Source organism: Streptococcus oralis, assembly GCF_003943415.1.
In the GTDB taxonomy this organism is placed as follows: domain Bacteria; phylum Bacillota; class Bacilli; order Lactobacillales; family Streptococcaceae; genus Streptococcus; species Streptococcus oralis_BJ.
Genome location: NZ_RJPK01000002.1, coordinates 1 through 115,343 on the forward strand (window position 1 = coordinate 1; position 115,343 = coordinate 115,343).

Here is a 115,343-nt window from a genome sequence, read left to right on the forward strand (position 1 = left end):
AAGGTCTTTGTCACTCAATCTCTCTCAAGCGACAACTATATTAGTATATCACAGCTGCTGACCTATGTCAACACTTTTTTGAAACTTTTTTTACTTTTTTCGTCTCTGTGATACACCAATAGTCCGTACGGGATTCGAACCCGTGTTACCGCCGTGAAAAGGCGGTGTCTTAACCCCTTGACCAACGGACCTTGAGCTTTTCAACTCTTTCTATTATACCTACTTTTTCCTCTTTGTCAAGATCTTTTTGAAAATAGCTTTATTTTTTTATTTTCGAATCTATTTTTTATAACAGAAAACTTATTTTCCAGTTCTCTTAACCAACTTCACGACCGCCTCTGTCCGTGCAGTGTGTGGAAACATATCAACTGACTGGATATACTGGAGATCATAGACTTTTACCAGTTTAACTAAATCTCGCGCCAAGGTCGAAACATTGCAGGATACATAGACCATTTTTTCTGGAACATAGGTCAGAATGGTATCCAACAGCTTATCATCTAAGCCTGTACGAGGAGGGTCGACTATCAATGCATCCGCTCGGTAACCTTCTTGATACCAGCGCGGAATAATCTCTTCAGCTGTCCCCGCTTCGTAATGAGTATTGTCAAATCCCATTTTTTGAGCATTTCGCTTGGCATCTTCTATGGCTTCTGGGATAATGTCCATCCCTCTGAGGCTCTTGACCTTATTTGCGAAGGCGAATCCAATTGTCCCAACACCGCAATAAGCATCAATCAGATGATCCTCTTTGCCAATATCCAGAGCCTTAACTGCTTCACTATAGAGAATCTCTGTCTGCTCAGGATTAAGCTGATAAAAAGCTCGAGGGGAGAGAGAAAACTCATAGTCGAGTACTCCTTCTTGAATACTCTCTTGGCCCCAGATAATTTCCGTCTTCTCACCATAGATTTCACTTGTTTTTGCTGTATTTGTGTTAACCGCAACTGTGACGACTTCTGGAAAATCCTTGACTAGGTCTTTGACTAGGTAATTCAAATTCAACTGGCGGTTAGTTACGACGATAATCTGGACTTGTCCAGTCTTTCTTGCTCGACGTACCATGATGGTGCGAACACCTAGCGTTTTTCTCTCATCGGTGATGGGAATTTGATGGTAAGTAAGAAGTTCAGCTAAGCGATTCGCAATCACTTGAGTCTCCTTATCTTGTACCAAGCAGTCTTTCAACTCTACGAGGTAATGAGAATTTTGTGCATACAAACCTGCCTTGACTTGATTTTTAAATTTCCGAGTCTGGAATTGAAGCTTAGCACGGTAGTACTTTGGTTCCTGCATTCCGATAGTTGGACGGATTTCATAGTTTTCATATCCCGCAGGAGCAAATTTTTTCAGGGCTTGGTGAAGCAGATCCGTTTTGAACTCTAGCTGTTTATCATAGTGGAGGTGCATGATTTGGCAACCACCACATTCATTATAAATCGTGCAAGCAGGTACGACTCGAAATTTAGACTTCTTATTAACCTTTAGTAATTTGGCTTCAACAAAGTTGCGTTTAATAGAAGTGATCTGACAATAAATGTCTTCTCCTTTGAGAGCGCCAGGCACAAAAACGAGGGTTTTCTGGTGAAAACCGATTCCCTCACCATTGATACCCATCCGCTTGATTTTTAAAGGTATTTTTTGTTTAACTTTCAGATTCATACCCCTATCTTATCACATTTTAGGGTATAATAGAACTATGAAAATCACAAAACTTGAAAAGAAAAAACGCCTCTACTTGATGGAACTAGATGGACAGCAAACCTCATATATCACGGAGGATACCATTGTCCGTTTTATGTTGTCTAAAGATAAGGTCATTAGCACAGAAGAACTGACCGAGATTCAGGATTTTGCCCAGTTTTCTTATGGTAAAAATCTTGCTCTCTACCATCTATCCTTCAAGGCCCGAACCGAAAAGGAAGTTCGTGAGTATCTGAAAAAGTATGATCTTGATGAAAATATCACTAGTCAAGTTATCGCTAATCTAAAAGAAGATAACTGGATTAATGATCGTCAGTATGCCTACTCTATCATCAATGCAAATCAACTTTCTGGAGATAAGGGACCTTATGTGCTAGCTCAAAAACTGTCTCAAAAAGGAATTGCCAAATCAACTATTGATGATGTTTTAAAGATTTTTGATTTTTCAGAAGTTGCTCAACGTATTGCAGAGAAACTGCTTAAAAAATACACCGGGAAGCTTCCTGCTCGCGCTTTGCAAGATAAGATTATTCAAAACTTGACCAACAAGGGCTTCTCCTATGCTGATGCTAAAAGTTCCTTTGATGACTTGGACAGTCAAGTCGACCAAGAAACGACTCAAGAACTCATTTTTAAAGAGCTAGACAAACAATATACTAAATACGCTCGTAAATATGAAGGATACGAACTTAAACAGCGTTTAACTCAAGTTTTAGCCCGAAAGGGCTACGATTTTTCGGATATAGCCAGCGCTCTTAGAGAATATCTTTAACATTTTCATGTAAAATTCTAAAAAATTAGACCAATTTATGATATAATAGTAAACGATAAACTTATAAATTGTAGAAAGTTGGTTAGTTATGAAACTTCCAAAAGAAGGCGACTTTATTACAATTCAAAGTTATAAGCATGATGGGAGTCTCCACCGTACTTGGCGGGACACCATGGTACTAAAAACAACAGAGAACGCTATTATCGGCGTCAACGACCACACACTTGTTACCGAAAGTGACGGTCGTCGTTGGGTGACTCGAGAGCCGGCTATTGTTTACTTTCACAAAAAATATTGGTTTAATATCATTGCTATGATTCGTGATAATGGGATTTCCTACTATTGCAATATGGCCAGCCCCTACTATCTAGATGAGGAAGCCCTGAAATACATTGATTATGATTTGGATGTCAAGGTCTTCACTGATGGTGAAAAGCGTCTCTTGGACGTTGAAGAGTATGAGCGCCATAAACGCAAAATGAAGTATTCGGATGATTTAGACTATATTTTGAAAGAGCATGTTAAAATCCTTGTTGATTGGATCAACAATGGACGCGGTCCTTTCTCAGAGGCATATGTCAACATTTGGTACAAACGCTACATAGAACTAAAGAATCGGTAAAGTTGTCAAACCGGGGTGAGAGCCCTGGTTTTTTTATTTGAAAAACCCAGCATGGAAGCTGGGTTAATTGCTATATATCTAATTTAGTGACGGTAAACTTGATATGGGAATAGTCTTTTTCAACATCCTTATCCAGTAAGAAAGCTGTGGCATCCTTCTTAATCTGAACAAGGTCAATGTTCTGGGCTTGAGCTGCATAGACGCATCCACAATAACATTGACGATAGATATCATACTCCTCGCACATCTCCACTGAACGTTTATAGCCTTGATTTTTCTTGAAATCACTTGGAAGATAGTGGGTTGTGTAAATCTTTTGCACATCGATTCCGATGCTGTTGATGGTTTGAGAATTCTTATGGGGACTGATGGTCAAGGCTGAACCAAAGTAGTCAAAACCCAAGTCCATAGCTACCTGTGCTGTTTTGTCCAAACGGTAGTCAAAACAAACCTTGCAACGGTCACCGCCTTCTGGCTCTTCTTCCAGCCCTCTGACTAACTTCCGGTATTCATTTGGTTCGTAAGGCGCTTCTAGGTACTGAACCGTATTTCCTGTTCGCTCATTGAAATCACTGACAAATTTCTTGGTGACGTAAGCTCGCTTGTGGTATTCTGCCTTGGGATGGATATTGGAATTGGCAAAATAGATAGTCACATCTGCGTACTTGGTTAGGTACTCTAGGGTGTAGGTACTACAAGGAGCACAACAAACATGCATGAGAATAGTTGGACGTTCCTCATTTTTCTCCCAAACTTGAACCATTTTCTGCATAACACGGTCATAATTAATCTTCTGATTGGGATTCATCTTGCTCAGAATTTCTTCTACATTGATCATGTTCTTCTCCTTTTTCTAGTTTTATTTTATCATATAAGTTAGGAGAGCTCAAATCTATTTAGAAGAGAAAACCTTAAAAGGAGGAATTATGTTCCCTCCTTTTGTGTTTTTTATAAGTTGCTTTTACATCATCCCGCCCATCATGCTTGGATCCATTGCTGGAGCTGGGGCTACTGGTTCCGGTTTATTGGCTACGACTGCTTCTGTTGTCAAAATCAAGCTGGCTACAGATGCTGCATTTTGAAGGGCTGAACGGCTCACTTTCACTGGGTCAATGATTCCTTCTTCAATCATGTTGACCCATTCGCCAGTTGCTGCGTTGAAGCCTGTACCAACTTCAGCATTCTTCAAGCGGTCAATAACAATAGAACCTTCGAATCCTGCATTGTGAGCGATTTGACGAACAGGTTCTTCCAAGGCACGGAGAACAATGTTGCGTCCTGTGGCTTCATCTCCTGTCAATTCTAAATCAGCCACGGCTGGAATAACATTTACAAGAGCAGTTCCACCACCAGCAACGATCCCTTCTTCCACGGCTGCACGAGTAGCGTTGAGGGCATCTTCAATGCGGAGTTTCATTTCTTTCAACTCAGTTTCAGTTGCAGCTCCGACCTTGATGACTGCGACACCACCAGACAATTTTGCCAAGCGCTCTTGCAATTTTTCACGGTCAAATTCAGAAGTTGTAGTTTCGATTTGAGACTTGATAACCGCAACACGGTGAGAAATAGCTTCAGGATTTCCAGCACCTTCTACGATAACCGTGCTGTCTTTGTCCACAGTCACTCTAGCGGCTTGACCTAGCGCCTCAATCGTCGCATCTTTCAACTCAAGACCAAGATCTTCTGTGATGACAGTTCCACCTGTCAAAATAGCGATATCTTCAAGCATCGCTTTGCGACGGTCACCAAAGCCAGGTGCCTTAACTGCTACCACGTTGAAGGTTCCACGAATCTTATTCAAAACAAGAGTTGGAAGAGCTTCGCCATCCACATCATCCGCAATAATCAAGAGTGGACGATTGCTTTGGAGAATACTTTCTAGAAGTGGCAAGATTTCCTGAATATTGGAAATCTTCTTGTCTGTAATCAAGATATATGGATTTTCAAGGTCAGCTACCATCTTTTCACTATCAGTAACCATGTACTGTGATAGGTAACCGCGGTCAAACTGCATTCCTTCCACGACTTCAAGCTCTGTTTCCATACCACGCGACTCTTCGATGGTGATGACACCATCTTTGCCAACTTTTTCCATGGCTTCAGAGATGTATTCGCCGACTTTTTCAGAACGAGAAGATACGGCAGCAACCTGAGCGATGGCTTCTTTGTTGGCAACAGGGATGGCATTGTTTTTCAAGGCTTCTACAGCTGCGGCAACTGCTGCTTCAATCCCACGACGAATGCCGATTGGGTTGGCACCTGCGGTGACATTTTTGATTCCTTCACGGACGATAGCTTGGGTCAAGACAGTTGCAGTTGTCGTTCCGTCACCTGCGATATCATTGGTTTTTGAAGCTACTTCTGATACCAATTTAGCACCCATATTTTCAAAATGGTCTTCCAACTCGATTTCTTTGGCAATGGTCACACCGTCATTGGTAATCAATGGTGAACCAAATGATTTTTCTAACACAACATTCCGACCTTTTGGTCCTAAAGTTACTTTAACAGTATCTGCAAGGATATCGACACCACGGACCATAGCTGAACGAGCATCAGATGAAAATTTAATTTCTTTTGACATACTTACTTTCTCCTTCTATTCTTCAATGATAGCCAAGATGTTGGCTTCGCCTACGATGATATACTTTTCATCGCCATCTTTGACATCAATACCAGCGTGAGCTTCAACTAAGACACGGTCTCCAGCCTTAACGCTTGGAGCAACCAAGTCGCCATTCAAGGTACGAACCCCTTGTCCAGTAGCTACAACTTGGGCTGTTTTTGTTTTTTCTTGGGCTGAGCCTGCAAGGACAAAGCCTCCAACAGTTTGTTCTTTTTCTTCGATTTTCAAGACCACACGGTCTCCTAATGGTTTCAACATTTGCTTTCCTCCATGATGAACTACATATTATTAGCACTCTTTGTGACTGAGTGCTAATTCATAGTTCTATTGTATCACTTGGTCAGAAATAGTCAAGAAAAAAGTCTGACTTTGGCAAGATAAAAAGCCTGAGACCAACTCAGGCTTTTCTATGCTTAAAATGGTAATTCTTCCTCTTCCAAGACCAAATCCGCCAAATCCTGTCCAGCGTTATTTTCACGCATAGCACGTTGGGCGCGGCTTTCCAAAAGTTGGAATCCTGTGGCAAGGACTTCAGTCACATAGTTCATCTGGCCATTTTTCTCAAAGCGACGAGTACGCAACTCCCCGTCAACGGAAATGAGACTGCCTTTGGTTGCGTAACTTGCCAAAGTTTCGGCCAATTTTCCCCAAAGAACAAGATTGATAAAGTCGGCTTCGCGTTCCCCATTTTGGTCTTTGTAACGACGGTTCACAGCGATAGTTGCGCGCGCTACTGACTTGTCATTGTTGGTTTTGTGCAATTCTGGCGTTGCCACGATTCTTCCAATAAGAATAATTTTATTAAACATTTTTTCTTCCTCCTACTTATCTATTCGTAGGAAATCAAAAAAGTTACAGAAATTTGTAACTTTTCGAGAAAATTTTTTATTTTTTATGAACCATGAAACCTGTCGCCTGTTGATTGGCCATAATAGTCATATCTGTAATCTGCACACGACGAGGCTGACTGGTCACATAGACCACAGTGTCTGCGATATCTTGTGCTTGCAGGGCCTCAATTCCCTGATAGACGGTTGCAGCACGCTCTTTGTCACCGTGGAAACGTACCGCAGAAAAATCTGTTTCGACAATTCCAGGCTGAATGGTGGTCACCTTGATATCCGTTGCGATGGTATCAATTCGCAGTCCATCTGAAAAAGTCTTAACTGCCGCCTTGGTGGCTGAGTAAACAGCTGCACCCGCATAGGCATAAATTCCTGCGGTTGACCCCATGTTGATGATATGTCCCTGATTGGCTTTTACCATTGCTGGCAAGAAACAGCGAGTGACTGCCATCAAACCTTTGACATTGGTATCCAACATGGTCAGCATATCCAACTCTTCATAGTCCTGATAGGGAGCCAAGCCAAGAGCTAGTCCAGCGTTATTGACCAAGATATCAATCTGCCCTATCGTTTCCAAAATATCAGAGCAGACAGTCTTGACCATAGTCATATCCGTCACATCCAGTGGAAAGGTCCAAACTGTTTGATTTGGAAAAGTTTCTGCAAACTCTGACTTGAGAGTCTCTAGTCTGTCTGTCCGTCGCCCTGTTAGAACGACATTCTCCCCCTGCTCCAGATAAGCACGCGCAATCGCTTCACCGATTCCTGAGGTCGCTCCTGTAATCACTACATTTCTCGCCATCTTATCCCCCTCTATCTGGTCTATCAAATACCGACAATTTCCTAGGCCGTCCAGTGTTTGGCTGGGTCAAATGGAGTTCCGACAACTTGGTCTTCTGATAATTCAATAACCCCACGTTTTTGCGGAGCATTTGGCAAATGCAATTCACGAGGGCTGCACATCATGCCAAAACTCTTTTCACCGCGAAGTTCGCCTGGGAAAATGAGATTGCCTTTTGGCATCATCGCTCCAGGAAGAGCTACAATGGTTTTCAGCCCAACACGCGCATTGGGAGCCCCTGCAACGATTTGCACTGTCTTGTTACTTGCGACTGCAACTTGGCAGATATTGAGGTGGTCACTATCTGGATGGGCTGCCATCTCGACAATTTCACCGACAACAAACTTGGCCTCTTTGTCGTTGACAATCTCTTCAGCAAAGCCTTCTGCCTGCAACTCTTGGTTTAAACGTGCTACTTGCTCATCTGATAAAAAGACTTGACCACGCTCTGCAATTTCAAACAAACTTGAAACTTCAAAAATATTCCAAGCCACTGTTTCTCCATTTTCTTTGAGAAAAACACGGGCTACCTTGCCTTTACGCTCCACGTCCAGTTTGGCATCTCCGCTATTTTTCACGATGACCATAAGGACATCGCCAACATGTTCTTTGTTATATGTAAAAATCATTGTTTCCTTTTTCTCCTATTTCAGTCCTGCTAAAAAGTCGTTAATTTGTTCCTTGCTTTTACGGTTGCGATTGACAAAACGACCGATTTCCTTGTCCTTTTCTAGAACAACGAGGCTAGGAATCCCGTACACATCCCAGAGTTTGGCCAGATCCAGATACTGGTCTCGGTCCACTCGAATAAAGGTGAACTCTGGATTGGTTTCCTCAATCTCTGGCAAGGCAGGATAGATATAACGACAATCGCCACACCAGTCTGCCACAAAAAGAAAGACTTTCTTGCCATCTTTTTCTACTAAAGATACCAATTCTTCTAAACTTGCTGGTTGTATCATAAGACTTCCACCTCATAGACTAGGTCTTCATTTTCATAGACAAAGGTATAGTGACGACCATCCTCGAAAATGACTCCTCCGACGAGTCGCTCTAGACTACTTTCGTAGACTTGAACATAGATAGTCGCAATCTCACCCATATCTGAGAAAAGTTCGCGCACAATAGCGGTCAACTCTTCTTGAGTCTTCATGAGTTTGTGGTTATCTGCTGCTTTTTTGGCACCCAAAGCGAGGGCACTTAGACCAGCCACAGTCAAGCCAGTCATCCATAATTTCTTAGCTTTCATACCTTTCATTGTAACACAAAAAGGGCTTTAGGACAAATAGGGAAGCAGTATATAGGCGAGGAAAATCCCCTTCCCTCAATGAGGAAAGAGGACATCTAATTCTTATTGCCAAGCACCTGAGTTGCCGACATAATAACCATCAGGTGTGTAGGTGTTACGAAGCATTTTACCAGATGAGTCTAAATAGTACCACTTGCCTTGGACTTGATCCAAGCATTGGACTTCATGGCACTTTCCTCCTTTGTTTACATACCATAAAGTGGGTACTATAAAACTCAGTAAATGTCCTGAACCACCGTGCGGTTTCCTTCAAGTGAAATGACTTTCTTTTCAAACTGCAAATTAGGCATGCAAGCAGCCAAATCCTTTTCAATTTCTTCTAACGCTTCTAAACACATCTCGACAGAAGTGTTTTCATTTCCTTGAATGATGAAAATAGCATTTTTTGTATCTTCATCAAATTTGTAATGTTCACTATCGCGGACATCCAGCCAAGCTAAAACTCCATTTTCATCCTGATAGACATAGTCCGTCTGCGCAACGTGCTTCTCCGTTGACAAGATAGGTAGGAAAATGTCCTCCCTTTTGCTAACAGAAAACTCTATCTGCCCTCCAATCTTATCCAAATCATGCCCACCAATCGCCAGCAAAGAAGAAAGCGCCTCTACATTGTAGATATCGATGATACTGTTGATGTGAGGGAGAGAGCCACGATGCTGGATATTGCGAATGAGGGCGACCACTGTCGGTGGATTTTTCTTGATGCTACGCCCGACTCGCTGGAGCAACTGCCTATAACCTTGGACAACAGGAGACTCTTGAACTTCTTTTACATCACACTCTAGCGCCCATTTCTCCCTCTCCTCTTTCTTTTTCAGAAAAGCAAGAGGCAAATCAGCATGAGGATCGACGTTTTTAGCAATACCAATCACGACATTCTTGATCCCCAAGTCATACAAACTTTTATCTAAATAAAATTCCATAGGCAGGCACCTCCTTTGAAAAATGTACACCATCCCACCATTATTTTACACCTTCTAGCCCCTGATTTCAAGAAAATCATCAGCTCTCTCCCGACAAATAAAAAGAGAAGATCAAACTGATCTCCTCTGTGAGGCTTCTTATACTTCGTCGCTTGTTTCAGCGTCATCGTCAGAAAACTCGTCGTCTTCTTCGTTGAGATCCACATCTTCACCTAAGTCATCAGGAGCGATTTCGTTGATTTCTGCATCGTAAGCTTCCACTTCATTTTTCTCATCATCAGGATTTTCATCATCATATGAAAGAGCTGGATCTGCTTCGTATGCATCTTCATCTTCTGGATCATCTGCATTGTAGTCAATGGCATCTGAATCGCCATCCATAAAGGCATTGACACGTTTTTTCTTAGCTTTTGGTGCTACTTCATCGTCGTCAGTTTCTTCAAGAGCAATGATTTCTTCGTCGATTTCGTCCACACCATACCATGAACGAAGACCCCATTTGTTGTCTCCAAGAGAGATGAAGCTACCGTCAAAGTTCAACTCTGTGTAGAACAAAGGCAAAGCTTCGCGGATATCGCTGTTTGATGTTCCAAGGTAGTTTTGAATTTCGTTTACAAGATCGCTAAAATGCATCTCATGATCGCGACCACGAAGTTCCAAGATAGCACGCGCTACCTCAATCATAGATAGTTCACTTTTTTCTTGCCCAGCAAATACTTCTAATTCCAAAGCGTTTCTCCTCATTTTTACTACTATTGCCAGAGCGAACAGACTCTGACCTCATTTTATCACGTACTCTTTATTGTACGATAATTTTGCGGAATAGTCAAAGGTTAAATGGGAGAAAGTGACAGGACTTTTTATTTCTTTGCTCCCCATCCGATGGTGTCGTGAGGTGGGTTTTTGGTGTCAATCCAGATGAATTCGATGCCGATGATATATTAAATTAAGCTGCAATGTTGTACTTCTCAGGTCGGTTCGAACTTACAGAATTTGTCATGTAGTAACCTGCTTTCTAGAAATGTTAGTTATATTAGTAGTATTTTGATAATTTGCAAATAATTGTATTTTATCTTTTTATTGGATATAAAAATATCTATTTGTACCCATATTTTTACTTACTCCTATGGATTTATCAACAATTTCCTATCTTTATTAATTTCCTATTATACAATTATGTACTTTCATCATCAATGTTTATTATTGATTATTCTTTTTGGTCTTGATCTTACCAATGCTTTCACTCGTTCTGATAGATGTATCAATAATTTTCTCTCTTCGTTAATTTCCTCTTCTACAATTTGTATACTTTTATCATCAATATTTGATATCACATATCCTTTTACATCATTAAATTCTTCTTTAGAATGAGCTAATGAGTTCCGTTTATCTATCATTCGCATCCAATCATTCAATAATGATTTGTTGAGGGTTTTATCACGTTTACTAAGATGATTATTTTTAAAATCTCCGTAGAGAGATTTATAATTTCTAGAATCTGCCAAGTCAACCTTTAATATTTTTTTTAATTCATATTCTATCTCAGCATTTTCACTCATATACTCTCCTCTAAGAGCATTTAGTTCATCCCATTTTGATAGACTAATTTCAATGGCTTTCTGAAATTCACGTTTAATTACTTCATCACTAGGAGAGGATAAGTTGATAATCATAGTATTATTTAATAATCCTAGATTATCTTCCTCATTAATTTTTGTTATTACTGTCTCCTTTATCTCATCATAATTTTTTGAATAAAGAATAAAAAATTGCTTATAGTTTTCTCGACTTCTTACATCACTTAAAAAGTCAATACCATTATCAATACCATTCGCATATTCTTCTCCTAAATTAAAATCGGATATAAAAAAATCGATTCTTTTAGAACTATCATCCAAAACTTTTCTGGCATCTCCAATGCTTTCACATAAATGACAATTATCTGTTAATAATTGATAACCTTTATCTTCTATAGCTTTTTCTACTATTTTTAAATAGTCGTGAAAAGCATCTTCCATCTCATCTTCTAACCAAATAATACTAATATCTCTACGCATTTTCTAATTATCACCTAATTCAATTATAAAGCTTGTTTCTTCCGTATTTGAAACCACTTTAATTTCCCATTTAAATTTTTTACAAGTTTGTCTAATTATGTACATCCCAACTCCTGTTCCATTTTCTTTAGTAGTAAATCCTAATCTAAAAATATCGTCCTTATTTACTATTTCAGAAGATAATGGCTTATTAGAAGTTATAACTAATCTATTTTCTTCATCTATGAATTTAAATATAATTTTGTCTGCTAGTTGATCCATAGCATTTATAATAAAATTATCTAGTATCATACCTAAATCAAAAATATGTACTCTGGAAGTATGAGGATTATTTGAAAAATCAATTATAATCTCTAAATTTTTATAAGACAGACTGTTTAAGTAACTCTTTATATAACTTTTGACATTAATGTATTTCCTTCCTTTTACTTCAGAAGTATTTAATTTGAGAATTTGGTTTTTTATTGTAAATAATTTTCCAGAAGATTTTTTTAGACTAACAACATACTCGCTCACTCGTTCAAAATCATCTGTCGATTTAAAATCTGCAACAATTTTTTTATTTACTGAATCTATGTTTTTATACACTCCAGTTAATTCATGAGCCAGCAAATTTTGTTGCGCAGAATTATTACTTCCAATTAAAACATCCTTTCTTTTACTTTCCTCCTCTGCTATGTCTCTAGCTATTTCTGCTTCTTTTTGTTTTGTCTCTGCCAATTTTCTAGCTAACTCAGCCTCCTGATGTTGCTGTTCTGCAATTCTTTTATTTTCTTCTGCTTGCTTCCTTTTTTCCTCTGCAAGTTGCTCTTTTCTTTCTAATTTCTCTTTTTCTTCTTGTCGAATTTTTTCCACTTCTTTGCGAACTACACCACCAATATTAACACGTTCACTTATCAACTTATTAACAATTGGTTTTAGCAGTTCAATCAATAAAGTTATCCTTTCATCATTTCCTGATAATCCTTCACGATTTGAAGTTGAAATATCCTCCAAATAATCATTGTCTAAAATATCAAATGAGATTTCCCCTTCTATATAATTACTAAATGCTTGAGTATTATTTAACTGTGGCATAAAATCTGATACTGCCAATTTATCTCTAACATAAAGTCTTAGCTGATTAGCCTTATAAACAGAATTCCTTATAAATCTATTATTGGGATCATTTTTTGTATTTTCAGATGCTTCCACCATATTAATTGTACTGTGGATTCCTATCCAACCAGTTAATTCATAATTAAATTCCTTTGCATCTCCTTGTAAAGTTATAAATTTTCTTTTTCCTTTTAAATTTATTTTAGTAATATCTGATGGATTTAATTTTTTTACCTTACGTAATTTGTTGGATACTTGCTCTAAATCTGCATTTATTTTCACTGAGTCATTTAACAATTTGTTTTCAACGATACCTTCAGAAGTTTGAAAAAAAGCATACAAATTTTTAAATCCAATTACTTTAGAAACTTTTGAAAATTCTATCTTCTGTTTTGCTTTAGTCTTGTACGCCACTTCAATAACTGCACCAATATTGTTTAACAAGTAATAATTAGCCAAATTCATCTTTAAAGAATCTAGCTTTCCCTCTGCAAATCCAGCTAAATTAACTCCAACCGATTTTATCAAAGTCCCCGACTCAAACGAATCCCAAACACTTCTATTTTCAATAGATACATCATTAATGTCAACACGAATTAATTCAGGAATATCGCTATCAGATGCATTTGTAGAGTCTAACATCCAAGCTGTTTCAGTTCCTCCCTTCTTAGAAACTATATAATATTTTTTTGACAAAAATAACGTCGCTAATTTTCCTATACCTTTTCTTCCCTTTGTCTTCTCAGAGAATTCCTCGTTTGATATACGTCTATTTCTACCAATCAAGGCGTATTTAGTAGATAAATCTTCATAGCTCATTCCACTGCCATTATCTAAAATCTCTAATATCGAATTCTCTTTATCGATAGATTCTATATAGAGCTTGACATTTGTTGCACCAGCATCTAAACCATTAGCTATTAATTCAGATATTGCGCTCCAATTATTAGTATACATTTGCTTTCCTAACAAGTTTAAAGCAAAATAAGAGAAGTTAAATGGGATACTATTAGTTTCTATCATAATTAAACGCCTTTATAATTTATTATCCTCGAAAAAATTTTTTATTCTATTAGCCAGATGAATACTCAAAATAGGGGGTACAGCATTCCCAATTTGAGTATTGATAGCTTGCAATCCACCTACAAATTTATAATTATCTGGAAAAGATTGAATTCTTGCCCCTTCTCTAGCCGTCAAAGCTCTGTTTTGTTCAGGATGAATGCAACGAAGAGAGGATGGTGTTGACAAATTATTTGTAATGGTAGTAGAAGGTCTATCCCACCACAATCTACCGTAAGTATTATTATAGCCAGAAGTCAGGTATAAATCTTTATCTAAAATACCATCTTCTACCATCCTATTAATATCGTTTTTCCCTTGCCCCTCTCCAAGAGCTCTCATTATCTTTTGTAATCTCTCACCATGATTTCGACTAACATGATTAAGTAGCTCGGTTTGATTTCCTTTTAATAAAGCTTGGTACTCTGTTCTTGGTTCACATATATAATTATTTTTTTGTTCATTATTTCCTAATATAGGTAAATCACTAATTGCATCTCTTAATGTAATTTCATTGTTTAGGGTAGTTTCTTCTGGGAATGTCCACTCGAACTTAATTTTTAAATCCTTTCTTATTCCTATCAAAAAGACACGTTCTCTATTTTGAGGAACCCCAAAATCTTTTGCATTAATTAATTTAGTATAAACGTCATAACCACTGACATCACCAAAGCTTGATAAATCATTAAAACTTTCTTTTACATTTCTAATGATTGGGCCGTTCTGTTCATTTTTCATAGTTAAAAGTCCATAAACATTTTCAAAAACAAAAATCTTAGGTTGGATAAAAGAAAGTATCCTTCGATATTCTCTATACATTTTAGCTCTTTTATCATATTGTCTCTTACCAACTGTACTAAATGACTGACAAGGTGGTCCACCAATAACTAAATCAACTTTTTTTGAACTGATTCCTTTGGATTTTAAAAAATGTTCATCTATATTAGCAATATCTTCCTCAATCATAGTAACTCTAGGATAATTTTGTCTGAAAGCTTCTGCTGCATCATGATTGAATTCATTTGCAAATCTAATGTTAAAGTCATTTCTGGAAACAAATTTATTATTTTTAATTGTATTCTGAAAGCCAAAAGTCAATCCTCCAGCACCAGAAAATAAGTCTACAACTTCTATCATTTCTTACCTTTTTACAAAAAATATTCTCATTTTTCATTATACCAAAAACCCCAGCAAATTGCCGAGGTTTATAGTTTATTTCACCAACTTCTTCATCTCATCAATACGTGCGACGGTCGCGTCGTATTTGGCTTGGTAGTCGGCTTGTTTGTCACGTTCTTTTTGGACGACTTCTGGTTTAGCATTGGCTACGAAGCGTTCGTTAGAGAGCTTTTTACCGACCATATCCAGTTCTTTTTGCCATTTAGCCAGTTCCTTGTCGAGACGAGCTAATTCTTCTTCGACATTGAGGAGGTCTGCGAGTGGCAAGTAGATTTCTGCTCCTGTGATGACGCTTGACATGGCGAGTTCAGGTGCAGGGATGGTTGATGCTATTTCCAAGTGTTCTGGATTTGTGAAGCGTTTGATGTAGTTGACATTGCTGTTAAAGAAGGCTTCCAGGTCGCTATCACTTGTCTTAACAAGGATGGTGATAGGCTTGCTTGGTGCTACGTTTACTTCCGCACGCGCATTACGAACGGCACGGATCAAGTCTTTGAGGCTTTCGACACCAGTGTGGGCAGCAAGGTCTTCAAAGGCTGGGTTAACAGTTGGGTATTCCGCTGTCACGATAGAGCCTTCTGAGATTTGTCCAAAGATTTCCTCTGTCACAAATGGCATGATTGGGTGAAGGAGACGAAGGATCTTGTCCAAAGTATAAAGGAGAACAGAACGTGTGATGACTTTCTCTTCTTCGTTATCACTGTAAAGCACTTCCTTGGTCAACTCAACGTACCAGTCCGCAAACTCATCCCAGATGAAATTGTAGAGGATGTGTCCAGCTACACCAAACTCAAACTTATCAAAGTTTTCAGTGACTTTTCCGATCGTTTCATTGAGGTTGTGGAGAATCCAGCAATCTGTGATATTTCCAGCTTCCTTGTTGACAACTTTTTCCATATTGGCAGTAGCTTGCTCAAGGGTCAAGCCTTCATTGTTCATGAGGATGTAGCGAGAGATGTTCCAGATCTTGTTAATGAAGTTCCATGAAGCATCCATTTTCTCGTAAGAGAAACGGACGTCTTGACCTGGGGCAGAACCATTTGAAAGGAACCAACGAAGGGCATCGGCACCGTATTTCTCGATAACATCCATTGGGTCAATACCGTTTCCAAGAGATTTCGACATCTTACGTCCTTGCTCGTCACGGATGAGACCGTGGATCAGAACGTTTTGGAATGGCTGACGACCTGTGAATTCCAATGATTGGAAGATCATACGAGACACCCAGAAGAAGATGATGTCGTAACCTGTTACCAAGGTTGAAGTTGGAAAGTAACGTTTGAAATCTTCTGAGTCGACATCAGGCCAGCCCATGGTTGAGAATGGCCAAAGGGCAGAACTGAACCAAGTATCCAAGACGTCTTCATCTTGTGTCCATCCGTCACCTTCTGGAGCTTCTTCACCGACATACATTTCACCCTCAGCATTGTACCAAGCAGGGATTTGGTGACCCCACCAGAGCTGACGAGAGATTACCCAGTCGTGGACATTTTCCATCCATTGGAGGAAGGTATCGTTGAAACGAGGTGGGTAGAATTCTACCTTGTCCTCTGTGTCCTGGTTGGCAATGGCGTTCTTAGCCAATTGGTCCATCTTGACAAACCACTGAGTAGACAAGCGTGGTTCAACCACGACACCAGTACGCTCTGAGTGACCAACACTGTGGACACGTTTTTCGATTTTAACCAGAGCACCGATTTCTTCTAGCTTAGCAACGACTGCCTTACGAGCTTCAAAACGGTCCATGCCCGCAAATTCAAAGGCCAAGTCGTTCATAGTTCCATCATCGTTCATAACGTTGACTTGTGGCAAGTTATGGCGTTGACCAACCAAGAAGTCGTTTGGATCGTGGGCAGGTGTGATTTTTACGACACCCGTACCAAACTCAGGATCAGCATGCTCATCTCCAACGATTGGGATGAGTTTATTAGCGATTGGAAGGATGACGTTTTTACCAATCAAGTCCTTGTAGCGTGGGTCTTCTGGATTGACCGCAACCGCAACGTCCCCAAACATAGTTTCAGGTCGAGTAGTCGCCACTTCAAGGGCGCGTGAACCGTCTTCTAGCATGTAGTTCATGTGGTAGAAGGCACCTTCCACGTCCTTGTGGATAACCTCAATATCAGAAAGAGCTGTTCGAGCTGCTGGGTCCCAGTTGATGATAAACTCACCACGGTAGATCCAGCCTTTCTTGTAAAGGTCCACAAAGACCTTGCGAACGGCTTTTGACAAACCTTCGTCAAGAGTGAAACGCTCACGAGAGTAGTCTACAGAGAGGCCCATCTTACCCCATTGTTCCTTGATAGTAGTGGCATACTCGTCTTTCCATTCCCAGACCTTATCGAGGAATTTTTCACGACCCAGGTCGTAACGCGTAATGCCCTCACCACGCAAGCGCTCCTCAACCTTAGCCTGAGTCGCAATCCCCGCGTGGTCCATACCAGGAAGCCAAAGCGTATCAAACCCTTGCATGCGTTTTTGACGGATGATGATATCTTGCAAAGTCGTATCCCAAGCATGACCAAGGTGAAGTTTACCTGTAACGTTTGGTGGTGGAATCACGATTGAATAAGGCTTAGCCTTTTTATCGCCTGAAGGCTTGAAAACATCTTCATCAAGCCATTTTTGGTAACGACCAGCCTCAACTTCGGCTGGATTGTATTTAGGTGAAAGTTCTTTAGACATGTGTGTTCTCCTTAATTATTAGTTTCCTAATTAGCTTCTATTTTAATTTCTTATTTAGTTTCTTGCGTATTTTTATCTGTTCTTTTTTTAGTTTATTAACATCTTCTTTTGTTATATTATATTTTATATCCCATAATTTTTGTTTCAATCTATAATTTAAATTGTAAATTTCGTAATATTTTAACTCTAAATCAGTCCTATTTTTTTCTATCTTTTTTATTTGAGAAATATATTTATAGTCTATATTAAAAATTTGATAAATTAACAAAAGTTCGGAAGAAATTATAATTAACATAAAAATTAACAGGAAGATATTTACCAGAAAATTCAATTTAAATAGATTATAAAAATTCAATAGAATAAATATTAAATAAAGTGAATAAAGATGAGGCGATACAAACCCAACTAAGGAGGTTAGTATTAAAATAGTTTTTTCTTTAGGCGAATCAGAATTGAGTTTAGATAGCAATTTTATTAGGGACGGTTGCAAAAATAAAAGAATAACTGAAAATAATGATAAATACATATTTACTTCATTATTCACATTTCCCGCCCAAAATAACATTATTAAGTTTAGAATTATCAATCCCCATCTTAAAAAATTCCATAAGAAATTATTATTAATTCTAACCTCATTTTTTGAACGTTCCCAATCATATTTCAAGAGTAACCTTAGATACTGAATGAGTTTTTGCGATTTTTCTTCTGAGTAATCAAAATCATTTAAAAGATCCCAAATATGTCCATCTTTCATGTAATACTCATTAGTATATTTAATATTTCTACAATAGCCATATGGATTGATTTGTGTTCTAAGACAATTTACTGCAGACTCCCTATTTTCTCCATTTAGCAAATCAACAATTATTAACTTTATGCTTTTTCTCCATTCAGAGCGTTCTTTAGTAATATAATCAAGTTGATTTCTTTTACTATTATTAGCGAAAACTAAAATTGCACTCAAGATAGCCCCTAGACCAGCTCCACTAATTAGAGTAATAATCTGGCTTATTTCCAATCTTCTAACCTCGCTTTCGAAATTTTTCAACACATCCCAACTGTTCGATTTTCTCGAACAGTTCAACTAACAGTTTCTTTAACGTTGGCCTTGAGCTTCCCACTCATTCCTCAGCAAGCCATATATGAGACTGTCACAGCGATTCCCTTGGGCATCTTTGCGGTCTCGAATGCGAGCTTCGAGGGTAAAGCCTAATTTTTCAGCGACTCGTTGACTTTGGACATTGTAACCAAAACAAGTTAGTTCAATCTTGTGTAGGTTCAATTCTTTAAAAGCTAAATCAATCAAGGTACGTGCCGCTTCCGGAACATAACCTCGACCCCTATAGTCTGGATGTAAGATATAGCCAATCTCCAAGACATCATCCTCGTGACGACGAGGGAAATCAACAGAGCCGATGATAGTATCGGTCCCTTTAACCACTATGCCGTAACCAGCTGGGAGATTGTCCTTTTCATTGCGCTCGGGCAGAATATGCTCCAGATAATAAATCTCATCTTCCAAGGTCTTGACGGGCGGAAAACCTGCTGGATAGGAAACTTCTGGCCTACTGGCATAGTCAAAGATATCCACAACATCAGGCACGGAACGGACTCGCAAGACCAGACGCTCGGTCTCTATTCGTTCTGGCAACTCTGCTCTTGTCATCCTTCTACCTCGCTTTCTACAAAAAATCGCCCCTGCCATCTACATGACAGGGACGAATGTGCTTATCCGCGGTACCACCCAATTTCGGGCAGAGCCCGCTACTCTCATCTCTAAAACAAAAAGACATTTTTATTTCAATTTTTCATCCATCAGTAACCAGTTTTGACACATTTGTGGACTTCTCAGCACCGCCACTTTCTGTAAAATGTGGAATTCAAAACACCTCTAATGGCTTTATTTTAACAAGTTTTTGACGGAAATGCAAGGGGCAAGAAAGATTACTTGAACTTGATGCCGTTTTCTTTTAATTTCTTGATGGTAGCTGGACCGATTCCTTTCAAGGCAAGGAGTTCTTTTTCAGTCCAGTTTTTAAAATCAGAAGCTGACTTGATGCCTTCATCATAGAAAGTCTTGGCGCGGTCGACTGAAAGTCCACCTAGGTTCGCTGCGAATTCTTCTACAGAGCTTGTAACCTTTTGAGCTTGCTCTTTAGTTGCTTCTACTGCTTGTTCCACTTTTTTAGAGACAACTTTTCCCACTTCACTAGCAGATTTTTCTGCATGCTTCACAACTTTTTTTGTTTCTTCGACAACTTTGGTCACTGTAGTTGAAAATGCGCCTGAACGGCGAAGGCTATTTCGCAATTGTTTTTTACGTTGGAGTTTCTTTGACATGATAAAATCCTTTCAATAAAAAATCCCTGCTCTGACAAGGATTTAATAAAGATATTCTATCAAGATTTTGGGAAAAAATCAAGAAAGGATATTCATTTTAATAGTTTCTCTCACCAAACAAACCTTCTGGTAAATCATGGAATCCCTTTCCTGCCTTGAAGTTTTCAAACTTACCCAGCAAAAACTGATAAGCATCCAAACGGCTCTCGTAGCGAATCATAGCATCTTTGGCACGCTCGTCTTGGTCTTCTTCGTAGACTTTTTGACTTTCCTTGTGCGCCATGTCGTTGATCATGATCTGGGTATTAACCCAGTTCTCAAATTCCTTCATAAATTCCTGTTCGTAACTCATTAGTTCTCCTTATTCTAATCCACGGAAGTAGTCCGTATCAATCTCTCGGTAGGGCTGGATATCCTGAACGTACTCTAACACTCCTTGAAATTCTCCGTTCTCATCATGCACCGCAGCATAGGTAATGTGGACAAACTTGCCTCGCGACTCTGACTTGAACCACATTTCATACTTGTCCTTGACCCCTTCACGAAGACCTTTCATAACGGCCTTCACCTTGTCTAAGTACTTGGGCGGATGGCAAAGTTCAACATTGCGTCCGACTTGGGACGGCGTCCGTTTGAAAATCATCTCATCAGCTGGCGTATTGTCATTGTAATACTGGAAAATATCGTCTTTATTGACAAAGGTAATCTCCATAGGGAGGTGATTGAGGATGAGGTTGGCCTGCTCGACGGAGAGATAGCCATTCCCAAAAGCCTGTTGACTATGGCGGTCCAGCACTGCTTCCTTTTCCTTAGGGGTAAAGGTAATGGTAAACTGACCTTCTGGTGTATCGATAACTTGCTGCACTTGACCTTCAGCCGTGTCTAGTTGAACAGGTTCCTCTGCACTCTTTTCCTCAACAAAGCGATGGCGCTCTGGCACCCATTTCTCAGACGGACGGACGATGGCATAGCCGTAAGCATCGCTCTCCTCCGCAATCTGAAGCCAGTCATCCTGAGTAAAGGACTCAAGTAGAATCATGAGAAGGATGGACTCTTCCTTGAAAATCATACTTTCAAACTCTGTCGCAAAAGCTTCAAAATCTTCTTTTACAGTGTTAATCGACACTTCTGGTAGTGACTTGGCTGTCGTTAGAGCTGTTTGAAAGAGTTCTCTGATCTGATCATCCACTCCCCACATAACTTTTGGAGGTGAATCGTGTCCATAGCGCTCCATGATGGGAAAAAAAAGCTCTTCCTTGCGCTGATAGTGGATGTCAAATTGGCCCAAAAGCTCCATTTGACGAACCAAACCCTTGCGCATCTCTGCCAGCATTTCCTCGTCTTCCATAGACTCATAGGTATCTAACAGTCTCCGAATGCGAATCAAGGCAGCACGGAGAGCCAGATTTTCATCCTTAAAGACGCGAACGGGGTGGCCTGGGTGCTCGGTATCTGCAACTTCGACACCCTTAACAGCATTTTTAAAAAGATTAGCATGGACATCGCAGAGTTCCATGACATCTTCAAAAGTAACTCCTGAGTCTGAGTTCATCAGCTCATGCTCCATGAGGGAAATCTCGATGGCCGACACACCTGTAAAAGTCGCATCAAAACGCTCCTGAACTGACTCAGGAGAGGCGCCATTGTGCAATTCTAACAAAATATCCCGTAGGATATGAATCCGTTCATCTGCCATTAGTCTAATCCAATCACTTCGTAACCATTCGCTTCCAATGTGCGGACAATCTTGTCCATAGGAGTTCCTTCAAGCTTAGAACCCTGTTTGAGCGATACCTTGCGACCGACTGTATTGCGCATCAAGGGATTGGCTAGCGGTTTAAAACCCAGCTCCACTAGAATTTCCAAGACTTCTGGATGCTTATCCACCACTTCTGCAACAGGAATTGACACATCGATGATATTGTCCATGACGACCTCCATTGTATATTCTAAAATGATTTTACTGCTTATATTATACCATAAGGACGATTAGCATACACTAAAAAAGAGGGGCACCCCCTCTTTCTTATACTCAATGAAAATCAAAGAGCAAACTAGGAAGCTAGCCACAGACTGTACTTGAGTACGGCAAGGCGACGCTGACATGGTTTGAAGAGATTTTCGAAGAGTATTAGTTTTTATCCAGATTGCGTAGCATCTCGTCAATCTTGTTTCCATATTCGATGGATTCGTCTTTGACGAAGGTCAAATCTGGGATTTTGTACAATTTCAAATTGCGACCAAGTTCACGTTTGATGGTACCAGTTGCTTTTTCAAGCCCAATTTGAGCTTTTTGGTTATCCGAAGCAAGGTTACTCAAAATGGTGTAGTAAACCTTGGCAACAGACAAGTCACCCAGCATCTGAACATCTGTAATGGTCACACCTTGGACACGCGGATCACGGACTTTCTTTTGCAAAATCTCATTGACTTCACGCTTGATTTCCATGCCCACACGATCCGTACGGAAATGATTTGCCATGATATTCCTTTCTCTACTTTGAACCAAAAGCTAGGCCAGCAGACCTAGCTTTTTCTAGAAGATAGAGGAACTAGAGCCATTTGAATCTAGGAAACAAGCCTTTGATAGAACTGAAGTTCATCAATGCGCTGTTGACAACGAGTCAAATGAGCTATTGTTTCTCTATTATCTCTTGATTTCTTCCATGACGTATGCTTCAATGACATCATCCATCTTGATATCATTGTAGCCGTCGATCATCAATCCACCTTCACGACCGTTAGTAACTTCTTTGACGTCGTCTTTGTAGTGTTTCAAGCTTGCGAGTTCACCGTCATAGATAACGACACCGTCACGGATGACACGGACTTTAGAATCACGAGTAACTTTACCACTCATAACCATGAATCCACCGATGGTTCCCACTTTAGATACCTTGAAGGTTTCACGAATAACCGCTTCACCAATAACTTTTTCTTCGAATTCAGGATCCAACATCCCTTTCATGGCTTCTTCCATCTCTTCGATAACCTTGTAGATAATGCTGTGGAGACGGATTTCCACATCGTCTGCTTCTGCTTGTTGACGCGCTTGTGGTGTAGGGCGTACGTTGAAACCAACGATGAAGGCATTTGAAGCTTCGGCAAGAGTCACGTCAGATTCATTGATAGCACCGACTGCTGAGTGGACAATGGTAACTTTGACACCTTCTACATCGATCTTTTGAAGGGAGGCAGAAAGGGCTTCAACTGAACCTTGTACGTCGGCCTTGATGATGACGTTAACAGACTTAAGCTCACCAGCTTTAAGCGTATCAAAGAGGTTTTCAAGGCTGACACGTTGGGTAGCTTGACGTTGTTTCATGAGGGCACGTTTTGCACGCTCTTCACCTGCTGCACGCGCAGATTTTTCATCTTCGTAAACAGCAAAGTGGTCACCCGCCATTGGCGCTTCGTTCAAACCTGTGATAGAAACCGGCGTTGATGGGCCTGCAACCTTGACACGACGACCAAGGTCATTGGTCATGGCACGGACACGACCGAAGGTATTTCCGACAACGATTGGGTCTTGGACATTCAAGGTACCTTGTTGAACAAGAAGGGTTGCGACCGCACCTTTTCCTTTATCCAAGCGAGCTTCGATAACCGTACCGATCGCACGAACTGTTGGGTCTGCCTTGAGTTCTTGGATTTCAGCCACAAGTAGGACCGTTTCCAAGAGTTCATCGATATTTTGATTGAACTTAGCTGAGATTTCGACAAACTCAGAATCTCCACCCCAAGCTGTTGACATAACCCCATGCTCTGCCAATTCACCGATAACGCGTTCTGGATTGGCACCTGGTTTATCAATCTTGTTGATAGCTACGATAATTGGAACGTTGGCCGCTTTTGAGTGGTTGATGGCTTCGATAGTCTGAGGCATAACCCCGTCATCTGCCGCAACGACCAAGATGGTAATATCGGTAACAGAAGCACCACGCGCACGCATAGAGGTAAAGGCCGCGTGCCCTGGTGTATCAAGGAAGGTAATCTTCTTGCCATTTTCCACGATTTGGTAGGCACCGATATGCTGAGTGATACCACCTGCTTCACCTGTCGCAACACGAGAGTTACGAAGGGTATCCAAAAGTGTTGTCTTACCATGGTCAACGTGTCCCATGATGGTTACAACTGGTGGACGCTCAACCAATTCATCTTCATTGAGATAGCCATCTTCGACGAAGAAACGTTCGATGTCCGCATTGTCCACTTCAACCTTTTGTTTGGCTTCGATACCATAATCCACCATGAGGAGTTCGATGGTTTCTCCATCCAAGGATTGGTTTTGTGTGGCCATCACACCCATCATAAAGAGTTTCTTAACGATTTCTGCTGGTTCACGTTTGATACGTTTTGCGATTTCCGCAACAGTCATACCATCTGTATACTCAAATTCTGTTGGCAATTCATGGAACTTACGTTCTGTAACAGGTTTTGGTGCCTGATTGCGATTATTTTGCTTGTTGCCTTTTTTATTCTTTTTGTTGTTATTCCAGTTACTATTTCTTTGATTTCTCACTTGATTCTGACTACTTCGATTCTTTTGTTGTTTTCTAGGACCATCTTCTTCGTGATCATAATCGTCACGTTCTTTGTCTGGTCGAGCTTGTTTTTTACGACGTGTATCCACTGGCGCTTCTTTCGCTACAGGAGCTACTGTTACTGCTGGCTGCGTTTGTTCAGCTAGCTTAGCAGCTTCTTCAAAGATTTCCTCTGGCTCCTTGCGTTTGTTAGCTTGAGCCAAGGCTTCTTTGGCTGCTTGCGATTGTTTGAAGCGCTCCTCGCTTGAGCGTGCGTACTCTGCATTTTGCTCTGCTTTTAGGGCTGCTGCACGGGCTTTAAAGTCAACACGTGGTCCAGCTTGTTTTGGCTGGAAGTCTTGTTGCTGACGGCGATCATTGCCACGATTCCCTTGACCTTGTGGTTTTTTCCCTTGGTCGTTGAAACGGCGATTGTCGCGGTTTCCTTGACCAGGTTTGCCACCATTACGGCTGTCATTTTTCTGACGGCTGCCGTTTTGTTGTTGGTCACGGTTGTTGCCCTTGTTTTGTTTGCGTCGCTCTGCCTGCTCTTTGGCACGCGCCTCACGCTCCGCCTTGAAGTTTCGACTCTGTGGTCTTGCGGCCACTACTTTTTCTTCCTTAGGAGCTACAGGTGTAGCTGGTTTGCTTTCTTCCTTAGCGACAACTGGTTTAGCTGAAACAGGCTTTTCTGCTTTCTTTTCTACACTTACTTTTGGTGCTGCAGGTTTTGCTTCTGTTTTAGGAGCGGATGCAGACTTAAAGCTGGCAGCGATTTGCTCAGCAGCAGCGGTTTCCACGCTCGATGAGTGGCTTTTTACATCCAAGCCCAACTCTTTTGCACGCGCTACAACTTCTTTACTTTCTTTTCCAAGTTCTTTTGCGATTTCGTACAATCTTTTCTTAGACAAATCATGTCCTCCTCTTCTATTCCATAAGAGACCTCATTTTCTTTGTAAATCCAGCATCAGTCACAGCCAAAACCTTTCTTGATTTTCCGACTGCTATGCTTAATTCCAGTGTTGAAAACACGGTTACAGTTTCTACTTGATAATAATGACTTTTATCTTGAATCTTCTTGGTTAGATTAGGGCCAGCATCATGGGCTAGAAAGACTAGCTTGGCTTTCTGGTCTTGAATAGCCTTGACTACCAATTCCTCACCCGATATAATCTTGCCTGCTCGTTGAGCCAGTCCCAAGAGATTGCTTACTTTTTGCTTATTCAAGTCCTAACTCTCTTCTTTTTACTTTGTGATCCACATAAGCGATCAACTCGTCATAAAAGCTTTCTTCAACTTCCATGTTAAAGCTGCGGTTAAAGACTTTCTTCTTTTTTGCCTCTAGGGCTTCTGTATTGTCTAGCTTGATATAAGCGCCACGACCATTGGCCTTGCCTGTCGGATCGATAAATACCTGTCCTTCTTTGTTCTTGACAATACGGAGTAAATCACGCTTGTCAATCACTTCGTTAGACACAACAGACTTGCGCAAAGGGATTTTTCTTGTTTTCATCTTTCCCTCCTCTAGCAGCTTTTATTCTTCGATCAATTCATCCGCAACTGCGTAATCAACTTGACCTGCTTCTTCCATGGCTTCAAACTCACTAGCAGACTTAATATCGATACGGTAACCTGTCAAGTGAGCTGCCAAGCGAACGTTTTGTCCACGACGACCAATGGCAAGAGAAAGCTTGTTATCAGGTACAACGACCAAGGCACGCTTGCTGTCGTTTTCATCAAAGATAACTTGGTCAACCTCTGCAGGTGCGATAGCATTGTAGATAAATTCAGCTGGATCTGCTACCCACTCGATAACGTCGATGTTTTCTTCGACAGGAATCATACGATCACTCTTGGCATCGTAACGAGCAGGGTGGAATTTGCTGGTGATTTTCTTGATATTAGCACCACCACGTCCAACGATTGTCCCGATAGCATCCACGTTAGGATTGTGGCTACGAACGGCAACTTTCGTACGATCACCAGCTTCACGGGCTACGCTCATGATTTCAACAGTTCCATCGTACACTTCTGGAATTTCTTGCTCCATCAAGCGTTTGATCATTTCTGGATGGCTACGGCTAACAAATACGTTGACACCACGAGGGTTGTCTTCAACCTTGTAAACGTAGACTTCGATACGGTCATGGGAAGCAAACACCTCTCCAGGGATTTGGTCTTGTTTTGATAATTGGGCTTCGATGCTGCCAAGGTTGACATAGATAAAGCGGTTATCAAATCGTTCTACTGTACCAGACATGATTTCTTGTTCATGTTCTTTATAAGTATTGTAAGTGATGGCACGTGTTTGCTTGCGCATTTTTTCCATGATGGTTTGTTTGGCAGATTGGGCAGCTACACGACCAAACTCAGCTGGTGCTTCTTCAAACTTGATTTTGTCACCAAGCTCATAGGCTGAATTAATGGCAAGGGCATCTTTCAAGCTAATTTCCAAACGGCTATCAAATACTTCATCAACCACTTCACGAACAGTATAGACAGTAAAGTCACCTGTTTTTTCGTTGAAGTCAATAGCTACGCTGTCTGATTGACCATAGCGTCTGCGATAAGCGGAACGAAGCGACTCTACTACTGCGTCGATGATATCTTCTTTTTTGATTCCCTTGTCTTCTTCCAAAATGCGGAAGGCCTCTAGCATTTCTTTACTCATGTTCTTTTTACTTTTGAATCCTCAAAAGCTATCCTTTCTTTTCTATAGTTTTACTGCTAAACGTGCTTTTGATACTAAACTGTATGGAATTTGGACGGTTTTCTTACGTGTCTTGTCCATATATTCCATGGTCAACTCGTCTTCTTCAAAGGATACCAAAGTTCCTTCAAAGACTTTTTGCTTATCAATGGCTTGGTAGAGCCCGACATGGATGTATTTCCCAACTGCTCCAGCGACAGCATCCTTGGTTTTCAAAGGACGTTCCAAGCCTGGACTGGTGATTTCTAGGAAATATTGTTCTGGGAAGGGATCGGGCTTGATAGTGTCTAGGACAGGACTGATGATTTCTGTCAAGTCTGCCGTGTCGTTCAAGGTAATTCCTTCAGGTTTATCTACAAAAATACTGAGAATCATGTCACTGCCAATCTTTCCATACTCGATATCCACGAGTTCGAAAGGCGCTTGAATGACAGGTTCTACAACTTCTCTGACTAATTCTACGATTGTTGCGATTGCGTCCACCTCCTCATAAGCAAGAGGCGAAGATATTTCCCCGCCTCTCTTTCTCATATTCTTACTATCAGTATAGCACGTTTGTCCATTTATGTAAAGCATAAGCACTCAAACGGCTGGTTTTCAAGCTATTTCTTAAAATTCTGCCTCAACTCGGTAGATCACTTGACCTTTGCTGGAGAATTTTTGCTCATATTCCGTCATGACATTGCCTTCAAAATCACTGGCATGTAAGTCTAGCCAAACACCATTGAGCTTCATGCCATACTGAGAAAAGCTCACTAGGCTGTACTCAAACAAGCCACGATTATCTGTCTTGAAATGGATTTCCCCATTCTCAGGCAAGATGCGCTTGAAGGTATCCAAGAAACTCTTGTAGGTCAAACGACGTTTTTCATGGCGTTTTTTAGGCCAAGGATCTGAAAAGTTTAGGTAGAGACGATCAATTTCACCGTCTTCGAAATAGTCAGTCAGATCTGAACCATCTACCCACAGCAATTTGATGTTGGGCACTCCAACTTCAAGTACCTTGTCCAAGGCATAACTCAAGACCGACTTTTGGATATCAATCCCAATGTAGTTGATGTCAGGATTTTGCTTGGCCATTCCTGATACGAAGGCCCCTTTCCCACTTCCAACTTCAACATGAATAGGATGATCATTTCCAAACAAGTCTCGCCATTTCCCTTTTGCTTCCAAGGGATTGAGGACCACATACTGAGGATTGGCCTCTAGTAACTCTGTCGCCCCTTTACGATTTCTAACTCTCATCTCTTCTTTCCATACTTGTCACGGAAGACACGCAAGGCATAAATCTCCCGGTTTACATTATCTAAATCTTGATTTACAAAGTATTTGGCAATCTGGTTCAAGTAAGAATACTGACCATACCAATACAATTTATCTAACACTGTCTGATTGTACTTATAGCCGTAGTCTCTCAACCATTGACGCCACTGATGATCTGGAATATAATGACACAACATATGCGCCACATCAAACATACGATCCGTCAGGCGAACCGAATCCCAATCCACTAGATAAACAAGCCCACTCTCTGTCTCAATCCAATTACTATGGCGAAGATCACCATGCACAATCGTTGCATGATCTTCCCTAAAGCCTGGAACTGTCCTGCGCAAATCATCAATCACCGAATTTAAGTACTGATGTCGTTTCAAGACTTCAGGTGCTTCTTGCCTCCAAGACTGCAACAAGTCTACTGGCGTCTCCATGCTATATCCCAAACGGCTCAACTGCTTCATCAAGGGACGTGAGCGGTGGAGACGCGTCAAGATATTGATGATCTGCTTGCGATTCATGTCGTGCGGGGTCAAGATTTTGCCCGTCAACCATTCTTGGGCACACATATCACGACCGTCCGCTAAACGACGAGTCCATAGTAATTGAGGAGCGATTTGTTCTCTGGCTAGCCCAGGTAGGATTGGAGAGGTGTTCATTTTTACAAAGACGCGCTTCCCATCAGGGTAGCTTCCCATATAAGCCTTGCCACTCTTCCCAGGTATCGGAGTCAGCGTTAGCTCATTATCACCCAAGTCCATTTCTTTCCTCCGTATAAAGTTTCCTTACTATTCTACTAGTTTTTGGTCTATTCGTCAACCAATCTTTTCAGTTGGTAAGGTAAATAAAACAATTGTAGGAAGAGACTAGCTCCTACAAGAGCCAACAAGGCTATTTTTTCTTGAAAAACCACTGCTCCAACCAGCAATTCTAACAAAAGAACTGCACTTCCCACACCAACTACAATCTGTTTCAATCCCTTCTCTTTCTCCCCTTTTTCTAATGGAAAGAGCTGGGTCAAGTATTGGTAATCAAAGGCGTGATAAAGGGCTAGCAACTGGAAGAGCAATAGGTAGTTAAATAGAACCACTACTGCCGTCGCAATCCAAGCTTGCTCGATAAAGACCTGCGCTAACAAAGAAAGCAAGAGCAGACGTAGACTGAGGGCAAAGAGGTCTCCATTTCGCAGGTAAGAGCGGAGATAGAGGTTTTGCCAAATCTTTCCAGGCGCTTTCTGAACTGCTTTAAGGATGAAATCCAGATAAGCGCGACGTTTGACACTATTTGAAACGCCCTTGACCTGAGTAAAGAGAGCAAAGAAACGAAGCAAGACTTGCTTGCGCTTGCTTTCTTGGGCAATGACATAGTCCCAGTCAATTCCGTTCCCAGTAAAAAATTTACTAACTTTTTGACGAAAAATCAGGTATTTCCCAGTTCCCAATAAAAGCACATAGATGAGAAAGACTGGCAAGCCATAACCCATGGCTAAAAACAAGGGCGCAAATAAGAGTAAAAAGAGGGTTTGCACAATTGTCCAGAAAACCAATGAACGTGACGTCTGCCCTTTGAGGTGGGACTTGACCTCCTCTTCACTGACTAAGAGAAAGAGCTTGTCAGGTACTTCCATGTAGGTCGCGATTCCTCCCCAAGCCAAAAGCAAGATAGATACTATTACTAAAAACAAGAGAATGGGCCAATGATTTTCAGGAAAATCTTGCAAGAGTTGACTGTACTGGTAGGCTATAAAACCGATGAGAACCAGCAGGAACAAGACAAAGTGGTCATTGAGAACATAACGGAGATAACCGACACATTCCTTACGAAAAGCCTGCTTTCTCTTTAAAAACAAGTCTTTCATAGCTCCTCCTCTTTGGTCAGAGCCAAGTAAATATCATTCAAACTAGCATCAGGCATATCAAAGGCCTCGCGGAGTTGCTGAAGGTTCCCCTGAGCCCTCACTTCCCCCTTATGGAGGATGACAAAGGCATCGCACATCCTCTCCGCCGAGTCCAAAACATGAGTACTCATGAGGATGGACTTGCCTTTTTGCTTTTCCACTTCCAAAAGCTGAATCAAGTCAGAAATAGCCAGCGGATCGAGGCCAAGGAAAGGCTCATCAACGATGAAAAGACTCGGATCCACCACAAAAGCACAGATAATCATGACCTTCTGCTTCATCCCTTTGGAGAAATGCACTGGAAACCAGTCCAATTTTTGGTCCAGGCGGAACATTTTTAACAAAGGTTCCACACGATCAAAAGCCACTTTTTGCTCAATACCATAGGCCATGGCAACCGTCTCGATATGCTCTCTGAGGGTCAGTTCTTCATACAAGCTAGGCGTTTCTGGGATATAGCCAATCTGCTTGCGGTAGCTAGTCGCATCTTCTCGCAGGGTCAAACCATTAATCTTGATTTCCCCACTGTAAGGCGTCAAAAGACCGATAATCTCATTGATAGTCGTTGATTTCCCAGCACCGTTGAGACCAATCAAACCGACCAACTGCCCACTTTCAACTGTAAAGGACACATCTTTCAAGACAGGAACGTGAACATAGCCTCCTGTCAGGTTTTTAATTTCTAACATATTTTCTCCGAATCTGGTATAATGTAGCTATATTATATCAAAATTCAATACAGTAGAGGTGGATTTTATGTCAGATTGCATTTTTTGTAAGATCATCGCAGGGGATATTCCTGCTTCAAAAGTATACGAAGATGAGCAGGTTCTTGCCTTTCTTGATATCTCTCAAGTAACGCCTGGACACACCTTAGTCGTGCCAAAAGAGCACTACCGCAATCTCTTGGAGATGAATGCTGCGAGCGCCAGCCAACTCTTTGCACAAGTGTCAACAGTGGCTCAAAAAGTTATGAAGGCTACCAAGGCTGTCGGCATGAATATCATTGCCAATTGCGAGGAAGTTGCCGGTCAAACGGTCTTTCATACCCATGTGCACCTTGTTCCTCGCTACGGTGCAGAAGATGACCTAAAGATTGACTTTATCGCCCACGAACCTGACTTTGACAAACTTGCCCAAGTCGCTGAAACTATTAGAAATGCTTAGGGAGATGCCATGAAACTATCAAATCTACTGCTATTCGCAGGAGCTGCAGCTGGAAGTTATTTTGTCGTAAAAAATCGCCAAGCCATTCAGGATGAAGTGCTAGATACAACTGACCGCGTCGAAGCTATCAAGGATGATTTGGATATCATCCAAAATAGCCTCCAAATCATCAACCAACAAAAAGCACTTATCAAGGAATACCAAAAAGATTTAACCTATAAATTCAAAGTCTTGGAAAAAGATTTCCAAACCAGAATGGCGATCCTCCAAGAAGAAAAACAAGAATAATAAATCCTCCAACTTTCCTTAAATCCATTTTGGATCACTAGATTCGAACAGAAAAGGGAGGGAATGAAAGTGAAACAGTTTTTAAAAGTTCTAGCGAAGGTCATCGCGATCCCTTGTGGTTGCCTCTGCCTGCTTGCAGCCTTGGCATTTCTACTACTGATGAATCTTTTCAAGGCCTCACCGAGTGACATCCAAAAAGGGAATGAATCCTTAAAACAAATCTTTATCTCTCTTGATATGCCTCCTAAGAAAGTAGAATCAAATGGAAGGTATCAATTCGAGGGTGGAGGCTTACATTTTTATGTTACTTTCTCAGATGAGGTCATCAATAGCCACCCCGTCCTAAAAGAAAGTCCAAAACTCACCAAAAACCGACTCGAAGTCTATGTCCTCCAGACAGGAGAGATTTCATACTATAAAGTTGGAGACAACTTGTTCAACCATGGCTTATTCCAATTTTTAGAGAAGGAAAGCGAGAAGTATCTCCAAGAAATTGGAAAGAAATTTAATCCCAATTACTCAATTCTCTTTTGGAATGATCAGGGAAGTCTAAAAAAGGGAATTGCATTCTATGAAAAAGCTTTGACTTTGGTGGATATTCAGGATAATTCGGCGATCAAACACATTGATACCGTCACCATTAAGCCTGGTAAAGAAGCGGAAATCAAGCAACTCATCCGGGAGATGGATGCAGCTGGCCTGCTTACTCAAAAGTATAAATAGCAGGCTAACTGGAAAATGATTTTTCGATGCTAAATTTTCAAAGATAACGCAAAAAAGAGCCAATCGGCTCTTTTTACTTTATTCTCCTTCAAAGGCATCTTTTATATGCTCAAAGAAGCCTTTTTTCTTTGGATTGACTTTCAAATCACCCGCAGCTGCGAATTCTTTAAGCGCAGCTTTTTGACGATCATTCAAACCTGTCGGAGTTACAACATTAACGGTAACGTATTGGTCACCAACAGCACCACCACGAAGGCTCGGAGCACCCTTGCCACGTAGACGGAATTTCTTGCCAGTCTGAGTTCCCTCTGGAATGACCAATTCAACGTCACCATGCACAGTTGGAATTTCCACAGTATCACCAAGGGCTGCTTGAACAATATTAAGGTTCAGCTTGTAGAAAATAGTTGTTCCTTCACGTTCAAACTTATCACTGGCTTCAACTGAAACCACCACGTACAAGTCCCCGTAAGGTCCACCATTAAAGCCTGCTTCACCTTGACCAGCGAGTCGGATTTGTTGGCCTGTTTCCACACCGGCAGGGATTTTTACATGTACACTATGGGCTTGTTTTTCATGACCTGTTCCATGACATGTAGTACATGGGTCTTTAATTTCTTTTCCTCGACCATGACAGACATCACAGGTTACTTGGCGACGCATCATACCAAGAGGAGTCTGCGTATCAACGTTAATGACACCTGCACCATGACAGCGTCCACAAGTGACTGGACTTGTTCCTGGCTTAGCACCAGATCCGTTACAGGTACGACAGCTTGCTTCACGGTTGTATTTCACTTCTTTTTCCGTTCCAAAGATAGCTTCTTCAAAAGTCAAATTCACACGGTACTGGAGGTCATCCCCTTGACGAGGGGCGTTTGGATTGCGCGAAGCTCCGCCTCCACCGAAGAAACTTGAGAAGATATCTTCAAAACCACCGAAGCCACTTGCTCCGTCAAAGCCACCGAAACCACCAGCACCACCAAAGCCACCGTTGGCACCTGCAGCACCATATTGGTCGTAGGCTGCACGTTTTTGGTCGTCACTCAAAGTCTCATAGGCTTCTTGAACTTCCTTGTACTTTTCCTCAGCACCAGGATCCTTGTTGATATCTGGGTGATATTTTTTTGAAAGCTTACGATAAGCCTTTTTGATTTCGTCTGCCGAAGCGTTTTTGGACACCCCCAGACGATCATAAAATTCAGTATTGTTCATACAAGATACCAAGACCGTAAAATTCGACTGAAAAATAGGAAATCTGACGCTGGAGCGATGCTCCTAGGCAGATTTATCTTTTTTCCGAGAATTTAGGTCGGGTTCAATTCCTTTCTTTCATATTTAGTAAGAAAGCTCAGAGCTCGAGTTCAATTTCTCGAACACCCTTGTTCCTTTCTATAATTTTCATGTAAATCTTTAGAGGCTATTTTCTATACTCTGCTTCACTTGATCAAACTCTTCATCTGACAGAGTAAATATTAAATCCTCTTCAGCATGCTCGTTCTGTTCTTTAAAATAGTTGTCCATATTCTCTGCCAATCCTAAACCGAGAATCACTTTTCTTGCAAACTCTTGATGTGCAAAACCGATAGCCGTAATGATTTGTTTATCTTGCACAGCCAGTTTGGGTTGGAAATTCTCACGTGGAAGAAATTCAAAATAGTCAAAGAAGTTTTGCCAAATTCCACCTGTAAATTTCGTGTCGTTCAACAAACCTGCTTTTGCCAATAAAAGAGGCGCTGAAGAAATTGCTGCAATTAGGATATCTTGCTCATCAAGACTTCTCAAAAACGAAATCAATTTCTCATCTTGTAGAGCAGGACCTATATTTACCATTCCTGGCAAAATCACACAAGAATAATCTTCTATACGGATTTGATCCAATGTTTTCGTCGGTTGACAGGGCAAACCATCCTCAGAGATCACCATCGAATGCTCAGAAGCTACATAATCAATCGTGATATCAAAAGACAGAGCTAAAGTACTCGTTAAAGTGATTATCTCATAAAGAGAAAAATTAGGATAAATGATACAAAGTACTTTTTTCATACGCAACATCCTCTATTTTACCGAAAAACAGAGGCTGGGTTGCAACCTCTGGATTTCTTCTTATCATTACGACGTTCTAAAATAAAGTCAATTATACTTTGTTTTAGAACTAGTAAGGCGTTTAGGCAAGTCGCCATAGCGATTGCAGTCGAATGACAAACTCTTTAGCTATTTGTCATTCTTAACTACCTCACTCTCCTGATTTTCAAGCTCGGGATAAAATAGTCCACTGGACTATTTTATTTCTCCGTAAACTCTCCGTCTACGACGTCATCGCCTGCGTTTCCTGTTGCTTGTTCACCTTCTGCTCCTGCTTGAGCTTGTTGGGCTGCTGCGGCTTGTTCGTAGAGTTTCACAGCAAGTCCTTGAGCTTTTTCGTTCAATGCTTCAAGTTTTGCTTTCATTTCGTCCAAGTTGTTGTCTTCTTGCGCTTTCTTAAGGTCATCAAGGGCAACTTGGGCAGCATCACGTTCTGCGTCAAAGCCCTTACCTTCAGTTTCCTTGATTGTCTTTTCAGTAGCAAAGATTGCTTGGTCTACTTCGTTACGAAGGTCAACTTCTTCTTTACGTTTCTTATCTGCTTCAGCGTTTGCTTCTGCATCTTTCATCATACGGTCGATTTCTTCGTCAGTCAAACCTGAGTTTGATTGGATGACGATTGTTTGTTCTTTTTGAGTTCCAAGATCTTTGGCCTTAACAGATACGATACCGTTCTTGTCAATATCAAATGTTACTTCGATTTGAGGAATTCCACGAGGTGCAGCTGGAATGTCAGTCAATTGGAAACGTCCAAGAGTCTTGTTGTCTGCTGCCATTGGGCGTTCACCTTGAAGAACGTGGATATCAACGGCTGGTTGGTTATCTGCTGCAGTTGAGAAGACTTGTGATTTAGAAGTTGGAATAGTAGTGTTGCGGTCGATGAGTTTTGTGAAGACGCCGCCCATTGTTTCGATACCAAGTGACAATGGAGTTACGTCAAGAAGGACAACGTCTTTGACATCACCAGTGATAACACCACCTTGGATAGCAGCACCCATAGCAACTACTTCATCAGGGTTAACTGATTTGTTTGGTTCTTTACCAGTTTCAGCCTTAACAGCTTCTACAACGGCTGGGATACGAGTTGAACCACCAACAAGGATGACTTCGTCGATTTCTGACAAGCTCAAGCCTGCATCAGAAAGAGCTTGACGAACTGGAGTTTTTGTACGTTCTACAAGATCACGAGTCAAATCATCAAATTTCGCACGAGTCAGAGTCATTTCCAAGTGAAGAGGTCCAGCCTCACCTGCAGTGATGAATGGTAAGCTGATTTGAGTTGAAGTTACACCTGAAAGGTCTTTCTTAGCTTTTTCAGCCGCATCCTTCAAACGTTGCATTGCCATCTTGTCAGTAGACAAGTCGATACCGTTTTCTTTCTTGAATTCTGCTACCAAGTGGTCGATAATCTTTTGGTCAAAGTCGTCACCACCGAGTTTGTTGTCCCCTGCAGTTGCCAATACATCGAAGACACCGTCACCGAGTTCAAGGATAGACACGTCGAATGTACCACCACCAAGGTCGAATACCAAGATTTTTTCTTCTTTGTCAGTCTTGTCCAAACCGTAAGCAAGTGCTGCTGCAGTTGGTTCGTTGACGATACGTTCTACTTCAAGACCAGCAATTTTACCAGCGTCTTTTGTTGCTTGACGTTGAGCGTCGTTAAAGTAAGCAGGAACTGTGATAACCGCTTTGGTTACTTTTTCACCAAGGTAATCCTCAGCATAACCTTTCAAGTATTGAAGGATCATAGCTGAGATTTCTTGTGGAGTGTATTCTTTACCGTTTGCAGAAACTTTTTCAGAAGTTCCCATCTTAGATTTGATTGAGATAACTGTATCTGGGTTTGTAACTGCTTGACGTTTTGCAGCATCACCAACAATGATTTCGCCGTTTTTGAATGAAACTACAGATGGAGTTGTGCGGTTTCCTTCTGGGTTTGCGATGATTTTGCTTTCAGTTCCTTCAAGAACTGCAACTGCTGAGTTTGTTGTTCCTAAGTCAATACCGATAATTTTAGACATGTTTTTTTCTCCTTGTTAGTTAATTTTCTATTTCTGATATTTCCCTTAAGTGGTGGGGACGTGAGCAACTCCCTTCGGGATTTCATCACTAATTTTTGAGCCTATTGTCTCAAAAATCCCCTGCTTCAGTAGCAAGAGCTACTGAAACTTTCACCACGGCGGGAAATATCTTCCTTGTAAGCCTCCGGCTTGCCTCTTAACTTTCTTCATAGTTTATTGTCGTTTCGGACAAGAGAAGCTACCCTTTTTCTGCTTTAGCAATCCCTCTTGTCCTAATATAAGCATTATAACCACAATGAGGACAAGATAGCCATTCATCTTCACTATTCGCATAGCCGTCCATAAATACAGAAACATTCACACTTCCTGAACATTTATCACATATATTCTTCCCTTGATGATAACGTTGCGCAGTTTCACGATATTCTTCATTTTGTTTCTTATTTTTTTCAAAAATATCTAACATATCTTTCCTCTCTAGTTATACACCACCACCATGGCTGGTCTTAGGATGCGGTCATGGAGTTTGTAGCCTTTTTGGAAGACTTGGGCGATAGTGTCTGCTGGGTGTTCATTGTCTGCTGGGAGAGTTTGGATGGCCATATGGTAGTTATGGTCAAATTCTCCATCAGCTGCGATTTCTTCGATTCCTTCTTCTTTCAAAGCGTGAATCAAGCTCTCTTGCACCATTTCCAATCCCTTTTTGACATCATCTGTCAAACCTTCAACTGCGAGTGCACGTTCTAGGTTGTCGAGCGATGGTAAGATTGCTTTTGCTAAGTCCTGGCTACGATAGCGTTGCAAGTTTTGACGCTCTTCATTGGCACGGCGCTGGATATTTTGCATTTCTGCATGAGCGCGAAGGTATTTGTTTTCGAACTCATCCGCACGTTCATTTGCCAAGTCTAGCTCTGACTTTTCAGGAGTTGTTTCTTCAGTTGTTTCAACAACTTCCTCTTCTTTTACTTCTTCGTTTTTTGTTTCCTCAGACATTTTTCGCCTCCTTTTTAGGAATTTGTGTAATTTCATGTTCAACTCACCTCATAGTGATTACTACTCAAATAGCGGTAGAAATCTGTGAGTTTCATAGTTAGGACTCGATTGACAACATTGAGTTGATTGACCAATTGCTGGTAATCCAGATTGACCGGACCGATAATCGCCAAAATCCCAAAACCTCGATAAGGAATGAGGAACTTACTGCTAATCACTGCTAGATCAGCTAGGCAGGATTCTTGACTATCTGCAACACGAACATTTTGCATCTGATCTTCATGCAGACCTTCACGAATTTCCAAGGCTACCTTCTGTGGTTGGTCAAAAAACTGATAGGCTGCTAGATTGGCAAAATTCAAGAGATTGACCTTGCCCGCCACCACAATGTTTTCATTGAACATTTCCTTAAAAATGTGTTCAAAGAGATCGATAACATTGTCCGTTGTTGTAAAGTAACGCTGGATAATCTGCGGAATCTCCGTCCGAATCTTGTAGTGAATATCCAAAACGGTGTGACCGAGGAAACGTTCCTGAATGATGGTCTTCAGTTTCAGCAAATCCTCTTGCAAGAAATTCCTTGGAATCAGAAACTGACTGGTAACCGTTCGAGACTCGTCTAGGGTGAAAACTGCAAGAGCAGTATGTTGTCCTAGAACGACAATATCGAAAGCTGTCAGGCGCTGTCTACTTGGCTCAACATCCAGAGCCACTACCGTACAGCCACTTAGGTCTGTTAGTAGATTGGCAGCCTCTTGCAGAATATCCTCCAGTTTGAAAAATTCCTGATCAAAGGCTTTAACAATCTCATAAACCTCATTTTCAGCCAGTCGGTCAAAATCCAGTGAATGTTTTACATAGTACTGAAAACCAGCGACACTTGGCATCCGACCACTAGAAGTATGAGCTTTCTCAAGCAAACCTTGCTTTTCTAGAGCCGCCATATCATTACGAATGGTTGCACTGCTAGAGTTAATAGACTCTTGTAGTGCTTTGGATCCGACAGGTTCGTGCGTTTTGGTAAAGATGTCAATAATCAGATTCAAAATATCCTGCTGACGCTCTGTAACCATCTCATCACTCCCCTCTGTCAGATTGATTAGCACTCGATACACCCAAGTGCTAACTTATGATTCTATTATACACCCTTAAAAGAGAATGTCAAGACAAAAACTCAAAAAATTAGCACTCTTTTATCAAGAGTGCTAAAAATCAGTCTAAAGACCTAGAAAAAAAGACCGCCCTCAGGCAATCTTTCTTCTATATTAGTAAAGGTCAAGATAATTATCAACTTCCCATTGTGAAACAAAGGTTGCGTAGCTAGCCCACTCGATACGTTTGGCTTCAAGGAAGCTCGTATAGATGTGGTCACCTAGGGCTGCCTTGACCACTTCATCCTCAGTCAAAGCTTTCAAAGCGTTGTGAAGCGTTGACGGAAGGTCTGTGATTCCAGCTTCCTTACGTTCATCAGCTGTCATGATGTAGATATTTTCTTCTATAGGAGCTGGTGCTTCGATTTTGTTTTCAATACCATGCAAACCAACTTCCAAAAGAACTGCCATAGCGATATATGGGTTTGCCATTGGGTCTACTGAGCGCAACTCAAGACGAGTTCCCATACCACGTGAAGCCGGTACGCGCACAAGTGGCGAGCGATTACGACCAGCCCAAGCAATATAAACAGGCGCTTCATAACCTGGAACCAAACGTTTGTAGGAGTTAACCGTTGGGTTCATGATGGCAGTATAGTTGTAAGCATGCTTGATCAAACCACCAAGGAAATGGTAGGCCGTTTCAGACAACTGCATTCCTTTTGGATCATTTGGATCAAAGAAGGCATTGTTACCTTCTGCATCAAACAAGGACATATTACAGTGCATACCTGATCCGGCGATACCAAATTTTGGTTTCGCCATAAAGGTTGCGTAAAGACCGTGTTTACGAGCAATGGTTTTAACAACAAGCTTAAAGATCTGAATCTTGTCACAAGCGCGGAGGACCTCATCATACTTGAAGTCAATTTCATGTTGTCCAACAGCAACCTCGTGGTGACTCGCTTCTACTTCAAATCCCATTTTGGTCAAGACATTCACGATTTCACGACGCGTATTGTCTGCAAGGTCAGTAGGTGCCAAATCAAAGTAGCCACCCTTATCATTTACCTCAAGAGTCGGATCGCCATTTTCATCGAGTTTAAATAGGAAGAATTCTGGCTCTGGACCAAGGTTGAAGGATTTGAATCCCACTTCTTCCATATGACGAAGTGCACGCTTCAGATTCCCACGAGGGTCACCTGCAAATGGTTCTCCTTCTGTTGTATAGACATCACAGATCAAACCTGCAACACTTCCATTTTCATCTCCCCAAGGGAAGACTGTCCATGTATCCAAGTCTGGGTATAAGTACATATCTGACTCATTGATACGTACAAAACCTTCAATAGAAGATCCATCAAACATAGCTTTGTTTGACAAGACTTTATCTAACTGTTCATCTGTAGCAGGAATTTCGACGTTTTTCATAGTTCCCAGAATATCTGAAAACATGAGACGGATAAAGGTAACATTTTTTTCCTTGACTTCACGACGAATATCTGCAGCTGTGATTGGCATGGGTTTTCTCCTTAATATATGACTACTTGCGATTGCCTAACCGCGACGACCAAAGGAGGACTGCGCTGAAGCAAAGCGTCCCTGCTGGAGGAGTTCATTGTGAAGTGCGCGACGCACTTCCGTCTGACTCACGGCTTTCTTGGACTTCGCCTCGCGTTCAGCATATTTTTTCTTAATGGCAGCGATATTGAAACCTTCAGAAATATAATCTTTGATTTCAAGCAAACGATCCATGTCATTCAAAGAATACATGCGACGGTTCCCTTCGTTTCGATCAGGCTTTATCAACTCTTGATCTTCGTAATAACGAATCTGACGCGCCGAGAGATCGGTTAATTTCATAACACTGCCGATAGGAAAAACAGCCATATTTCGGCGAAATTCTCTTTCCTTCATTTACAATTTCCTTCTTCCTGTCTATTATAGTCTAAAAAAAGACATACGTCAATTGATAATGTCATAAAATATAACATTATTTTCTTTTTTTCTCAAAAAGATTTCTGAAGCGATCAATATCATAATTTACGAGTATTGCGACAAAAACACCCATAAAAGTTTCAAATACACGCGCAAACACGTACAAAATCGTCTCCCCGCTCGGTATCGATAGGGTAATGATCAACATAGCTGCTACACCACCAATAACTCCCGCCTTATTGTTCATGGCGACATTTGTCATAATGGTTAACATGGTGCAGATTGGCACAATCAGCAAGGTCACCCAAAAGGCTTCTTGAAATAAGGTATTTAAGAGGAAAAAGACAAAAGCATAAAAACCTCCGATGCTATTTCCTAAGATACGTGAAGTTCCAAAATGGACACTCTTATCAAAGCTTTCTCTCAAACTAAAGACTGCTGTCAAAGCCCCAATTTGAAGCCCCTTCCAACCAAAAAATCCAAAAATCAAGAGAACTAGAAAAACAGCAATTCCGGTTTTAAAGGTTCGTAGACCAAGCTTGAACTGTGACTTATCAAATTTATATTTTTTAAAATAACCCATAATCTCAACTTTCTATTTCCATTTTATCATAATTTAGTTGATTTTATGAGCCAAAATCAATCGGAAACGTTTTTAATTCAAGCTACAAGAAAAAGAGGAAACAAAGTTCCTCTTTTCATCGTTTCATTTACGAAAGATTATTTTTCTGTAAGTGCAGCCAATCCTGGCAATACTTTACCTTCAAGAAGTTCCATTGATGCTCCACCACCAGTAGAGATCCATGAGAACTTGTCTGCGCGACCAAGGTTGATCGCTGCGGCAGCTGAGTCACCACCACCGATGATTGATTTCACGCCTGGTTGTTTCACGATAGCATCCATCACACCGATTGTACCAGCTTGGAAGTCAGGGTTTTCAAATACACCCATAGGTCCGTTCCATACAACTGTTTTCGCACCAGTCAAAGCTTCGTCGAATTTAGCGATAGATTTAGGACCGATATCCAATCCAAGGAAGCCTGGATCCACTGCTTCACCTTCAGTGTCTTTCACTTCAGTGTAGTCAGCAAATGCGTTTGCTTCTTTTGAGTCAACTGGCAAGATCAATTTACCGTTTGCTTTTTCAAGAAGAGCTTTCGCAACATCCAATTTGTCTTCTTCTACAAGTGAGTTACCGATTTCGATACCTTGTGCTTTGTAGAATGTGTAAGTCATACCACCACCGATAAGAACTTTATCAGCTTTTTCAAGCAAGTTTTCGATAACACCGATCTTATCTGAAACTTTTGAACCACCAAGGATAGCCACGAATGGACGTTCTGGAGCTTCAACTGCTTCTTGGATGTAGGCAATTTCGTTTTCAAGAAGGAATCCAGCAACTGCTTTTTCAACGTTTGCTGAGATACCAACGTTAGATGCGTGTGCACGGTGAGCTGTACCGAATGCATCGTTTACGAAGATACCATCTCCAAGTGATGCCCAGTATTTACCAAGTTCAGGATCGTTTTTAGATTCTTTCTTGCCGTCAACATCTTCGTAACGAGTGTTTTCAACCAAGAGAACTTGTCCATCTTCAAGAGCATTGATTGCAGCTTCCAATTCAGCACCACGTGTAACACTTGGGATAAATTTAACTTCTTGTCCCAATTTAGCAGCTAAGTCAGCAGCTACAGGAGCAAGTGATTTACCTTCTTTATCTGCTTCTTCTTTTACACGGCCAAGGTGAGAGAAGAGGATTGCACGTCCACCTTGTTCAAGGATGTACTTGATAGTTGGAAGAGCTGCAGTGATACGGTTGTCGTTGGTAATCACGCCATCTTTAACAGGTACGTTGAAGTCAACACGAACGAGAACTTTTTTCCCTTTCAAGTCAACGTCTTTAACAGTCAATTTTGCCATTAGATATGACTCCTTCTTTTTTTATACGTGTTAATTATATCACAAAATCAACAAAAGAGATAGAAAAACCTTAAACTTTTCCGGTTCTTTATTGCAACTGAAACTAGTATTTTTTAAATAAACTCTAGAAAGACCTCATCAAATAAGTAATTAAAACAAGGTTTGACCGATCTGCAGTCAAACCTTATTTTTAGTTTTATATGAGAAGATCCAAGAATTCTAAATCCGATTAATCTTCTCTCTTTTTCAAAGCTACAAGTCCATAGCCACTCATCACTCCGAGAAGACCCAGCGCTACTAGACCGGCATCTATTTCTGCCCCAGTATTTGGCAGTTGTTTGCTTGCTTCTTCACCTTTGACAGGCACTTCTGCAGTTGGAGCATTTGTACTTGGTGTAGCTGGAAGTCCCTTTTGCTCTTTAGAGAGGGTATCAGCATGAGGTTTACCTGGACTTGGCGCCACTTCTTTTGTTCCAACTTCTGTGATTTCTGGGATAGCTTCCTTAAGAACTTCAGTTGAACGAAGGGTCCGTTTGCCTTGGGCATCTACTTCTACAAAGCGACGAACTTGGCCTTCCTCTCCTTTTTGGACAAGTTGACGTTGACCTTTGAGGAGGGCTGCATTTGGTCGTTCCTGATGTTCGAAGTCAAGTGGTTTTTCTTCAATTTTAAGAGTTGGTTTCTCGTGAACTAGATCTTTTACACCTTCAGCTGGTTGGTTTCTTGAGAGAACTTTCGTTCCAACTTCGGTAATTTCTGGGAGAGCTTCCTTGACAACTTCAGTCGAACGAAGGGTCCGTTTGCCTTGAGCATCTACTTCTACAAGACGACGAATTTGGCCTTCCTCTCCTTTTTGGACAAGTTGACGTTGACCTTTGAGGAGGGCTGCATTTTGTCTTTCTTGGCGTTCAAAGGATTTTGTTTCTGTTTCAACAACCAGCTCAGGCAAAGCCTCTACTGTAGGAGCTCCTTCGTTAGGATCCATGCTACCAACGTGGTGACTTTCTTCTGCAGGAGCTAGTTTCTTATTTAGCTTTTCTTTCATATCCGCAAAGACTTGAGGAGTTGGCGTTTGTGAAGACAATAAAGCTTCAGCTTGGGCAATCAACTCATCTTGAGAATCTTTTTCACGGACGGATTCGAGCAAGCCTTCCAATTCTTCTCTAGCAGTTTGATAACGTTGATTTCCATCCAAGTCCGCTCCAGCTTGTTTCAATTCATTCAAGGCTTTGTTGACTTCTTCTTGACTGGCATCATGGTTTTCTGCAACAGCTTTCGCTGCATTGAGTTTCTCTGCTAGTACAGCTTGTTTGTCCTCACTTGAGAAGGTATAGGCAAGGGTTGACTGACGGCCTTGGGCAGCAGTGATTTCTTGTTTGAGGTACTCATCGTTGACAGCTGCTTTTGGAGAAACCAAGACATCAAACTCAGTGGTGTGCCCCTTGTAATGCAAGGTCAAGGTCTGACGACCAGTCTTTTGAGCATCGTAGCCCGTGATTTCAACACCTTGATCAGTAAAGCCGTGAGTTTCTTCTGTCTCATCATCATAGAGAACTCCAAAGCGACCTTCTGCAAGATCCAGTTGATCTCCTACTAGATAGTCCGTTTTCGGTTTCTTAGTAATGTACAGACCTGCTACTTCTTTTGGTTTTCCTTCATCTTGACCAGTCACTTGTACCTTTAAATCACCAGTAACTGGAAGTCCAAGGTAGCTGACTGTGAGCTTCTGTTCCCCTTTTTGATGAGCGTCGTATCCAGATACCGTCACACCTGAGTGAGTAAGGTTAATCAGCTCGTCGGCTTGTCCCCCTTCGTATTGAATACGGAGTGTTCCGCCTCTGAGATCAAGTTTTTCTCCCTCTTTATAAACTGTCTTCTTAGGTTCTTTTTCCAGGCTAACCGCAGCAATTTTTCTTTCATCCTGTGGAATCGCTACAGCCAAGGTGTTACTGATTTCTTTTCCAGGTAGTTGAGTACGGTAGTAGAGGAGATTTGGTTGTTTGTCAAAGGCTAATGGTGCTGTTGCCAGATCGCCACCAGTTTCAGACTTCAATGTTGCAATCGGTGTTTGTGAATTCGCCTTGTCGTAAACGGTGATGGTTGCACCTGCTGGAACATCAGAGAAGCCTAGTTGAACTTGATGGTTTCCAAGTGAACGAGCAGCTACCTTAGCCATTGGAATATTTTGACTTTCTGTGTCCAAGGTTTCGTACATCTTCCAGTTGTAGATACGAATGGCCTTCCAAGGTGTTCCGTTATCAGATGTAATGACATGCAAACGCCAGTCTTGAGCGGTGATTGGTTTGTCAAGAGTGATATCTGTAATGTGCGCTTTATTGCCACGAACTTCCTTGGCTAGTTTCCACTCGCCATCTGTATCCTTGTAGTAAAGATCAAAGTCCTTGGTGTTCATCAGACCATCGTTAACAGACTCACCACCAGCTCCCGCATGATCCATTACCCATCTGACAACACGACGTGGTTGGGTCAAACGAATATCGACACTACCGCTCAATTGTCCTGAAGACCACTTGTCTGATAGACTTGTAATCGTACCGTTCAACATGCCTTCGATGCCTTCACCGCCTTCAGTATTTGGGAAGGTGCTACCAATAACCGTTGCACCTGGAACAATATTTTCAGCCAAGGGTCTTGGGAGAGTTGTATCCTGAACCGTCATGCCCCAGTTGAATGACGCAGTTGCAGCTTCTGAACGGAGTCCATTTTTACCAACTGCAACGACTTTTAATTCTTGTGTTGTACCAGTCGCATTAGCAGAACGGCTAACTTTTGGCAAGTAGATAGTGGAAGCAGATGATCCTGTTAACAAACGCCAGTTATCCCCATCTTTTTCGTAGACTTCATAGAAATCTGCATCTTGGTTACCCGCAAACTGGACCACCGCTTCAGCTTCTTGGGCATTCTTGAGAGATTGTTTCACAACAGAAAGTCCCGTCGGCGCTTGTGGTGCTTGGTGATTGTCTGAAATTGTTAATTGACCTAAGTTGAACTGATAATCTTTTACAGCTCCTTCATGTTCGAAGAAGAGTTTGACTGCATAGATGGTTTTACCTGCTAGTGAGCCAAGGTCAAATTCTTCATTTGTCCAGTTATCAGAAAGAGTCAGTTCTTTCGATGCGTCTGCATCCTCAAATTTGTAATCTGGAGTCGTAGAGAAGGCCATATAAACTTTCGAGCCTTTTCCTCCCTTGTGGGCAACACGAAGTTTGGTTTTCTCTGTTACTTCTAGCTTAGTAGAATAAAGTCTCACATCCTGGTCCGTCTTGCCAGCTACATCACCTGAGAATTTAAGGGAGTTCCCACCATTATAGGCATCTGTAAAATCATATTCTGCATGGAGTTTTCCCCCCGTCGAAGTCTGCCACCAACGCCATGTTGGTAAGACACCTGAAACCGAACGGTAGTTCCACTCAGAATCCTTAGAAACTTTACCGTCTACAAACCACTTTCTACCATGTCCTGTATTAAAGGAGGTAGTGAAGGTCCGGCCTACTGCTGGAGTGCGGTCCGCGACCAAATTAGCAATTCCATACCACTCTTTATCACCTGGTTTTTGAGCTGTTGGATCTCCTTGGTAACCTGTAAAGAAGATATCTTCATTCTTGTGGTAGTCTTCACCTGTTTTTCCTAGACTGGTAATGGTATCTGGCGCAAAGAGTCCAAGTGATAAACGCAACTTGCCTTTTTCATCCAAGAGGGCATCCCAGTTGACTTTGGTCTTATAAGAGCCGCCTTGTTGCAATTCCAATCCTGCAAAGACATCATATTGACTACGTTCCAGCCATTTTGCCATCTCTACAGAGTGGTCATTCTTTTCCTTGTTCCAGTTGAAATTGGCAAAGAATTGATCTGCAGGGACCTTGTCACCTTCTTTTTGCATGAACTGGTAGTTGTAATCACCTAGACCATCTTCGTGGTAACGACCGTATTTGTAGGTCATGGCATCGTACCAAGCATACTTGATTGGATGGTTGACCTTAGCTGCATATTCCTTTGTATAGAGCATGAATTGGCGCATTTTTTCACCAAGAGGTGCTACCAATTCCCCCGTTGTTTCTTGGTTAATGAAGTAACCATCAAATCCATAGTACTTAGCGAGATCAACGAGTTTGCGTGCAATTGGGAAGGTGCCATCTTCATCTTGTTTCAAAGCGGCAGCAAATTTTTCTTGGTCGGCAATGCTGTTTGACCAGTTGAAGAAAAGTGTTCCATAAACGGGAACTCCGTTGCGGTGACCGGCATCAATGACATCTGGAGTTGGAACTAGGCCTTCCCAGAAGACCATTGAATCCAAGTATTGCCAGTAGTCAAAAGCATAGGCCTTGAATTCTTCTCCACCAACAGAAGCATGGTCTTTAGCTTTCGAGTTGGTATTTGCTAGCGCCTGAACTTTAGCTCTTCTGCTTGCTTTTTCATTAACCAACTGGCCTCTATGGCGCTTGGCGAGTTCAACTGAGGAACGGTTGATGGAATCATCCTCACGCGCACCCGGTTCCCATTTCAACAAATCTTCCCATGTATCAAATTTGATTTCTTTTGGTCGGAGACTCTTTTCTTCATTTTTAGGAACGTCTGCTAGAGTCGGTTTGTCGGCTTTCTTCTCAGCTACTTGAGGAGCTTCCGCCGGTTTGACTTCTTCTTTTTCAGTTGGTTGAGCAGGTTTTTCAGCATTATCTGCCGGAGCGGGTTTTGCCTCTTCTTTTTCATTAACCAGATCCGTTATTGCTGGAGTGTTTTCTGAAATTGGTTGCTCAGCTACTTTGTTCTCTGTTTCCTCTAATTGTTTTTCAAGGGCTGCAGTATCTGGATTAGCTGTTTCACTAGCGCTTGTAGCTTGGGCGCTCGTATTTGCAGCTGTTTCAGGGACTGCGACTTGTTCAGCAAGAGCTGGGCTTGCAAATAGAGCTGAACCAATCATCAAGGAACAAGCCCCGATTGACAGCTTACGAATACTGTAACGGCAACGTTTTTCAAAAAATAGATCTTTCATCTTATCCTCCTAATAAAATATAAAGTAAGCGCTTTACTTTTTGGTAAAAAGTAACTGTTCTCAGTGCACACCACCAGAACAGGATTATCTTCATTTTATCCTATATGAAAGCGATGTCAATCTATTTAACATAAAAACTATAACTAGGATAAAAATCAGTAAAATTTGGACACAATCCTATAAATCATCTATCTCAAAGGAAATCTATCTCTCATTTTAAAAGAAAGTTCTTGTTTCTCATGAAAACTTCAGCTAAACACTTGTGAGATTTACTTTTATCCTTTAAAATAGAATAGGAGAAATTCCGTTATTATTTTTCGGAGGAAAAAGAAATGTCCATTAATTGGCAGGAAATTTTATTTCACTTTTTAGGTGGTCTGGGACTATTTTTATATAGTATCAAGACCATGGGAGACGGTTTGCAACAAGCTGCTGGAGATCGCCTTCGTTTTTACATTGACAAATATACCAGCAATCCCTTCTTCGGTGTGCTGGTTGGTATCGGTATGACGGCGCTGATTCAATCAAGTTCTGGTGTTACAGTCATTACAGTGGGACTTGTCAGTGCAGGACTTTTGACCTTGCGTCAGGCTATCGGTATTGTCATGGGTGCCAATATTGGAACCACCGTTACATCCTTTATCATCGGTTTTAAGCTAGGAGATTACGCCTTACCTATGCTCTTTATCGGAGCAGTTTGTCTCTTCTTCACCAAGAATCGCTCCATCAATAACATTGGACGGATTATCTTTGGTGTAGGAGGTATCTTCTTCGCTCTCAATCTTATGAGCGGTGCAATGGAACCCCTAAAAGACCTGCAAGTCTTTAGAGACTACATGGTTGAACTAAGTAAGAGTCCTATTCTAGGTGTCTTTGTCGGAACTGGACTGACCCTACTCATTCAGGCTTCATCCGCAACTATCGGTATCTTACAGAACCTGTACGCAAGTGGTTTGATTGACCTACAAGGTGCCCTACCGGTCTTGTTTGGTGATAATATCGGAACGACCATTACAGCCATCATTGCTTCTCTTGGAGCCAATATCGCTGCCAAACGTGTTGCCGGTGCCCATGTCGCCTTTAACGTAATTGGTACGGTTATCTGTATTGTCTTCCTTGTACCTTTCACGGGCTTGATTCAATGGTTTGAATCGGCGCTCAATCTAGCTCCAGAAATGACCATTGCCTTTGCTCACGGAACCTTTAATATTACAAATACCATTATCCAGTTCCCATTCATCGGTGCCTTGGCTTACATTGTGACCAAGCTCATTCCTGGTGAAGATGAAGTTGTCAAATACGAAGCTCTCTACTTGGATGAACAACTCATCAAACAGGCTCCTTCTATCGCTCTAGGAAATGCAAAAAAAGAACTGCTTCACTTGGGGAACTATGCTGCAAAAGCTTTTGACCTTTCCTACGACTACATCGTCAATCTAGATGAAAAACTAGCGGAGAAAGGCCACAAGACTGAAGAAGCTATTAACACAATTGACGAAAAACTCACTCGTTACCTGATTAGCCTTTCAAGCGAATCCTTGAGCCAAAAGGAAAGTGAAATCCTAACCAACATCCTTGACTCGTCTCGTGATTTGGAACGGATTGGAGACCACGCAGAAGGGTTAATCAACCTAACAGACTATCTCCAACGCAAGAATGTTCAGTTCTCTGAGGCCGCTTTGAAAGAGCTAGCTGAGATTTATCACGCTACCACTGAGTTCATCAAAGATGCCCTTGATAGTGTGGAAAATAACGACACTGAGAAAGCTCAAAGTCTGATTGAACGCCATAAAGAAATCAACAATATGGAACGCATTCTCAGAAAGACCCACATCAAACGCCTTAACAAGGGTGAATGTTCTACACAAGCTGGAGTCAACTTTATCGACATCATTTCCCACTACACTCGTGTATCTGACCACGCCATGAACCTTGCTGAAAAGGTCATCGCTGAACAAATCTAATAATCAAAAAGCTATCCTGAATGGGATAGCTTTTTCGTCTCCTCATCAAGAATGTCTTTTCTGACATATAAAAAAATGCTTTGATTCACAGTGGAATCAAAGCATTTTAAAGAGTTCTCCAAACATGATAGCAGAAACTGCAGTGCCTCTGTACTTGGCTTCTTCTCTTTTGATAAAGCGCGCCAAATTGATCAATTCAGGTGCTGGGTGTTTGGGATTTCTGAACAGCTCAAGATTGACCAGACCTGAGAGACGGACTGCTAGTAATTGCTCATTTGTAGTAGGTAGTTTTTTAGCAGTCTCTAGGAGAGCAGCGACTAAATCTTCACTCAAGCCCTGACGGGCATGGTTGTAGAGATCTTTTATTAAGCTTTCTAGATTTACTTCCGCCATTCCGAGCACCTCTCTTATGTTTAATAATTTTTAATCAAATCTACTGTTGAACGATCCAATTTTTTCACTAGGGCTTGCAAGAAAGCTTGAGCTTCTAGGAAGTCATCCATCGCGTAGAGGGTTTGGTGAGAATGGATATAACGAGCGCAGACACCGATAGTTGTAGATGGGACACCACCATTTTTCAGATGAGCTGCTCCAGCGTCCGTTCCGCCTTTTCCACAGTAGTATTGGTACTTGATACCAGCTTCTTCAGCCGTTGTCAAAAGGAAATCCTTCATTCCTGGGAGAAGCAAATGACCTGGATCGTAGAAACGAATCAAGGTTCCATCCCCGATCTTGCCTTGACCACCATAAACGTCACCTGCTGGTGAACAATCAACTGCCAGAAAGATTTCTGGGTCAAACTTAGTTGTGGAAGTATGAGCCCCACGAAGCCCAACTTCTTCTTGGACATTGGAACCAAGATAGAGTTCATTTCCGAGTTTTTGACCTGACAAGGCTTCAGCTAACTCGCTCACCATGAGAACACCGTAGCGGTTGTCCCAAGCTTTGGAGATGATATTTTTTTCATTGGCTGTAAGAATTGCGCTACTATCAGGGACAATCGTGTCACCAGGACGGATTCCAAAGCTTTCTGCTTCAGCCTTATCCGCAAAACCACCATCAAAAATGATATCCGAAATAGCTGGCATAGTTGGTCCACCTGTTCCACGTGTCAAATGTGGAGGAACAGAACCTGAGATCACGGGAATTTCACGACCATCACGAGTAAAGAGTTTAAAGCGTTGGCTGCTAACCACCATAGGGTTCCAGCCACCGATTTCAACGACACGGAAGGTACCATCCGCTTTGATCTCACTGACCATAAAACCAACTTCATCCATGTGAGAAGCGACTAAGACGCGTGGTGCATCCGCAGCTTCCGAATGCTTGATACCGAAAATGCCACCTAAACCATCTGTCACCACTTCATCCACATGCGGTGTCAACTTTTCACGAAGATAAGTACGGACAGGTGCTTCATGACCTGAGATAGCAGCAAGTTCTGTTACTTCTTTGATTTTTGAAAATAATGTTGTCATATCAGTTCCTTCTTTCTGTCCTCCATTTTACCACTTTTTATAGGAGAAGGATAGTGGAAATCTTAATCTTCCAACTTCCTTTCTAGAGTAAACAAAAAGAATCAGGCTGATTCTTTTTGTTTATGATTTCGTTTGAGAGAAAAGTGGTCTGGGACAGGATCTTTACCTGTTTTCGACCAGGGGTGGCAACGTAAAATCCGAGCCAAGCCCATCAAAACACCCTTGAAGCCATGTTTTTCAATAGCCTGAATCATGTAGTTTGAACAAGTCGGCTCAAAGCGACAAGAGGGGGGAAAGGCTGGCGAGATAAAACGTTGGTAAAAGCGCACAGGCGCTATTAAAATTCGTTTCATTATTTCTTGGTTACAGCCATGGTGTGTAGTTGGCTGATTTCTTTTTTATTGAGGCGACGAGCTTCACCTGGACGAAGCCCCGTCAAGTCTAGATGTCCAAAACGTGTCCGAGACAACTTATCCACTTGGAGGCCGACAGCTTCAAACATTTTTTTAACCTGATGGTTGCGCCCTTCATGGATGGTCAACTGCACTACTGAGCGATTTTTGACTGGATCCACTTTGAGAATCTCATAGACAGCTGGCTTGGTTTTCTTACCATCAATCTCCACTCCACGAGTCAAGGGGCGAAGATTTTCCTTATTTGCCACACCCTTAACACGCGCGACGTAAACCTTGTCAATCTCATTACGGGGGTGAATCATCTCGTCTGTAAAGTCCCCATCATTGGTCAAAATCAAGACACCTGATGTATCCCAGTCCAAACGTCCAACTGGGTAAATGCGTTCCTTGACATTGGGCAAGAGGTCCACAACAGTCTTGCGGCCCTTGTCATCTGTCACACTGGAAATCACTCCACGTGGTTTGTTAAGCAGATAGTAGACCTTTTCTTCGTTGTAGATAGGTTGTCCTTCAACTTCAACCTTGTCGCCAGCCTTGATGGTCGTTGCTAGTTCACGCACCACTTGGCCGTTGACCGTCACCAAGCCTTGCTTGATCAGCTCTTCTGCTTTTCTCCTACTGGCCACACCTGCGTGGGCAATATATTTATTGATTCTCATCTTCTTCTATCCTTTCACCAAATAATTGGCTTTCTTGGGCTTGAATCTCAAGCTCATCAATCACTGGCAATTCTTCCAAATGATTTATTCCCATGTAATCTAGGAAATAATCCGTAGTCACATAGAGATTGGGACGTCCCAACACTTCTTTTTTCCCGTCTTCTCGTATCAAATCAAAGACCTGCAACTTTGCCAAAGCACCACTCGAATTGACCCCACGGATAGCATCAATTTCTATCCGCGTAATCGGTTGCTTGTAGGCAATGATAGACAAGGTCTCAAGGGCAGCCCGAGATAAACTCTGGTTAATGGGGGCCTTGGAGTATTCCTTCAAAATCGCTGCAAATTGAGGCTTGGTCACCAATCTGTATGCGCCCCCTGTCTCAATCAGGGACAAACTCGAATCCTGGTCTTTTTCATACTTTTGGGCTAATTTTTCTAAACTCTGCTGAATGCCTGTCGGAGGAAGCGATAGGAGTTCAGCCAACTGACGAACCCGAATCCCATCTTCACCTGCTACAAACAAGAGCGCTTCTATTTCTGCTAAAGTACTCATCTTTCCTCTCTATCAAGTCAAACCTTGCTCCGCTTGACTTTTTTCCTTCTTTTCCATGAGATAGATATCTCCGAAACTCTCCTCTTGTACGAGGATCAGTTCCTGGGTTTTGATTAACTCTAGGGTTGCCAAAAAGAGGGTAATGACCTCTTGGACATTCTGGGCTTCCTTGAACAAATCCTGCAAACGCAACTGGTCTCGTCCAGTCAAGGACTCTTTTACAATGCCCATCATATCCTCAATCTTATACTCATCCCGCAAGATGGTCGTGTGGTTCTGAGCGAACTCCTCTTTTTTCTTGGCTAGGATATTTGAAAAAGCCAAAAAGAGGTCAATGGTCGTCTTGTCATGCACGAGCTCCGCATCTTCGTAGATCAACTCAGTCGGCGCTTTAGAATAGTACTGGGCCCGATCTTGGTGCTTGGCCTCCAAGTGCTCACCCAAGAGCTTGAACTTGCGGTATTCTTCGATTTGAGAGAGGAGATCCTGCTCCAGGTCATCCTCCAAATCAGCCACTTCTGCCACCTTTGGAAGAAGCTTGCGACTCTTGATCAGCATGAGCTGACTGGCCATGACCATGTACTCACCCGTCACTTCCAGACGCATAGCCTGCAGAGTTGAGACATAGGCTAGATACTGTTCGATGACTTCCGTAATGGGCACATCGTAGATATCCATCTGGTACTTAGAAACCAAGTGCAAGAGCAGGTCCAGGGGCCCTTCAAAATCTTTTAATTTAATATCCATTATCTATATTTTTCTAAGGTCAGAACTGTTTTTAATCCTAATTTTTTTGCAATTTCGTACAAATCGACCTTCTTTTCTATTTGTCTTAGAATAAACTGTTCCCGTAAGGCTTGAGCGGATAAGGTTGGGAAACCTTTCTCCTTGACAAAGGACTCTAGCTGACGAAAGGCCCACTGACGAGAATAGGCTTTCCCTCCCCTTTCAAAGAGATAAATCTGTCCCATCAAGGGTTTTAGCTCTGGAATCAAGGGCGTAGGAATGGTGACAATCCTCTGTTGGGAAGCCTTGTTAATTCGCAACACCTGAAAATCAAGATTGATATCCGCAACCTTGAGAGCCAAAATCTCGCTCGGCAAGAGCCCTATTTCTAGGATTAAGAGCGCTAGCAAGCGTCCTTCTGGATAATTACTTTCCCGCCAAAAAGAGTCTAGGTCTAGAATCTCTGGTTTTTCAGTCTTCCTTTCAGCTTGTTTGGCTAATTCCAGACGGTAAAAACTGTCCACTTCTCCTTTTCGATAGAGAAAGTAGAGAAATTGGTTACAGGCCGAAAGTTTCCGCTTTTGGGCGCTGATTTTTAGATTGGCTAGCTGGGCTTGGTAAATCTTGAGACTAGTTTCAGAGATCCGCTCACCTACAATGTCTAAAAACTGCTCCAGATCATACTTATAGGACTGCTTGGAATTGGCAGACAAACCCTGCTTTCCCTCTAAAAAGTCTGAAATCCTATCTCTCATTTGCATCGAATCTCATAATCCTTATTAAAATCATGCAAGAGAGCATTGACGGCCTTGAGGATGGACTTGCGCGTGATGATTCCTTGAAAAATTCCTTCATCATCTACCACGGGCAAGAAGGGTTCATCTACCAGTTTATGGAGAACCTCTGTGATGTTATAGTCTGGAGCGACGACTGCCACATCTGTCTTGGTCATATTGACGATATCTGTCGTTGCCATCTGTTCATCCGTCAAACCTTGCTCCATTTGATAAGCCAAAATATCTCTCAGACCAATGGTTCCGACAAAGCGTTTGTCAAAGGTCACAACAGGGATACGGGTATAAGTGATTTGGCTCAACACCAAAATTGCATGGTCGGCATTGTGGGTATCAATCAAAGCTGCTAGATTCTCAGCAGGGGTAAGAAAAGTCTCTTCCTGCTCCAGTAAAAATAGTTCAAATTCCTTGGCAATCATCGAGCAAACTCCTTGGACAAGCCTGGATAAATCTCATGATCACGTGTCAAAAAGTCTACTTTGAAATAGCTGTCATCAATCTCCACACGGGCATAGAGACATTCTCTGATAGCCCCTCGTGGTTGGCTGATGGAGCCTGGATTGAGAAAGAGTGTCTTTCCTTCCATCCAAGCATTTGGCACATGCAAGTGACCATAGAGACAGATATCGGCATCTTCTTCCTGAGCCCAGTAGTCCAACTTTTGAAAGTTGAAATTGATATCAAACAAGTGTCCATGCGTCTGGATGATCTTGGTTGGACCAAGTTGAGTTACCAAACGTTCTGGATAGCCAGCATAAAAGTCCATGTTGCCTTTGACGACATGGATACCCTCCCAGAGCGGAGAATCTGGACGAAGTTCAGAGTCACCATCGTGAAAAATGGCATCAACTTTACCCAGATAGCGGTCACGGATTTCTTCCACAATCAAGCTATCGCCATGGGAATCACTCATTACAATGATGGTTTGCTTTGCCATGATGGAAATACCTCCAAAAGTTTCTTAACAGCTAAGGCGCGGTGAGATTGGCTATTTTTTTCTTCAAGGGTTAGCTCTGCTGAGGATTTACCTGTCTCTCCTACCAGGAAGAGAGGGTCATAGCCAAAGCCATTTTCGCCCTTGGGTTCAAAGTTAATGTATCCTGGCCAGTCAGCTTCAACAACCAAGCTTTCTTTGTTTGGACTGGCTACAACTAAGGTTGTGTGGAATTGAGCTGAACGGTCCTTGAGATCAAAGACCATGGCCAATTCGTGCAAGAGCTTGGCATTATTTTCACGATCAGTCGCTCCCACTCCTGCGAAACGGGCTGACCAGACTCCTGGCAAGCCGCCGAGGACATCGACTTTGAGACCAGAATCATCTGCCAAAACCACCTTGCCTGTTAATTGGGAAATGGTTTCTGCTTTAAGGCGAGCATTTTCTTCAAAAGTCATGCCTGTTTCTGCTACTTCAGGCAGGTCAGGATAGTCATTGAGATTTTCGACATCATAGCCTAGCTTGTCAAAGATAGCTCGGAATTCCTTGGTCTTGCCCTCGTTACGAGTCGCAATCAACAAGGTTTCTCTAACCTTGTTAGTTTCAAAGAAGGCTTGAACATTGACCCCTTCTTTAGGCAATTCTACATGCAGGAGTTGCCCATTTTCAACCAAGAGTAGGGCTCCCTGACGTTGGATGACTTCTAGATTGCGACCTGCTTCGGCATTTAAAATCTCAACGATAAAGGAGAGCAGACAGAAGTTAGAAGACCAGCGCATCACCGTTATCGTAATCGGAAAGCCATTTTCTTCGTCACGAAAAATCCGCGCCAAATCCATAAAATCAAGATCAAGCGGATCTTTGATGAGACTGTAGATGCCTCCATAGACGTCCCAGACACCGACATACCAGTCCTGGTCGTCCTTGTATTCATAAATTTTGTTTGTCATAACGTTACATGCTCCACATGAATTTCTTTTTCCAGCCATTCTGCTCCAATTTGGGCAAAACTCTGGCTACTGGCTGTTGTGTAAAAACGATGTTGAAGAGGCCACGCATCTCGGCTACGATTGATTTCAAAATAGTTGAGCAAGACCGAGATATCCCGTACACACTCTGCCCCACTATCGATGAGCTGAACCTTAGGTCCCATGACATTTTGGATGATGGGGCGAAGGAGTGGGTAATGGGTACACCCCAAAATCAGGCTATCCACCTTTCCAACCAAGGGGCGCAGGGTTTCATAGACCACTTTCTTGGTTACACTGGTTGACAGGGCACCTGACTCCACCAAGGGAGCAAACTTAGGACAGGCCAAACTTTCCACTTGTAAGTCTGGATCCAAATCATGGATTTTCTGACGATAGATATCTGATTGTACCGTCATAGGGGTTCCAATCACACCGATTTTTCCGCCTTGACTGGACTTGATAGCTGCCGAAGCTCCTGGCAAAATCACACCTAGGACGGGAATATCTAGTTTCGCCTTGATTTCTTCCCAGACGACCGCAGTCGCAGTATTACAAGCAATGACAATCATCTTGACATCCTTGGTCAAGAGAAAGTTGACCAACTGCCAAGTATATTCACGGATTTGCTCAGCAGGACGGGGACCATAGGGCGCCCGCGCCGAATCTCCAATATAGACGATTTCTTCATGGGGAAGCTGGCGCATGAGCTCACGAACAACGGTCAAGCCCCCGACACCCGAATCCAAAAAACCAATTGGTCGATTATCCATATAGTCTTCTTTCTAGTCTTTTTTCTGATTGATAGTTCATCATGATTACTTGTCCTAAATGAACGGACAGACAGCTTGATAGAATGGCAACTGCCTCTCTCTTAATCATAATCAAATATCAATAGAATGCAAGGAAAAAGTCTTATCCTTGAGAACTATTGAACATAGTGAGAAGTCTGGAATTTTCATCCCAGACTTTTCCTATTTATTTTTATTTCTTTTTATTGTTAGCAAGAGCTGCTTTTTGTTGGCGGATAATTTGGTGGTAAACTTGTTGTACCTTGGCTTCGCTTGGTTTTTGACCATTTGCGCTCAAGAGAGCACGAACTGCCTCAGCATTCAAACGTGGGTTGTCAGCAAATTCTTTTTCAATTTGCTTACGAACCAAGTACATCCCTCCAAGAGCTCCTCCTAGAAAAGCTAGCACAATCAAGATAATTGCTAAAAGTAAATCCATTCTTTTTCTCCTGTTTCTTTTTGAGTCTTCTATATTATACCATAAAGTGACTTTCCTGACTAGTTTGTTTTACGCTTTCAAGAAGGGGTTAAGCCAATTCTAAGCTAGTCTTAAAATCAGATTGAACTATGAAATTACGAATAATTCCACCCTTTCCTCTCTTTCTTCTACTTTTTTAAGAAAAAGCAATCTCAAATATGTTTTTCACCAAAAACCTCTTGACAAATGCTAAACGACCATTAGAATGGGAGGTGAGGAGATAAATAGAAACAAATTAAAAGGAACTGCTTTATAAAATGTAAGCGGTTTCGGATAAACAACGGAGGTTTTTATGAAAAAACACTTTTGGGAGAAATCCTGTCGCTATAGCATTCGCAAACTGACGGTTGGGACTGCTTCTGTTTTACTGGGGGCTGTTTTTCTAGTCAACCACACTGTCTCCGCAGACAGTGTTGAGGTCAAGCAAACTGAACCAACCTCTGTCGAAGCTATTACTAAGCCTGATAGTGAACCCAAAGCAGTTGAAGCTACTGAAACTACAAATCCGTCTCTAACCGAGAGTCCAGTAGTTTCCGAAAGCAAGCTAGCCGAAGAGACTCAGACAACAAATAGTCAAGCTAGTGAAGAAGCCATTGTAGAAGCTAAAGAAAATAAGGAACCTGAAAAAGCAGATCAACCGGTGACAAAGCAAGAAAACTATCAACTCAACTACGATCAGCCAACAGCTCCCTCCTATGATGGATGGGAAAAACAAGCCCTCCCTGTCGGAAATGGAGAGATGGGAGCCAAGGTTTTCGGTCTGATTGGGGAAGAGAGAATCCAGTACAACGAAAAGACCCTCTGGTCTGGAGGACCACAACCCGATAGCACCGACTATAACGGAGGAAACTACAAGGACCGCTACAAGGTCTTAGCAGAGATACGTAAAGCCCTTGAAGCTGGTGACCGCCAAAAAGCAAAACAGCTAGCTGAACAAAATCTAGTTGGACCAAACAACGCCCAGTATGGACGTTACCTAGCCTTTGGTGATATCTTCATGGTCTTCAATAACCAGAAAAAAGGGCTGGATACAGTAACAGATTATCATCGTGGTTTGGATATCACAGAAGCCACAACTACAACTTCTTACACCCAAGATGGGACCACCTTCAAACGCGAAACTTTCTCCAGCTATCCTGATGATGTCACTGTGACCCACTTGACCAAAAAAGGAAACAAGACACTTGACTTTACCCTTTGGAACAGTTTGACAGAAGACTTGCTTGCTAATGGCAACTACTCTTGGGAATATTCCAACTATAAGAACGGACATGTTACTACAGATGAAAATGGAATCCTTCTAAAAGGAACTGTCAAAGATAACGGCCTCAAATTTGCATCCTATTTAGGAATTAAAACGGATGGAAAAGTCACTGTTCAGAATGAGACTCTAACCGTCACAGGTGCAAGCTATGCAACCCTCTATCTCAGCGCCAAGACAAACTTTGCTCAAAATCCTAAAACCAACTATCGAAAAGACATCGACCTCGAAAATACGGTTAAAGGGATTGTAAAAGCAGCTAAGGCCAAGGACTACGAGACACTTAAAAAGGACCATATCAAGGATTATCAAAGTCTCTTTAATCGCGTTAAACTAAATCTAGGTGGAAGCAAGACTGCTCAAACGACAAAAGAGGCCCTTCAAAGCTATAACCCTAGCAAAGGGCAAAAACTGGAAGAACTATTCTTCCAATATGGTCGTTATCTACTGATTAGTTCGTCTCGTGATAAGACGGATGCCCTTCCTGCCAACCTACAAGGAGTCTGGAATGCCGTAGACAATCCACCTTGGAACGCTGACTACCACCTCAATGTCAATTTGCAAATGAACTATTGGCCAGCCTACATGAGCAACCTTGCTGAAACTGCCAAGCCAATGATTAATTACATTGACGATATGCGCTATTATGGTCGTATCGCTGCCAAAGAATACGCTGGTATCGAATCCAAAGACGGACAAGAAAATGGTTGGCTGGTTCACACTCAAGCAACACCATTTGGCTGGACAACTCCTGGTTGGAATTACTATTGGGGTTGGTCGCCAGCAGCTAATGCCTGGATGATGCAGAACGTCTATGACTACTATAAATTCACCAAGGATGAAACTTATCTCAAAGAAAAGATTTATCCTATGCTCAAGGAAACCGCTAAGTTCTGGAACTCCTTCTTGCACTATGACCAGGCCAGTGATCGTTGGGTGTCTTCTCCATCCTACTCACCAGAACACGGGACCATCACCATCGGAAATACCTTTGACCAGTCGCTAGTCTGGCAGCTATTCCACGACTACATGGAAGTCGCTAACCATCTGAAAGTCGACCAAGACTTAGTCACAGAGGTCAAGGCTAAATTTGACAAACTAAAACCACTTCATATCAACAATGAGGGCCGCATCAAGGAATGGTACGAAGAAGACAGCCCACAATTCACCAACGAAGGCATTGAAAACAACCACCGCCACGTTTCCCATCTAGTTGGTCTCTTCCCAGGTACGCTCTTTAGCAAGGACCAGGCTGAATACCTAGAGGCTGCGCGTGCTACCCTCAACCACCGTGGAGATGGTGGGACTGGTTGGTCTAAGGCTAATAAAATCAACCTCTGGGCTCGTTTGCTGGACGGTAACCGCGCCCATCGTTTACTCGCCGAACAGCTCAAGTATTCAACCCTAGAAAACCTTTGGGATACCCACGCACCATTCCAAATCGATGGAAACTTTGGAGCAACCAGTGGGATGGCAGAAATGCTCCTCCAATCTCATACTGGCTATATTGCTCCATTGCCAGCCCTTCCAGATGCTTGGAAAGACGGTCAAGTTTCTGGTTTGATTGCCCGAGGAAACTTTGAAGTCAGCATGAAGTGGAAAGATAAGAACTTGCAAAGCTTGTCCTTCCTGTCAAATGTCGGTGGAGACCTGGTTGTAGACTATCCAAATATCGAAGCCAGTCAGATCAAGGTCAATGGCAAACCAGTCAAGGCAACGACTCTTAAAAACAATCGCATCCAACTAGCAACGCAAAAAGGTGACGTCATTACCTTTGAACACTTCCCTGGTCGTGTAACCAGTCTGACAGCAGTTCGACAAAATGGAGTCACTGCCGAACTCACCTTCAATCAGGTAGAAGGCGCTACCCACTATGTCATCCAAAGACAAGTAAAAGATGAATCTGACCAAACCTCTGCAACTAGAGAATTTGTAACCAATCAAACCCACTTTATTGACCGATCGCTGGATCCTCAACTCGCCTACACCTATACCGTCAAGGCGATGCTGGGCGAACTTTCCACACAAGTGTCTGAACAAGCAACTGTAGAAACACCTAGTGAATTGATGGATGACCGAGATGGCCGTATCCAGTACGGAGCTGCCTTTGGAAACTGGGCAGACTCAGAATTATTTGGAGGAACAGAGAAATTTGCTGACCTTTCAAAAGGGGACTACACAGACGAAGACATCACTGCCACCATTCCTTTCACTGGCGTTGGTATCGAAATCTATGGACTAAAATCGTCTGAACTAGGTCTTGCTACTGCTAAAATTGATGGCAAAGAAGTCGGTGAGCTTGATTTTCATACTGCTGGGGCAACTGAAAAAGGAAGTCTCATCGGCCGCTTCACAGGATTATCAGACGGACCTCATACATTGACTCTTAGCGTTAAACGTGAGCACAAAGGACGTGGTAGTGAACGCTCGAAAATTTCATTAGATTACTTCAAGATCCTAGCAGGAACAGGCAACACGATTGAAAAGATGGATGATCGCGACCCTCGCGTCCAGTACGGTTCCCAGTTTAAGGACTGGTCTGACCCTGAACTCTACGGAGGTACGGAAAAATACGCTGACATCAACAACAGCGACTCTAGTGCAGCTTCAGAAGCTCAGGCAACCATTTCCTTTACAGGGACGGGCATTCGTATCTATGGTTTGAAGAGCCTTGCCCTTGGACGAGCACGTGTTACACTAGATGGCAAAGAAATGCCAAGCCTAGATTTCTATACTTCAGGTGCAACTGAAAAGAGAGCCTTTATTGGCGAATTTACAAATCTTACTGACGGTCCGCACACCCTGACATTACAAGTTGACCCAGATTCGCCAGAAGGCCGCAAGAAAATTTCTCTAGACTCCTTTGATATTATCAAAGCCCCTGCTGTTGGTATAGATAGTCCAAGTATCGCTCCTCTCAAGGAAAACGACAAAGAAATTTCCTTAAGCCTACCATCTGGAGACTGGGAAGCCATCGCTGTAACCTTCCCAGGTGTCAAAGATCCTCTGGTATTGCGCAAAGTGGACGAAACGCATCTGGTTACAAGTGGGGATCAGACCGTGCTATCAATCCAAGACAAGCAAGTTCAAATCCCAATCCCTGAGGCTACTGATCGACAAACTGGAAAAGCGATTGAAGCTTATGCCATTCAAGGAACTACCACAAGTAGTCCTGTCGTAGCCGTCTTTACTAAAAAAGATGAGAAGAAGGTTGATGAGAAGCAGCCAACTACAAGCAAGGGGGACGAACCAGCTCCTACTGTTGAAATTCCGGAATATACTGATCCTATCGGAACTGCAGGACAAGAAGAGCCACCTACAGTTGAAAAGCCTGAATATACTGATCCTATCGAAACTGCGGGAGAACAAGAAGCTCCTACTGTTGAAATTCCTGAATACACCGAGCCTATCGGAACTGCGGGTCAAGAAGTGCCACCTACAGTTGAAAAGCCTGAATATACTGATTCTATCGGAACTTCGGGAGAACAAGAAGCTCCTACTGTTGAAATTCCTGAATATACTAAACCTATCGGAACTAGTGGGAATCAGACTGCTCCAACCCTTAGCCTTCCTGATTATCCAGTTCAAGTCTTAAAAGATAAGGAAACTGGAGTGGAAATCATTGGTGGAGTCACTGACTTAGAAGGAATTTCTCACGTTTCCAGCCGACGTGTCTTAGCTCAAGAACTCTTTGGCAAGACCTATGATGCTTACGACCTACAACTTAAAAATCCAACCGATCATAGCTTGCAGCCAAAAGGCTCTGTCTTGGTTCGCTTGCCTATTTCAGCTAACGTAGAAAAGGTCTACTATATTACTCCGACCAAGGAGTTGCAAGCCCTTGATTTCGACGTTCGAGAAGGAAAGGCAGAATTCATCACTAGTCATTTCAGTACCTATGCTGTCGTCTATCAAGCTGCTGGAACAACCTCTAACACAGAGGAAAAACCAAGTGGTTCAGATGTAGAAACCATAGCACACGAGGCTGAACAACTTTCAGCTAGTCCGATCCCTGCGAAAACTGGAAATCATTCTCCTAAAGCACAACTTCCAGCGACAGGAGAAGCGTCCAACCCACTCCTCTTCTTAGCAGGACTCAGCCTAGCCCTTACAGCCACTTTTATGTTAAAAGGGAGAAAGGATGACTCCAACTAACCTTTAAGCACAAAAACAGGATGAAGATCACCTTCATCCTGTTTTATTTTGTCATCAAAAGTTAGTTTTACAGTAGGTATAAAAAGGCTAAGGTCAAGAGACTTGCTAGAAGCCCAACTCCCCAAAAGAAGAAGTCAACCTTCCACTCGCTCCAAGGATTGCCCTTGCCTGAGAATCCTCCAAGCTCAAAATGGTGGTGGACAGGTGTCATACGGAAAATACGCTTTCCACCACTAAGTTTGAAGTAAGTAACTTGCATCATAACAGAGCTTGTCTCAAAGACATAGATAATCCCAATCAGCAAGAGGGTCCATTCTTGGTGGAGAGCCATAGAGATTGCTGCCAACATCCCACCTAGAGCCAAACTTCCCACATCTCCCATAAAGACCTTGGCAGGCTTGTGGTTAAAGACGAAGAAGCCTAGCAAGCCACCAATCATAGCAAGAATCACAAGAAGGATATCCAGTTGATTTTGCATATAAGCAATCACACCGTAGGCCGATAAGCTAATCACCACTGAAATACTTGCTAGGCCGTCGATCCCGTCCGTCAGGTTCACCGCATTTGAAAAGCCAACTAACCAGAAAAGGGCAAAGAAGATATAGAAAATACCCAGATGAACTTGGTAGCCAAAAACTGAAAGCATGTCACCACCACGCTCATAAAAGAGGTAGAAAATCACTCCTCCAAGCAGCTGGAGAGCAAGTTTTTGCTTAGGATTCAACCCTTCGTTGATTTTACGAAAGACCTTGAGAAAATCATCCAAAAAGCCTACCAAACCATACAAAACCAAGATAAACAAAATCATGCCGACATTGTTGGTCAATTGTTGGGTAAAGAGAGCAACCAGAAAACTCACCACTACTGCAACGATAAGGAAGACAAGACCTCCCATGGTTGGAGTCCCAGCTTTAGCTTGGTGTTGTTTGACATCCTCGTGCATCTGCTGACCCGTAATCTGTGCTTTTCGATAAAATCGGATAAAAGCTGGAATACCTATCAAGGTCAATAGAAAGGCTAGAACTCCAGCACTAATGGAACTAATCATCTTAATCTCCTAAAGTTATTTTCATTTTTTTAATGTCTTTGAGGGCTGTATTGGCACGGACACTTTGTTTTTTGACCGTTTTGCCACTACCTTCCCACTCGACTTCTATATTCAGCCATTTGGCAAATGTTTGCACATTTTCATCTGTCCAGCCATACATATCAGGCATTTCTTCGACCTTATCAGACAAAATCAAGATCTGCTGATTGGCTTCCAAATTATCTCCTTCAGAAACCGAGAGTTCCTTGATCTTGGTTCCTGTTCCGATAACGATTGGTTGGACAAGGTTGCGACGCAATTCTTCTGCTAGGTCACCCGGCGTAAAGTCCTTGGTAGCTGGCATAGCATAGCTTGTCGTCTTGCTGACCTGATCCAAGCTCTTGGCAGTTGACTGAAGATTGAGGGATTCTTTCATAGCAGAAGCTCGCTCAAGGATTGGGTTGGCAAACTCTCCCAGCTGAACACCCGAATAATGCTCTGGCTGTTGCACCGTTACATAGAGGATAAAGTCAGGATTTTCTGCAGGATGCATCGACACAACAGAGAAGATATAGTTGGTTTCACCTGTCAGGTAACCCCCATTTTTCTCATCGGCAATCTGAGCAGTCCCTGATTTCAGGGCGACATTCTGACCTGGAACATTGACAGTTGCTTTTCCTGTGTTATGGTTGTACATGGTACCATAGACAGGATCTGTTCCGACCATGACCATGTGCTCCCGAGTAGAGGACGCAGCCGCTTTTGACACAGGGTTTCCGACGATTTCCTTTTGAGACTTACGGACAGACTGGTCATTTGGATCATAGAGGGCACTGATAAATTTCGGCTCCAACATAATCCCATCGTTGGCAATAGCTGTAAAAGCACGAAGCATCTGGGTCTGGGTAACAGAAATCCCTTGTCCAAATGAACTCATGGCAATATTGACAATGTTATCCGCAGGTAATTGACCTGTGTACTCATCTGCCAGACCAAAACGGGTCGGCACCCCAAACTTAAAGCGGTTAAGATAGTCCAGCCATGTCGCATCGCCCATCTTTTGCTCAAGCAAGGTCATCCCGATGTTACTTGAGTGGGCAAAACCTTGAGAGAAGGTCATGGTGCCACCACTAGTCAAACCTTCATTAACGTCCCAGTCTCGAATAGTCGCATCTGCTATTTTCAATTCACTACTGTTAAAGTATTCGCCACCGGGGAAGGTGTTGTTATCAATAGCCGAGGCCAACATCATCACCTTCATGGTCGATCCTGGCTCATAGTTACTTTGATAAAAGATATCACGCCAGACAAAGTCTTTTGTAATGCCATCCTTGGTATCGGCATTGAAGGTTGGCCGTTGGGTCGTAGCCAGGATTTCCCCTGTCTTAGCGCTGACCAAGGTAGCCGTCATATACTTGCCTTTTACCTTTTCCTGAAAGGCATCCATCTGTGTTTCCATAAAGGATTGCAAGGGACTAGAAAGGGTTGTGTACACATCCTTTCCATCTACTGTTTGTTGGGAAGCTTGATCTGTACCTGGAACAATATTTCCCAGACGATCCTTCTCATAGGTGATGATCCCATCTGTACCCGCTAGAATGCTATTTAAAGAACTCTCCAATCCAGATGTCCCAATCAAACGTTTGGTGCCATCCTCATTTTCATGGAGTTGCGCTAAACCGATAAAGGAAGAAGCAAACTGGCCATTGGGATAACTGCGGTTGGGGCTCGTCGTAAAGTCAACTCCCTCAACACCAGCAGTTTTGAGGTCATTTTTAATAGCCATCATATTGGCATAGGTAATCCCATTTCCCTTAGTACCAAAGGATACCTGTTTTAGATCTGGCTGAGAAAGTTGTTCTTTGACATAGGACTCCTCCATATCCAGATACTTATGGAAAATTTCAGCTACCTTATTAAATTGAGAATCCTCTACATAGAGAATTTTTCCTGTTGCTGACTTGTAGGTCTTGTCAATAACGGCATAGATATTATAAGAAGTCGCATCTTCTGCAATAGGTGTTCCATTACGATCATAGATAGTTCCCCGTTTTGCAGGAATCGTCTTGGTTGTTTGGTGAACCTTTTTAGCCTCTTGGACCAAGTCCTTGCCAAATTTGCTACCCGTTCCGATAATGACCGCAAAGTTGACCAAAAAGACAGCGAAGAGTATGACAGCCAATAAACTCAGGCTTTTTCCTACTCTTCTGCGGTTTTCTTCTGGAGATTTACGATTACGAACGGCATAACGGATGATTTTTTCTTTCCACTGTTTCATTTCTTACTCCGCTGCTCGGATATTTTCGTTATTCAGCTGCAAATCCTTGGAGTTTGCAATTTCTTTCAAACGTTCTGAACGAATCAATTCATTGACCTCTTGCTTGGCATCGTCGAGCTCTGTTTTCTTTTCTTCGATTTGAGCATTGACCTTGGTCAACTCACTCTGAACTTGTAATAGCTTGGTCTGCATAAACACAACGCTAATTGCTAGGATAATCATTGTTGCAGCAATCGAAACATAGAAGGCCTTTTCCACACGTGAAAAACCTTTAAACTTCGTTTGCAATAACTGGCTTGTTTTTTCGATTCTTTCTGCCATGTTTTTCCTCTTACTTGTGAATTTTTCTGGCCACACGCAACTTGGCTGAATGCGAACGATTGTTGGCTTCTAGCTCTTCGGCACTTGGCAAGATTGGCTTACGGGATACCAATTCCATCTTGGGCTTAAGGTCATCTGGAATGAAGGGCAAGCCTTTGGGAACTTCCACTGTTGAAGCTTCTTTAAATAGTTGCTTGGTCAAGCGGTCTTCCAGCGAATGGAAGGTAATGACCGAGATTCTCCCATCCAAAGCCAGCATATCCATGGCCTGTTGGATGGATTCATCTGCCGCACCCAGCTCATCATTGACTTCGATTCGGATAGCCTGGAAAATCTGCTTGGCAGGGTGCCCCTTTTTCTTGAGTTCCTTGGCAGGCTTGGCCGACTTGATAATCTCTGCCAACTCCGTCGTTGTCTCAATTGGTTTCACCTCACGCGCTTGCTCAATCTTACGGGCAATCTGTTTAGAAAACTTATCCTCACCATACTTGAAAAAGATCCGAACTAAGTCATGATAGTCATAATGATTGACCACCTCATAGGCTGTCAGACCAGCTTCCTGATTCATCCGCATATCCAGTGGCGCATCCTTTTTATAAGAAAAGCCACGCTCACGCTGATCCAGCTGAGGACTGGACACTCCCAAATCATAACAAATTCCATCAATTTCCTGGACACCAGCCTCCTGCAAACGTGCCTGCAAATGACGGAAATTATCCTTGATAAAGGTCACCATCCCCTTTTCGATATAGGGTGCCAAACGTTTTTGCGCATTGTCAATGGCATTCTGGTCCTGGTCAAAAGCATAGAGATGCCCTTTTTCGCTCAATTTACTTAATAAATATTCGCTATGGCCTGCTCCACCCAAAGTCGCATCAACGTAGATACCGTCAGGTTTCACGTCAAGCATATCAATCGTTTCATGAAGCAAGACCGTTACATGATGAAATTCTTTTGTCATATCTTATCTATTTTACCACAAATCTGACCAGCTTGCACTTGTCAGACAAGGCTAAGTTTCTTCGAAAAAAATTCTCAAAAATATGTCATATATACTTGACACCTCACCTCCAAAAGAATATAATATAGTCAAATATATGCGACATATCAGAAAGGAGACCCTATGAATCGTGTCAAAGAATTCCGCAAGGAACTAGGTATTTCCCAGCTTGAGCTCGCCAAAGATATCGGTGTCTCGAGACAGACCATCAACATGATTGAAAATGACAAGTACAATCCAACCCTGGAACTCTGTCTCAATATCGCCCGCAGCCTCCAAACTGACCTCAATAGTCTCTTTTGGGAGGATAATTTTTAAAAAAGGAGCAAACTCATGAAAAAAGAAACTCTCACTGAAAAACTCATTAAACGCATATACGGTATTTCTGGTCCCCTTGACGAACACAAACGGCGCGAGGCCGATCGTATCGGAAATCAGGTCTTTATTGTCCTCTTTTATCTGATGACATTTGGCAATCTCATTCCCTTTGTCCTTGCTTATAAATACCCGCAAATTGTCGCTATCGGCTATCCTCTTGTGGTATTCGTCATTTCGATGATTTCTGCTCTCTATGTGGTCTCCCAAACCAAGAAAACAGGCATCACAGCCATTGACCCCGAAATGCTAAGCCCTAAAGAAAGCAAACAGCTACATTTTCCTGGTCTAAAAGCCGGTCTAATCTATGGGCTAGGTATGTTCTTTGGAATACCATTTCTTAATACTCTCACAGATGATAGCAAGAATTATCTTAGTTCTCTTTTAAATACAGAGAATTTTGTTCAAACTATTCTAGCTGCCTTTTTCTTCGGATTAATAGTACAAACTGCCATCTCCCATCGCATTGCAAAAGCCAAGAAAGACCAAGAAGACGACTAGGAGGTGCCTTATGAAATCACTAGCTAGACTACTGATCAGTCATGTTTTTATCAGTATCTTTATTACCTTTTTCCTACTTTCTGGACATATTGAGCATCCTTTCTTGATTATCTTTCTTTTATTCCTTCCTGTATTGAACAAGGGACAGAGATTCCAGAAAATCCAATCAAAAAAAATACGTCTTCTAAACGCATCTCTCTGTTTTATCCTCGTATCCTTTCCACAACTTTTAACAAATCCTATGGATTGGAGATACCTGGTATTTCTAATAATCTGTATCATTTTTAGTTTGGTTTACTTCTATACTCTCTATCAACTCTTTAAAGAAGTCAATCAAAAATCGCTCATTTAGGAGATTACTCCCATGAAAAAAGAAGATTTCACCACTCGCTTACTCAAACTATTCTTTCACATACAAGGCCCCTTTGATGAATGTCGCCAAGAGATAATCTACAGGGCAGGTGCCCGTGCCTTGATCCAAATTGTATATTCCTCTCTCCTACTCTTCTTGTTCTATCTCCTATTTGGACGCTTCATAGAGTTGGTTCGAGATGCCATGCCCTACCTCTATTTTGGACTTATCTTCATCCTCTCATCTAGGGCGAGACTAGCAATTCACGACTTACATTTAGACAAGGATGACCAGTCCGAAATCCATCACAAAAGCTACAGCAAAAGTCAAATCAAAGTTCGTAGTTGGGGTGTATTCCTCAGCATTCCAATTGGCTTATTTGTCTTATCAGCCTTTCACAAACTCTTTGTTCAGCATCTTCCCCTCGATACCTTTTGGGATAATCTCTTCCAGTTCGATAAAACGCTCCCTTTACTAGTCTTAGGTTTGGGAATTGGAGCCATCTTTGGAACCATGACCTATGCCTTTTTATCGGAACACGAGATGAAACACTCTGAATCAGGAATGCATAAGGAGAATATAGAAAAATGACCAGTATATATGATTTTTCCGTTTTAAACCAAAGCAACCAAGCGACTCCCCTAGAGAGCTATCGTGGTAAAATTCTCTTGATTGTCAACACTGCTACTGGATGTGGTTTAACGCCCCAGTACCAGGGACTCCAAGACCTCTATGAACGCTATCAAGATCAGGGCTTTGAAATCCTAGATTTCCCTTGCAATCAGTTTATGGGACAAGCACCCGGCAGCGCAGAGGAAATCAATAACTTCTGCAGCCTACACTATCAGACCACTTTCCCTCGCTTTGCCAAGATCAAGGTCAACGGCAAGGAAGCAGATCCTCTTTATGTTTGGCTAAAAGACCAGAAATCTGGCCCGCTAGGAAAACGAATCGAATGGAATTTTGCTAAGTTTCTCATTGGCCGAGATGGGCAAGTTCTTGAGCGCTTCTCTTCCAAAACAGACCCCCAAACCATCCAAGAGTCTCTCCAAAAGATACTCTAATTTCTTTTTAAAACGTGTCCTTTCATTTAGTTTGAGCCCTGAAAGGATGCGTTTTTTCTTTAAAAAGTAACTGATTTTCTTTAATTTATATTTATTTTTTTGTTTTTTGCTATTGCAATTCTTTCATTAATTTAGTATATTTGTTATATTAAAAGTTTTCAGTCATTTTAAAGGAGAAATGACCTTTTAAATTTTTTATCTTAAAATGAAAGCGCTTTATAAGCAGGAGGTAAGGTGGCTTACAAATTATCAGAGAGTTTTTTCATTAAATCAAGTTGTAACCAAGTCAGACTTGGGCTCGGGCAGTAGCTGACTGCCTTTCTAAAAACTAGGAGTATATTATGAATCGATACCTTTTTGAAAAAGGGCAAACGTTTAGCATTCGGAAACTGACCGTTGGAGTTGCCTCGGTCATGGTTGGACTAGCATTTTTTGCTTCTGGATCCGTGCGTGCAGACGAAACGTCTCCTGCCACGACATCCAATTTAGATCAGCAAATTAAACAAGTCGCAGATATAGAAGAAGGCAAGGCTGAACCAGCTAAAAAAGAAGGCCGTGTAGAAGCTGAAAAACAAGAAACGCCTGCTGCCGATACCAACAGTGCTGACTTGCTCCCTGAAGAAATTCCGGATCGTGCCTATCCAGACACACCTGTCAAAGAACTCGATACAAAAACTATCGTTGACCAGAAAGCTAGTCCAAAAGTAGAAACTAAGAGCATTCTAAAGGACAAGGAAGAAGCTCCAAAAGAAGCTGAGAACGGAAACCGTGCCATCATTAATGGCGGTTTAGACCTCAAACACATCAACTACGAGGGACAACCCGCAACTGCTGCCACTATGGTCTACAGCATTTATAATGGTGGAGCTCAACGATACATCGTTTCTGGTTCTGGTATTTTTGTTTCGCCTAACGTTTTCTTGACAGTTGCTCATAACTTTTTAGATAAAGAAGGCCATGTTCGCGGCGGAGATTCTGCGCGCTTCTATTACAATCTAGGATCCAACGCTCCTGTTAAGAATTCTCAGCCAAATTCAGGAAATACCACACTCTTCCAAGAGAAAGATATCCACTTCTGGAACAAAGAAGAGTTTAGCAAGGGATATCAGAATGACTTGGCTGCAGTTGTAGCGCCTGTCCCTGTACAAATTGCAAGCCCAAATAAAGCAGCAACTTTTGTACCACTCGCTGAGCATAAGACTTACAAAGCAGGGGATCCTGTCAGCACGATTGGTTATCCAACTGACTCAAGCTCAAAAGAACTCAAACAGCCTATCGTAGCTGGACAACTCTATAAAGCTGACGGCAAGGTAAAATCCGTTGATCCTTATGATGACAAAGGAGCTACTGGCATCACTTACCAAACCACTTCTGTATCTGGTTTGTCTGGTGGTGGAATTATCAATGGTGATGGAAAAGTCATCGGCGTACACCAACACGGAACGGTTGACAACGGTGTTCCTGAGAAAGACCGCTTTGGTGGTGGACTTGTCCTCTCTCCTGAACAACTCAAATGGGTCAAAGATATTATTGACAAATATGGTGTCAAGGGCTGGTATCAAGGTGATAATGGCAAACGTTATTACTTTACACCCGAAGGTGAAATGCTTAGAAATAAGACAGCTGTCATCGGAGAAAATCAGTACTCCTTTGATGAGAGCGGTATCGCTACTTTAGTCAAGGGAATTGATTACGGACGTGTCGTTATCCAACACGTGGACGAAGCAGGCAATACAGTTAAAGAAAACGATACTTTCTTAGACAAAACAGAAGTGGGAACTGGCTTTGACTATGATTTCAAGAAAGCAATCACTCCAACCGAATTCTACAAGCAAAATCTAGAAAAATACCAGATTGTTTCCATTGATGGAGTTGAGATTCAGAAGCAACTAAAAGACGAGTGGAACCACAATGTCGTTAGCAAAACAGCTCCTGGAACCCGTGTTATCAAGGTGGTTTATAAAGTCAATAAAGGTTCTTTTAAAGTTTACTACCGTCAAAAAGGAACAAGTACTGAACTAGCTGAGGTGACAGTTGATAACAATGACGGTCAAGAGTACGACGTTTCCTTTGTCAACACCTTCCATGCAAGAGACATTGCTGGCTACCGTCCAGTCAAGGCTAGCTTGGAAGCAACTATCCAGCAAAAAGGGGTGAATGAAGTCGTCTTTGAATACGAGCCAATCGCTGATACAGCCAATCCAACAACTCCGGCTCCTCCAGTTGCTCATCCAGAAGATAAAGAAACTGAGATTGGCAATCATGGACCTCTTCCAAGCAAGGCCCAACTCGATTACCACAAGGAAGAATTGGCAGCCTTCATCCACTACGGAATGAACACTTATACTAATTCCGAGTGGGGAAATGGAAAAGAGGACCCTCGATACTTCAATCCAACTAACTTGGATACAGACCAATGGATTCGTACCCTGAAGGAAACTGGCTTCAAACGGACTATTATGGTGGTTAAACACCACGACGGTTTCGTTGCTTATCCTTCTAAGTATACGAATCATACCGTAGCTGCTAGCCCATGGAAAGATGGAAAGGGTGACCTTCTCGAAGAAGTTTCCAAGTCTGCTAGCAAGTATGACATGAATATGGGTGTTTACTTGTCACCATGGGATGCCAATCATCCAAAATACCATGTTGCAACCGAAAAAGAATACAACCAATACTATCTCAACCAACTAAAAGAAATCCTTGGAAATCCAAAATACGGAAATAAAGGGAAATTCATCGAGGTTTGGATGGACGGAGCGCGTGGTAGCGGTGCCCAAAAAGTAACCTATACCTTTGATGAATGGTTCAAATATATCAAAGAAGCTGAAGGAGATATTGCTATCTTCTCTGCTCAACCGACAAGCGTTCGCTGGATTGGAAATGAACGGGGTATCGCAGGGGACCCTGTATGGCATAAAGTCAAAAAGGCCAATATCACAGACGATGTGAAAAATGAATACCTCAACCACGGTGACCCAGATGGTGATATGTACTCTGTAGGGGAAGCTGACGTTTCGATCCGTTCTGGTTGGTTCTACCATGACAATCAACAGCCGAAATCACTCAAAGAGCTGATGGACATCTACTTCAAGTCTGTTGGTCGTGGAACCCCACTCCTTCTCAATATTCCACCAAATAAAGAAGGAAAATTCGCCGATGCGGATGTGGCTCGCTTGAAAGAGTTCAAGGCAACCCTAGACCAAATGTATGCGACTGACTTTGCCAAAGGTGCCACTGTAACAGCAAGTTCTACTCGTCAGAACCACCTCTACAAGGAAAGCCACCTCACAGACGGTAAAGATGACACCAGCTGGGCGCTCTCAAATGATGCCACAACTGGTAGCTTTACAGTCGATTTGGGCCAAAAGAGACGCTTTGACGTTGTCGAACTCAAAGAAGATATCGCTAAAGGTCAACGTATCTCTGGTTTCAAGATTGAAGTTGAAATCAACGGACGCTGGGTGACTTACGGGGAAGGTTCAACTGTTGGTTACCGTCGCTTGATCCAAGGTAAGCCTGTAGAGGCACAAAAAATCCGTGTGACCATCACAGGAGCACAAGCTACACCAATCTTGACCAACTTCTCTGTCTACAAAACGCCAAGTAGTATCGAAAAGACAGACGGCTACCCTCTTGGACTTGAATACCACTCAAATACAACAGCGGATACAGCCGGTACAACTTGGTACAATGAATCTGAAGGTGTTCGTGGCACTTCTATGTGGACCAATCAAAAAGATGCCAAAGTAAGCTATACCTTCACAGGAACCAAGGCCTATGTCGTCTCTACGGTCGATCCAGGTCATGGAGAAATGTCCGTCTACGTTGATGGTCAAAAGGTTGCGGATGTGCAAACTAAGAATGCTAGCCGTAAGCGCAGCCAAAAAGTCTTTGAGACAGGCGATTTAGCACCTGGCCAACATACTATTACCCTTGTAAACAAAACAGGCGAACCAATTGCTACAGAAGGGATCTACACCCTAAACAATGATAGCAAGGGAATGTTTGAACTCGAGTCTACTAACTACGAAGTCGAAAAAGGAAAACCAGTCACTGTTAAGATTAAACGTGTTGGTGGAAGCAAGGGAGCTGCTACTGTTCGCTTTATCACAGAACCTGGAACTGGGGTTCACGGTAAAGTTTACCAAGATACAACTCAAGATGTGACCTTTAAAGATGGAGAAACAGAAAAGACTGTGACCATCCCAACGATTGACTTTACAGAACAAGCCGACTCTGTCTTTGATTTCAAAGCCAAGCTCACTTCTGTCACTGATGGTGCCCTGCTCGGTTTCGCTACCGATGCAACCATCCAAGTGATGAAAGCTGAATTGCTGATCAAGGACCAAACAAGTTATGATGACCAAGCTAGTCAGTTGGATTACAGTTCTGGCTGGAACCATGAAACCAATTCGGCAGACAAGTACCAAAAAACGGAGTCTTGGGTTTCCTTTGGTCGCTTAACTGACGAACAAAAGAAAAAGACAACTGTAACAGCCTACTTCTACGGTACTGGACTTGACATCAAGGGATTTGTAGATCCGGGTCACGGTATCTACAAAGTCTTCCTAGATGGTAAAGAAGTTCCTTACCAAGATGGCATGGGAAATGCTTCGACTATTGATGGCAAGAAATACTTTAGCGGTCATGCAGCCCAACGTCAAGGCAATCAAACTCTGGTTAGCCTAAAAGGTCTGGACGAAAACTTGCACGCAGTCACCCTTCAACTAGATCCTGATCGAAACGATTTGTCTCGAAATATCGGTATCCAGGTGGATCAATTCATCACTCGTGGTGAAGGAAGCGAACTCTACAGCAAAGAAGAGCTTCTCCAATCCATCACTAAATGGAAGGACGATTTGGCTAACTTTGACCCAGCAGGCTTGAAAAATACGGCTACTGCACGCAAAGCTTTCCAAGCAAATCTAGACAAATTGAGAAATCAACTCAGCGCTGAAACTGTAGATGCTCAGGATGTTATGTTGACAGTAAGTACTTTGCAAGATATCCTAAGCAAGGACGAAAACTACCAAAAACCTGACGAAGAACCTAGTCCAGAACAGCCTGCTGAACCGAAACAGCCGGAAATCGAATACAATAAGGCCATGGCTAGCTTGACAGAAGCCATCGAGAAAAAAGTCGGTGAGCTTGGTTCTAACAATGAAGCTAAGAAGAAATTAATTGAACTTGCAAACCAAGCAATTGCTGCAATTCAAGAGGCCAAGACTCAAGAAGAAGTTAATAAAGCGCTAGAATCCGCTCTTGAACAAATTAGCAAGCTTGAAGCAGCTAAGCCTGAGAAGCCAGCTGAACCGGAAAAACCTGCTCAACCAGAAACTCCAGTTCAACCTGAACAACCTGCTCAACCTGAGAAACCGGCTGAACCTGAGAAACCGGCTGAGCCTGAGAAACCGGCTGAACCGGAAAAACCAGCTGAGCCTGAGAAACCGGCTGAGCCTGAGAAACCGGCTGAACCTGAGAAACCGGCTGAACCTGAAAAACCAGCTGAACCTGAAAAACCAGCTGAGCCTGAAAAACCAGCTGAACCTGAAAAACCAGCTGAACCTGAAAAACCGGCTGAACCTGAGAAACCGATGACTTCTTCAATTCCTGAGGAAGGGGTCAAGGAACTTATCTTTACACTTCCAAGTTTGGAAATTGTCACTAAGGCCGTGCCGTTCAAGGCTATTCGTCGCGAAAACCCACAATTAGACAAAGGAAAAGAGCAGGTTCTATCAGAAGGTAAAGACGGTCTCTTAGTCGAGTATGTTGAAGTAGACGGTGACAAGCGCAAGGTTGTCCAAACGGAAACAACCCCAGCTCAAGAGCGAGTGATTGAGGTGGGCACTAAACAAAGTTCAGTAGGAACAGAGGCGCCACCTGTTGTGACTCTTCCTGAGCACCCTCTACCAGCTCAACCAGAAAAACCAATCACTTCTTCATCTCCTGAGGAAGGAGTTAAGAACCTTGTCTTTACACTTCCGAGTTTGGAAATTGTCAATAAACCAGTGCCGTTCAAGACTATCCGTCGCGAAAATGCCCAATTAGACAAAGGAAAAGAGCAGGTTCTATCAGAAGGTAAGGACGGTCTCTTAGTCGAGTATGTTGAAGTAGACGGTGACAAGCGCAAGGTTGTCCAAACAGAAGCAACTCCAGCTCAAGAGCGAGTGATTGAGGTAGGTAGCAAACAAAGCTCAGTTGGTACAGAAGCGCCACCAGTTGTGACTCTTCCTGAGTATGTTCTACCAAGAGAGACTACTCCAGTCGTAACAGACAATTCACCAGCAAAAGATGAAAAAGTTCCTGTTACAACTACAGTTAAACAAGACAAGGAAAGACAACTCCCTGCAACTGGGGAACAAGAAGCAACTGCCTTCCTCTTCTTGGCAGCCATCACTTCTATCTTGTCTCTCCTCATCTTCCAAAAGAATTTCAAAGACTAATAACCCTCCTTGATTGATTCTTTCTAATTATTCAGTTCCCCCGTTGAGAAGACCAAATGGTCTTCTCTTTTTCTATCTATAAAATAAAAAAACATCCATAAATTTACATGGATGTTCTGGTATACATCTATAAATAAGATAATCATTGAGGATATGTGTTTTCAAATTCAACTACGATTTCAAGGAAATTGTCAGCAAAAACTATAAAGCTTTTTTCTTATATGACTATCTCTTGCGATGGAAGTTGCTCTTCTTCTCGTATCTTCAAAGCTAGTTGAGTTCAAGGGATAGTCCATCTGCAGTTTGTTTTCATGCATCTCTTTTCTAATCATCAATCTCCTCCTCCCACAGTTGAATTTCTAAAACATCTGCAACCTCTATCAGCCTATATCCCTCGTTTGTTCTAATAGATAAGGTTTTAGAGGACAACTCTTTCACTTCACCAATGATAGTGGTTTTCTGTTTCTTTTCCTTGACAACAAAACATCCCTTCAATTGACCAACATAAAGCTGAGAAAGCAAGAGTAGCTTCTCAACTAAATTCAAATTCGTCGAAAAATCAACACGTTTTTTTTCTTCGCTAAGCGAGCTGGTATGCTCTGAGAGAAAAAAGCCCATCCACTTCTGCATCCCTGGATCTTGATAGTCACGCGCAGATTGAAAGGGTAAATAAGAACGATCAATCATTTTAGTCCGTCTAATCCTCCAGCAGAATGCCCCCCAATCAGCTTGCTTCTGGCAAGACTCCTAGAGGCTTCTTCCAGTGCATTGGCCTTTAAGAGGGAGGTAAAACCAAATTGTTTCCGAATGGAGTCAATGGCTGTCTGGAGCCTTTCTTCTTTTTCTAGCTTATCAACATCATCAAAGAGGGAAATCAAGCCAAAGGACTCATCCACAAATCCTGAATAATTGACTCCGACACTTCTGACCGCTCCAGAAGTGTATTTATTATGAAATAGCTTCAAAACATAATCCGTTAAGATAGCCGTATTATTGGTAGGTTCGACCTTCATTTGTGTGTGAATAGACGGCCTGACCTCCTGTTTAGAGAAACCAAGATAGATAGAGACAAGGGTTGTTTTCTTTCCCGCCCTTCTCAATCTAATAGCCACCTGCTCTGCCATTTCTCGGAGAATAATTTCGATATCCCGTAACTTCACGTAATCTCTCGGTAAAATTTGAGAATTTCCCAATCCCTGGGACTTGGCTTTATAGGGCTTATGAACATTGCTCTCATCAATCCCGTTAGCATGAAACCACAAACGCAAGCCAGCCTGACCCAGAACTTTCTTTAGCTGGTCGGGATTGCTGGTTGCCAATTCCTTGATGGAAAAAATCCCCAGAGCATGCAAGCGTTTCTCCATCCGCCTGCCAATCCCCCAAAAGTCCGTCATCTTGGGAATGGCCCAGACCTTCTCTTCCACATCCTGATAAGACCAATTGGCCCTCATGGTCGGGGTGTGTTTGGCCTCATTATCCAGTGCCAACTTGGCCAGTAAGGGATTGGCATTGGACATACCTACCGTAGAGTAGATCCCTGTCTGCCTCCAAATATCCCTCTGGATACGAGCAGAAAGCATATCCAGCTTGTCTTTGCGAGAGAGACTCTTGTCTGGGATGAAATAGTTGAGCGAACTGGTCAGATCGATAAAGCCCTCATCGATAGAGTAGGGATAAATATCATCTGGGCTACCATAGTTTTGAAAGATTCGTTGGATTTCCATATTGACTGCGATGTACTCATCCATCCGAGGAGGGACAATCAAGGTAACTTGGGCCCAATCTTCGATGTAGCGAACATAGTCTGAGTCAGTTGGCAAGCCTTGCTTTCGAGCATTGTAATAGGAAAATTTGCGCGTTTTGATATCAAAAGGCAGATCATAGGCCCGACCAACATTTGACTTGCCAAAAATCTTCTTAAACATGGGAGAGGAGGCTAGGATAAGACCAGTTGAATTATCCGCGCGACTCATGACACAAAGTGAGGTCTTCAGCGGATGCAATCCCCTTTTCACACACTCGACACTGGCATAAAAGGATTTCATATCGACAAAGGCAATATCACTTTTGGGCTCTCTGGAATAATCAAAGTAGCCCATAGGCTAGCCCTCCATTGGCACAAAATTCCCAACGATAATCCCCACAATTCGAGGATCTTCCTCATAGGAGATGAAAATATCCTTGTATTTGGGATTGATAGAGACCAGACGCAAGCCATCTTCCTCACGATAAACCCGTTTGATATAGGTCTGGTTGTTGCAAACCACTGCATAAACCGCCCCATCATAATCAAATCCTGTTTCCCGAATCAGAGCCACGGAACCATTTTGATATTTAGGTTCCATGGAGTCCCCAGATACCCAGGAAGCAAAATCATGGGCTAGCTCTTCATTAAAGTAGACGGTATCAAAATTTCTATCGTCATATACCGAAGCCCCGATCCCTGCTGACATGCGTTCATAGACATGATACTCGTAGAGACGCTCTGGCATGGTCGCCACTTTCTGAATTTGTTCCTCTTGAGCCAAGTTGCGAGCATAAAGAACAACCTTTTCCTTCCCTTTGTTAGATAAGCTATTATAAAGACGGACAATCTCAATCTGGGTGAAATATCCTTTTGCTACTTTTAAAATCTTCTCCAGCTGAGCAACTTTCTCCTGGGACGGTTCCTTGATGCCACGCTCCCAAGCTGAATAAGCCTGAAAACTAATCCCAAGCTGCTCTGCAATCTCTTTTTGCGTCAGTTTTAGCTCTTTTCTCCGAGCCTTGAGCTTTTCTGGCTGATACAATACTTCACCTCCTAGTGTGATGCTTTAATGAACATTATCTCCCTTAGAAAGATAAATCGACGGTTGAGCTTACACTTTCAAAACTCAACCAATTTAGTTTAGTTTTATTATATAAAAAAAGTGAACGATTGTCCACTGGGAAAAACAAGTTTAAACAGCACCACTTATCTATTCTGAACAAAAAAGACATCCAAGAGAAAATTCTTGAATGTCTGGAAAGATTATAACTCCATTAACCTTTTCAATAGACTGGAATTGATGATATTATGGTCTCCTTATCTCAAATATTGCTGTATGAACCCACTCATTATGAATTTGTAAGTCATTTTCTATCATTCTACTAAAGGTGAAGCCATTTTTTAAAAGCACCCTCTGAGAGGCTAGATTACCCGTTGCCGTTCCTGCAATGATTCTATTGAAACCATAAGTCGTGAAGGCTTTTTCTAAAACGAGTTTAACCGCTTCGCTGGCATAACCTAAATTGCTAACATTTTCCCCAATCCTATACCCGAGTTCTGCTGTATTTCGATCACTCTCTAAGACACTTAAATTGATTCTCCCGACCATAACGCCTTGCGAATCTCTAATAAGATGCATATAGACATCACGATTCGTTTGTTCCGTTAACAATTCCCTTGTAATTTCTTTAAAACCTTCTAAATCAAAATAGTTAGCTGGTCTAGGAGGTAAATTTCGCTCAAAATACTCCCGATTTTCTTTTTCAAAAGCATATACATCTAGACTATTTTCTTCAGACAGCAACTCTAAACTTATCATTTCAAATCCTCTCCCATCATTATCTACATTCAACATTTTCTCATGTTTACACAAAGTGAAATCTACAGAATTTGAAGAGATTCTTTTGTTCTCTATATAGTTTCTACATTATAACACAAAATACTATGGGTAAGCATAATATTCAAGGCGCCAGACCAGAAAAACGAGCTGGAGTGGCGCTTAAGGAAACTTCTGGAGCACTAACGCACAGCGATACAACTCAGATTTATGTCAATACTTCTAATGTAGACCCCCTATCTGCTGGATAGGGTAAATTTAGGGCAAACTTTTGTAGAAAGTACAGAAAAAAGCACCCATAAGGTAAACTTTTGAGTGCTTTGAAACGTTGATAGTATCGTATTGATTAACGTTTTGAGGCAACTGACTCTGTCAGGTTGCAACCACATTTGTAAGCGACTAAAATCGCAACAACTATGTCAATTGCACCAATTTAAGTATGAAAGTACAAAAAGAACACCCCGAAAGGTGCTCTTTGTAAGTATCGTAATTCTTTCGAATTAACGTTTACTAAATTGTGATGCTTTACGAGCTTTCTTAAGATCTGGTTTGAAAAGTATGGGTTTCAGTTGGGTTAAAAACAGCACAATATCAAGGATTTTCAGAACGTTATCTACTGATTCATTTCATAAAACTTGAATCAATATTTTTTAAATAGGGGAATTTCTTAACGCATAACTTTCAATCCTATCCTCTTCCTTCTTATCCTAATAAAGTTTGTAATATTGGAATAACAACGATAAATAGAACCGTACTTAGAGTCACTACATTCGTAGAGAATTCCACATCTCCTTTTCCCTGATTAGCAAGGATTGGGAGAACAGCTAAAGCTAGTGTAGCAGACTGAATCATAAAGGTCTTAAATTCTACTGTCGCCATATTTGGTGCAAAGAACTTCAATACAAGAAGCATGATTAGAGGAGCTAGGATAAAGCGTCCAACTAAGGTGACAATTGTATCTTTATCAAAAGTAATAGTTTTCAAGCCTGCCTTTGTAAGAACGATACCAATATAAATCAGAGATAGGGGAGTGACGATATTTCCAACATAGGTTAAGGTATTCGTTGCGAAATCTGGAATAGAGATTCGAAGAATCAAAAATAGTAGAGCCACAAGAAAACCTACAAGCGGAGCTGGTAGCAATTTCTTCCAGTCAAATTTACTTGTCTCCTTGCTTTGACCCGATTTACTGTCACTCGTCATCAAATACACGCCCAATGTCCAGGTGGAAATCGTGTTGGTGATATAGTAAATTAAGAAATATGGAAGAGCCTGATCCCCAAAAAGAGCAACGTTTAAAGGTAAACCAATAAAAATAGTATTGGCATTCACAAAGGTATTAATCATGGTTCCTCGCCGTCCTGGACGAACCTTGAAAAGCACAACTGCAATATAAGCTACGATATATCCCAATTTAAATGCTACAAAAGTATAAAGGAGGCCTCCAGAAAGACTGATTAGCTTATCTAGCGTTAGGTATTTCATCACCGACACAAAGATTGACCTGGCAAGGCTACATTCATGATTAAACGAGATAGGTTAGGTCCAAAGGCATCTCCAAACCATCCCTTCACCTGAAGAATATACCCCAAAACAATGATAGCGATAATCGGAATGATACTCGTAATCGAGGTTAAAAAGAGTGACATAGGTATCCTTTCTAAATTACTTAAGTCCACAGCCCATACAAATCTGTCGCTAGTGAAGGATAGACAGCAGCAATGAATTATTTATACTCTGGATACCACTTCAAATCACGAACGGCTTTGACCATATCTGTTTCCTTAGCGCGTGCAAGACCTTGCTCTTGTGCTTTTTTAGCGACTGCTTCTGCTACTTTAATAGAAACATCTGCTACATACTTGAACGGCGGCAAAACAGGAGCTCCTGGTTGGCCTGGATTGACAATACCACTCAATGAATGAGCCGCTGCTCCAATCATTTCATCAGTTAAAAGACTTGCTTCAGAAGCCAGCATACCTAGACCAAGACCTGGGTAAATCAAGGCATTATTGGCTTGACCAATCACATAGTCGACACCTTTATAAGAAACTGTATCAGCAGGAATTCCTGTTGCGACAAAAGCTTTTCCATCTGACCATTCAATCAAATCTTTGGCACTAGCTTCTGCTAGTTTGGTTGGATTTGACAAAGGGAAGATCATCGGACGCTCTGTATTTTCACACATAGCTTCTACTATTTCTTTAGTGAAGGTATTAGGCTGAGTAGAAGTTCCTACAAGAATGGTTGGCTTCACAGTCTTTACTACTTCAAGCAGGTCAGTCAACTTGTCTGCGTTACTAAAGTCAGCACGTTTCTTAGCAAAGGGTTTTTGTTCAGGAGTTAGGTCATCCATGTCATCAAAGAGAAGACCTTGTTTATCAACCATAAAGAAACGTTTATACGCTTCTTCTTCAGAAAGACCTTCACTCACCATTTCACGAAGAACACGAGAGGCAATTCCTGCACCCGCAGTACCACCACCATAGCAGAGATAAACTTGATCTGTTAATTTTTCACCACTAATATCCAGTGAACCAAAGATACCACCCAAGGTAACGATTCCTGTGCCTTGAATATCATCATTAAAGGTCGGAATTTGTTTCCGGTATTTTTCAAGAATATTGGCAGCATTCAAGCGGCCGAAGTCTTCCCAGTGAAGGTAGAGTTTAGGAAAGAGACGTTCGGCTGTTTGAACAAATTGGTCAATAAAGTCGTAGTAACGATCACCACGAACCCGTTCATGACGATTTCCTAAGTAATTAGGATTGTTACGAAGTTCTTCACGGTTAGTCCCTGCATCAATAACTAAAGGAAGGACCATAGAAGGATCGATTCCAGCAGCACCCGTGTAGACCATCAATTTCCCAACTGAAATATCTACCCCATTTGTTCCCCAGTCTCCAATTCCAAGGATTCCTTCTGCATCTGTTACAACAATGAGACGAATCTCGCGATTCCCAGCAGCATTTTTCAAAGTGGCTTCAATATTTTCAGGATGATTGATATCAAGATATCCCGCATATTGGGGATCTACAAAGAGGTCACTATAGCCTTCAATGGTATCTGCAATGGTTGGATCGTATACAATTGGATTGAATTCCTCCAAATGATGAGAAAAGAGGTAATAGAAAAGAGTCCGGTTGGTATTAAAAATTTCCATTAGGAAAAGACGCTTTTCCAAATCATTGGCTTTTGTTTGCATTTGCGCATAAGTTTGCGCCGCTTGTTCTTCAATGGTTTGAACATACGGTGGCAGTAAACCAATAAGGCCTAGTTCCTTTCGCTCCTCTAAGGTAAAGGCAGTACCTTTATTGAGGAAAGGGTTGTTTAAAATATCATGTGCAATCATAGTGCAACCTCCTTTTTACTTCTATTATACCACTTAAAACGAATCGTTTGGAAAACTTTGTTGTTTGAAAAATACAATTGTGTACGCATATGTTATAATGAGTCTACGAGAACAATTTTCTAATAAGCTCTTTTATACTTAAAACACCATTATTAATGACACTTTAAGTTGTTATATTTTATAAAATTCTGAACTCATAAAGCTCTCAATGATCACTCTTTACTAAAAGTTTCGAGCAAAAGAAACTAATCATACAAATTGGCAATCCGAATTAAAATAAATATCATATAAGTTTGTTATGCAATACTTTGTATTTTTTAAGATGTTTTTTTGTCATGCAAAACTTGTATTCTATTTATATGACGAATAAAAACTATTTACAACAATATATTTCCCAAAAAGTGAAATATTTTCGAACACAGAAAAAAATGAGCCAGGAAGAACTTTCGGAACAAGCAGGACTTGGGCTTAAGTATATCAATCAACTTGAAAACCAAAATGTGAATCTGACCATTCACAGTCTTGAAAAAGTGATTGTCGCCCTAGAGATGACTCCAGAGGAATTTTTCAATTTTGATAGCCTTGAATCAACCTCTGATACGACCAACAATCTTTCACTCAAAAGAATCAACATGAAGATTAAACAGCTCCCTATTGATAAACGAGAAAAGATGTTGGTCATTTTTGAAAGTATCTTAGATAACCTTTGATATCCCTGACTCACTTACATTTTAACCGGTGAATACTCGTATAGTCAAATTGTAGGATACGGATAGAAAGTATTTATCTGGTGATTTCCACTTATTTTCCTTCTCCAACTAATGAAAGTGTGAGCCCATATGAATTTAAAAGATCTACAATATTTTTATGACCTCTGCCAGCTTCAATCCTATACGGAAGTAGCAAAACAACATAAAGTCAGCCAACCATCTATTTCTTATGCCATCAAGCGCTTAGAGGAATCTTTTAATTGCAAATTGATTCACCATGATCCCTCGCATCGTTCCTTCAAACTAACTCCTCAAGGACAAATCCTTCTGAAGCATACAGAACTGATTTTACCTGAGGTCATTTCTACTCGCAAAGAAATTAATCGCTCTTTGGCGCATTGCTCCACTGTAGGATTCCCTCCTATTATCATTCAGTATCTTTTCTCTGTCTTAAATAAAGAAACTGAATTTGATTTTTTAAAAAAGGTACGTCCTATTCGTGGTGGATCCGTAGAATTATTAAATCTTCTCCTTAGGGGAGAACTAGATGCGAGCTTACTCGGATTGATTGAACCACTCAATCATCCTTCAATAGAGACACATGAACTCTTTCATAAAGAACTGTATGTCGTTTTATCTAAGAACCATCCTCTTGCTACTGCTCTTTCCCTCACTTTTGAAGAATTAGTAGATCAATCCTTTATACTTTTAGACGAACACTTTGTTCACCTGAAAGCTTTTGAGCTACTTAATCAAAAGTATCAAAACAAGGCAGAAATATTCTTTAAGACTGATGACATTGTCATTCTTAAAGAACTTTTAAAGAAAGAGATTGGCGTTAGTTTACTGGCTGATATCGCACTTTCTGATGAAGATGATGATTTAATAAAAATCCCTCTAATACCGGAGGACCAGATAACATTTACAGTTTATTATGCTTATCTCAAATCAGCTACACTGTCATCAGAAGTAGAAGCCTTATTTAATCTCATTAAATCATATGAATAGAAAAAAACTCTAACTATCAACTACCTGATAGCTAGAGTTTTTTACATTATAGGTATTAGACTAAAGTACGAAGAAATAGGATATGATCGCCGAATTTTTCATTTACCTGATACCATTCAACGAGATTCCCAATTATAAATCTACAAAGTGTCGATAAAAAAGAACACCCCGAAAGGTGCTCTTTGTATGTATTGTAATTCTCTCGAATTAACGTTTACTAAATTGTGATGCTTTACGAGCTTTCTTAAGACCTGGTTTCTTACGTTCAACTTTACGTGAGTCACGTGTAAGAAGTCCTGCGCGTTTCAATGAATCGCGGAAGTCTGGGTCTACTTGAAGAAGGGCACGAGCGATACCGTGACGGATAGCTCCTGATTGACCAGCGTATCCACCACCTACAACGTTAACGAAAACGTCGTATGAACCTACAGTTGAAGTAACTGCGAATGGTTGGTTAATAACGAGACGAAGGTCAGCGTGTGGGATGTACTCTTCAACATCCTTTTTGTTAACAGTGATTTTACCAGTTCCTGGAACAAGGCGAACGCGTGCAACAGCGTTTTTACGACGTCCAGTACCTGCATATTGTGCTTGTGACATACTTTATTGTTCCTTTCCTTAGATAAGTCCTGAAATATCAAGAACTTCTGGTTGTTGTGCAGCGTGAGTGTGCTCAGCTCCAACGAATACTTTCAATTTCATACCTTGAGCGCGGCCAAGAGTATTGTGTGGAAGCATACCTTTAACTGATTTTTCGATCAAACGTACTGCATTTTTAGAACGAAGTTCACCAGCAGAGATTTGTTTCAATCCACCTGGGTGGTTTGAGTGAGTGTAGTAGATCTTATCAGATGCTTTTTTACCAGTCAATTTAACTTTTTCAGCATTGATAACGATTACGAAGTCACCTGTATCAGTGTGTGGTGTGAATGTTGGTTTGTTTTTTCCGCGAAGTACGCTAGCAACAACTGCTGAAAGGCGTCCAAGAGGTACATCAGTTGCGTCAACAACGTACCATTTGCGTTCTACTTGGCCTGGTTTAGCCATGAATGTAGTTTTGTTCATGATTTCTCCTATATGAATATCGTTTTTGTTTACAGGGCGGATGTTCCGGTCCGCGGGGTATTTGAAAGGTTCCGGGGCCTTACAAATGGGGTAAACAATACCGTCTACTATCATACCAAATTTTACTACTAAAAGTCAATAGATATGAAAAATATTTTTACCGATTTCGGTGTTTAACATCTAGAAAAACCTCGCTTTTGCGAGGCTCTCCTATTTGTAAGCTAAGGCACGTTTAAAGGTTTTCCAGATTCCCAAATCATCCGTTTGAAGGACTAGGCTGGCATACATACGTCCGATAAAGACTGTTGCAGTGACTGCAAAAGCAACCGTAATGGCAAGAGAAATCCAAGCTTCCAGACCACTTGCATAACCATTTATAGCTCTAAATGGCATAAAGAAGGTCGAAATGAAAGGAATGTAGGAACCAATTTTCAGAACTAAATTGTCACCAGCGGCACCTAGAGAAGTTACCCCCACAAATCCTGCTATAATCAAGATCATCAACGGCGACAAGGCCTTTCCTGAATCCTCAGGGCGAGAAACCATGGATCCTAGGAAGGCTGCCAAAACAACGTACATAAAGAGACTAACCAAGACAAACAATAAGGTATTGAGCGAGAAGGCCTCTCCCAAGTGGTTTAAAATACCAGATTGTGCCAAGATAGGGATATCTTTAAAGAGCAGAATGGCAGCAAGTCCACCCACGACGTAAATCCCAATATGGGTCAAAATCACAAGAAGCAGAGCCAGCATGCGAGCGTAGAAATAATGACTAGCTCTGATACTAGAGAAGACCACTTCCATGATTTTGGTTCCTTTCTCGCTGGCTACTTCCTGAGCAGTGACGCTAGCATAAGTAATCAAAATCATATAAAGGAAGAAACCAAGCCCTGCGGCCGCAATGGTTTGAACAATTTTTTTGTTTTCCTTAGATTCATCAATCTTCTCAGTAAAGTCAACAGTTTGACTCAAGCGTTTCTCCTGTTCTTGAGACAAATTGGCTGCTGAGCGATTGAGTTGGTATTGCAGTTCATTTAACTTATTGGTTACAGCTAGTTTGATGCCACTTTCAAGAGAAGTTTCACCGTGATAGACGGCTTTGATGACACTATCCTCTTGATCAATAGTTAGGTAACCCTTGATTTTCTCATCCTTGACAGCAGCTTGGGCACTGGCTTCATCCTTATAATCAAAGTTGATACCATTAGTACCCTTGAGCCCTTCTTCCACAGATGGCACTGTTGTTACTACTGCTATCTTGCTATTCTTGGCCATAGAAGAATTTTGGAGATAGCCAATTCCTACAGATAAGGCTAAAAAGAGGAACGGCGAAATCACCATAAAGAAGAAACTCCACGACTTGACATGTCGAAGATAGGTTTCCTTCATTACAATCCACATATTTCTCATACTTCCACCCCTGATTCTAGTTTAAAGATTTCATCGACTGTTGGAGCTTGTTGGTCAAAGGTCGCGATGTACTGACCTTGAGTCAGGATTGGGAAGAGTTCCCTTCCAGCGCTCTCATCATCGAGGATTAATTTCCAACTGCCTTGCTTGGTTAAGCTCACCTGTTTGACATGAGGAAGTTTTTCCAATTCTTCCTTGCTTCGTTCACTTGAAACAAAAAGACGTGTTTTCCCATATTGATTGCGAACATCCTGAACTGGTCCATGCAAGACCACACGCCCATCACGAATCATCAGGATATCATCGCAAAGTTCCTCAACATTGGTCATGACATGGTCAGAAAAGATAATGGTCGCACCACGCTCTTTCTCTTTCAAGATGACCTGCTTGAGCAACTCAGTATTGACTGGATCCAAACCACTAAAAGGCTCATCCAATATAATCAAATCTGGTTCATGGATTAGGGTGATAATCAACTGAATTTTCTGCTGATTCCCTTTGGAGAGGCTCTTGATTTTGTCGGTCAATTTACCCTTCACTTCCAGTTTTTCCATCCATTGAGGGAGTTTTTCCTTGATCTCCTTAGCATCCATGCCCTTTAGAGTAGCCAAGTAACGAACTTGCTCAAGGACTGTCAATTTGGGCATGAGGCTACGTTCCTCAGGCAGATAGCCAATCCGAGCGTAGGTTTCCTGACGAATCTCCTGCCCATCCAGACTGATCTCTCCTTGATAGTCCAAAAATTTCAACATACTGTGGAAAATCGTTGTTTTCCCAGCACCATTTTTCCCGACCAGTCCCAAAATTCGTCCTGGACTTGCCTGAAAATCGACACCAAACAAGACTTGCTTGGAACCGAAACTTTTCTCTAGATTTCTTACTTCTAGCATTTTCCACCTCCGAAATATGTTGCACTTATTATACTCCTTTTTGATAGCCTTTACAAGGATTTATGTACATTTTTATCTTGTTCATCCTTCCTTAAAAACTAAACTCTCTAAAGTTTTTGAGTACCCAAGTGATAGAACAATTATAGCCCATTAAAGTGCATACAGGTGCTCTTACTCCCCAATTGTTCATTTTTGATCCTGAATTGTCATTTTGAAAAGCAAAAATCCACCCCGAAGGATGGATTGATGGTTTAACGCACTTCTGCATTCACTTTTTCTTCGAGTGATGCTTGGATTTTTTCCATGTAGCGAGCTACTTCTTCATCGGTCAGGCTATCTTCTGGATTTTGGAAGGTCAAGCTATAGGCCATTGACTTCATGCCAAGTCCCAATTTCTCACCTGAGAAAACGTCAAAGAGTTTGATATCTGTCAAACGTTTCACGCCTGCAGCTTGGATAGCGTCCACAACTTCTTGGTGAGTCACTTCTGCCTTGAGGAGTAGGGCCACGTCACGGCTGACTGCTGGGAATTTCGTGATTTCCACAAATGGGGCAGCAGGTTGGAGCGCAGCTTCGATGGCTGAAAGGTTCAGTTCAGCTACATAAGTCTCTGAAATATCGTAAGCCTTAGCAGTGACTGGATGCACTTGGCCAAGGAAACCAAGAACTTGGCCGCCGAGTGAAATCACGGCTGTACGGCCTGGGTGAAGGCTAGCAATCTCAGCTGTTGCTGTATAAGTTACTTGGAGTCCCAAGCGAGTAAAGAGCGCTTCTAAGATTCCCTTAGCATAGAAGAAATCAACTGGAACTGCTGCTGTTTGGAAATCTTTTTCTGCAACCAAGCCGGTTAAGGCAAAGGCAAAACTGTTGATCTCATTTGGTAGGTCTTCTTTTGGATTGCCTGTTTGTTCAAAGACTTTTCCAATCTCATAAAGTGCCAAGTTTTTGTTCTTACGAGCCACGTTGTAGGCCACCGTATCCAAAATACCTGAGATCATATTTTGGCGGAGGACTGAACGTTCCACAGTCATTGGCCACATGAGTTCTGTAAGGTTACTTGGTTGAGCTGTAAACTCAACTGCTTTTTCAGGAGTTGTTAGAGCGTAGGTGATGATTTCTGTCAAGCCTGCCCCTTCAGCGATAGTACGAACTTGACGGCGAAGTTTTCGTGTCGCAGTCAATTCACCTGCTGTACCGTCATCTTTTGGAAGACTAGTTGGCAAGCGATCATAACCATAGATACGAGCGATTTCTTCAAAGAGGTCCGCTTCGATGGTGATATCCCAGCGACGACGGGGTACGCTGACGGTAAATGATTCTGCATTACCAGAAAGGTCAAAGCCAAGACGACGGAAGACATCTTCGACATCAGCATATGAAAGCTCCGTACCAAGGACGCGGTTAACGTCTGCAAGAGTAGAAGAAACTTCCACATCAGAGGTATCAAGCCCACCTGCTGAAACGATACCTTTACGCACCGTCGCATCTGCAAGCTCAGCAATCATGCTAGCTGCAGCATCAAGGGCTTCATTGACTGTTGCCACATTGATCCCTTTTTCAAAGCGAGAAGACGACTCAGAACGAAGATTCAAGCGACCGCTGGTCTTACGGATAGATTTGCCATTGAAAACAGCAGCTTCAAGGACAACACGACTAGATTTTTCAGAGATTTCTGTTGCTTGACCACCCATGACACCCGCAAGGGCGACTGGCTTGTCAGCAACAGTGATGACTAAGTCATTTGCTTCCAACTCGCGTTCTTCACCGTCCAAGGTCACCAATTTCTCACCAGCACGTGCTTCACGTACACGGATGTCAGTCCCTTCAAAGGTATCCAAGTCAAAGGCATGCATAGGTTGACCAAAGTAGAGTAGGATATAGTTGGTCACGTCTACGACATTGTTAATCGGACGGATGCCTTCGTTCATAAGGAGATTTTGCAACCATTGTGGACTTGGTGCAATCGTCACATTGTCCAAGATACGAGCTGCATAGTAAGGTGCCTTGTCTGTGTCAATGCTGACAGAAAGAGCATCTGTAGCGGCTTGGTCTGTTTCTGCAAGAGAAAACTCTTTAAAGCTAACTGCCTTGTCATAGATGGCTGCTACTTCGTGCGCTACGCCCCGCATAGAAAGGGCATCTGCACGGTTTGGTGTGATAGAAAGTTCGATGATTTCATCATCCAAGTCTAGGTAAGAAAAGACTTCGTCCCCAGGAACAGCATCTTGAGGCAAGATTTGAATGCCATCTGCAAATTCCTTTGGCACAACTGAGTCAGAAATCCCCAATTCACCAAGTGAACAGATCATCCCAAGCGACTCTAAACCACGGATTTTTCCTTTTTTGATTTTGTAGTTGTCAGCTATGCGAGCTCCTGGAAGAGCCACCATCACCTTGATACCAGCACGCACATTTGGGGCACCACAAACGATTTGACGAGCTTCTTCTTCGCCAACGTTAACCTGACAAACATGAAGGTGAGTTTCTGGCACATCTTCGCAAGACAAGACCTCACCGACAACAATTTTTGAGAGACCAGCAGCCGGTGATTCGACACCTTCTACCTCAATCCCTGTAGTTGACATTTTCTCAGCCAACTCTTGTGATGGCACATCAATGTCCACCAATTCTTTTAACCATTTATAAGATACTAACATAATTCTGATTGTAAGATCCCACCAAGTAAGACCTTTTCAATTCCTTTCTTTTTCTTCGAGTCAGTCGTTTCTTTTTTAGCTATATGAAATGTGAGCGACTGTATCGGACTGTGTTTCAGGTTTCAATCTTATTTAAACTGTTCTGAGAAGCGGACATCCCCTTGGTAGAAGCCACGGATATCATTGATACCATAACGGAGCATGGCTACACGCTCTTGACCAAGACCAAAGGCAAAACCAGAGTACACAGTTGCATTGATACCACTCATCTCAAGGACACGTGGGTGAACCATACCGGCACCCATGATTTCGATCCAACCTGTTTTCTTACATACGTTACAGCCGTCTCCGCCACACTTGAAGCAGGAAACATCCACCTCAACAGATGGCTCTGTGAATGGGAAGTAAGATGGACGCAGACGGATCTGACGCTCTTCACCAAACATTTTTTGCACAATCAACTGAAGCGTTCCTTGAAGGTCAGCCATAGAGATATTTTTCCCAACAACCAAGCCTTCGATTTGGTGGAATTGGTGACTGTGGGTCGCATCATCCGTATCACGACGGAACACACGCCCTGGCGAAATCATCTTCAAAGGACCTTTTGAAAAATCATGGGCATCCATGGCACGAGCCTGAACCGGAGACGTGTGAGTACGAAGCAAGATTTCTTCTGTAATGTAGAAAGTATCCTGCATATCGCGGGCTGGATGATCTTTCGGAAGGTTCATACGCTCAAAGTTGTAGTAGTCTTGCTCCACTTCAAAACCATCCACGACTTGGTAACCCATCCCGATGAAAATATCTTCGATTTCTTCACTAGTTTGTGTCAAAACGTGACGGTGACCAGTCGCAACTGGACGACCTGGAAGTGTCACATCGATGCTCTCACTTGCTAGTTGAGCTGCAACTTTCTTTTCTTCCAAGAGCTTTGCCGTTTCTTCAAAGGCAGCTGTCAAGACATCACGCGCTTCATTGACGTGTTTCCCGATGATTGGGCGCATCTCAGCCGAGACATCCTTCATCCCTTTAAGAATCTCCGTAAGCGAACCCTTTTTACCAAGGACAGAGACACGTAAGTCTTGCATCTCTTTTTCATTTTCAGCAGTAATCTGCTTCAAGCTAGCCAGCGTTTCTTCTCGAAGCGCTTTTAATTGTTCTTCAATAGTTGACATAATTCCTCCATCAGTCTCTCGTAGATAAAAAGAAAACCACATGCCAAAAACTCCACTCGGAGCGTTGACACGCGGTACCATCCGTTTTCATCTGACAAGTCAGACCTTCATTTCTAAATCCATGCGCAAGTGAATTCACCCAGCTTTCATATAGAGAGCTTGCAGTCACGGCTCTCCTCCCTGATATACTTCCCTTGAGTTACTAGTCTTGCGGATTCCTATTCAATTACTACTTAGTTTATCAGATTTTTAGTTAAAAAACAAGTTAGATTAGACTAATTTCAGTATAAAAAGGAACAAGACACAATGCATCACCTATTTGCAGGGTCTGTTTCATCTGCTTTCCTTTTCAATAAAAGAGTTGCTGCTTGATTAAAACCATCACACCAGTTATACCATTTTGCTTCATACTCATCTTGAGCTAGGATACGGTCTTTTAAATCAAAGACAGAGTAAATCTTTCTTTCCTCGCAAGCTTGCGCATAGAGATGATACAGTTCGTCGCCACCATCTCTATCCCACTCAGCAGAAATCGTATTCCTACCTGCCAATAAAGCCTGATAAGCCCTGTGATACCCATCTGTAATTAACAAGTAATCTCCGAACGCAAGAATACTGATTGGAGCAACATTGCTCATTTCTTCCGGCTGATAAAGCATCTGGATATCTTGTAACTTCTTTTCTGATAAGTATAGTTGAGTCGGATGGAGATCTGTTATATTGACTTTCATTTCTTTCTCCTCAAAGGAATTTGATACTCACTTCTGCTTGCCTTTAAATCGCCATTGGAAACGGAGTTTGTCATAGAAGGGAAACTCGATAAACAAGACTCCCAAGCCCACACAGAAACTGCCAAGAACATCTGATGGGTAGTGAACTCCCAGATAGACCCGAGATAGAAGCACACTGGCCAGGTAGAAGCCAAGGACGATTTGCACAATTTTTCTCCAAACCGGATCTTTAATCCGTTGACTGAGAATGACAATCAGAGTGCCTACCATCAAGGTTACAGCCAGAGAATGTCCGCTTGGGAAGGAAAATCCCTTCTCCTCGACTAAGTGTAAGATAGCTGGTCGTGGGCGCTGATAAATATTTTTAAAGGTCACGATTAAAAGACCGGCTAAGGCTAGATTACCCGCCATGAAGTAGCTTTCTATCTTCCACTGCTTACGATAAAAGATAAAGGCTGCAATGGCAACCCAGGTGATAATCACCGGGATATCAATCAAATGCGTAAGGGCACGGAACAGAACTGTCAAATAACTTGGCAAGTCCCCACGAATAGCTGTCTGAATCGGTTGATCAAAACCGACCAGCGTTTCAGGATAGAACTTAACCATATAGCCAAGAAGGACGAAAAGTAAAAGGGCAAAACTGCCCTTCATTAAAGATGTTTGTTTATCTCTCATAATGTTTTAAGGTTGATTTCAAGAGGACGTATAACAACCAGAATGAAACGGCAAAGATTACACCTTCAATCAAGTTAAAAGGTAATACCATGGTCATGAGGTAGTTGGAAAGTCCCAAAATTTTTCCAATATCAAAGTTAGCAAACTGCGCGTACAAAGGAACAGCATAAACATAGTTGAGAACCAACATCGCAGCAGTCAATCCGATGGTTCCCGCTAGAGATGCTAGTAGGAAACGAAGAGTGCTACGTTCCTTTTTCCAAATCAAGCCAAAAGCGATAACAAAAACTCCCAAAGCTACGATATTCATTGGCAAACCAATGTAGGTGTTCACTCCTTGGCTATTCAGAAGCAACTTCAAGAGTGAGCGAAGCAAGAGGATTCCTAGTGCAGCTGGCAAATCCATCACCACCAAGCCCACAAGGACTGGCAAGATACTAAATTCAATCTTGAGGAAGGTCGCCGCTGGCAAGAGCGGAAAGTCAAAGTACATCAGCACAAATGAAATGGCTGATAAAATCGCAATGGTCGAAAGTCGACGTGTGTTTGTCATAACAGGTTCCTCCAATTTTCTATAAAATCAGAAGAAGTTGGAAAGGGTCCCTCTATCTATTCTCACTTTTTATATCCCAAAAGTTCCCTCTCACTCTGTTGAGCAAGCGGTTGCAATTTATCTATAAACTCATCAGAACAGACAAAGCTATTCTTTCGTCTTCTCCCATCCAGACTATACTGTCGGTTGTGGAATCGCACCACATCAGCTTGCGCTCGCGGACTTATTTGGCTAAGATATTTTAGATTTATCTAGGCGTCGCAGTCGAAGATAATACTTAAAGTATATCGAGACAAGACAACGAAGAGTAAGCCAAAATAGCTAGTCAAATTTACCGCCGGTCGGGAATCTCACCCTGCCCTGAAGACCTTTTCATCATAACAAAAAACGCTTGCATTTGCAAGCGTTTTGTTTATTTCAATTTATCAACTTCATAAGTATGAACAAGCTCCAAACCAGCAAAATGTTGCTGACGAAGAGCCTCATAGACAATCATACAGACCGTATTGGAAACATTGAGACTGCGAACATGTTCATCATTCATAGGGATACGGAGAGCTTTCTCTGGATGTTCACGCATAAAGTCCTCTGGCAAGCCTTTATCCTCACGGCCAAAAAGAAAATAATGGTCTTCGTCAGTTGATAAATCTGCCTCAGAATACACTTTCTCTGCAAATTTCGAAATCAGATAGAGTTTTCCCTTCATCTGAGACATAAAGTCTGCCAAGTTATCATAAAAATGAATCTCTAACTTATCCCAATAATCCAAACCTGCTCGCTTCATCTTGCGATCATCAATGGGAAAGCCCATTGGCTTGATGATGTGGAGGGGAGAATTAGTCGCAGCACAGGTGCGCGCGATGTTCCCAGTATTTTGTGGAATCTGAGGTTCAAATAAAACAATGTGATTTGTCATAATTGGCTTCCTTTTATCATTGCAAAAAAATAGCCACACTGCCCGGAGTCAAGCTCAGCAAACAGCGTGGTTAAGGCATCGTTAACTTACCTCACAACAGGTCTGAAGTAAATCAGCGAAACTACTTTCTTAGTATAACACTTTCAGAATCAATGTCAATAGAAACGACTTGATTTTTTTACTTTTTTTGATGATATTTTCATGTTCGGTCATTCCATTTCTGAAAAGGGATAGTAAAAGAGTAAAATCACTTCAAGTCAGAGACGTTGTTATAGAAGTTAAGCATATTTATCTTCAAAAACTTGAAAAAGCCCTTTCTCCCCCTAAAAATCGCCTTGACAAGTGCATTTTTTACTAAAAAAGGGTATGATAGTTACATCATGAAAAAGTAGGTTTTTTATATGAAAATTGTCCTTGTTGGTGGAGGGAAAGTCGGTTTTGCCCTCTGTCGTTCACTAGTTGCAGAAAAACATGACGTTGTCCTCATAGAACAAGATGAGGCTGTCCTCAACCATATTGTCAGTCGCTTTGACATCATGGGACTCCTTGGAAATGGTGCCGACTTTACTATCTTAGAGCAAGCCGGTGTCCAAGAGTGTGATATCTTTATCGCTCTAACTGAATACGATGAAGTGAACATGATTTCAGCAGTTCTTGCCAAAAAAATGGGCGCTAAAGAAACCATCGTTCGGGTGCGAAATCCTGAATACTCTAATGCCTATTTTAAAGAGAAAAATATTCTTGGATTTTCACTTATAGTTAATCCAGAACTCCTAGCAGCCCGTGCCATCTCAAATATCATCGATTTCCCTAATGCCCTCTCAGTTGAGCGTTTTGCTGGAGGTCGTGTCAGCCTGATGGAGTTTGTTATCAAAGATTCTAGCGGTCTTTGTCAAATGCCAATCTCAGACTTCCGTAAAAAATTTGGCAATATCATTGTCTGTGCTATGGAAAGAGACCATCAACTCATGATTCCAAGTGGTGATGTTACCATCCAGGACAAGGATCGGATTTTTGTTACGGGAAATCGTGTAGATATGATGCTTTTCCACAACTATTTCAAATCGCGTGCAGTGAAAAGTTTGCTTATCGTTGGAGCTGGAAAAATTGCTTATTATCTACTTGGCATTTTAAAAGACAGTCGCATTGATATCAAGGTTATCGAAATTAATCCTGAAAGAGCTCGTTTCTTTAGTGAAAAATTCCCTAATCTCTATATTGTTCAGGGAGATGGAACTGCAAAAGACATATTACTAGAAGAAAGTGCTCCCCACTATGATGCAGTCGCAACATTGACTGGAGTTGATGAGGAAAATATCATCACTTCTATGTTTCTTGACCGTGTTGGCGTCCATAAGAATATCACCAAGGTCAACCGGACCAGCCTCCTAGAAATTATCCATGCGCCTGATTTTTCAAGTATCATCACACCCAAAATCATCGCAGTGGATACCATTATGCACTTTATCCGTGGTCGAGTAAACGCTCAGTACTCAGACCTTCAAGCCATGCACCATCTAGCAAACGGTCAAATTGAAACCCTCCAATTCCATATCAAGGAAGCTAATAAAATGACTGCCAAACCTCTATCACAGTTGAAATTGAAAAAAGGGGTTCTCATCGCAGCCATTATCCGAAAAGGAAAAACAATCTTCCCTACTGGAGAAGATATGCTTGAGGTAGGAGACAAGTTGCTCGTGACGACCTTATTGCCGAACATCACCAAAATTTATGATTTGATTGAGAGGTAAAAAATGAATAAAAGTATGATTCGTTACCTCCTCTCAAAACTTCTCTTGATTGAGGCTGTTCTTCTCCTAGTGCCTGTGAGTGTAGCGATCTATTACCAAGAATCCAGTCAAGTATTCACAGCTCTCTTTACAACGATTGGAATTTTAGTCCTTCTCGGTGGGCTGGGAGTCTTACGAAAACCAAAAAATCAACGGATTTATGCCAAGGAGGGTGTCCTAATCGTTGCCCTCTGTTGGATTCTCTGGTCTTTCTTTGGTAGCCTCCCCTTTGTCTTTTCAGGACAAATCCCAAGTGTTATCGATGCCTTCTTTGAAATTAGTTCTGGTTTCACAACGACTGGTGCTACTATTCTGAACGATGTTTCAGCTCTCAGTCGTTCTCTCCTCTTCTGGCGAAGCTTTACCCACTTGATTGGAGGGATGGGAGTACTCGTCTTTGCGCTTGCTATTATGGACAATGCTAAGAATAGTCACTTGGAGGTGATGAAAGCAGAGGTACCTGGGCCTGTCTTTGGCAAGGTCGTATCCAAGCTAAAAAACACTGCCCAGATTCTCTATCTGCTTTATCTGGCTCTCTTCTCCCTTTTTGTGGTTATCTACTACCTAGCAGGCATGCCTCTCTATGATAGTTTTGTCATCGCTATGGGAACAGCTGGTACAGGAGGATTCACCGTCTACAACGATGGAATTGCCCACTATGGTAGCTCACTCATCACCTATCTAGTTAGTATCGGAGTTCTGGTTTTTGGGGTTAACTTTAATCTCTACTACTACCTCATGCTCCGTCGGGTCAGGGCCTTCTTTGGAGATGAAGAACTGCGGGCTTATGTCATTATTGTCCTCGTGTCTACAGGTTTGATTACTCTCAATACCCTCCACCTTTACCAAGGTGTCTCTAAGAGTTTTGAGATGGCTCTCTTCCAGGTTTCCAATATCATCACGACAACAGGTTTTGGTTACGGAGATATTACCAACTGGCCTCTCTTCTCCCAGTTTATCCTCCTCTTCCTCATGGGAATCGGTGGCTCAGCTGGTTCAACTGCAGGTGGTCTCAAAATTATCCGTGGACTCATCCTCACAAAAATTGCCAAAAATCAGATTTTATCTATTTTATCCCCTCACCGTGTCTTGACTCTACATGTCAATAAAACCGTGATTGATAAAGATACCCAGCACAAGATTCTTAAATATTTTGCCATCTACGTGATGATTATACTCTCTCTCATCTTTATCGTCAGTCTTGATAGCAATGATTTTCTAGTCGTGACCAGTGCTGTCTTCAGCTGTTTTAACAATATCGGACCTATTCTAGGTACAACCTCTAGTTTTGCCATCTTTAGTCCCATCTCTAAAATCCTGCTTTCATTTGCAATGATTGCGGGTCGCTTAGAGATATACCCCATTTTGCTACTCTTTATGAAACGCACTTGGTCTAAACTCTAATTATAATACAATTCCCCTTTTACAAGCTAGTAGAAGGGGAATTTTTCTATTAAAAATGAGAAGACCTTTCGGTCCTCTCCTAATCTGTTTATTTTTTAAGTGCTTCTTTGTATCGAGCAACTTCCGCTTGGTTAGCCCAAACATAGTGACCTGGACGAATTTCTACCATAGATGGCTTATCTGTCTCATAGTCATGTTGGTCAGGATCGTAAACTTTCAAGACCTTCTTGCGTTCCAAGATTGGATCTGGAATCGGTACAGCAGATAGAAGCGCCTGAGTATATGGGTGGACAGGATTGTTAAACAATTCCTCTGTCTCCGCCACTTCGACGATAACTCCCTTATAGATAACTGCGATACGATCTGAGATAAAGCGAACAACTGACAAGTCATGCGCGATAAAGAGATAAGTCAAGCCCAACTCTTTTTGGAACTTCTTGAGCAAGTTCAAAACTTGCGCACGCACTGATACGTCCAAGGCTGAAATTGGCTCATCCGCAATAACGAAATCAGGTTCCATCACAAGGGCACGGGCAATCCCGATACGCTGACGTTGACCACCAGAAAACTCGTGTGGATAACGGGTCAAGTGTTCTTTCAAAAGTCCAACTTCATGAATCATCTTTTGAACTTTTTCTTTTCGATCTTCTTCATCTTTAAACAAGTGGTAGTTGTAAAGACCTTCAGAGATGATATAGTCAACTGTCGCACGCTCATTCAAGCTGGCTGCAGGGTCCTGGAAAATCATCTGGATACGACGGATTAAGTCTGCTGATTCCTTATGAGATTTTTTCCCATTGATTTTCTGGCCATCAAAGATAATCTCACCTTTACTAGTGTTATTTAAACCAATGATGGCACGACCAATCGTTGTTTTCCCACTACCAGACTCACCTACAAGAGAGAAGGTTTCTCCTTTGTTGATAAAGAAGTTGGCGTTTTTAACCGCCACAAACTTCTTACTTCCTTCACCGAAGGAAATTTCTAAATCTTTAATTTCTACTAATTTTTCAGACATTTCCTTCCTCCTAGTCTTCTAGATGAGCAAAGCCCATTTTATCACGAATTTTGTCATGCAAATCTGCAATGACCCCAGGTTTTTCAACTTTAGGAGCATTCTCATGAAGCAACCAAGTCTTAGCCCAGTGGGTATCAGTGACTGAAAACTTAGGTGCTTTCTCTTCAAAGTCAATTTGCATCGCATAATCTGAACGAAGGGCAAAGGCATCACCTTTCAACTCAGTATAAAGAGATGGTGGTGTTCCTGGGATAGAGTACAATTCCCCTTTATCATCAGCAAGCTGAGGCAAGCTAGACAAGAGACTCCAAGTGTATGGATGACGTGGGTCGTAGAAGACTTCCTCAACAGTACCGTATTCTACAATTTCACCAGCATACATAACTGCTACCTTATCGGCAATACTTGCTACCACACCAAGGTCATGGGTGATAAAGATAATGGTAAAATGGTACTCATTTTGCAAGGTTTTAAGCAAATCAATGATTTGCGCTTGAATGGTTACGTCAAGGGCCGTAGTCGGCTCGTCACAGATCAAGATATCTGGACGACAGGCAAGGGCAATCGCAATAACGATACGTTGGCGCATCCCTCCAGAATATTGGAAAGGATACTCGTCAAAACGTTTTTCAGCGTCTGGAATTCCGACCTTGTTCATATAGTCGATTGCCATTTCTTTGGCTTCCTTAGCTGTTTTCCCTTGGTGTTTAATGATAACTTCAGTGATTTGGCTACCGATTGTATTGATTGGGTCCAAGCTTGTCATTGGATCTTGGAAGATGGTCGCAATTTTAGCACCACGAATCTTCTCCCATTCCTTGTTAGAAGTAAGAGCAGTCAAGTCTTGTCCACGATAGTCGATGCTTCCTTGGGCAATACGTCCATTGTCTTCTAACATCCCTGTAAAGGTTTTTGTTAAAACAGATTTACCAGAACCGGACTCACCTACCAAGGCAAGAACTTCTCCTTCAATCAGGTCCAGAGAAACTCCTCGGATAGCCGTCAGAACTTTGTCACGAACATCAAATTCCACGACAATATCACGAGCAGTCAAAATTACATTATTTTCTTTTGTCATGTCTACTCCTATCTATGTGTACGTGGATCACTAGCGTCCGCTAGGTTTTGACCAACAACGAAAAGAGATAGGGATACCAAGATCAAGGTTGTCAACGGAATCCAGAACAAGTAAGCGTTGGTCGTAACGTTTTGTGAGTAATCTGAGATCAAACGTCCCAAACTTGGCACTGTTACAGGCAATCCCAATCCAAAGAAGGAAAGGAAGGCTTCATAAGAGATGAAGCTTGGCAACATCAAGGTCATCGTAGAAACAATAACAGATACCAATTGCGGCATGATGTTTTTAACGATGATTTTAAAGGTTGGTGTTCCAAGTGTTTGAGAAGCAAGGTTGTATTCCAAGTCACGGTAACGCATGATTTGGATACGAATCATATAAGCAATCCCAATCCAAGTTGTCACACTCATGGCAAAAATCAAATTCCAGAAACCAGCACCAATTGAGTAAGTCAAGACAATGACAATCAAGAGAGATGGAATGTTTGAAATAATGTTATAAACTTCCATCATGATGCGGTCTACAGATTTTGAAATTCCCCAGATTCCACCAACAATAACCCCAATTACAAGGTTGATAAAAGTTGCAATTACAGAGATGAGGATAGAGTTACGCGCACCAAACCAAACCCCATCAAACAAGGATTTACCATTGCTATCTGTACCAAACCAATGTTCAGCATTGGGCTTGATAAAACGAGCAGAAAAGTCATTGACCTTACTTACATCGTTAAAGTCAAAGTTTGAGAACATTGGATAAATAAAGCTCATCAGGATAATGGCTACCAAAATCCCCAACATAATGACTGTTGATTTTTTCTTTAGAAATTGTCTAAATACAGAACCCCAGTATGAATAGGCAGGGGCGTCAATTGTTTCAGAGGCAAAATCGTCACGTTTTACGAACTGAAATTTTTCTTTTCCGATTGTTGACATTATTTGCCTCCTTTCTCTGTTAATTTAATACGTGGATCAAGCATGGTCATCCAGATATCTCCTACAAAGAGTGAGAAGATAGAAATACATGTGAAGATGAAGACGAGACCAACTACCATTGAGTTGTTGGATGCCTTAACAGAGTCGATCAACATTTTACCCATACCTGGGAAGGCGAAGACTGTTTCTGTCAATGTTGCACCACCAATAACTCCAATTACGGCACCAGGAATACCCGAAACCAAAGGAACCATGGCATTTTTAAAGATGTGTTTATTTGAAATTTCTTTTTCAGACAGTCCTTTTGCACGAGCAAATCGAACGAAATCTTGAGATTGCAAGTCAATCATATAACGACGAATCCAGATAGCTGTACTTGGTGCTCCCAATAAACCTAGAATGACTGCAGGCAAGACATAGGAACGCCAATCTCCAGCCCCCAAGATAGGGAATGAGTCTGGCAGACCGATAGATGATCCAATCAAGCGCACGATGTAAACCAAAGCGATCGTTGGAAGGGCAAGCAAGAAGGTTAGAGCACCTGTAGAGAAACTATCAATCCAAGTATTCTTGTGGCGAGCCATAGCAGATCCAAGAGGAATTGCGATAGCATAAGAAATAATCAAACCGATCAAACCAGCAACAGCCGAGCTTGCAATCATTGATGGATATTGATAATTGCTTTCTGTAGCTGTATATGGATCGTCTTTACCATAGTTAGCTACCTCACGCGCATCTGCTTGACTTGGTGACTTGTAGGTACGAGAGTAAATATCTACAGAGGAAGTCTTTTTACCCGTAGGGAATTGAACTTCTGATGTCTTGGTTTGTCCCTGACCCTGTGTGATAACTTGAAGCACTGGTGTGTTCGCATAAGTTGGGTAAGAGTCTCCCAAGTTAATGTTCACAAAGTTTTGGTGTACAAATGGGAATTGATTATTGAAATACAAAAGGTATTTATGTTTTGTACCTGAACCAACCAATGACCAACCAATAGCAGGGTCATTTTCAAAACGAAGATAGCGTTCCAAGTTTGGATTTTCAGGGTCTTGAATCTTGTTTGTATGATCAATGTCGAGCAAGTTCGAGTAGAATTTGAAAACACGTTCAAAAATTGGAATTTCACGCGTAGCATAGAATTGACCACTTTCTGAGAATACACCGAGTGTCCAACCATTCCCTAGTTTGTTGATGTATTTTTCGTAAATTGCCTTATTAGTATCATTGGCATCCACTGTTACAGATGAGTCCATTGTGCTCGCTTTTTCTTGCAACTCCTTGGTATCGTAATACTCGATATAGCCCATCCGCTCATAAACAGTATTTTCATAATTGTCCCGTTTATCAGGCGTCGTTGCAATCTTGTTATAGTTGGTATCCTGCTTGAAAATCAGTTTTCGCGGAACCATCGTATAGATAATCGTGTAGGTCAAGGTTGTCACCAAGAAGATAGACACCAATGAACGCAATACACGCATAAAAATATATTTCTTCATATCGTTTCCTTTTAAAATCCCAAAAGAACCTTCTCCTCATGGAGAGAAAGTTCTCTTGAGAGTTATTTATTTAACGTGATTAGCCAATTCTTTTTGAACTTTTTCGTTTGATTCTTTTTTCTCTTTGAGCCATTTTTCACGAGCTTGTTCATAGTCAACTTTTGTTACAACCTTGTCTTGTAACTGAATATACTTGAAGTATACATCTGAGCCCTTATCTCCAGACTGGCTGTATGATGCTGTGAATGGTACAACACGAGAAATGATTGGTGCAGCACCACTTGATGACATAGCTGGCAAGAAGAGTGAGCTATCTGTCAACCAAGCTTGAGCAGCCGCGTATTTTTCAAAACGAACATTCAAGTCGCTTGTTTCTTTAGCAGCTTCATCAACTAGCTTATCGTAGTCTTTCAAACCAACTTGAGCTGCTGCAGCGTTACCTGCACCTTCATAACCCATGTATGTTTTTGTTTGTTCAGCATTCGTTGTTTTTAAGATATCAAGGTAAGTTGATGGATCTTCATAGTCTGGGTTCCATCCAACAGCACCTGAGAGATCCCAATCTTCTGCCGCTGCGCTAGCTGCGTAGTAAGTAATATTCTGTAGTTCATCTGCAGTAATTTGTTGGATATCGATAACTACGTTTTCTTCACCAAGTACTGTTTCAACTGATTGTTTGAAAGATTGAATACGTGCAATATAGTTTTTAGATGATTGATCTACTGGAATATCCAAGTGAATAGGGAATTTCACACCTTCTGCTTCCAATGCAGTTTTAGCTTTGGCAAATTCAGCTTTGGCTTTATCGGCGTTGAAGAGTCCATCTTGACCATCCGCAAAGTTTACATTCTTCCACTCATCACCGTAAGTAGCCATCTTTTCAGTTACCAAGTCACCGAAAGTTTTTTCGCCTGCAGAGACAAAACCTGGTTTCACAAAGAGGTTACGAACTGCAAGAGGAGCACCTTCTTTACCATTGATTTGCGCTGAGTAAGAAGTACGGTCAAAGGCAAAGTTCAAGGCCTGACGGAAGTCCTTGTTAAGAAGAGCTTTCTTAGTAGAAGTCTTCTCTTCGTCAGTTGTCTTAGAAGTGTATTTATAACCTTGACGGTCAATATTCACACCCAAACCACCAATACCAGGACCTGATGGAGTGTAGTAGATATTGTCTTTGTATGTTTCTTCTACCTTAGAGTAATTTGAACTTGTTGGGTAAAGACGAGCATAGCTATAAGCTCCACTTGTAAAGTTACGTTCAATTGATTCTTGGTCTGAACCATCATAGTAGGCAAGTGTTACTTTATCAATGTGAACATTATCTTTATCCCAATAGTTTTCATTCTTCACAAATTCGATAGATGACTTAGCAGTCAAACCTCTCAGCAAGAATGGTCCATTGTAAAGCAATGATGTAGGGTCAGTCGCTTTACCAAAGTCAGATCCTTTTGATTTTTCAAATTCTTCGTTCAATGGCCAGAAGATTGAGTAGGCCATCTTAGAGTTCCAGTATGGTTCGGGTTTGTTCAAAGTGTATTCAAGGGTATAATCATCAACCGCTTTTACACCGACTGAAGCAAAGTCTTTATTGTTTCCAGCTATATAGTCAGCTAGACCTTTAACTGAATCTTCTGCTAGATACTTAGCTGCTGATTTATTGTCAGCTGCGTGTTTCAAGCCATTTACAAAGTCTTTCGCTGTCACTTCAGCATATTCTTCGCCATCAGATGTCATCCATTTAACACCTTTACGAATCTTGTAGGTATAAGTCAACCCATCTTTTGAAACTGACCAGTCTTCTGCAATTGCAGGGACTAGGTTCCCATACTTGTCATTTGTGAAGAGACCATCGATACCATTTGAAGTGGCAACCTTAGTACTTTGTTTCCCTGAAATGAGGTAATCCAAAGTTTCCGGATCAGCTGTATAAACATAACCATAGGATTTTGGAGCTGTTGAATCAGATGATTTTGAAGAACCGCAAGCAGCGAGAACGCCAGTTGCCAGCAAAGCAATCCCTGCTGTAACAAATACTCTACTTTTTTTCATGTATGTAACTCCTCTTAAAAAATTTAGGCTTATTGCCAATTATACCATAGATTTCTCAAAAAGTAAACGAATTTTCAGAATATTTAGGCGTGTATCCACAAAAAACTTTCATTTGTCAAATTTCTTTATTCTTTGTTTGCTATTTATCGAGTCATAAGGCAAACCTAATGTCCATAAAGCCTGATTTTCAGGTTTCCTCTCCCCATTTTTCTACCCAGTCAGAAAGGACAAGCTTCTAAATTGGATTTTCGATTAAGAAACTATTGACGTAGAATCATTTTCAAGGTATAATATTAAACGTTGAGGCGGTATAGCCAAGTGGTAAGGCACGGCTCTGCAAAAGCTTGATCGTCGGTTCAAATCCGTCTACCGCCTTTCAGTACCTGAAATAACAGGAATTAACCAAATGAAAAGCCCAAAAAATCGGGCTTTTTTGTTTTTTTCGGATAAATAAGGATAACTTTGAAAATCTTTTGGGGCGAATTTAGGGCGAATAAAAAAACAGTGACGAAAATCACTGTTTTACTCGATTTCTTCTTCGGGTTCTAATTCGGTGATTTGAACTTTTACCTTGGTAACACGCCCATTTTTCACCTTATCATTGGTTAGGACGATTTGTTTGTTTTGGCTGACCAATTCATAACTAATTTTTTCAGTTGTTGGGATCGTACCAACACCCGTCAAATAATAACCGGCGATAGTATCCACATCATCGCTTTCTAGTTCAACGCCAAAGTAATCGTTGAAGTCGTTAAGATTCATGGTTCCTTGTGCAATATAGGTATCCTCACCGATTTGATGGACTTCGATTTCTGCTCTGTCCGTTTCATCATCAATTTCGCCGACGATTTCCTCTAGGAGATCTTCCAGAGTTACCAAACCAGCCATACCACCATATTCATCGAGCAAAATGGCCATTTGTCTTTGGGTATTTCGCAATTCTTTTAGCAAGTCATCCACAAAAATAGTTTCAGGGACAAAGAGTGGATCTTGTAAGATCTTCTTCCAGACAATATTTTCAAAGCCATCTGCATAGGCAGCGTTTAGCAAACGCTTGGTATGAATCAAACCAATCACATTGTCCTTATCCCCATCATAAACAGGAATACGTGAGAAATTTTGCTTTAGAATACTTTGGATAATAGTTTGACTATCATCCTGAATATCCACCATAAAGGCATCTGTCCGAGGAACCATGACTTCTCTCGCCATCAGCTCATCTAGAGAGAAAATCCCTTGTAACATCTCGATTTCGTCTGCGTCCAAGGTTTCCTCGCTCTTAGTCAACATGTACTCTATTTCATCACGTGTCATCTTTTCATCAGCATCATCAAAGGTCATTGGCGTCACACGACTCAATAAATTAGTTGAAGCAGATAACAGCCAGACAAAGGGACTTACAATCTTTCCAAGACCAATAATAATTGGTGCTGTTCGAATCGCCAAAGCATCTTTCAGATTGAGGGCAATCCGCTTAGGATAGAGCTCACCAAAAACAATGGAGATATAGGTCAAGATTGCCAAAGAGAGAAAACTTGCAATGGCGTAAGCCGTCTCTCCGCTTCCCATCCAAGATGCGATCACTTGTCCAAGGGTATCCGCCAATTTGGCCCCTGACAAGATGGTAATCAAGGTGATACCAACTTGAATCGTTGATAAAAAGTGATTAGGATTTTCAAGTACCTTTAACAAACGACCGTAACGTTTGTCTCCCTCTTCTGCCTTTTGCTCTACTCGGGCACGATTTAGTGACACCATCGCCATTTCGGTGGCTGAGAAAAAGGCATTTAAAAAGGTCAATACAACTAAAAGTACAAATTGCAGTAACAAATCCTGACTGCTCGGGTCTTCCATGGTCTTTCTCCTAAAATAGTATCTTGTGTTCCATTATATCATAAATTAGCCTAGGAATCACATTATTTTCTAATTTGCACGATCGCTCCCTTATCACTAACAGACAAGGGAGCAATTTTTGTTCTTTTGTAGATTGTTTCTAGTTTGTCACCGTGACTTGACCCGTTCGATAATCAAGCTGGATCCCCTTTTGAACATTTGGGATTAGGACGTTGAATTCCAATTCACCATCTGAAGACTTGGCTTCAATTTGTGAAGCGGATGGAACTAGATCCTCATTTGTCGCATAGTGGAGTGTCACGCGGTAACGAACCCTCTTATTTTGATCCAAGGCTTTTCTAACCAAACTCTCATAATAGTTCTGGCCTGTCGAATCCTCAGCCTGCGCTTGGTTGGCCCAAGCTGTCTGGACTGCAATGTTCTTGGGATTGCTGGTAGAGGCATCAAAACCATCCAAACCACCTATCAAGGCATAGCCCAGCAGGTGTCCTCTATCAACTGCATGTGTATAGGTCCCCTTTAGATTCTTAATCTGATGCCATCCTGGTGGCGTCCAAGAAGTAGATCCATTTCCAGTCTCTTCACGATTCTTATACTGCCGAGTCGCTTTGGATAAGAGAGCATTGGCAACAGTTGGAACTGTTTCTTTTCCAACCGGTTTTATTTTATTATCCGCATAGGGTTTGCTAGAAACTTTGGCATCTAGATTGGTTTTATTGCCATTTACGACAAAGGCACCTGCCCCATTCCATTCTAGACCACCTTTTATTTGGTTCTTGATTGACTCGGTTAAGACACTCTCTGCCAACTCCTGATTAGGAGCTTCTGAAGCTTGTCTTTTCTGGCTAACCTTAGTTTTAGGGGTGTTTGGCGCTGACTGCATCTGCTTGATGTAATAGCTACCAGCAGATAATAGTAAGAATATGAGTAGCCCTATCAGAGCTTGTCTTGTTTTCTTGTCCATATCTCTCCTTATATCTCTAGAAAAAGACTGGTCTCCCAGCCTAATTTCCTGTAAATTTACTAATCAATTCTTGCCATTTCGCTGGAGACAAAATCGCCCATGGATCCTGTCCCTTTCCTAGAATCCCGTAGCCAATCATTAAGCCGATTCCTAAAGCAAGGAGTCCCAGCAAGAGTACGATAAAAATCAACAGTAAGTGACGGACTACATAACGTATATTTTTATTCTTCTTCATCATTTGCCTCAATCCGCTGAATCTTCGCTCCTAGCTGAGCTAGCTTCTCATGGAAGCGGTAGTAACCTCTATCAAGGTGGACTAATTTACCGACAACTGTCTCCCCTTGCGCTACTAAACCTGTCAGAATCAAGGCCGCGCTGGCACGAAGGTCCGTTGATAGAACTTCTGCCCCCTGTAAAGCCTGTCCTCCGACAATACGAGCTGTATCACGGATAATCTCCGAGTGCAAGCCCATACGACGCATTTCCTCCAGATGTTGGAAGCGATTCTCAAACACAGTTTCCACCATGGTTGATTCCCCTTTTGCGACAGTCATCAGAGCTGTAAATTGCGCCTGCATATCTGTTGGAAATCCTGGGTGTGGCAAGGTTTTTACATGAACAGCTTTGAGATTCTCCAGTTGAGAACGGACACGAATACCTTCCGACTCCTCCGTCACCTCAACTCCCATTTCAAGAAGTTTGGCAATCAAGGGGCGATTATGCTCCCAGACTGCATCTCGAACGAGGACATCGCCACCAGTCATGGCTGTCGCAACCATAAAGGTTCCAGCTTCGATACGGTCCTGTACCACATTATGAGTTGTTCCATGGAGTTCCTCGACACCAGTCACTGTAATTGTTTCGGTACCAGCTCCCTTGACCTTGGCTCCCATTTCATTAAGAAGGATAGCAAGGTCAACAATTTCCGGCTCACGCGCAGCATTTTCTATCACTGTCACACCATCAGCTAGAGTCGCTGCCATCATCAGGTTTTGTGTTGCGCCGACACTAGGAAAGTCCATGTAGATATGAGCGCCGTGCAGACGTTCGGCCTTGGCTTCGATGTAACCAGCTGTCTGGGTAATCTTAGCCCCCATAGCTTCCAAACCCTTGAGGTGGAGATCAATCGGACGACTCCCAATGGTGCAACCACCTGGCATGGATACCTTGGCATGGCCTACACGAGCAAGGATTGGTCCCAAGACAACGATCGATGCCCGCATCTTGCTAACATACTTATACGGAGCTTCCTCCGTGATATCTCCAGTCGCATCGACCTCGACAACATGAGCTTCCTCATCAAAGTCCACCTTGGCATTCAGACCTCGAACCACTTGATTCATGGTGAAAACATCTGACAAGATTGGAACATTCTGCAAGACTGTCTTACCCTTGCTTGCTAGAATAGTCGCTGCCAACAAGGGCAAGACTGCATTCTTTGCTCCCTCGATGGTCACACTCCCGACCAGACGATTATCTCCGCCTTGAACCACAATTTTTTCCATAGTTGTTTCCTTTACTTTTGATTTTATAATAGTCCTCTAAGTGCTTCTTGCCACAGTTGGTACAAACTGATAAAGAATGAACTCAAGATGTAGCCCATTACAATACTAAAGAAGCCTACCAACAAACGAACTTTTTTTGTGTTAATAGCGGTCACTTTTAAAACCTTTTCCCATCTCACAAGATCTTTCAAAAGATAAAAACTCAAATAAATAAAGAGCATATGACTACTTAAAGTGAATAATAATTGAACCATTTGACTATTATATCATCTTATCCGCTTGTGCGCTAGTTTTCGATTTTTCTACAGATTAGGGATTGTTTTTAAGATAATCAATCGCATCCTGCAAGGTTTTAACGGGCACGATTTTCATCTCTGTCTTGATTGTTTTAGCAGCTTCTAGGGCTGTTTCATAGTTGCTTTTCGCATTGGGATCTGCTTTTTTCGCTTCCTCGGTGACTGGATTGTCAGGAGCAAAAAAGATGTTGGCTCCCTGACGAGAGGCTGCAACTACTTTTTTGTCAATTCCACCAATATCGCCAACATTTCCATCGCGATCAATGGTTCCCGTACCTGCTACGATACGACCATTACGCAGACCTGGATCTGCTATCTGGGTATAAATAGCTAGACTAAACATGAGACCGGCACTTGGCCCACCGATACCAGCTGTGGAGAAGCGAATCGGAACGTCACTAGTCACTTCCGTACGGTCAATCAAACCAATCCCAATTCCGTTTTTCCCATTTTCAAGAGTGATAATTTTACCTTCAGCAGTCTTGACTCTTCCGTCTTCTTCGTAGGTTACCTTGACTGGATCTCCTAGTTTTTGAGAATTGACATAATCAATCAAGTCCTTGGAACTGTCAAAGGTCTTATCATTAACAGCCGTCACTGTATCCGCAATATTCAAAATACCCTTAAAAGTTGAATTGTCCGTCACGGTCAAGACATAAACTCCTAGGTACTTGAGTTCGATATCCTTGCCTGCCGTCTTCAAACCTTGATATTTGGCCATGTTTTGAGAAGTTTGCATGTAGAACTGATTGATCCGCATAAACTCTGCATCAGTAGAGCCACCCGTTGTCTCCTGAGCGCTTCTAATATCCGTAAATGGAGTCAGCCAAGCATAAACAAGATGCGACAGGGTTGCATGCTGAATACCGACTGTCACAAACTGGTAAGCTCCTGCTTCCGTATCTTCTGTTTCATTGACTTTTAAAACTTGACGAATATCTTCCGCTCCACCTGGAACTTCTATGTAGTAAGGTAAAGGTACTACAAAGGCCAAAAACGTCAATACTAGTGCTAGGATGACATATAAGGGCCATCTAGTTTTTTTCTTCATGTTCTAATTCCTCCACGACACTGTTTGGGACATATTGCTGAATCTCCTGACCAAACTTCAGGAGCTCTCTCATGGCTGACGAGCTGATATAGAGATGCTCTGGGCGACTATATAGGTAGACAGTCTCGATCTCTGGAGCCAGTTGATGATTGTAGTAGTCAAAACTAGCCTCATATTGCAAGTCTGTAGCATTCCGCAAGCCACGGACAAGAGTTTTAGCACCCAGTCTTCTTGCGACATCGACGACTAGTTGGTCATGAGAAGCCAACACCTCTACATTACCTAAATGCGCCACAGCTTTTTCAACTGCTCGTTTGCGATTTTCAACGGGGAGAAAGCCTTGTTTGTGGGGATTGTAGAAAACCCCGACATAGAGCTTATCAAAGAGTTTGCTGGCACGTTCAATGATATCCAGATGTCCATTTGTCATCGGATCAAATGAACCTGTAAATAATCCAATTTTATCTGACATAAACTGTCACCTTACTAATCCCATATATTTTTTCCTTCCAGATGCCTAAGCAGGCGATTTCTTCTGGGAGTTCTACAGACTTATCGGTTTCGCAGACAACCATGACCTCTTGGGAGAAAAGGTTTCTTTCTGCCATTTTTTCGATATCTGCAACGATTTGTTCCTTGGCATAGGGAGGGTCTAAAAAAATGAGATCGAAGGGTCCAGATACCTGCTCCAGAGCTCGTTCCGCATCCATCTTGAGGAATTGAAATTTTCCAACTTCCTTGGTCATCTGGATATTTTCAGTGATGACAGCTTGTGCCTTTCGATCCCGTTCCACTAAGACAGCACTGGACATGCCTCTTGACACAGCTTCAATAGACAGACCGCCACTGCCTGCATAAAGATCCAAGACACGACCACCCTCAAAATAGGGACCTATCATGTTAAAGATAGCTCCTCTCACCTTATCAGATGTCGGCCTAGTCGTCTTGCCTTCTAGCGTCTTGAGGGGACGCCCTCCATAGATTCCTGATACGATTTTCATACCGTTTATTATACCAAATTATAGGCAAAAAGAGAAAGAAAACCGAACCTTGCGGTTCGATTCTCTACAAGATATTTTCGTAAGTATCGCGGACTTCTTGAGGCCAGACACTGGTCTGAACTTCTCCAATGTGTTTCTTACGAAGAAGGAACATGGCCATCCGAGACTGTCCGATACCCCCACCGATTGTCAATGGGAAAAGGCCGTTAAGCAGAGCCTTATGCCATTCCAACTCCAGACGATCTTCGTCTCCTGTAAGGGCAACTTGGCGACGAAGCGTGTCTTCATCTACCCGAATCCCCATTGAGGAAAGTTCAAAGGCACAGCCAAGAGGTTCATTCCAAACCAGGATATCCCCATTCAATCCCTTGTAGCCATTTTCAGACTCTGTTGTCCAATCATCGTAGTCAGGTGCACGACCGTCATGAGGTTTCCCGTCAGGCAACTCGCCACCAATACCAATCAAGAAGACTGCACCAAACTCTTTACAGATTGCGTTTTCACGCTCTTTTGGTGTCAAGTCTGGGTAACGTTCTACCAACTCTTCTGTATGGATAAAGGTGATTTGTTTTGGCAAGATCGATTCGATATCATAGCGAGCTTCTACTGCTAGCTCTGTCAGACGAATAGCCTTGTAAATCTTTTCAACTGTTTCTTTGAGATAAGCGACATTGCGTTGTCCGTTTGGAATCACTTTTTCCCAGTCCCACTGGTCTACATAAACAGAGTGGGTAGCATCAAGTGAATCTTCGTCTGGACGAAGGGCCTTCATGTGAACAAATAGACCCTCACCCTCACCGAAACTAAAACGAGCCAAGGTATGGCGTTTCCATTTAGCAAGTGAATGAACGACCTCATAGGTTTCATCTGGAATTTGCAAGACCTTCACAGTTACTGCATTTTCAACACCTGAAAGGTTATCCTGCATCCCATCGCCGACCCTACTCAAGATAGGACCTTGAACTTCGACAACTTCTAACTTATCTTTCAAATACTGGGTAAAAGTGTTTTTGACAAAGGAAATTTCTTCTTGTTGCTGGATAAAACTTTTCTTCATAAGCTACTCCTCAAAAAATTAATTAAAAGCATTATACACCTATTTCCAAGAAAAGAAAAGGGTAAATAAGAGAAAGTCAGTGCTCTTTGGAACACTGACTCTATAGACTTTTAATCGTTTCGACCAAAAATTCGTAAGATGCTAAGGAAGAGGTTGATAAAGTCTAGATAGATGCTGAGCGCCATTGAAATGACCCAACCTGTCGCTACTTGTCCTCTTGACTGCTCATAAACATAGCGAATCTTTTGGTTATCCCAAGCAATCAAACCTGAGAAGACCAAAACCATGGCAATACTAATCATGTAGTCAAAGAAGCCACTAGCCAAGAAAATATTCACAATCATGGCAATGATGAGGCCAACAAGCGCCGCCATCAGAGCTCGTCCCATTCCACTCAAATCTTTCTTGGTGAAAATCCCGATTGCCGCCATGACAAAGAAAAGAAGGGCACTGGATACAAAGGCTGATAAGACGGTTCCAGGTGTATAGAAGGCTACGACAAAACTAAGCGTAAATCCATTTAAAACAGAATAAACTAAAAATACTGGCAGAGCTGCTGGGCTATTTTTTGCAGCCATGCTACTTGCAACAAAGACCAGACCAAGTTCTGCAAAAGTTGCAATCATCAACCAGAGACGGCCATGCATTAAAAAGTAGATCAATTGGGACTGAAAGACTGTCAACATCAAAGCTGACACCAGAGCTGATAGACCAATCCCAAGCCCCACAAAGGCATAAACCTTAGCGTAAAATTGATTGAGACCTGAACGTTCTTGAATAATTGTTTGATTCATTCTGATTCTCCTTTTTCTATAAATATGTCTTGATTATAACAAAGTTTTTATAAATTAGCTGAAATAAAACATCAAAATGCCTGCGGCAATGGCAACATTGAGACTCTCTGCTCGACCCTTCATGCCAATATGAACCAGCTGGTCAGCACTCTCAGCCATGATAGAACTAATCCCCTGCCCTTCATTTCCCATGACTAAAACAAAATCTTCTAGGGTAGAAAGCTCACGATAGTCCTTGGATTCTTTGGATAAGGTCGTTGCTAGAATGGGCATAGCAGTCTTCTTAGCCTCTTCTACAAAGGAAGCAAGAGACATCCGATAGATGGGCAAGTGAAAATGACTGCCTTGCATGGAACGCAGGGTCTTGAGACTGTATATATCTGCTGACTTGTCTGAGACAATAACCCCTGTAAAACCTGCAGCATCCGCAGTCCGAATCATAGTACCCACATTGCCAGGATCTTGAACGTCTTCTAAAAATAGAAACTTGCCCTGACGAAGATCAGGCAGTCCCACTTCTTCTTTTTGAATAACTGCGACAATGCCCTGAGGAGTTTGCGTATCTGCCAAATCCCGCAAAATCTCCTCTGAAATCCAGACAGTTTGAGGAAAAGCAGCTAACTGATCTCGGTGACTTTCTAGGGCAAAGATTTTCTCAATCGTTACTCCTGCTTGAACAGCTTCTTCGAATAAGTGCCAACCTTCAATCAAATAGGCAGACTTTCGATATTTTTTTTGATGCAATTTCTTGGCATTTTTCACCACAGAATTGGCTTTTGAGGTTATAATAGTCATAGAAACATTATAACACAATTAAAGGGGGTTAGTATGCAAAAGGTTAGAATGATTGCCCAAGGTAGGGTGCAGGGTGTTGGTTTTCGCTGGGGTGTTTATACTCTAGCGCTTGAAATCGGTGGCATCACTGGTCGTGTCTGGAATAACGACGATGGTACAGTGGAAATTCTCGCTCAGACAGACTCCTCTGCTACCATGGCGAAATTTATCCAAGAAATCCGAAAAGGCCCTACACCTTTCTCAAAAGTCACCTATCTGGATGTGCAGATGAGCAACTTTTCATCCTATTCAGACTTCAAAGTCGCAAATTAGGTCTCCAGAACTATTGTATATTTTACAAAAAAACAGTAGAATAGAAAGGTATAATTTTTAAAGAAGGAATGAAAACATTGAAATCTATTAAACGTTTTGCCCTCTCTGCTATGGGAGTGGCTATGCTACTTATCTTGACAGGCTGTGTTTCTGTTGATAAAACGACTGGAGAACCGACTGGATTTATCTGGAACACCATCGGAGCGCCTATGGCAGAGGCCATCAAATACTTTGCTAATGATATGGGACTTGGTTTTGGGATGGGGATTATCATCGTCACCATTATCGTGCGTTTGATTATCTTGCCACTCGGTATCTACCAATCGTGGAAAGCGACGCTTCACTCTGAAAAGATGAACGCCCTCAAACACGTGCTTGAACCACATCAAACACGTCTCAAAGAAGCAACAACTCAAGAAGAAAAACTTAAGGCTCAACAAGCTCTCTTTGCCGCCCAAAAAGAACATGGTATCAGCATGCTAGGAGGCGTCGGATGTTTCCCTATCTTGCTCCAAATGCCTTTCTTCTCTGCTATCTACTTTGCAGCCCAGCACACTGAAGGGGTAGCTAGCTCTACCTTCTTGGGTATCGAACTTGGTTCACCAAGTATGATCCTCGTAGCCTTTGCTGGTGTCCTCTACTATCTCCAATCAATCCTCTCGCTTCATGGCGTAGAAGATGAGATGCAAAGAGAACAGCTCAAGAAAATGATCTACATGAGCCCACTCATGATTGTGGTCTTCTCCCTCTTCTCACCAGCTAGTGTGACGCTTTACTGGGTTGTCGGTGGTTTCATGATGATTCTCCAACAATTTATCGTCAACTATGTCGTTCGTCCAAAACTTCGTCAAAAAGTACGTGAAGAATACGAAAAGAACCCTCCGAAAGTCAGCCCTTCTGCAGGTGCAAGAAAAGATGTGACTCCTAAGCAGGCTCAAGCGATCACGACCAATAAGAAAAAGAAAA

Annotated in this window: 110 protein-coding genes, 2 tRNA genes, 2 pseudogenes and 1 riboswitch (1 of these 115 running past the window's edge); of the genes and pseudogenes, 21 read left to right on the plus strand and 93 right to left on the minus strand. The window is 42.0% G+C overall.

From position 1 onward, the window contains the following. Window positions 1-119: 119 nt before the first annotated feature. Both D8801_RS02615 and rlmD read right to left on the minus strand, forming a co-directional pair. Window positions 120-191, minus strand: a tRNA-Glu gene (locus tag D8801_RS02615). A 109-nt stretch (window positions 192-300) separates the two neighbouring features. Further along, window positions 301-1,662 carry a 23S rRNA (uracil(1939)-C(5))-methyltransferase RlmD gene (gene rlmD, locus D8801_RS02620; protein WP_125847663.1) on the minus strand — a complete coding sequence of 454 codons (1,362 nt, stop codon included), beginning with the start codon at window positions 1,660-1,662 and terminating at the stop codon, window positions 301-303. A 37-nt stretch (window positions 1,663-1,699) separates the two neighbouring features. Between rlmD and recX the strand changes: the two genes are divergently transcribed. Both recX and ntdP read left to right on the plus strand, forming a co-directional pair. Then, a complete protein-coding gene (gene recX, locus D8801_RS02625) occupies window positions 1,700-2,476 on the plus strand; it encodes a recombination regulator RecX (RefSeq protein ID WP_125847665.1) in 777 nt (258 codons plus the stop codon). Between the two features lie 88 nt (window positions 2,477-2,564). After that, entirely contained in the window at window positions 2,565-3,098 is a 534-nt protein-coding gene (gene ntdP / locus D8801_RS02630; RefSeq protein WP_000775318.1) for a nucleoside tri-diphosphate phosphatase, read from the plus strand. 70 nt (window positions 3,099-3,168) lie between these two features. On the opposite strand, the gene D8801_RS02635 is transcribed toward ntdP, so the two are convergent. The 31 genes from D8801_RS02635 to D8801_RS02785 all read right to left on the minus strand — a co-directional run bounded on the left by D8801_RS02635 (window position 3,169) and on the right by D8801_RS02785 (window position 31,157). Further along, entirely contained in the window at window positions 3,169-3,936 is a 768-nt protein-coding gene (locus tag D8801_RS02635) for an epoxyqueuosine reductase QueH (protein ID WP_125847667.1), read from the minus strand. 123 nt (window positions 3,937-4,059) lie between these two features. Then, the gene (gene groL, locus D8801_RS02640; protein WP_000031560.1) at window positions 4,060-5,682 is read right to left on the minus strand and encodes a chaperonin GroEL; all 1,623 of its coding nucleotides are present in this window, start codon (window positions 5,680-5,682) and stop codon (window positions 4,060-4,062) included. 15 nt (window positions 5,683-5,697) lie between these two features. After that, complete coding sequence (groES, locus tag D8801_RS02645) at window positions 5,698-5,982, minus strand: co-chaperone GroES (protein ID WP_000917320.1); 285 nt, start codon at window positions 5,980-5,982, stop codon at window positions 5,698-5,700. Window positions 5,983-6,137: 155 nt separating this feature from the next. After that, window positions 6,138-6,533, minus strand: a complete 396-nt coding sequence (locus D8801_RS02650; protein WP_125847669.1) for a single-stranded DNA-binding protein — start codon at window positions 6,531-6,533, stop codon at window positions 6,138-6,140. 76 nt (window positions 6,534-6,609) lie between these two features. Then, window positions 6,610-7,371 carry an SDR family NAD(P)-dependent oxidoreductase gene (locus tag D8801_RS02655; RefSeq protein WP_125847671.1) on the minus strand — a complete coding sequence of 254 codons (762 nt, stop codon included), beginning with the start codon at window positions 7,369-7,371 and terminating at the stop codon, window positions 6,610-6,612. Between the two features lie 41 nt (window positions 7,372-7,412). Continuing rightward, window positions 7,413-8,039 (minus strand): YtpR family tRNA-binding protein, encoded by a 627-nt coding sequence (gene ytpR, locus D8801_RS02660; protein ID WP_125847673.1) that lies wholly within the window; start codon window positions 8,037-8,039, stop codon window positions 7,413-7,415. A gap of 15 nt (window positions 8,040-8,054) precedes the next feature. Continuing rightward, the gene (locus tag D8801_RS02665) at window positions 8,055-8,372 is read right to left on the minus strand and encodes a thioredoxin family protein (protein WP_125847674.1); all 318 of its coding nucleotides are present in this window, start codon (window positions 8,370-8,372) and stop codon (window positions 8,055-8,057) included. Next, entirely contained in the window at window positions 8,369-8,668 is a 300-nt protein-coding gene (locus D8801_RS02670; protein WP_125847676.1) for a DUF4651 domain-containing protein, read from the minus strand. The genes D8801_RS02665 and D8801_RS02670 overlap by 4 nt, the downstream gene beginning before the upstream one ends. A gap of 93 nt (window positions 8,669-8,761) precedes the next feature. Then, window positions 8,762-8,872 carry a choline-binding protein A gene (locus D8801_RS02675; protein ID WP_398575008.1) on the minus strand — a complete coding sequence of 37 codons (111 nt, stop codon included), beginning with the start codon at window positions 8,870-8,872 and terminating at the stop codon, window positions 8,762-8,764. A gap of 62 nt (window positions 8,873-8,934) precedes the next feature. Further along, window positions 8,935-9,642, minus strand: coding sequence for a B3/B4 domain-containing protein (locus tag D8801_RS02680; RefSeq protein ID WP_125847678.1), 708 nt, complete (start codon window positions 9,640-9,642; stop codon window positions 8,935-8,937). Window positions 9,643-9,780: 138 nt separating this feature from the next. Next, entirely contained in the window at window positions 9,781-10,371 is a 591-nt protein-coding gene (gene rpoE, locus D8801_RS02685) for a DNA-directed RNA polymerase subunit delta (protein WP_185758487.1), read from the minus strand. Between the two features lie 461 nt (window positions 10,372-10,832). Beyond that, the gene (locus D8801_RS02690) at window positions 10,833-11,699 is read right to left on the minus strand and encodes a hypothetical protein (RefSeq protein WP_125847682.1); all 867 of its coding nucleotides are present in this window, start codon (window positions 11,697-11,699) and stop codon (window positions 10,833-10,835) included. A 3-nt stretch (window positions 11,700-11,702) separates the two neighbouring features. After that, window positions 11,703-13,820, minus strand: a complete 2,118-nt coding sequence (locus D8801_RS02695; RefSeq protein ID WP_125847684.1) for an ATP-binding protein — start codon at window positions 13,818-13,820, stop codon at window positions 11,703-11,705. 12 nt (window positions 13,821-13,832) lie between these two features. Then, window positions 13,833-14,996, minus strand: a complete 1,164-nt coding sequence (locus D8801_RS02700) for a DNA cytosine methyltransferase (RefSeq protein WP_125847686.1) — start codon at window positions 14,994-14,996, stop codon at window positions 13,833-13,835. Window positions 14,997-15,071: 75 nt separating this feature from the next. Further along, the gene (locus D8801_RS02705) at window positions 15,072-17,723 is read right to left on the minus strand and encodes a valine--tRNA ligase (protein WP_125847688.1); all 2,652 of its coding nucleotides are present in this window, start codon (window positions 17,721-17,723) and stop codon (window positions 15,072-15,074) included. A 37-nt stretch (window positions 17,724-17,760) separates the two neighbouring features. Beyond that, on the minus strand, window positions 17,761-18,807 hold the full coding sequence (locus D8801_RS02710; RefSeq protein ID WP_080978847.1) for a hypothetical protein: 1,047 nt from the start codon (window positions 18,805-18,807) through the stop codon (window positions 17,761-17,763). A 12-nt stretch (window positions 18,808-18,819) separates the two neighbouring features. Next, entirely contained in the window at window positions 18,820-19,389 is a 570-nt protein-coding gene (locus D8801_RS02715) for a GNAT family N-acetyltransferase (RefSeq protein WP_125847690.1), read from the minus strand. 278 nt (window positions 19,390-19,667) lie between these two features. Then, window positions 19,668-20,063: a helix-hairpin-helix domain-containing protein gene (locus D8801_RS02720; RefSeq protein WP_125847692.1), complete on the minus strand. Its 396-nt coding sequence runs from the start codon at window positions 20,061-20,063 to the stop codon at window positions 19,668-19,670. 97 nt (window positions 20,064-20,160) lie between these two features. Beyond that, complete coding sequence (locus tag D8801_RS02725) at window positions 20,161-20,415, minus strand: DUF1912 family protein (protein ID WP_125847694.1); 255 nt, start codon at window positions 20,413-20,415, stop codon at window positions 20,161-20,163. 9 nt (window positions 20,416-20,424) lie between these two features. After that, entirely contained in the window at window positions 20,425-21,759 is a 1,335-nt protein-coding gene (locus D8801_RS02730) for a DUF438 domain-containing protein (RefSeq protein WP_125847696.1), read from the minus strand. Beyond that, complete coding sequence (locus D8801_RS02735; RefSeq protein ID WP_000368739.1) at window positions 21,759-21,992, minus strand: DUF1858 domain-containing protein; 234 nt, start codon at window positions 21,990-21,992, stop codon at window positions 21,759-21,761. The genes D8801_RS02730 and D8801_RS02735 overlap by 1 nt, the downstream gene beginning before the upstream one ends. A gap of 202 nt (window positions 21,993-22,194) precedes the next feature. Further along, a complete protein-coding gene (rbfA, locus tag D8801_RS02740) occupies window positions 22,195-22,545 on the minus strand; it encodes a 30S ribosome-binding factor RbfA (RefSeq protein ID WP_001273601.1) in 351 nt (116 codons plus the stop codon). A gap of 165 nt (window positions 22,546-22,710) precedes the next feature. After that, entirely contained in the window at window positions 22,711-25,497 is a 2,787-nt protein-coding gene (gene infB / locus D8801_RS02745) for a translation initiation factor IF-2 (RefSeq protein ID WP_125847698.1), read from the minus strand. 16 nt (window positions 25,498-25,513) lie between these two features. Beyond that, window positions 25,514-25,813 carry a YlxQ-related RNA-binding protein gene (locus tag D8801_RS02750; RefSeq protein WP_125847700.1) on the minus strand — a complete coding sequence of 100 codons (300 nt, stop codon included), beginning with the start codon at window positions 25,811-25,813 and terminating at the stop codon, window positions 25,514-25,516. After that, window positions 25,806-26,099, minus strand: a complete 294-nt coding sequence (rnpM, locus tag D8801_RS02755) for an RNase P modulator RnpM (protein ID WP_000857568.1) — start codon at window positions 26,097-26,099, stop codon at window positions 25,806-25,808. The genes D8801_RS02750 and rnpM overlap by 8 nt, the downstream gene beginning before the upstream one ends. A gap of 21 nt (window positions 26,100-26,120) precedes the next feature. Continuing rightward, on the minus strand, window positions 26,121-27,257 hold the full coding sequence (nusA, locus tag D8801_RS02760) for a transcription termination factor NusA (protein ID WP_000032280.1): 1,137 nt from the start codon (window positions 27,255-27,257) through the stop codon (window positions 26,121-26,123). Window positions 27,258-27,299: 42 nt separating this feature from the next. Continuing rightward, entirely contained in the window at window positions 27,300-27,779 is a 480-nt protein-coding gene (gene rimP, locus D8801_RS02765; protein WP_000338695.1) for a ribosome maturation factor RimP, read from the minus strand. Between the two features lie 126 nt (window positions 27,780-27,905). Continuing rightward, the gene (trmB, locus tag D8801_RS02770; RefSeq protein ID WP_001266088.1) at window positions 27,906-28,541 is read right to left on the minus strand and encodes a tRNA (guanosine(46)-N7)-methyltransferase TrmB; all 636 of its coding nucleotides are present in this window, start codon (window positions 28,539-28,541) and stop codon (window positions 27,906-27,908) included. Further along, window positions 28,538-29,332, minus strand: coding sequence for a cell cycle regulator CcrZ (ccrZ, locus tag D8801_RS02775; RefSeq protein ID WP_125847702.1), 795 nt, complete (start codon window positions 29,330-29,332; stop codon window positions 28,538-28,540). Before ccrZ ends, trmB begins: the two co-directional genes overlap by 4 nt. A 47-nt stretch (window positions 29,333-29,379) precedes the next feature. Next, window positions 29,380-30,429 carry an ABC transporter permease gene (locus tag D8801_RS02780; RefSeq protein WP_125847703.1) on the minus strand — a complete coding sequence of 350 codons (1,050 nt, stop codon included), beginning with the start codon at window positions 30,427-30,429 and terminating at the stop codon, window positions 29,380-29,382. After that, complete coding sequence (locus D8801_RS02785; protein ID WP_125847705.1) at window positions 30,426-31,157, minus strand: ABC transporter ATP-binding protein; 732 nt, start codon at window positions 31,155-31,157, stop codon at window positions 30,426-30,428. The genes D8801_RS02780 and D8801_RS02785 overlap by 4 nt, the downstream gene beginning before the upstream one ends. A 67-nt stretch (window positions 31,158-31,224) precedes the next feature. Here D8801_RS02785 and D8801_RS02790 point away from each other — a divergent pair, with 67 nt between their 5' ends. The 3 genes from D8801_RS02790 to D8801_RS02800 all read left to right on the plus strand — a co-directional run bounded on the left by D8801_RS02790 (window position 31,225) and on the right by D8801_RS02800 (window position 32,646). Beyond that, entirely contained in the window at window positions 31,225-31,635 is a 411-nt protein-coding gene (locus tag D8801_RS02790) for an HIT family protein (RefSeq protein ID WP_125847707.1), read from the plus strand. Between the two features lie 9 nt (window positions 31,636-31,644). Next, on the plus strand, window positions 31,645-31,923 hold the full coding sequence (locus tag D8801_RS02795; protein ID WP_125847708.1) for a hypothetical protein: 279 nt from the start codon (window positions 31,645-31,647) through the stop codon (window positions 31,921-31,923). 63 nt (window positions 31,924-31,986) lie between these two features. Further along, entirely contained in the window at window positions 31,987-32,646 is a 660-nt protein-coding gene (locus D8801_RS02800) for a hypothetical protein (protein ID WP_125847710.1), read from the plus strand. Window positions 32,647-32,724: 78 nt separating this feature from the next. On the opposite strand, the gene dnaJ is transcribed toward D8801_RS02800, so the two are convergent. The 11 genes from dnaJ to D8801_RS02860 form a co-directional block, all read right to left on the minus strand. Continuing rightward, window positions 32,725-33,861: a molecular chaperone DnaJ gene (dnaJ, locus tag D8801_RS02805; protein ID WP_125847712.1), complete on the minus strand. Its 1,137-nt coding sequence runs from the start codon at window positions 33,859-33,861 to the stop codon at window positions 32,725-32,727. A gap of 198 nt (window positions 33,862-34,059) precedes the next feature. Next, on the minus strand, window positions 34,060-34,692 hold the full coding sequence (locus D8801_RS02810; protein WP_125847714.1) for a DJ-1/PfpI family protein: 633 nt from the start codon (window positions 34,690-34,692) through the stop codon (window positions 34,060-34,062). A gap of 239 nt (window positions 34,693-34,931) precedes the next feature. Further along, entirely contained in the window at window positions 34,932-36,755 is a 1,824-nt protein-coding gene (dnaK, locus tag D8801_RS02815; RefSeq protein WP_125847716.1) for a molecular chaperone DnaK, read from the minus strand. A gap of 238 nt (window positions 36,756-36,993) precedes the next feature. Continuing rightward, complete coding sequence (locus D8801_RS02820) at window positions 36,994-37,221, minus strand: hypothetical protein (protein WP_125847718.1); 228 nt, start codon at window positions 37,219-37,221, stop codon at window positions 36,994-36,996. Between the two features lie 11 nt (window positions 37,222-37,232). Then, complete coding sequence (gene grpE, locus D8801_RS02825; RefSeq protein WP_125847719.1) at window positions 37,233-37,748, minus strand: nucleotide exchange factor GrpE; 516 nt, start codon at window positions 37,746-37,748, stop codon at window positions 37,233-37,235. A gap of 38 nt (window positions 37,749-37,786) precedes the next feature. Continuing rightward, the gene (gene hrcA, locus D8801_RS02830; protein WP_125848195.1) at window positions 37,787-38,821 is read right to left on the minus strand and encodes a heat-inducible transcriptional repressor HrcA; all 1,035 of its coding nucleotides are present in this window, start codon (window positions 38,819-38,821) and stop codon (window positions 37,787-37,789) included. Between the two features lie 192 nt (window positions 38,822-39,013). Further along, window positions 39,014-40,360: a type I glutamate--ammonia ligase gene (gene glnA / locus D8801_RS02835; protein ID WP_125847721.1), complete on the minus strand. Its 1,347-nt coding sequence runs from the start codon at window positions 40,358-40,360 to the stop codon at window positions 39,014-39,016. A 36-nt stretch (window positions 40,361-40,396) separates the two neighbouring features. Beyond that, window positions 40,397-40,756 (minus strand): transcriptional repressor GlnR, encoded by a 360-nt coding sequence (glnR, locus tag D8801_RS02840; RefSeq protein WP_125847723.1) that lies wholly within the window; start codon window positions 40,754-40,756, stop codon window positions 40,397-40,399. Between the two features lie 76 nt (window positions 40,757-40,832). After that, window positions 40,833-41,360, minus strand: a complete 528-nt coding sequence (locus tag D8801_RS02845) for an FUSC family protein (protein WP_125847725.1) — start codon at window positions 41,358-41,360, stop codon at window positions 40,833-40,835. Between the two features lie 137 nt (window positions 41,361-41,497). Further along, the gene (locus D8801_RS02850) at window positions 41,498-42,697 is read right to left on the minus strand and encodes a phosphoglycerate kinase (RefSeq protein ID WP_125847727.1); all 1,200 of its coding nucleotides are present in this window, start codon (window positions 42,695-42,697) and stop codon (window positions 41,498-41,500) included. A gap of 229 nt (window positions 42,698-42,926) precedes the next feature. Further along, the gene (locus D8801_RS02860; protein WP_125847729.1) at window positions 42,927-47,708 is read right to left on the minus strand and encodes an endo-beta-N-acetylglucosaminidase; all 4,782 of its coding nucleotides are present in this window, start codon (window positions 47,706-47,708) and stop codon (window positions 42,927-42,929) included. A 332-nt stretch (window positions 47,709-48,040) separates the two neighbouring features. Between D8801_RS02860 and D8801_RS02865 the strand changes: the two genes are divergently transcribed. Then, on the plus strand, window positions 48,041-49,672 hold the full coding sequence (locus D8801_RS02865; protein WP_096406070.1) for a Na/Pi cotransporter family protein: 1,632 nt from the start codon (window positions 48,041-48,043) through the stop codon (window positions 49,670-49,672). A gap of 96 nt (window positions 49,673-49,768) precedes the next feature. On the opposite strand, the gene D8801_RS02870 is transcribed toward D8801_RS02865, so the two are convergent. The 12 genes from D8801_RS02870 to D8801_RS02925 form a co-directional block, all read right to left on the minus strand. Continuing rightward, window positions 49,769-50,065, minus strand: a complete 297-nt coding sequence (locus D8801_RS02870; protein WP_125847732.1) for a bacteriocin immunity family protein — start codon at window positions 50,063-50,065, stop codon at window positions 49,769-49,771. Window positions 50,066-50,085: 20 nt separating this feature from the next. Beyond that, window positions 50,086-51,150, minus strand: coding sequence for a glutamyl aminopeptidase (gene pepA, locus D8801_RS02875; RefSeq protein ID WP_125847734.1), 1,065 nt, complete (start codon window positions 51,148-51,150; stop codon window positions 50,086-50,088). 101 nt (window positions 51,151-51,251) lie between these two features. Further along, complete coding sequence (yidD, locus tag D8801_RS02880) at window positions 51,252-51,503, minus strand: membrane protein insertion efficiency factor YidD (RefSeq protein ID WP_000821623.1); 252 nt, start codon at window positions 51,501-51,503, stop codon at window positions 51,252-51,254. Beyond that, window positions 51,503-52,225, minus strand: coding sequence for a pseudouridine synthase (locus tag D8801_RS02885; RefSeq protein WP_125847736.1), 723 nt, complete (start codon window positions 52,223-52,225; stop codon window positions 51,503-51,505). The genes yidD and D8801_RS02885 overlap by 1 nt, the downstream gene beginning before the upstream one ends. Then, on the minus strand, window positions 52,212-52,781 hold the full coding sequence (gene scpB, locus D8801_RS02890) for an SMC-Scp complex subunit ScpB (RefSeq protein WP_044020248.1): 570 nt from the start codon (window positions 52,779-52,781) through the stop codon (window positions 52,212-52,214). The genes D8801_RS02885 and scpB overlap by 14 nt, the downstream gene beginning before the upstream one ends. A gap of 12 nt (window positions 52,782-52,793) precedes the next feature. After that, entirely contained in the window at window positions 52,794-53,528 is a 735-nt protein-coding gene (locus tag D8801_RS02895) for a segregation/condensation protein A (protein WP_125847737.1), read from the minus strand. Continuing rightward, window positions 53,528-54,262, minus strand: coding sequence for a site-specific tyrosine recombinase XerD (gene xerD, locus D8801_RS02900; RefSeq protein WP_312023149.1), 735 nt, complete (start codon window positions 54,260-54,262; stop codon window positions 53,528-53,530). The genes D8801_RS02895 and xerD overlap by 1 nt, the downstream gene beginning before the upstream one ends. Then, a complete protein-coding gene (cbpB, locus tag D8801_RS02905; RefSeq protein WP_125847741.1) occupies window positions 54,259-54,720 on the minus strand; it encodes a cyclic-di-AMP-binding protein CbpB in 462 nt (153 codons plus the stop codon). Before cbpB ends, xerD begins: the two co-directional genes overlap by 4 nt. Next, window positions 54,717-55,238: a metallophosphoesterase gene (locus tag D8801_RS02910; RefSeq protein WP_125847743.1), complete on the minus strand. Its 522-nt coding sequence runs from the start codon at window positions 55,236-55,238 to the stop codon at window positions 54,717-54,719. The genes cbpB and D8801_RS02910 overlap by 4 nt, the downstream gene beginning before the upstream one ends. After that, complete coding sequence (locus tag D8801_RS02915; RefSeq protein ID WP_398575009.1) at window positions 55,214-56,224, minus strand: nucleoside-triphosphate diphosphatase; 1,011 nt, start codon at window positions 56,222-56,224, stop codon at window positions 55,214-55,216. The genes D8801_RS02910 and D8801_RS02915 overlap by 25 nt, the downstream gene beginning before the upstream one ends. Then, complete coding sequence (gene racE / locus D8801_RS02920; RefSeq protein ID WP_125847747.1) at window positions 56,182-56,976, minus strand: glutamate racemase; 795 nt, start codon at window positions 56,974-56,976, stop codon at window positions 56,182-56,184. The genes D8801_RS02915 and racE overlap by 43 nt, the downstream gene beginning before the upstream one ends. A gap of 211 nt (window positions 56,977-57,187) precedes the next feature. Beyond that, complete coding sequence (locus D8801_RS02925; RefSeq protein WP_000364980.1) at window positions 57,188-57,433, minus strand: YneF family protein; 246 nt, start codon at window positions 57,431-57,433, stop codon at window positions 57,188-57,190. A gap of 331 nt (window positions 57,434-57,764) precedes the next feature. On the opposite strand from D8801_RS02925, the gene D8801_RS02930 reads away from it, so the two are divergent. Next, a complete protein-coding gene (locus D8801_RS02930; protein ID WP_125847749.1) occupies window positions 57,765-62,888 on the plus strand; it encodes an SIALI-17 repeat-containing surface protein in 5,124 nt (1,707 codons plus the stop codon). 67 nt (window positions 62,889-62,955) lie between these two features. Here D8801_RS02930 and mraY read toward each other — a convergent pair whose 3' ends face one another. Genes mraY through rsmH form a run of 4 tightly spaced genes read right to left on the minus strand, consistent with a single transcriptional unit; the run spans window position 62,956 to window position 67,475 of the window. Then, complete coding sequence (mraY, locus tag D8801_RS02935; protein ID WP_000625795.1) at window positions 62,956-63,936, minus strand: phospho-N-acetylmuramoyl-pentapeptide-transferase; 981 nt, start codon at window positions 63,934-63,936, stop codon at window positions 62,956-62,958. Between the two features lies 1 nt (window position 63,937). Then, window positions 63,938-66,193: a penicillin-binding protein PBP2X gene (gene pbp2x, locus D8801_RS02940; RefSeq protein ID WP_125847752.1), complete on the minus strand. Its 2,256-nt coding sequence runs from the start codon at window positions 66,191-66,193 to the stop codon at window positions 63,938-63,940. Window positions 66,194-66,196: 3 nt separating this feature from the next. Further along, entirely contained in the window at window positions 66,197-66,514 is a 318-nt protein-coding gene (ftsL, locus tag D8801_RS02945) for a cell division protein FtsL (protein ID WP_125847754.1), read from the minus strand. Between the two features lie 10 nt (window positions 66,515-66,524). Beyond that, window positions 66,525-67,475, minus strand: a complete 951-nt coding sequence (gene rsmH / locus D8801_RS02950) for a 16S rRNA (cytosine(1402)-N(4))-methyltransferase RsmH (RefSeq protein ID WP_125847756.1) — start codon at window positions 67,473-67,475, stop codon at window positions 66,525-66,527. A gap of 162 nt (window positions 67,476-67,637) precedes the next feature. Between rsmH and D8801_RS02955 the strand changes: the two genes are divergently transcribed. From D8801_RS02955 to D8801_RS02980, 6 genes are all read left to right on the plus strand, one after another. After that, window positions 67,638-67,832, plus strand: coding sequence for a helix-turn-helix transcriptional regulator (locus D8801_RS02955; RefSeq protein WP_125847758.1), 195 nt, complete (start codon window positions 67,638-67,640; stop codon window positions 67,830-67,832). Window positions 67,833-67,847: 15 nt separating this feature from the next. Beyond that, the gene (locus D8801_RS02960) at window positions 67,848-68,390 is read left to right on the plus strand and encodes a DUF3278 domain-containing protein (protein WP_125847760.1); all 543 of its coding nucleotides are present in this window, start codon (window positions 67,848-67,850) and stop codon (window positions 68,388-68,390) included. Window positions 68,391-68,400: 10 nt separating this feature from the next. Further along, window positions 68,401-68,742: a hypothetical protein gene (locus D8801_RS02965; RefSeq protein WP_084976023.1), complete on the plus strand. Its 342-nt coding sequence runs from the start codon at window positions 68,401-68,403 to the stop codon at window positions 68,740-68,742. Between the two features lie 12 nt (window positions 68,743-68,754). Continuing rightward, entirely contained in the window at window positions 68,755-69,333 is a 579-nt protein-coding gene (locus D8801_RS02970; protein ID WP_125847762.1) for a DUF3278 domain-containing protein, read from the plus strand. Further along, on the plus strand, window positions 69,330-69,806 hold the full coding sequence (locus tag D8801_RS02975) for a glutathione peroxidase (protein WP_125847764.1): 477 nt from the start codon (window positions 69,330-69,332) through the stop codon (window positions 69,804-69,806). The genes D8801_RS02970 and D8801_RS02975 overlap by 4 nt, the downstream gene beginning before the upstream one ends. Before the next feature lie 341 nt (window positions 69,807-70,147). After that, window positions 70,148-76,252: an alpha-L-fucosidase gene (locus tag D8801_RS02980; RefSeq protein ID WP_125847766.1), complete on the plus strand. Its 6,105-nt coding sequence runs from the start codon at window positions 70,148-70,150 to the stop codon at window positions 76,250-76,252. Window positions 76,253-76,443: 191 nt separating this feature from the next. Here the strand turns inward: D8801_RS02980 and D8801_RS09810 are convergent, their stop codons facing one another. The 5 genes from D8801_RS09810 to D8801_RS03000 all read right to left on the minus strand — a co-directional run bounded on the left by D8801_RS09810 (window position 76,444) and on the right by D8801_RS03000 (window position 79,818). Continuing rightward, entirely contained in the window at window positions 76,444-76,584 is a 141-nt protein-coding gene (locus D8801_RS09810) for a hypothetical protein (RefSeq protein WP_185758488.1), read from the minus strand. Then, entirely contained in the window at window positions 76,577-76,939 is a 363-nt protein-coding gene (locus tag D8801_RS02985; protein WP_084976018.1) for a hypothetical protein, read from the minus strand. The genes D8801_RS09810 and D8801_RS02985 overlap by 8 nt, the downstream gene beginning before the upstream one ends. Next, on the minus strand, window positions 76,936-78,351 hold the full coding sequence (locus tag D8801_RS02990; RefSeq protein WP_125847768.1) for a Y-family DNA polymerase: 1,416 nt from the start codon (window positions 78,349-78,351) through the stop codon (window positions 76,936-76,938). The genes D8801_RS02985 and D8801_RS02990 overlap by 4 nt, the downstream gene beginning before the upstream one ends. 3 nt (window positions 78,352-78,354) lie before the next feature. After that, a complete protein-coding gene (locus D8801_RS02995; protein WP_125847770.1) occupies window positions 78,355-79,041 on the minus strand; it encodes a LexA family transcriptional regulator in 687 nt (228 codons plus the stop codon). 264 nt (window positions 79,042-79,305) lie between these two features. Then, window positions 79,306-79,818 carry a GNAT family N-acetyltransferase gene (locus tag D8801_RS03000; protein WP_125848198.1) on the minus strand — a complete coding sequence of 171 codons (513 nt, stop codon included), beginning with the start codon at window positions 79,816-79,818 and terminating at the stop codon, window positions 79,306-79,308. Window positions 79,819-79,964: 146 nt separating this feature from the next. Here D8801_RS03000 and D8801_RS03005 point away from each other — a divergent pair. Next, window positions 79,965-80,087: pseudogene (locus D8801_RS03005) on the plus strand (site-specific integrase); the annotation flags it as partial. 451 nt (window positions 80,088-80,538) lie between these two features. On the opposite strand, the pseudogene D8801_RS03015 reads toward D8801_RS03005, so the two are convergent. Continuing rightward, window positions 80,539-81,485: pseudogene (locus tag D8801_RS03015) on the minus strand (AEC family transporter). A gap of 77 nt (window positions 81,486-81,562) precedes the next feature. Next, complete coding sequence (locus tag D8801_RS03020; protein ID WP_125847772.1) at window positions 81,563-83,188, minus strand: malolactic enzyme; 1,626 nt, start codon at window positions 83,186-83,188, stop codon at window positions 81,563-81,565. Between the two features lie 359 nt (window positions 83,189-83,547). Between D8801_RS03020 and D8801_RS03025 the strand changes: the two genes are divergently transcribed. Further along, window positions 83,548-83,898 (plus strand): helix-turn-helix domain-containing protein, encoded by a 351-nt coding sequence (locus D8801_RS03025; RefSeq protein ID WP_125848200.1) that lies wholly within the window; start codon window positions 83,548-83,550, stop codon window positions 83,896-83,898. Window positions 83,899-84,027: 129 nt separating this feature from the next. Next, entirely contained in the window at window positions 84,028-84,906 is an 879-nt protein-coding gene (locus tag D8801_RS03030; protein WP_125847774.1) for a LysR family transcriptional regulator, read from the plus strand. Window positions 84,907-85,113: 207 nt separating this feature from the next. Here D8801_RS03030 and rpsI read toward each other — a convergent pair whose 3' ends face one another. The 10 genes from rpsI to D8801_RS03080 form a co-directional block, all read right to left on the minus strand. Then, window positions 85,114-85,506 (minus strand): 30S ribosomal protein S9, encoded by a 393-nt coding sequence (gene rpsI, locus D8801_RS03035; RefSeq protein WP_000075973.1) that lies wholly within the window; start codon window positions 85,504-85,506, stop codon window positions 85,114-85,116. 18 nt (window positions 85,507-85,524) lie between these two features. After that, complete coding sequence (gene rplM, locus D8801_RS03040) at window positions 85,525-85,971, minus strand: 50S ribosomal protein L13 (protein ID WP_061418105.1); 447 nt, start codon at window positions 85,969-85,971, stop codon at window positions 85,525-85,527. Between the two features lie 210 nt (window positions 85,972-86,181). Continuing rightward, window positions 86,182-87,381 (minus strand): ABC transporter permease, encoded by a 1,200-nt coding sequence (locus D8801_RS03045; protein WP_125847776.1) that lies wholly within the window; start codon window positions 87,379-87,381, stop codon window positions 86,182-86,184. Further along, entirely contained in the window at window positions 87,378-88,271 is an 894-nt protein-coding gene (locus D8801_RS03050; RefSeq protein WP_125847778.1) for an ABC transporter ATP-binding protein, read from the minus strand. Before D8801_RS03050 ends, D8801_RS03045 begins: the two co-directional genes overlap by 4 nt. 251 nt (window positions 88,272-88,522) lie before the next feature. Continuing rightward, window positions 88,523-90,928, minus strand: a complete 2,406-nt coding sequence (gene pheT, locus D8801_RS03055; protein WP_125847780.1) for a phenylalanine--tRNA ligase subunit beta — start codon at window positions 90,926-90,928, stop codon at window positions 88,523-88,525. 128 nt (window positions 90,929-91,056) lie between these two features. Continuing rightward, window positions 91,057-92,103, minus strand: a complete 1,047-nt coding sequence (gene pheS, locus D8801_RS03060) for a phenylalanine--tRNA ligase subunit alpha (RefSeq protein ID WP_125847782.1) — start codon at window positions 92,101-92,103, stop codon at window positions 91,057-91,059. 311 nt (window positions 92,104-92,414) lie between these two features. Next, window positions 92,415-92,834, minus strand: coding sequence for a chromosome partitioning protein ParB (locus D8801_RS03065; protein WP_125847784.1), 420 nt, complete (start codon window positions 92,832-92,834; stop codon window positions 92,415-92,417). 27 nt (window positions 92,835-92,861) lie between these two features. Beyond that, a complete protein-coding gene (locus D8801_RS03070) occupies window positions 92,862-93,512 on the minus strand; it encodes a phosphatase PAP2 family protein (RefSeq protein ID WP_125847785.1) in 651 nt (216 codons plus the stop codon). Next, window positions 93,502-94,065, minus strand: coding sequence for an ECF transporter S component (locus tag D8801_RS03075; RefSeq protein ID WP_125847787.1), 564 nt, complete (start codon window positions 94,063-94,065; stop codon window positions 93,502-93,504). Before D8801_RS03075 ends, D8801_RS03070 begins: the two co-directional genes overlap by 11 nt. Window positions 94,066-94,218: 153 nt before the next feature. Beyond that, a riboswitch (FMN riboswitch) is annotated at window positions 94,219-94,437 on the minus strand. 40 nt (window positions 94,438-94,477) lie between these two features. Continuing rightward, window positions 94,478-94,981: a tRNA (cytidine(34)-2'-O)-methyltransferase gene (locus D8801_RS03080; RefSeq protein WP_125847790.1), complete on the minus strand. Its 504-nt coding sequence runs from the start codon at window positions 94,979-94,981 to the stop codon at window positions 94,478-94,480. A gap of 401 nt (window positions 94,982-95,382) precedes the next feature. Between D8801_RS03080 and trkA the strand changes: the two genes are divergently transcribed. Both trkA and D8801_RS03095 read left to right on the plus strand, forming a co-directional pair. After that, window positions 95,383-96,732, plus strand: coding sequence for a Trk system potassium transporter TrkA (trkA, locus tag D8801_RS03090; protein WP_125847792.1), 1,350 nt, complete (start codon window positions 95,383-95,385; stop codon window positions 96,730-96,732). 3 nt (window positions 96,733-96,735) lie between these two features. Continuing rightward, on the plus strand, window positions 96,736-98,175 hold the full coding sequence (locus D8801_RS03095) for a TrkH family potassium uptake protein (RefSeq protein WP_125847794.1): 1,440 nt from the start codon (window positions 96,736-96,738) through the stop codon (window positions 98,173-98,175). An 88-nt stretch (window positions 98,176-98,263) separates the two neighbouring features. Here the strand turns inward: D8801_RS03095 and D8801_RS03100 are convergent, their stop codons facing one another. From D8801_RS03100 to D8801_RS03120, 5 genes are all read right to left on the minus strand, one after another. Next, complete coding sequence (locus D8801_RS03100) at window positions 98,264-99,193, minus strand: ATP-binding cassette domain-containing protein (protein ID WP_001291315.1); 930 nt, start codon at window positions 99,191-99,193, stop codon at window positions 98,264-98,266. 10 nt (window positions 99,194-99,203) lie between these two features. Next, entirely contained in the window at window positions 99,204-100,271 is a 1,068-nt protein-coding gene (locus tag D8801_RS03105; protein WP_125847795.1) for an ABC transporter ATP-binding protein, read from the minus strand. Window positions 100,272-100,279: 8 nt separating this feature from the next. Beyond that, a complete protein-coding gene (oppC, locus tag D8801_RS03110) occupies window positions 100,280-101,206 on the minus strand; it encodes an oligopeptide ABC transporter permease OppC (protein WP_125847796.1) in 927 nt (308 codons plus the stop codon). After that, entirely contained in the window at window positions 101,206-102,702 is a 1,497-nt protein-coding gene (locus D8801_RS03115) for an ABC transporter permease (protein WP_125847797.1), read from the minus strand. The genes oppC and D8801_RS03115 overlap by 1 nt, the downstream gene beginning before the upstream one ends. 66 nt (window positions 102,703-102,768) lie before the next feature. After that, window positions 102,769-104,748 (minus strand): peptide ABC transporter substrate-binding protein, encoded by a 1,980-nt coding sequence (locus D8801_RS03120; protein ID WP_125847798.1) that lies wholly within the window; start codon window positions 104,746-104,748, stop codon window positions 102,769-102,771. A 304-nt stretch (window positions 104,749-105,052) separates the two neighbouring features. Between D8801_RS03120 and D8801_RS03125 the strand changes: the two genes are divergently transcribed. Next, window positions 105,053-105,123 (plus strand) — tRNA-Cys (locus D8801_RS03125). A gap of 147 nt (window positions 105,124-105,270) precedes the next feature. On the opposite strand, the gene D8801_RS03130 is transcribed toward D8801_RS03125, so the two are convergent. The 11 genes from D8801_RS03130 to D8801_RS03180 form a co-directional block, all read right to left on the minus strand. Continuing rightward, window positions 105,271-106,602 carry a hemolysin family protein gene (locus D8801_RS03130; RefSeq protein WP_125847800.1) on the minus strand — a complete coding sequence of 444 codons (1,332 nt, stop codon included), beginning with the start codon at window positions 106,600-106,602 and terminating at the stop codon, window positions 105,271-105,273. Between the two features lie 139 nt (window positions 106,603-106,741). Then, window positions 106,742-107,566, minus strand: a complete 825-nt coding sequence (locus D8801_RS03135) for a DNA/RNA non-specific endonuclease (protein ID WP_125847802.1) — start codon at window positions 107,564-107,566, stop codon at window positions 106,742-106,744. Between the two features lie 40 nt (window positions 107,567-107,606). Beyond that, window positions 107,607-107,801, minus strand: a complete 195-nt coding sequence (locus D8801_RS03140) for a DNA-directed RNA polymerase subunit beta (RefSeq protein WP_125847804.1) — start codon at window positions 107,799-107,801, stop codon at window positions 107,607-107,609. After that, the gene (gene murA, locus D8801_RS03145) at window positions 107,788-109,071 is read right to left on the minus strand and encodes a UDP-N-acetylglucosamine 1-carboxyvinyltransferase (RefSeq protein WP_125847806.1); all 1,284 of its coding nucleotides are present in this window, start codon (window positions 109,069-109,071) and stop codon (window positions 107,788-107,790) included. The genes D8801_RS03140 and murA overlap by 14 nt, the downstream gene beginning before the upstream one ends. Before the next feature lie 23 nt (window positions 109,072-109,094). Beyond that, window positions 109,095-109,325 (minus strand): DUF1146 family protein, encoded by a 231-nt coding sequence (locus tag D8801_RS03150; protein ID WP_080980999.1) that lies wholly within the window; start codon window positions 109,323-109,325, stop codon window positions 109,095-109,097. Between the two features lie 55 nt (window positions 109,326-109,380). Next, complete coding sequence (locus D8801_RS03155) at window positions 109,381-110,418, minus strand: SepM family pheromone-processing serine protease (RefSeq protein WP_061418156.1); 1,038 nt, start codon at window positions 110,416-110,418, stop codon at window positions 109,381-109,383. Continuing rightward, window positions 110,402-110,890 carry a pantetheine-phosphate adenylyltransferase gene (gene coaD, locus D8801_RS03160; RefSeq protein WP_125847808.1) on the minus strand — a complete coding sequence of 163 codons (489 nt, stop codon included), beginning with the start codon at window positions 110,888-110,890 and terminating at the stop codon, window positions 110,402-110,404. The genes D8801_RS03155 and coaD overlap by 17 nt, the downstream gene beginning before the upstream one ends. Continuing rightward, window positions 110,880-111,419: a 16S rRNA (guanine(966)-N(2))-methyltransferase RsmD gene (rsmD, locus tag D8801_RS03165; protein WP_125847810.1), complete on the minus strand. Its 540-nt coding sequence runs from the start codon at window positions 111,417-111,419 to the stop codon at window positions 110,880-110,882. Before rsmD ends, coaD begins: the two co-directional genes overlap by 11 nt. Window positions 111,420-111,483: 64 nt before the next feature. Further along, window positions 111,484-112,476, minus strand: a complete 993-nt coding sequence (asnA, locus tag D8801_RS03170; RefSeq protein WP_125847812.1) for an aspartate--ammonia ligase — start codon at window positions 112,474-112,476, stop codon at window positions 111,484-111,486. A gap of 110 nt (window positions 112,477-112,586) precedes the next feature. Further along, the gene (locus D8801_RS03175) at window positions 112,587-113,270 is read right to left on the minus strand and encodes a Bax inhibitor-1/YccA family protein (protein ID WP_001076868.1); all 684 of its coding nucleotides are present in this window, start codon (window positions 113,268-113,270) and stop codon (window positions 112,587-112,589) included. A 54-nt stretch (window positions 113,271-113,324) separates the two neighbouring features. Continuing rightward, window positions 113,325-114,065 carry a TrmH family RNA methyltransferase gene (locus D8801_RS03180; protein WP_125847814.1) on the minus strand — a complete coding sequence of 247 codons (741 nt, stop codon included), beginning with the start codon at window positions 114,063-114,065 and terminating at the stop codon, window positions 113,325-113,327. 33 nt (window positions 114,066-114,098) lie between these two features. Between D8801_RS03180 and D8801_RS03185 the strand changes: the two genes are divergently transcribed. Continuing rightward, entirely contained in the window at window positions 114,099-114,377 is a 279-nt protein-coding gene (locus D8801_RS03185) for an acylphosphatase (RefSeq protein WP_038804579.1), read from the plus strand. 77 nt (window positions 114,378-114,454) lie between these two features. Then, window positions 114,455-115,343, plus strand: partial view of a membrane protein insertase YidC gene (gene yidC, locus D8801_RS03190; protein WP_125848202.1) — the 5' portion only. The gene runs 32 nt beyond the window's last position; the window shows 889 of its 921 coding nt (coding positions 1-889); its start codon is at window positions 114,455-114,457; the stop codon falls past the right edge of the window.

What these genes read in the sequence shown, in the direction of transcription:
- rlmD (WP_125847663.1), bottom strand. Translation starts at nt 1,662, where the DNA reads ATGAATCTGAAAGTTAAACAAAAAATACCTTTAAAAATCAAGCGGATG.
- recX (WP_125847665.1), top strand. Translation starts at nt 1,700, where the DNA reads ATGAAAATCACAAAACTTGAAAAGAAAAAACGCCTCTACTTGATGGAA.
- ntdP (WP_000775318.1), top strand. Translation starts at nt 2,565, where the DNA reads ATGAAACTTCCAAAAGAAGGCGACTTTATTACAATTCAAAGTTATAAG.
- D8801_RS02635 (WP_125847667.1), bottom strand. Translation starts at nt 3,936, where the DNA reads ATGATCAATGTAGAAGAAATTCTGAGCAAGATGAATCCCAATCAGAAG.
- groL (WP_000031560.1), bottom strand. Translation starts at nt 5,682, where the DNA reads ATGTCAAAAGAAATTAAATTTTCATCTGATGCTCGTTCAGCTATGGTC.
- groES (WP_000917320.1), bottom strand. Translation starts at nt 5,982, where the DNA reads ATGTTGAAACCATTAGGAGACCGTGTGGTCTTGAAAATCGAAGAAAAA.
- D8801_RS02650 (WP_125847669.1), bottom strand. Translation starts at nt 6,533, where the DNA reads ATGTTTAATAAAATTATTCTTATTGGAAGAATCGTGGCAACGCCAGAA.
- D8801_RS02655 (WP_125847671.1), bottom strand. Translation starts at nt 7,371, where the DNA reads ATGGCGAGAAATGTAGTGATTACAGGAGCGACCTCAGGAATCGGTGAA.
- ytpR (WP_125847673.1), bottom strand. Translation starts at nt 8,039, where the DNA reads ATGATTTTTACATATAACAAAGAACATGTTGGCGATGTCCTTATGGTC.
- D8801_RS02665 (WP_125847674.1), bottom strand. Translation starts at nt 8,372, where the DNA reads ATGATACAACCAGCAAGTTTAGAAGAATTGGTATCTTTAGTAGAAAAA.
- D8801_RS02670 (WP_125847676.1), bottom strand. Translation starts at nt 8,668, where the DNA reads ATGAAAGGTATGAAAGCTAAGAAATTATGGATGACTGGCTTGACTGTG.
- D8801_RS02680 (WP_125847678.1), bottom strand. Translation starts at nt 9,642, where the DNA reads ATGGAATTTTATTTAGATAAAAGTTTGTATGACTTGGGGATCAAGAAT.
- D8801_RS02690 (WP_125847682.1), bottom strand. Translation starts at nt 11,699, where the DNA reads ATGCGTAGAGATATTAGTATTATTTGGTTAGAAGATGAGATGGAAGAT.
- D8801_RS02695 (WP_125847684.1), bottom strand. Translation starts at nt 13,820, where the DNA reads ATGATAGAAACTAATAGTATCCCATTTAACTTCTCTTATTTTGCTTTA.
- D8801_RS02700 (WP_125847686.1), bottom strand. Translation starts at nt 14,996, where the DNA reads ATGATAGAAGTTGTAGACTTATTTTCTGGTGCTGGAGGATTGACTTTT.
- D8801_RS02705 (WP_125847688.1), bottom strand. Translation starts at nt 17,723, where the DNA reads ATGTCTAAAGAACTTTCACCTAAATACAATCCAGCCGAAGTTGAGGCT.
- D8801_RS02715 (WP_125847690.1), bottom strand. Translation starts at nt 19,389, where the DNA reads ATGACAAGAGCAGAGTTGCCAGAACGAATAGAGACCGAGCGTCTGGTC.
- D8801_RS02720 (WP_125847692.1), bottom strand. Translation starts at nt 20,063, where the DNA reads ATGTCAAAGAAACTCCAACGTAAAAAACAATTGCGAAATAGCCTTCGC.
- D8801_RS02725 (WP_125847694.1), bottom strand. Translation starts at nt 20,415, where the DNA reads ATGAGTTACGAACAGGAATTTATGAAGGAATTTGAGAACTGGGTTAAT.
- D8801_RS02730 (WP_125847696.1), bottom strand. Translation starts at nt 21,759, where the DNA reads ATGGCAGATGAACGGATTCATATCCTACGGGATATTTTGTTAGAATTG.
- D8801_RS02735 (WP_000368739.1), bottom strand. Translation starts at nt 21,992, where the DNA reads ATGGACAATATCATCGATGTGTCAATTCCTGTTGCAGAAGTGGTGGAT.
- rbfA (WP_001273601.1), bottom strand. Translation starts at nt 22,545, where the DNA reads ATGGCAAATCATTTCCGTACGGATCGTGTGGGCATGGAAATCAAGCGT.
- rnpM (WP_000857568.1), bottom strand. Translation starts at nt 26,099, where the DNA reads ATGAAAACAAGAAAAATCCCTTTGCGCAAGTCTGTTGTGTCTAACGAA.
- nusA (WP_000032280.1), bottom strand. Translation starts at nt 27,257, where the DNA reads ATGAGTAAAGAAATGCTAGAGGCCTTCCGCATTTTGGAAGAAGACAAG.
- trmB (WP_001266088.1), bottom strand. Translation starts at nt 28,541, where the DNA reads ATGAGAGTTAGAAATCGTAAAGGGGCGACAGAGTTACTAGAGGCCAAT.
- ccrZ (WP_125847702.1), bottom strand. Translation starts at nt 29,332, where the DNA reads ATGGACTTGGGTGATAATGAGCTAACGCTGACTCCGATACCTGGGAAG.
- D8801_RS02780 (WP_125847703.1), bottom strand. Translation starts at nt 30,429, where the DNA reads ATGAAAGACTTGTTTTTAAAGAGAAAGCAGGCTTTTCGTAAGGAATGT.
- D8801_RS02785 (WP_125847705.1), bottom strand. Translation starts at nt 31,157, where the DNA reads ATGTTAGAAATTAAAAACCTGACAGGAGGCTATGTTCACGTTCCTGTC.
- D8801_RS02790 (WP_125847707.1), top strand. Translation starts at nt 31,225, where the DNA reads ATGTCAGATTGCATTTTTTGTAAGATCATCGCAGGGGATATTCCTGCT.
- D8801_RS02795 (WP_125847708.1), top strand. Translation starts at nt 31,645, where the DNA reads ATGAAACTATCAAATCTACTGCTATTCGCAGGAGCTGCAGCTGGAAGT.
- D8801_RS02800 (WP_125847710.1), top strand. Translation starts at nt 31,987, where the DNA reads ATGAAAGTGAAACAGTTTTTAAAAGTTCTAGCGAAGGTCATCGCGATC.
- dnaJ (WP_125847712.1), bottom strand. Translation starts at nt 33,861, where the DNA reads ATGAACAATACTGAATTTTATGATCGTCTGGGGGTGTCCAAAAACGCT.
- D8801_RS02810 (WP_125847714.1), bottom strand. Translation starts at nt 34,692, where the DNA reads ATGAAAAAAGTACTTTGTATCATTTATCCTAATTTTTCTCTTTATGAG.
- dnaK (WP_125847716.1), bottom strand. Translation starts at nt 36,755, where the DNA reads ATGTCTAAAATTATCGGTATTGACTTAGGAACAACAAACTCAGCAGTT.
- D8801_RS02820 (WP_125847718.1), bottom strand. Translation starts at nt 37,221, where the DNA reads ATGTTAGATATTTTTGAAAAAAATAAGAAACAAAATGAAGAATATCGT.
- grpE (WP_125847719.1), bottom strand. Translation starts at nt 37,748, where the DNA reads ATGTCTGAGGAAACAAAAAACGAAGAAGTAAAAGAAGAGGAAGTTGTT.
- hrcA (WP_125848195.1), bottom strand. Translation starts at nt 38,821, where the DNA reads ATGGTTACAGAGCGTCAGCAGGATATTTTGAATCTGATTATTGACATC.
- glnA (WP_125847721.1), bottom strand. Translation starts at nt 40,360, where the DNA reads ATGCCAATCACAGCTGCAGATATTCGTCGTGAAGTCAAGGAAAAAAAT.
- glnR (WP_125847723.1), bottom strand. Translation starts at nt 40,756, where the DNA reads ATGAAGGAAAGAGAATTTCGCCGAAATATGGCTGTTTTTCCTATCGGC.
- D8801_RS02845 (WP_125847725.1), bottom strand. Translation starts at nt 41,360, where the DNA reads ATGGGTTATTTTAAAAAATATAAATTTGATAAGTCACAGTTCAAGCTT.
- D8801_RS02850 (WP_125847727.1), bottom strand. Translation starts at nt 42,697, where the DNA reads ATGGCAAAATTGACTGTTAAAGACGTTGACTTGAAAGGGAAAAAAGTT.
- D8801_RS02860 (WP_125847729.1), bottom strand. Translation starts at nt 47,708, where the DNA reads ATGAAAGATCTATTTTTTGAAAAACGTTGCCGTTACAGTATTCGTAAG.
- D8801_RS02865 (WP_096406070.1), top strand. Translation starts at nt 48,041, where the DNA reads ATGTCCATTAATTGGCAGGAAATTTTATTTCACTTTTTAGGTGGTCTG.
- D8801_RS02870 (WP_125847732.1), bottom strand. Translation starts at nt 50,065, where the DNA reads ATGGCGGAAGTAAATCTAGAAAGCTTAATAAAAGATCTCTACAACCAT.
- pepA (WP_125847734.1), bottom strand. Translation starts at nt 51,150, where the DNA reads ATGACAACATTATTTTCAAAAATCAAAGAAGTAACAGAACTTGCTGCT.
- yidD (WP_000821623.1), bottom strand. Translation starts at nt 51,503, where the DNA reads ATGAAACGAATTTTAATAGCGCCTGTGCGCTTTTACCAACGTTTTATC.
- D8801_RS02885 (WP_125847736.1), bottom strand. Translation starts at nt 52,225, where the DNA reads ATGAGAATCAATAAATATATTGCCCACGCAGGTGTGGCCAGTAGGAGA.
- scpB (WP_044020248.1), bottom strand. Translation starts at nt 52,781, where the DNA reads ATGAGTACTTTAGCAGAAATAGAAGCGCTCTTGTTTGTAGCAGGTGAA.
- D8801_RS02895 (WP_125847737.1), bottom strand. Translation starts at nt 53,528, where the DNA reads ATGGATATTAAATTAAAAGATTTTGAAGGGCCCCTGGACCTGCTCTTG.
- xerD (WP_312023149.1), bottom strand. Translation starts at nt 54,262, where the DNA reads ATGAGAGATAGGATTTCAGACTTTTTAGAGGGAAAGCAGGGTTTGTCT.
- cbpB (WP_125847741.1), bottom strand. Translation starts at nt 54,720, where the DNA reads ATGATTGCCAAGGAATTTGAACTATTTTTACTGGAGCAGGAAGAGACT.
- D8801_RS02910 (WP_125847743.1), bottom strand. Translation starts at nt 55,238, where the DNA reads ATGGCAAAGCAAACCATCATTGTAATGAGTGATTCCCATGGCGATAGC.
- D8801_RS02915 (WP_398575009.1), bottom strand. Translation starts at nt 56,224, where the DNA reads ATGGCTGGAAAAAGAAATTCATGTGGAGCATGTAACGTTATGACAAAC.
- racE (WP_125847747.1), bottom strand. Translation starts at nt 56,976, where the DNA reads ATGGATAATCGACCAATTGGTTTTTTGGATTCGGGTGTCGGGGGCTTG.
- D8801_RS02925 (WP_000364980.1), bottom strand. Translation starts at nt 57,433, where the DNA reads ATGGATTTACTTTTAGCAATTATCTTGATTGTGCTAGCTTTTCTAGGA.
- D8801_RS02930 (WP_125847749.1), top strand. Translation starts at nt 57,765, where the DNA reads ATGAAAAAACACTTTTGGGAGAAATCCTGTCGCTATAGCATTCGCAAA.
- mraY (WP_000625795.1), bottom strand. Translation starts at nt 63,936, where the DNA reads ATGATTAGTTCCATTAGTGCTGGAGTTCTAGCCTTTCTATTGACCTTG.
- pbp2x (WP_125847752.1), bottom strand. Translation starts at nt 66,193, where the DNA reads ATGAAACAGTGGAAAGAAAAAATCATCCGTTATGCCGTTCGTAATCGT.
- ftsL (WP_125847754.1), bottom strand. Translation starts at nt 66,514, where the DNA reads ATGGCAGAAAGAATCGAAAAAACAAGCCAGTTATTGCAAACGAAGTTT.
- rsmH (WP_125847756.1), bottom strand. Translation starts at nt 67,475, where the DNA reads ATGACAAAAGAATTTCATCATGTAACGGTCTTGCTTCATGAAACGATT.
- D8801_RS02955 (WP_125847758.1), top strand. Translation starts at nt 67,638, where the DNA reads ATGAATCGTGTCAAAGAATTCCGCAAGGAACTAGGTATTTCCCAGCTT.
- D8801_RS02960 (WP_125847760.1), top strand. Translation starts at nt 67,848, where the DNA reads ATGAAAAAAGAAACTCTCACTGAAAAACTCATTAAACGCATATACGGT.
- D8801_RS02965 (WP_084976023.1), top strand. Translation starts at nt 68,401, where the DNA reads ATGAAATCACTAGCTAGACTACTGATCAGTCATGTTTTTATCAGTATC.
- D8801_RS02970 (WP_125847762.1), top strand. Translation starts at nt 68,755, where the DNA reads ATGAAAAAAGAAGATTTCACCACTCGCTTACTCAAACTATTCTTTCAC.
- D8801_RS02975 (WP_125847764.1), top strand. Translation starts at nt 69,330, where the DNA reads ATGACCAGTATATATGATTTTTCCGTTTTAAACCAAAGCAACCAAGCG.
- D8801_RS02980 (WP_125847766.1), top strand. Translation starts at nt 70,148, where the DNA reads ATGAATCGATACCTTTTTGAAAAAGGGCAAACGTTTAGCATTCGGAAA.
- D8801_RS09810 (WP_185758488.1), bottom strand. Translation starts at nt 76,584, where the DNA reads ATGATTAGAAAAGAGATGCATGAAAACAAACTGCAGATGGACTATCCC.
- D8801_RS02985 (WP_084976018.1), bottom strand. Translation starts at nt 76,939, where the DNA reads ATGATTGATCGTTCTTATTTACCCTTTCAATCTGCGCGTGACTATCAA.
- D8801_RS02990 (WP_125847768.1), bottom strand. Translation starts at nt 78,351, where the DNA reads ATGGGCTACTTTGATTATTCCAGAGAGCCCAAAAGTGATATTGCCTTT.
- D8801_RS03000 (WP_125848198.1), bottom strand. Translation starts at nt 79,818, where the DNA reads ATGATAAGTTTAGAGTTGCTGTCTGAAGAAAATAGTCTAGATGTATAT.
- D8801_RS03020 (WP_125847772.1), bottom strand. Translation starts at nt 83,188, where the DNA reads ATGATTGCACATGATATTTTAAACAACCCTTTCCTCAATAAAGGTACT.
- D8801_RS03025 (WP_125848200.1), top strand. Translation starts at nt 83,548, where the DNA reads ATGACGAATAAAAACTATTTACAACAATATATTTCCCAAAAAGTGAAA.
- D8801_RS03030 (WP_125847774.1), top strand. Translation starts at nt 84,028, where the DNA reads ATGAATTTAAAAGATCTACAATATTTTTATGACCTCTGCCAGCTTCAA.
- rpsI (WP_000075973.1), bottom strand. Translation starts at nt 85,506, where the DNA reads ATGTCACAAGCACAATATGCAGGTACTGGACGTCGTAAAAACGCTGTT.
- rplM (WP_061418105.1), bottom strand. Translation starts at nt 85,971, where the DNA reads ATGAACAAAACTACATTCATGGCTAAACCAGGCCAAGTAGAACGCAAA.
- D8801_RS03045 (WP_125847776.1), bottom strand. Translation starts at nt 87,381, where the DNA reads ATGAGAAATATGTGGATTGTAATGAAGGAAACCTATCTTCGACATGTC.
- D8801_RS03050 (WP_125847778.1), bottom strand. Translation starts at nt 88,271, where the DNA reads ATGCTAGAAGTAAGAAATCTAGAGAAAAGTTTCGGTTCCAAGCAAGTC.
- pheT (WP_125847780.1), bottom strand. Translation starts at nt 90,928, where the DNA reads ATGTTAGTATCTTATAAATGGTTAAAAGAATTGGTGGACATTGATGTG.
- pheS (WP_125847782.1), bottom strand. Translation starts at nt 92,103, where the DNA reads ATGTCAACTATTGAAGAACAATTAAAAGCGCTTCGAGAAGAAACGCTG.
- D8801_RS03065 (WP_125847784.1), bottom strand. Translation starts at nt 92,834, where the DNA reads ATGAAAGTCAATATAACAGATCTCCATCCGACTCAACTATACTTATCA.
- D8801_RS03070 (WP_125847785.1), bottom strand. Translation starts at nt 93,512, where the DNA reads ATGAGAGATAAACAAACATCTTTAATGAAGGGCAGTTTTGCCCTTTTA.
- D8801_RS03075 (WP_125847787.1), bottom strand. Translation starts at nt 94,065, where the DNA reads ATGACAAACACACGTCGACTTTCGACCATTGCGATTTTATCAGCCATT.
- D8801_RS03080 (WP_125847790.1), bottom strand. Translation starts at nt 94,981, where the DNA reads ATGACAAATCACATTGTTTTATTTGAACCTCAGATTCCACAAAATACT.
- trkA (WP_125847792.1), top strand. Translation starts at nt 95,383, where the DNA reads ATGAAAATTGTCCTTGTTGGTGGAGGGAAAGTCGGTTTTGCCCTCTGT.
- D8801_RS03095 (WP_125847794.1), top strand. Translation starts at nt 96,736, where the DNA reads ATGAATAAAAGTATGATTCGTTACCTCCTCTCAAAACTTCTCTTGATT.
- D8801_RS03100 (WP_001291315.1), bottom strand. Translation starts at nt 99,193, where the DNA reads ATGTCTGAAAAATTAGTAGAAATTAAAGATTTAGAAATTTCCTTCGGT.
- D8801_RS03105 (WP_125847795.1), bottom strand. Translation starts at nt 100,271, where the DNA reads ATGACAAAAGAAAATAATGTAATTTTGACTGCTCGTGATATTGTCGTG.
- oppC (WP_125847796.1), bottom strand. Translation starts at nt 101,206, where the DNA reads ATGTCAACAATCGGAAAAGAAAAATTTCAGTTCGTAAAACGTGACGAT.
- D8801_RS03115 (WP_125847797.1), bottom strand. Translation starts at nt 102,702, where the DNA reads ATGAAGAAATATATTTTTATGCGTGTATTGCGTTCATTGGTGTCTATC.
- D8801_RS03120 (WP_125847798.1), bottom strand. Translation starts at nt 104,748, where the DNA reads ATGAAAAAAAGTAGAGTATTTGTTACAGCAGGGATTGCTTTGCTGGCA.
- D8801_RS03130 (WP_125847800.1), bottom strand. Translation starts at nt 106,602, where the DNA reads ATGGAAGACCCGAGCAGTCAGGATTTGTTACTGCAATTTGTACTTTTA.
- D8801_RS03135 (WP_125847802.1), bottom strand. Translation starts at nt 107,566, where the DNA reads ATGGACAAGAAAACAAGACAAGCTCTGATAGGGCTACTCATATTCTTA.
- D8801_RS03140 (WP_125847804.1), bottom strand. Translation starts at nt 107,801, where the DNA reads ATGAAGAAGAATAAAAATATACGTTATGTAGTCCGTCACTTACTGTTG.
- murA (WP_125847806.1), bottom strand. Translation starts at nt 109,071, where the DNA reads ATGGAAAAAATTGTGGTTCAAGGCGGAGATAATCGTCTGGTCGGGAGT.
- D8801_RS03150 (WP_080980999.1), bottom strand. Translation starts at nt 109,325, where the DNA reads ATGGTTCAATTATTATTCACTTTAAGTAGTCATATGCTCTTTATTTAT.
- D8801_RS03155 (WP_061418156.1), bottom strand. Translation starts at nt 110,418, where the DNA reads ATGAAGAAAAAAACTAGATGGCCCTTATATGTCATCCTAGCACTAGTA.
- coaD (WP_125847808.1), bottom strand. Translation starts at nt 110,890, where the DNA reads ATGTCAGATAAAATTGGATTATTTACAGGTTCATTTGATCCGATGACA.
- rsmD (WP_125847810.1), bottom strand. Translation starts at nt 111,419, where the DNA reads ATGAAAATCGTATCAGGAATCTATGGAGGGCGTCCCCTCAAGACGCTA.
- asnA (WP_125847812.1), bottom strand. Translation starts at nt 112,476, where the DNA reads ATGAAGAAAAGTTTTATCCAGCAACAAGAAGAAATTTCCTTTGTCAAA.
- D8801_RS03175 (WP_001076868.1), bottom strand. Translation starts at nt 113,270, where the DNA reads ATGAATCAAACAATTATTCAAGAACGTTCAGGTCTCAATCAATTTTAC.
- D8801_RS03180 (WP_125847814.1), bottom strand. Translation starts at nt 114,065, where the DNA reads ATGACTATTATAACCTCAAAAGCCAATTCTGTGGTGAAAAATGCCAAG.
- D8801_RS03185 (WP_038804579.1), top strand. Translation starts at nt 114,099, where the DNA reads ATGCAAAAGGTTAGAATGATTGCCCAAGGTAGGGTGCAGGGTGTTGGT.